Source organism: Streptomyces sp. NBC_01197 (assembly GCF_036010505.1).
GTDB lineage: Bacteria > Actinomycetota > Actinomycetes > Streptomycetales > Streptomycetaceae > Streptomyces.
In genome coordinates this window covers 3,749,894-3,865,236 of record NZ_CP108569.1, presented here as the reverse complement: position 1 = coordinate 3,865,236, position 115,343 = coordinate 3,749,894, and the positions used below count along the sequence as shown (strand labels likewise).

Sequence of the window (115,343 nt, the reverse complement as noted above, 5' to 3'; positions counted from 1 at the left end):
CTCGCTGGAGCGCGCGAACGAGGCGGTCATTCCCACCGTGAAGCTAGCCTCGGTGGACTCCGCGTACTGGTGCGAGACCCCCGAAAAGAACCATCTGCGCTGGGTGATGCTCCACCCCGAGGAGCAGCTCCTGGACGCCCTGGCCCGGCTGCACGCGGCGGGCACCTCCTCGCTCGGCACCGGCACCCGGCTGGTCGGGTCCTTCCGGGCGCACGGGCTCACGGTGCCGGTCTGGGACCTGCCGAGCGCGATGAACGCCGAGGAATGCGAGAAGCCCGCGGCCGAGTTCGCGGAGCGGCTCGCCGGGGCCCTGGCCGCCGGCGCTCCGCTCACTCCGGAGGAGCGCCGGGCCCGCGGCGGTCTCACCAACCGCCAGGTGACGCTCAGCTGAGAGTGACGACCCGGGCGGAACAGCAGGTGACTCCAGTCACAACTGCCCATACGCGCGGGTAAGTCGCTGTCCGAATACATGAGATCGAATTTGCGAACCGCCGATCTCTTGTTACCGTTCTAGTAGCCCGGTCGTTGGTGCATCCCCCGTCGCCAACGGCCGGGTCCTTTCATGCCCGGGCTGTCAATGCCCGGCGGGGGGCGCGGAGTTGCCTCCGGAGCACAGTGGCGGCGCACCGACCCGGCGCTGTCCGCCCCCGCAACACAAGCCGCTTGTCCCGTACTCCGAAGCGCGGCCCGCACGCCGGTTCACGCGGGGCGCGTGTCCCGCCCACGGAGCCGACAGCGCAGGCCGGCATCCCGGTCCGGCCGTCCGGCGCCCTCACGGTGCGTACGCGTCAGGGCGTACGCACCAGGGCGTATGCGCGCAGGGCGCGCCCCTCGGTCGTCAGTAGGCGAGTTTGCTGCCGCCGCCGGGGGCGCCGGTACTCGCCTCGACCAGCGCGTCCACCACCGCCTCGACATCCGGCAGCCAGGGCGCCGCCGTACCGCGAGCGCCGCCGGAGCCTCCCGCGCCCGGCAGCGACCGTGCCGCCGGGGAAGGGGCCCGCTCCCACCAGACAGGGCCCCTGCCCGTCTCGGATGGCGGCAGCACCAGATAGCCGCCCTCGCCGTGGAACCGCAGCGAGCTGGGCACCCACTCCTTGGCGTGCAGCAGTTCGCCGAGCCGCTCCAGCGTGTACGGGGCGACCAGCAGCGACCAGCGTGTGGGCGTCGCCACGACAGGCCCGATCCGCATGTCCATCCGGTCGAGCGCCACCAGGGCGCGTGCGCCCGCCACAGCGGGCAGGCTGAGCGCGCACGGCGCACGGCCTCCCGTCGCCATGATCACCGGGGCGTCAGGCCGGCTGGTCCACCACCAGCGCACCATGCGCTCGTCCGTGGTCGCCGTGAGGAGCCCCGGGTCGAAGGGGTGTGCGCCGGGTACGACGCACTCGGGGTCGGGGCAGCCGCAACTGCGCTCCCGGCCGGCGGAGGCGGTGTGCCCCACGCCGGGAACGACGGGCCAGTGCCAGCCGGTTGCGCAGGTCAGCGCCGCATCGAGCTGGGCGTGCCTCCCGCTGCGCCGGAACCGGAGTCCGCGTCGCCTTCCGAGGATCTCGCGCATGAGCGCTCGTTCCTTTCCGTTGAACGCCGAGGTCCGCATCGCGCCCTTCCCGTTGAACGCCGAGGTCCGCATCGCGCCATGGATACTTCGCGTCACTGTACGTACGCACGCTGTTGACCTGCGGTGTTGATGACCGGCAGGGCGGAGCCTGGTCCGAGTTCACTGCTCAAGCATGGCCAGGAGTGGCGCGTGCGTGGCGCGTACTTGTCCCGTGCTGTGTGTGCTTGCTGTCTGTGCTGTGCGCTGTGCCGGTGAATCGCCGTGCCGCTGAATCGCTGTGCCACTGTGCCGCTTGTGCGAACCCCGCCATTCGGGGCTGGGGCGCGGCCCACGGCGGTTTAGACGCCCAGGCCCGCCGCCAGGTTCCGGGGCCGAGTCAACTGCCCCTGGTCATCACCGGTTACGTACCCGCCGCAGTCGGTGTGACGCTCTGCCGAACGACCTCAGTCGACATCAAATAGCCGCACAGGGGGGCACTTTCCGGCCAAGTTGGTTATCTACTGGAGGGAGACAGTTTCCTCCCGTGGACACCAGGGGCCCCAAGGGGACAATGCTGGACATCTCCTCGCTTCTGCGTGTACATGTGGATCCATTGATAGCTACGCAGAATGGCATGAGGGTTTGCGATGCTATCGAGCGAAACACACCAGTCAGAAAGCCGGCTGCCATGAGCGCACCTCACCTGCCGAAAGTGGCTGGAATCGACTCCACAGTTCCGGCCCCCGCGCACACTGCCGCTCCACTCCCCGCCCCCGTACCTGCAGCCGCCCCCGGCGCCCTCATCCAGGACCGGCTGGCCGGCTGGGTCTTCGACCTCACCACGCTGCACGAACTCACCGAACGGCTGGCCGCCACCAGCGCCCTGGACGACGCGCTCCAGGAGTTCCTGCGGGCGGGCGCCTCCCTGGTGGGCGCCGGCCGCGGTCTGGTCGTACTGGAACCCGCGAACACCTCGGCGCCGGGCGGAACCGCGTACGGCCCCTGCCCCGCGCGCACCGTCGGGCTCGGGCTCACCCACGCCGAACTCGGCCACATCGAAACGGTTCCGCGCAGCGTCACCGCGTACGGACGCATGCTCGAAGGCAGCCGTACGGGCACGCCTCCCGGCGCGCGCGCCGGCGCGGAGAACAGCATGCAGGCCAACGCGGGGAGCAGCACAGGAAACAGCCCGGGGAACCGCACAGGAAGCAGCGGGCGGAGCGGCGCCGACACCGCCCCCGCCGACGGCATCGCCACCCCCGACATCCTCGGCGACAAGCGGCTCGACCCACGCCACCGCGAGGTCGCCACCCGCGTCGGCTACGCGGCCAGCTACGCCGTTCCGCTCTCCGCCGCGACAGCCGGGCCCCTCGGCGCCGCCGTCTGGCTCTACGACGAACCCGCCGAACCCGCGGAGCGCCACCGCCGTCTCATCGGCCTCTACACGCGGTACGCGAGCGAACACCTGGCCCGGCTTGTCGAACTGACCCGCGCCCGCGCCCGGGTGACCACCCTCACCGACGAACTGCTGCCCCGCCGACTGCCCCGGGTGCCCGGAGTGCAGCTCGCCGCCCGCCACCGCACCGGACCGCGCGGCGGCGGCGACTGGTACGACGCGCTGCCGCTGGCCGACGGCGCACTCGGCCTCACCGTCGGATCGGTCACCGGCTCGGGCCCCGGCGCCACCGCCGCGATGGGACGGCTGCGGGCCGGGCTGCGGGCGTACGCCGTCATGGAGGGTGAGGACCCGGTCGCGGTCCTCTCCGACCTCGAACTGCTGCTGCGGCTCACCGAGCCCGCCCGCTCGGCGACCGCCCTCTTCGCCTACTGCGAACCCGCACAGCGCAAGATCGTGCTGGCCGGCGCAGGCCACACCCCGCCGCTGATCATCGGTGACCGGCGCACCGAGTTCGTCGAGACCTCGCTGTCGGCGCCGCTGGGGATGCTCTCCTGCTGGGAAGCGCCGAGCGTGGAGTTCTCACTCGCACCAGGAGAGACGGTTCTGCTCTGCACCGACGGGCTGCTGCGCCGCACCGGGGACTCAACGGACCGTGCGTTCGCCCGGCTCCACTCGGCGGCTGCGAACCTGTCCCGACCGCTGCGCGACGACCCCGCGGCGATCGCCGATCACGTCCTGCGGACTCTGCTGCCCGAAGGCCTCGACCAGCAGGAATGCACCGACGACGTGGTGATTCTGGTGGCCCGTTTCGACTGAGTTCCGGCCGGGTCCAGGACCGTTCGGGTAAGAGGTCCTTCGGCACTGGGCCCCCTTCCGTACACCCGTACGATGGAGGGGGCCGGCTTCGTATCAAGGGGCCCAGCGTCGTAGCAAGGAGACAGAAACGTGTCTGAGGAGCTCACACCGGAGACCCCGGAGACCGAGACCCCGGAATCCCCGGAGACCCCGGCGGCGGAGACCGTCAAGCCCCGGAAGAACGGCCTCTACCCGGCCGTGTCCGAAGAGCTCGCCGAGAACATGAAGTCCGGCTGGGCCGACACCGAGCTGCACGGCCTGGAGCCGATCGCCCAGGCAGCACACACCGCCACCCGCCGCGCCGCGCTCTCCGCGCGCTTCCCGGGTGAGCGCCTGGTGGTCCCGGCGGGCCGTCTCAAGACCCGCTCCAACGACACCGAGTACGCCTTCCGTGCCGCGAGCGAGTACGCGTACCTCACCGGTGACCAGACGCAGGACGGCGTCCTGGTCCTCGAACCGGCCGCGGACGGGGGGCACACCGCAACGGTCTACCTGCTGCCCCGCTCCGACCGTGAGAACGGCGAGTTCTGGCTGAGCGGCCAGGGCGAGCTGTGGGTCGGCCGCAGGAACTCGCTCGCCGAGGCCGGGCAGCTGCTCGGAATTCCGGCGAAGGACGTCCGCGAGCTGCCCGCCGCGCTGACCGCGGCCACCGGACCGGTCCGCGCCGTCCGGGGGTACGACGCGGGCATCGAGTCCGCGCTGACCGACAAGGTCACCGCCGAACGCGACGAAGAGCTGCGCGTCTACCTCTCCGAGGCGCGCGCGGTGAAGGACGACTTCGAGATCGGCGAACTGCAGAAGGCCGTCGATGCGACGGTGCACGGCTTCGAGGACGTCGTGAAGATCCTCGACAAGGCCGAGGCCACCTCCGAGCGCTACATCGAGGGCACCTTCTTCCTGCGCGCCCGCGTCGAGGGCAACGACATCGGCTACGGCTCGATCTGCGCCGCCGGTCCGCACGCGACCACCCTCCACTGGGTGCGCAACGACGGCGACGTCCGCTCCGGCGAGCTGCTGCTGCTCGACGCCGGTGTGGAGACGCACTCCCTCTACACGGCCGACGTGACCCGCACGCTCCCCATCGACGGCCGCTTCAACGCGCTGCAGCGCAAGATCTACGACGCGGTGTATGAGGCCCAGGAAGCCGGTATCGCGGCCGTCAAGCCCGGCGCCGCCTACCGCGACTTCCACGACGCGTCCCAGCGCGTACTCGCCGAGAAGCTCGTCGAGTGGGGCCTGGTCGACGGACCCGTGGAGCGGGTGCTCGAACTGGGTCTCCAGCGTCGCTGGACCCTGCACGGCACCGGTCACATGCTCGGGCTCGACGTCCACGACTGCGCGGCCGCGCGCACCGAGGCGTACGTCAACGGCACGCTGGAGCCCGGCATGTGCCTCACGGTCGAGCCCGGTCTGTACTTCCAGGCGGACGACCTGACGGTGCCCGAGGAGTACCGCGGCATCGGGGTCCGGATCGAGGACGACATCCTCGTCACCGCCGACGGCAACCGGAACCTGTCCGCGGCGCTGCCGCGCCAGGCCGACGAGGTCGAGGCGTGGATGGCCTCGGTCAAGCAGGGCTGACCCTCCGGGCAGCCCTCGTGAAGGCGAGAGCCCCGCAAGAACCCGACAGACGCGGGGAGCCGGGACGCGCCGCTCAGAGCAGTACGGTCAGGAGGCTCTGAGCAGCGCGTCCTCGCGCCATTTCAGGACCTTGTCGAAGCGCACCATCGCGCCACGGCCCGGCCTGTTGCGGAAATCGGCGTGGTCGGAGAGTTCCGCGATCAGACCCAGGCCCCGGCCGCTCTCGGCACAGGCCGGCGCCGTCGGGTGTGCCAGCACGTTCTGCGGCGCGGCGCGGCGCTTCTGCCGTACGGGAAAGCCCGGACCGGAGTCGGTGACCTCGATCCGGCACCGCTCACCGTCCAGGAACGCCGTCACCCGGTACCCCGTGGAAGTGGCGCCCGGTCCTCCGGCTCCGCCGTGCTCCACCGCGTTCGCACAGGCCTCGCTGAGCGCGAGTGACAGATCGAAGGAGATGTCGGGGTCAACGCCCGCGGTCTCCATGGCACCGAGCAGAAGACGGCGGGCGAGCGGAACGCTCGCGGCTTCACGCCGCAAATGCAGAGACCACCAGATGCTCATGCTCCAGCCTCCTGGCTGCGGCTCGACATTACGGTTACGTATTGCCGCGGTACGGAGGGCGTAAGCACACAGTTGACGTGATACCGCTCATTCGGCGGACGCGCGTATGCCGTGCGCAGGTGTATCGCGGGTCGGATGCTGACCTTTCGGACCTGCCGTATGCGGGCCCCGGGCCCAGTGCGATGATGGCCCGGCCATGCTTACCTCTGCCGTACGCGCCGGAGCCGGTCCACGGCTCCTGAGGACCGCGGTCTTCACCGCGGTCTGCGTCGTGCTGGCCGGGGTGGGACACGCACTTGCCTCCGGCGCGGCCGTCCCGTGGTGGCCGCTGGTCCTCGGGTTCGCCGGACTGTTCGTGGTGGCCGCGCCCTTCGCCGGGCGGGAGCGCACGCTGCCCGGCATCGCCGCGGCCCTGACCGTGGGCCAGCTCGCTCTGCACACCGTATTCGGGCTCGGCCAGCACGGTGCCATGGCGATGGACCCCATGGGGACAACGGGCGGTACGGGCGAGCCCGCGGGCGGCTCTTCCGCCCTGGCCCTGCTCGCGGGAAAGCTGGTCTGCGGCGCCGGGGCCGCCCCGCTGAGCGCGGCCAAGGCTCACAGCATCGTCACCGCGGCAGGGATCGACCCGTCGGCGAGTGCCGCCCAGGGCGCACCGCACCACATGGCCGGGGCCACGGCCTCGACGTGCCTCTTCATGCTGCCGAACCTTCCCATGGTGCTCGGCCATCTGCTGGCAGCCCTGGCGACCGGCTGGGTTCTGCGGCGCGGCGAGATCGCGCTGTTCCGGCTGACCCGGCAGTCGCACGGTCTCGCCGAGGGGGCGCTCGTACGCAATCTGCGCGCCGCGCTCGCCCTGGTACGCGCCTTGCGTTCCGGACTTCCGGCAGCACCCGCCCAGGGGCCGCGCGCCGGGTACGCACCTCTCCCCGCGCCGCTGTGGACGGCGGGCGAAGCACTCCAGCACACGGTGATCAGGCGCGGTCCGCCCGCCGCGTACGCGTTCGCAGCCTGACGCGGCACCTCCCCACGCGAGAAGCGACGGGAGCGGGTGCCGTGCTGTCCGCGCGCACCGGCGCGCGGGCTGCCACCCTTCCTTCCGCACCGTGGAGTGTGTTCCTTATGAGCATCAACCCGCTGAACGTCGACCTGCTGGGCGACACCCGTCAGGGCACCGGCCGCCGCCCGGGGCGCATCCGCCGTATCGCTGTCGTCGGTGGCATCGCCGCCACCTCCGTCCTGCTGCTGTCGGGTACCGCGTTCGCGCACGTCACCGTCCAGCCGCAGGGCGACGCGGCCAAGGGCGGCTACGCGACGATCGCGTTCAAGGTTCCCAACGAGCGTGACAACGCGTCGACCACCAAGGTCGAGGTCAACTTCCCGACCGACCACCCGCTCGCCTCGGTGATGCCGGAGCCCGTGCCGGGCTGGAAGGTCGACGTCACCACGTCGAAGCTGCCCAAGCCGCTGACCATCGAGGGGAAGCAGATCGACAAGGCGGTCACCAAGGTCACCTGGACCGGCGGGAAGATCGAGCCCGGACAGTTCCAGCAGTTCCCGCTGTCCGTCGGCCAGCTGCCCACCAACACCGACCAGCTGACCTTCAAGGCTCTGCAGACGTACTCCAACAAGGAGGTCGTGCGCTGGATCGAGGAGCAGAAGCCGGGCGCCGCCGAGCCGCAGAACCCGGCGCCGGTGCTCAAGCTGACCCCGGCCGCCGACACGGCCGGCGCCACCCCGGGCAGCACGTCCGGCAAGACATCATCGGGCGACAGCGGCACGCCCGCCAAGACTGCCACCGCCTCGTCTTCGGACGGCAGTGACAACACCGCCAGGATCCTCGGGGTCATCGGCATCGTCATCGGCATCGCGGGCGTCGCCTTCGGTGTCCTCGCCGGCCGCCGCCGTACCGCCTGACGGGCCCCCACCACCCACAGCACTTGGGACGTTCCTCCATGCACAGCACGACGCGCAGCACGTACAAGAAGTCGCTGACGGCCGCCGCCCTCGCGGTGGCGGCCGCCTTCTCCCTCGCGGCCTGCGGCAGCGACAACGGCGGCGGTTCCGGCAAGAACCCGGTCGCCGACGTCTCCACTCAGAAGAAGACGCAGGCAGCGACGGTGCTCGACACCCCGTTCACGAAGCCGGACTTCGTCCTCACGGACACGCACGGCAAGAAGTTCGACTTCCGCAAGGAGACGAAGGGCAAGCCGACGCTGATCTACTTCGGCTACACGCACTGCCCCGACATCTGCCCGCTGACCATGGGCAACATCGCCGTGGCCAAGAAGGCGCTGCCCGAGGCCGAGCAGAAGAAGCTCCAGGTCGTCTTCGTCACCACCGACCCGGGCCGCGACACCCCGTCCGAGCTCGGCAAGTGGCTGAAGGCGCAGGACCCGTCGTTCATCGGGCTCACCGGCGACTTCAAGACGATCCAGGCGGGCGCCCGCTCGATCGGAATCGGTATCTCCCCGACCAAGAAGGAGAAGGACGGCACGATCGTCTCGATGCACGGGGCGCAGGTCATCGCCTTCTCGCCGAGGACGGACAAGGGCTACCTCCTGTACGGCGAGGACACCACCGTCAAGGACTACACGAAGGACCTCCCGAAGATCGTCAAGGGCGAGAATCCGTGAGCCGGGGTGCCCGGGCGACCGCCGTCTGCGCCATAGCCGCAGCGGCGGCTCTGGCGCTGGCCGGCTGTTCCTCGTCCGGATCGGGGTCGGGAACGGGTTCCGGGTCGGGGTCGGGTTCCGGCTCGGCCGGCAACCGGGCCGGCGGGAAGCCCGAGCTGAAGGTCACCGAGTCCTTCATGCCCGAGCCGGTCGGCGGCAGCGGGATGGCCGCGGGGTTCGTGACCGTGACCAACAGCAGTGCTACCGCGGACCGGCTCACCTCCGTCACCAGCGGACTCTCCGACGACATCACCATGCACACCACCAAGAACCAGCAGATGCTCGCCGTGAAGTCGCTCCCGGTCCCCGCCCACGGCGAACTGGATCTGGAACGCGGCGGAAACCACCTCATGTTCATGCACCTCAAGAAGCAGCCCAAGCTCGGCCAGAAGGTGGCCGTGGAGCTGCACTTCGCGAAGGGCGGCGTACTCAAGGCCGAACTTCCCGTCAAACAGCCCACCTACAACCCGCAGCACAGTTGAGGAGCTGACTCCATGACGGCGACCACCGCTCCACCGCGCTCGGGTCTTCCGCTCACACGGCTGCTGCTCGTCGCGGCGGCGGTCCTCGGCGCACTGTTCGCCGCGGCCGCCCCCGCCGCCGCGCACGCCGCGCTGCTCGGAAGCAACCCGAAAGCCGGAACGGTGGTCGCCAAGGCTCCGGCGGACGTCGCGCTCACCTTCTCCGAACAGGTCGCCATGGACAACAAGTCCATCCGCGTCCTCGACCCGAAGGGCAAGCGTTCCGACACCGCCAGACTCCGCAACCTCTCCAAGGGCAGCACCGTCACCTACGGTGTCGACCTGCGCCCCGGCCTCCCGAAGGGCACGTACACCGTCGCCTGGCAGGCCATCTCCGCCGACAGCCACCCCGTCTCGGGGGCCTTCACGTTCTCCATCGGCGCCCCGTCCAGGACCACGGTGTCCGCCACCGGCGAGAACGTCGGCGGTGGACTCGTCGGCGTCCTCTACGGAGCCGCGCGCTACGCCTCCTACGCCGGATTCATCGTCCTGGTCGGCGGCGCCGCCTTCGTCGTCGCCTGCTGGCAGCGCGGGGCCAACGAGCGGCCGCTGCAACGGCTCGTCGTACGCGGCTGGCTGACGCTGACCGCTGCCACCCTCGTCCTTCTGCTGCTCAGAGCCCCGTACACCGGCTCCGGGCACCTCGCGGACGTCTTCGACCTGGGCGCGCTCAAGGGCGTGCTCCAGACCAAACCCGGCGCCGCGCTCGTCTCCAGACTGCTGCTGCTCGGCGCCTCCGCGCTCTTCGTCGCCGTCCTCTTCGGGGCGTACGCCCGGCGCACGGCCTCCGCGGAGCCGGAGGCGGCGAAGGAGCGGAAGGACCTCACCTTCGGCCTGGGCCTCGGGGGGACGGTCGTCGCCGCCGGGATCGCCGCCACCTGGGCGCTCACCGAGCACGCGTCGGTCGGCCTCCAGCCCGGTGTAGCGATGCCGGTCGACATCGTGCACCTGCTCGCGGTCGCCGTCTGGCTCGGCGGTCTTGCCGCGCTGCTCGTCGCCCTGTTCCGTACTCCGTCCATCGAACGCGCCGCCGTGCAGCGGTTCTCACGTATCGCCTTCACAGCCGTCTGCACCCTGGCGGCGACCGGCCTCTACCAGTCGTGGCGGCAGGTCGGCTCCTGGTCCGCGCTGTTCGGTACGGGGTACGGGCAGCTGCTCATGGTCAAGGTGGGGCTCGTCGCGGTGGTCGTCTGCATCGCGTCCTTCTCGCGGCGCTGGACGGCGCGGCTCTCCGAGACGGCTGTGGGGGAGGCTGTCGCTGGTGAAGCTGCTGCTGGTGAAGCTGCTGTTGCTGAGAGCGGCGCCGTAACCGGCCTTGCAGCGCAGGAGCAGGTAAAGGAACAGCTCACCGTCCCCGCCGATCCACAGCGCGCCGCCCAGCTCGCCCGGCAGCAGGCTGCCAGGACCGTGGTGCGCGAGAGGCGGGTACGTGACGCCGACCCGCACCGCACCGGGCTCCGGAAGTCGGTGCTCGCGGAGACCGTGGTCGCCGTGGCGCTGCTCGCCGTGACGACGGTCCTGACGACCACGGAGCCGGGCCGGACAGAGGAGGAAGCCGGACGGAACACCTCCTCGTCCGCCGCAGCGACGGTGCCTTCGGGGCCGGTGGACATCACCCTCCCGTTCGACACGGGCGGGCCCAAGGGCAAGGGAACGGCTGCCCTCGAACTCACCCCGGGCCGCAGCGGCGACAACCAACTGCACCTCTTCGTGAACAACCCCGCGGGCAAGCCGTACGACGTGCCCGAGGTGAAAATCGCCCTCACCCTTAAGGCGAAGAAGATCGGGCCACTGCCCGTCGTCCCCGACCACCTGTTCACCGGCCACTGGAGTGCGGACGGCGTCCAGATCCCGATGGCCGGCAAGTGGGACATCGCTGTGACCGTGCGGACCTCCGACATCGACGAGACCACCGTGAACAAGACGGTGGAGATCGGCTGACCAGCAATGAACGACATCTCCAGGAGGCGGCTGCTCGGGACCGCGGGCGCTGTGGGCGCGGGTGGCCTCGTGGTGGGCGCCGCCGGCGGAGCCGCTGCGCACGCCGCAGCCGAGTCGGCTCCGGCGACCGCGCTGACGAGCGTCGGCTCGACCGAGGTGGCCTTCCACAGCTCGGGGAAGACCACCAGGTCCGCGCACCAGGCGGGCATCATCACACCCGCCCAGTCCACCGGGTATCTGATCGCCTTCGACCTGGCAGCCGGCGCCGGCCGCGCCCAGGCCGCTGCGCTGCTGCGCCGCTGGTCGGCGAGTACACAGCGGATGATGGCGGGCGAGCCGACCGGCGACGACACCGGGATCGCGCTCGACGCCGGTCCGTCCTCCCTCACGGTCACCTTCGGCTTCGGACAGTCCTTCTTCAGCCGTACAGGACTGACCGCGCAGCGCCCCACCCAGCTCGACCCGCTGCCGGACTTCTCCTCCGACCACCTGGACGCCAAGCGCAGCAACGGCGATCTGTGGGTGCAGATCGGCGCCAACGACCCGCTCGTCGCCTTCCACGCTCTGCGCGCACTCCAGAACGAAGCGGGTTCGGCGGCCCGGGTCCGCTGGCAGATGAACGGTTTCAACCGCTCCCCCGGCGCGACCGCCAAGCCGATGACCGTCCGCAATCTGATGGGCCAGGTCGACGGAACGGGGAACCCCAAACCCTCGGACAGCGACTTCGACCGGCGCATCTTCGTCCCGGCGGGCGGCGGCAAGGGCGCGGGCGCGCAGCCGGAGTGGATGGCGGGCGGCTCGTACGCCGTCGTACGCCGGATCCGGATGCTCCTCGACGACTGGGAGAAGCTCCCGCTGGGGAAGCAGGAGCAGGTCATCGGGCGGCGGAAGAAGGACGGCGCCCCGCTGACCGGAGGCACCGAGACGACCGCCATGAATCTGACCAAAGTCGGCCCGGACGGCAAGTTCGTCATCCCGGACAACGCCCATGCCCGGATCTCGGCCCCCGAACAGAACGGCGGTGCCGCGCTGCTGCGGCGCACCTTCTCGTACCACGACGGGATCGGCCAGGACGGCACACCGGACGCCGGGCTGCTCTTCGTCTGCTGGCAGGCCGATCCGGCACAAGGCTTCGTACCGGTGCAGCGGAAGCTCGACCGCGGCGACGCGCTGTCCACGTTCATCCGGCACGAGTCCAGCGGACTCTTCGCGGTACCCGGGGCGGCCGGACCCGGCGAGTACGTGGGCCAGCGACTCCTCGAAGGCCACTGAGCACAGGGCCCGGGGCCGGGCGCTGAGCGGTACGCGGTGGCGGGGGGCTGCGCGGTACGCGGTGGCCGGGCACCGACGGGCCGGTACGTGGTGGCTCCCTGTCCGCGCCCCGGGGCGCGGACCGTCCGGCCCATTAGGGTGACCGTATGTCAGCCACTCGCTTCACCTATCTGGGCCCCGAAGGCACGTTCACCGAGGCGGCCCTGCGCACCCTCCCCGAGGCCGCCACCCGCGAACTCGTCCCGATGGTGTCCGTACCTGCCGCGCTCGACGCGGTACGGACAGGGGAGGCCGCAGCGGCGCTCGTACCGATCGAGAACTCCGTCGAGGGCGGCGTCACGGCGACCCTCGACGAACTGTCGGGCGGCGAGCCGCTGATGATCTACCGCGAGGTGCTGCTGCCCATCGCCTTCGCGCTGCTGGTGCGGCCCGGCACGAAGCTGAGCGAGGTGAAGACGGTGACGGGGCACCCCGTCGCCCAGCCCCAGGTACGGAACTGGCTGCGGGCCAACCTCCCGGAGGCGGTGTGGGAGTCGTCCGCTTCCAACGCGGACGGCGCACGACTCGTACAGGAAGGCCGGTACGACGCGGCCTTCGCCGGTGAGTTCGCCGCCGCCACGTACGGGCTCGAACCGCTGATCACCGAGATCCACGACGCGCAGAACGCCGAGACGCGCTTCGTCCTGGTGGGGCGCCCCGCCCGGCCCGCGGCACCGACCGGCGCAGACAAGACGTCGGTGGTCGTCTGGCAGCGCGAGGACCATCCCGGCGCACTGCTCGAAATCCTTCAGGAGTTCGCGGTGCGGGGGGTCAACCTGATGCTGCTCCAGTCGCGGCCTACGGGTGAGGGCATCGGCAACTACTGCTTCGCCATCGACGCGGAGGGCCATATCGCGGACCGCCGGGTGGGCGAGGCGCTCATGGGGCTCAAGCGGAGCTGCCCGGAGGTGCGGTTCCTCGGTTCGTACCCGCGGGCCGGGGTGACGGCGCAGGACGTACGGGCGCTGCGGTCCGGGACGTCGGACGCGGAGTTCGTCGCGGCGTCGGACTGGCTGGCGCGCAGCGAGGACGGCCGGGCCTGAACGAGAGCCCTGAACGGGGGGCCTGACGGGGGCGGGGCTGAACGAGGGGCTGACGTCGGCGTGCGTGACCCGCCGGACGTGGCCTGGTGGCTGCTGGACGCGACCGCCGACGCGCCCTGAACTTCGTGGTCATACGTAATCGCTGCGGGTAATCGTCGTACGTCCTGATTTCCGCACTCCGGAAAAGTTATCCACAGGCTCTGTCTCGACCTGGGGACAAGTCGACAGGGCAAGCCGACATGGTCGACAAATCGGCCTAGCGACGGCAGATGCATCCACGGTCCAGCAAGTGGGGAGCCGTCATCTCAATTCAGCCGATCAACCCTTTAGAGCGATCAATTCCTACCTGAATGAGCACGCGGAGGGGGTTTGAAGGGGAAATCCCAGCAAACAGTCGATTGCCTGTGGGGCTTTCGGAACCATCCCCTTCGCCGTCCACAGATTTCCCACACAGCCTGTGGATAACTAATCCGGACTGTGGATCCCTGTGGACAAGCGAGCCCAAGTCCCGCCCCGCGCAAGGGAAAAGAGTCAACTGTTTGACCCGGAATGCTTCGTTCCGGGGAATCGGTCACCTTTATTGACCTCTGGCCGACGAGGGGCGCACGGCGTCGCCGCCGGGGTATCCCGCCCCACTTCACCATTCCATAGATAGTGGATGAATTCAGACAAAGCGCCCCTGGCGATGCAGCACAGTGAATATCAAGTCGAGTGCAGGAAGCGGGCAACGGTAGCCTGGTGGGGTGATTGACCTTCGCCTGCTCCGTGAGGACCCCGACCGTGTTCGCGCCTCCCAGCGCGCCCGTGGAGAGGACGTCGCCCTCGTCGACGCCCTGCTCTCCGCCGACGAGCGGCGCAGGTCGTCCGGACTCCGGTTCGACGAACTCCGCTCCGAGCAGAAGACGCTCGGCAAGCTGATCCCCAAGGCCTCGGGAGACGAGAAGGCCGAGCTGCTCAAGAAGACGGGGCAGCTCGCAGCCGCCGTCAAGGCGGCCGACGCCGAGCAGAACGAGGCCGACGAGGAGACCAAGCGCCTGCTGCTCCAACTCGGCAACCTGGTCCACCCGGACGTGCCGGTCGGCGGCGAGGAGGACTTCACCGTCCTGGAGACGCACGGGATCATCCGCGACTTCGCGGCCGAGGGCTTCGAGCCCAAGGACCACCTGGAGCTCGGCGAGGCCCTGCGGGCCATCGACACCGAGCGCGGCGCGAAGGTGTCGGGCTCGCGCTTCTACTACATGACGGGCATCGGCGCGCTGCTCGAACTGGCGCTGGTCAACGCGGCGATCGCGCAGGCCACCGAGGCGGGGTTCATCCCGATGCTGACACCGGCGCTGGTCCGCCCGCGCGCCATGGAGGGCACGGGATTCCTCGGCCAGGCCGCCGAGAACGTCTACCACCTGGAGAAGGACGACTACTACCTGGTCGGCACCTCCGAGGTCCCGCTCGCCGCGTACCACATGGACGAGATCATCGACGCCGGTGAACTGCCGCTGCGGTACGCGGGGTTCTCGCCCAGCTACCGCCGCGAGGCCGGCACGTACGGGAAGGACACCCGGGGCATTTTCCGGGTGCACCAGTTCAACAAGGTCGAGATGTTCTCGTACGTGCACCCCGACGACGCGGCCGCCGAGCACCAGCGGCTCCTGGAGTGGGAGAAGCAGTGGCTTACCAGCCTTGAGCTGCCCTTCCAGGTGATCGACGTGGCGACCGGTGACCTGGGGGCGTCGGCCTCCAGGAAGTTCGACTGCGAAGCGTGGATCCCGACGCAGGGCAAGTACCGCGAGCTGACGTCGGCGTCCAACTGCGACGGTTTCCAGGCTCGGCGCCTGTCGGTCCGGATGCGCGACGGCAAGAAGGTCCAGCCGCTGTCGACGCTCAACGGCACGCTCTGCGCCGTGCCGCGCACCATCGTGGCGATCCTGGAGAACCACCAGCTCGCCGACGGCTCCGTCCGGGTCCCGCCGGTGCTGCGGCCCTACCTCGGCGGACGAGAGACTCTGGAGCCCGCGTCCAAGTGACGACCCCTGCGCTGCCCTACCGGCTGATCGCCACCGACCTCGACGGCACGCTGCTGCGTGACGACGGTTCGGTCTCCGAGCGCACCCGGGCCGCACTCGCCGGGGCCACCGCGGCGGGGGCGGCGCACATCATCGTCACGGGGCGGGCGGTTCCGTGGACCCGCGACATCCTCGACAGCCTCGGTTACGAGGGCCTCGCGGTGTGTGCGCAGGGGGCGCAGGTCTACCACGCGGGTGAGCACCGGCTGCTCACCTCCGTCACCCTGGACCGCAAGCTGGCCGCCGTCGCGCTCGCCAAGATCGAGACGGAGACCGGACCGCTGGCGCTGGCCGCGAGCCGGGACGGTCTCGACGGCGAGGTGCTGGTGAGCGCGGACTACCGGGTCAATGAGGGTCCGCTTCCCGTGGCTCGGTTCGACGAACGGGACGAGCTGTGGTCCGCGCCGATCAACAAGGTCTACATACAGCACCCGGAGCTGAGCGACGACGCGCTTGCGGAGAGCGCTCGGCAGTCCGTGGGGAACCTGGTGGACGTGGTCATGGCGGGTGAGGGCGTGGTCGAGATCCTGCCGCCCGGGCTGAGCAAGGCGACGGGTCTGTCACTGGCGGCCCGGCGCCTGAAGCTCACGGCCGCGGACACGATCGCCTTCGGGGACATGCCCAACGACATCCCGATGTTCGGCTGGGCGGCGCACGGGGTGGCGATGGCCAACGCCCACAGCTCCCTGAAGGCCGTGGCGGACGAGGTCACCACGTCCAACGAGGACGACGGCATCGCTGTGGCGCTGGAACGGCTGCTCCAGGGCTGAACGGCTGGGGGGCTGGGCATCGGGCTGAACGGCCGGGCGGGGCAACGGCCGGATGACCGGCCGGGGCGTCGGCTGGAACCGCGGCCGGGGCGTCGGCTGGCCGGGTGATCGGCAGAACGAATGGGCGACTGGTCGGTTGACCCCCAGTTCCTTGGAGTCAGTTGTAGGATGACTGGGCAACCGGGTGACCCGGATACCACGCTTGACGAACTTGGGGCGACGAGATGGCACTGCGTGCGGCAGGACGGCACTCCCTCGTGGATACCGTCGTCCAACAACTGCGGGACCAGCTGACCGACGGGGAGTGGTCCGTGGGCGACCGCATCCCCACCGAGCACGACCTCGCCGAACAGCTCGGCGTGGGACGTAACACCGTCCGCGAGGCGGTACGGGTCCTGGTGCACTCCGGGCTCCTGGAGTCCCGTCAGGGCAACGGCACCTTCGTACGCTCCACCGCCGACCCCTCCGCCGTGCTCCGCACGATGGGCCACGCGGGAGTGCTGGACATCCTGGAGCTGCGGGTCGCCCTGGAGACGGAGGCCGCCAGGCTGGCAGCCGTCCGCAGGGACGCGGCGGACCTCGACTGGCTGCGGGAAGCCCTCGGGGCCCTCCACGAGCACGGCGACCGGGCGGCCGACGCCGACCTCGCCTTCCACCTGGGGGTGGTCGAGGCCACGCACAACGCCACGTTCGCCGAGGTCTACCGCTTCTTCTCCACCCAGATGCATGAATCCCTGGTCACCGCACTCGGCGACCAGCAGATGCCGCCGATCGACATCACCGCCCACGAAGCCCTGGTCGACGCGATCGAGAGCGGTGACCCGGCAGCGGCGGAGCAGGCTGCCCGCGCCCTGCTCCAGGTACCGATGGACGTCGTCCGCCGACTGGTGGGCCGCTGACCGGGCGCCTCACCCGCCCCACCACCCCGCACCACCGACATACGAACAGAAACGCTGAGAGGTGCCTGACGTGTCCCGCCCGGACCTGGATCAACTGCTTCCCGACGCGGAGGCCGACGTCCGGCCGTCCCGCGAAGGGACCGCCGCACGGCGAGCCCTGACCGCACACCCCGCGGTGCTGTTCATCGGCATCGTGCTGGCGTCGCTCAACATGCGGGCGGCGCTGGCGAGCGTGTCACCTCTCATCGGCGAGATCAGCAGCACATTCGGCCTCTCGTCGACGGCGTCGAGCCTGGTCACCTCCGTACCGGTGCTGTTCCTCGGAGTCGGCGCGATGATCGCCCCCTGGCTGGCCCGCCGATTCGGTACCGAAGTGGTGCTGCTGTGCGCGCTGGTCCTGCTCGGGGTCGGCATTCTCGTCCGGGTCCTGCCGTCCGTGTTCGCCCTGTACGGCGGCGGAGTGCTGGCCGGCACCGCGATAGCCCTGCTGAACGTCCTGATGCCGGGTCTGATCAAGCGGGACTTCCCGGACCGGGCCGCGTCGATGACCTCGGTCTACACAGGCGCGATGATCGGCGGCGCCACCCTCTGCGCAGCGGCCTCGGTCCCGCTGGAGAAGGCGTTCGGAAACAGCTGGCAGGCGTCGCTGGCCTTCTGGTCGCTGCTGGCCGCGGTCGCCGCCGTGGCGTGGCTGCCGCAGGTGCTGATCGCCCGCGGCCGTACCGGCCACGAGGTGCGCGTCACGCCGGCGGCTACTGGACCGGCCAGGAGCATCTGGCGCTCGGCGCTGGCCTGGCAGGTCACCCTGTTCATGGGCCTCCAGTCGCTCTGGTCGTACGTGCTGATCGCCTGGATGCCGACGATCTTCACCGACCACGGGATGAGCCGTTCGACAGCGGGCGTGATCTTCGCGTTCAACAACCTGATCCAGGTCGCCGGCGCCTTCGGCGTACCGCTGCTGGCCGGCCGTATGCGCAGCCAGCGCCCGCTGATCGTGCTGGTCACGTCGATGGTGGCTGTCGGCTACGCGGGCCTGATGATCGCCCCGGTGTCGGGGGCCTGGCTGTGGTCGGCGGTGCTGGGTGTCGGGCAGGGCGGCGCGGTGGGGCTGGCCCTGACACTGATCGTGCTGCGGTCGGGCGACGCACAGACGGCGGCGCGGCTGTCCGGGATGGCGCAGACGGTCGGTTACCTGCTCGCGGCGGCCGGCCCGCTGACGGCCGGCGCCGTGTACCAGGCGACGGGCAGCTGGACCCTGCCGATCGCCCTGGTACTCGGGGTGTGCGCGGCGGCCTTGGTGGTGGGCTTGTTCGCGGCTCGGGACAGGAAGGTCCAGACCGTCGGGTAAAGGCGGGGCGCGTGACTTGTACGACTGTCGGGTCGTTGGTCAGTGTGCGTGGAGGCGACTGGGGTCCGAGGCGACGAGAGTGCGTGAAGTCCGGGAGTGCCGGTGCCGAGGCAGAAGCCCGGGCCGGTCATTGAGTAGTGACGTAGATGAGCGGACCTCCACCCCTGAAGCCCGGGGAGAGGGCCGTCACTGTCATGCACCAATGACCATGAACGGCAGGCTCATCCATGCCACCCGAAATCGCCCTGCTCGAATCGCGCGCACTGCGCGCCGACCATCTGGGGCGCGTCGGCGTCCTGGACAAGGTCAAGGCGCTCGCACTGCTGCCGGACGGGATTCATCTCCGTACACAAGATGTGGCGCGGTACTTCGAGGTATCCACAGACGTCATCAAGAAGTTGACCCAACGGCACCGTGAGGAGCTCTCCTCAAACGGACTGCGCGTACTGCAAGGCTCTGACCTCGAAGAATTCAAGGGGGACAACCTGTCTCCCTTTCCCTCGCACGGCCTGAGTTATCCACAGCCCCGTTCCGGCCTGACGGTTCACACCCGCCGGACTGTCCTCAACATCGCCATGGTGCTGCGCGACAGCGAAGTCGCCCGTCGGGTGCGGAGCTACCTCCTCGACACCGAGGAGCAGCACCCGGCGCCGGTGTCGGACCCCGGTTTCGACGGACTCGACCGCCGCGTCACACAGCTGGAGTCCGCGATGAGCGAGGTCGGACCCGCGCTGAGGGAGCTGGGCCCCGTACTGGCCCGTATGTCGGATCGTCTGGGGGCCCTGGACCAGCGGCTCGACGCCACGAACCGGGTCGTCGGGGCAATGAGCGTACGGCTGTCGGATGTCACCGAGGACATGGCGGAGATCAAGCGCCGCCTCCGTCGCCGGCGCTGAGGGGACTGAAGGCTCTGAAGGAAGAGCCCCCGCAGGAAGCCCGATAAAAGGGCCGGGGGCGGGAACGACGGCACCCCGTCGTTCCCGCCCCCGGCCCCCCGGTCTCACTCCTCGCCGGCCAGCGTCAGCCTTCGCAGTTTCTGGCCCGCGTACCAGGTGGCGAGCACGGTGACGCCCGCCAGCAGAACCACGGCCAGGGGCAGTCCGACGTCCGAGCTGACCGCACCCGGCGCGCCGATCTTCTCCGCCAGGGCGAGCGCCCACTGCTGGATGCTCAGCGTGCGCGCGCCCGGCACCAGGTTGCCGAACAGGCCCTCCCAGACCAGGGCGTAGACCAGCCCGGCGACGACCGCGTGCCGGGTTACCGTGCCCAGGAGGAGGAAGACCGAGGCGTACGCGATGGACGCGACCAGCGCGGCGACCGTGTAGGCGATCGCGATCTGCTGGCCGTTGCCGTTGAGGATGAGGCCCGCGATCAGGGTCGGAATCGCGGAGAACGCCATCGTCACGGCGATCGCCACGATGAGCTTCGTGAAGATGATCGTGGGGCGCTTCACCGGTTTGGCCAGCAGATAGACGATCGAACCGTCATCGATCTCCGGGCCGATCGCACCCGTACCCGCGATGACACCGATCAGCGGCACCATCGTGGCCATGGCGAACCCGCCGAGCACATCGGCGGCGACCTGGTCGTCGGCGCCGCTGAAGGTGCGTACCGCGGCCGCGATCACGATCAGCAGCGCGGGCAGTACGAACAGGATGGCGGCCCGGCGGCGGCCGAGCAGGGCCCGGTAGGTGAGCCGGGCGACTGTGGGGTTGTACATGGGCGTCACAGCTCCTTTCAGGCCGCTACGAGGTACGAGAAGACCGACTCCAGGGACTCGTCCGACGGCGAGACGGTGAGGAGCCGGATGCCGTTTTCACGGGCGACGCGCGGCAGCAGCGCCGTGAACCGGCCGAAGTCGACCGCCTGGATGCGCAGCGCGCCCTCCGTGACGTCCACCTCGATACCGGCCGTCGACGGGTCGGCGATCAGCGCGGCGGCGAGGGCCCGGTCGTCGCTGGACCGTACGAGATAGCGGTGCGGCCGGTCCGTCATCAGCCGGCGGATCCGGCGGAAGTCACCGGACGCGGCATGCCGTCCCGCCACGATCACCTCGATGTGCGAGGCCAGTTGCTCGACCTCTTCCAGGATGTGCGAGGAGAAGAGCACCGTGCGGCCCTCCGCGCCCATCTGCCGCAGCAGCTCCATCAGCTGCATGCGCTGGCGCGGGTCCATGCCGTTGAAGGGCTCGTCGAGCAGCAGCACGCTGGGGTTGTGGACGAGGGCGGACGCCATCTTCACGCGCTGCCGCATGCCCTTGCTGTACGTCGCGATCTTGCGGTCCTGCGCGGGCTCCATCTCGACGGTGGCGAGCGCCTGTTGCGCGGCGCGCTCGTCGAGGCCGTGCAGTTCGGCGTTGGCGACGACGAATTCGCGGCCGGTGAGGAAGTCGTACATCCCCTCCCGCTCCGGCACGATCCCGATCTGCCGGTAGACGTTCTCGTTCCGCCAGATCGGCTCGCCGTCGAGTGTCACCGTGCCGGTCGACGGGGCGAGGAATCCGCCCATCATGTTGATGAGGGTGGACTTGCCTGCGCCGTTGGGGCCGAGAAGCCCGGTCACGCCGGGGCCGACGGTCATGGTGATGTCGTTGACCGCCACCACGTTGCCGAACCAGCGCGAGGTGTGGTCGATGTTGATCGTGGTCACAGCCCGACCTTCCGGTAGCGGCGCATCAGGACGGCGTACGAGCCGGCGATGAGCGCGAGAACGACGAGCACATAGACCACGCCGGCACCCGCTCCCGGGCCTGCCCCGCCCGGGAAGGCGGAGGAGGCGCCGAGGAACGCGGTCTGCACGCCGTCGATCAGCGTGATCGGGGAGAAGAGCCCGAGCCAGGTGACGGCTCCTGCGGCGTCCTGGTTGAAGGCGATGGCCTGCACCGTGGAGACCGCTCCGTACGTGATGGTCAGTACGGCGATGACCGCGGCGACCCCGAAGCCGCGGCGCGGGGTGAGCGCGGCGACCACCAGCGCGATGCCGGAGAAGAGCACCGAGAGCAGCGCGACGGAGACCAACCCCTGGCCGAATCCCTCGGTCTGGTGGGCGAAATCGAGTTTGGCGAGCAGCGAACCGATGTAGAGGATCACCAGGGGTGCCCCGGTCAGGATGAAGAGGGCCGAGGCCATCGCCGCATACTTGGCGATGACGTAGTCGACGCGCTCGATGGGCCGGGAGAAGTACAGCGGGATGGACTTGAAGCGCAGATCGCGGGAGACGGCCTGCGGGGCCTGCGCGGCGAGATACAGCCCGATGACGGCCTGGGTGAGGATGGCGTACCGGGTGTAGTCGAGCGGCAGGTCCTTGGCCTTGGTCGCCACGGCCACCGCGACGATGATCGCCGCGGGCACGCACATCACCGCGAAGAGGATCATCGGCAGCACCTTGGACTTGGCCGAGCGGCCCAGACCGTAGGCGCCGCGCAGCGACTGCGCGAAGAGCGAGCGGCGGGCGTAGGCGCGGCCCAGGCGCTGTCCGTCGTAGTTCCGGTATCCGATGTTGTGGATCTGACTGGTCTCGGTACTCATCGCGCCTGCACCTCCTGCTTCGGCTGGCCGGGCTGGGCCGGCGGGTGGTTCTGCTGCTGGTCCCGTGACTGGTTCTGCTGGTCGGTGCGGAAGACCTCCGCGATGTGGTGGCGGCGCTGTTCCATCCGTACGAGGCCGAGCCCGAGGTCGGTGACCGTGTCGCGGACCAGGTCGTACGTCTCCTCGCCTGCCGCCTCGACCAGCAGGATGTGTCCGGCGCCCGGCAGCCCCTCCTCCGTGCCCTCGTGCAGCGTCACACCTGCCGCGGTCAGCGACTCGCGGAGCGCCCGAGTCCCGTCGGGATGGGCGTCGGAGTCGGTGACCTCGACCGCCAGCGTCGCGGTGCTCTGCGTGAAGTCGCTGGTGGAGCTGGACCGCAGCAGCGAGCCGCCGTCGATGACGACGACGTGGTCGCAGGTCCGCTCCAGCTCGCCGAGCAGGTGCGATGTGACCAGGACCGAGATGCCGAAGTCGGTGTGGACCCGGCGGATCAGCCCGAGCATGTCGTCGCGGCCGACCGGGTCCAGGCCGTTCGTCGGCTCGTCGAGCAGCACCAACTGCGGGTCGTGGACCAGCGCCTGGGCCAGCTTCACACGCTGTTTCATACCGGTCGAGTAGCCGCCGATGGGGCGGTAGCGCTCTTCGTAGAGGCCGACGTGGCGCAGCGTGTCGGCGGTGCGCTCCCGTGCGGCGGTGGGCGGCAGTCCGGACATGCGCGCCATGTGGACGACGAACTCGGTGGCCGAGACATCGGGTGGCAGGCAGTCGTGCTCGGGCATGTACCCGACGCGCTCACGGATTTCGGCGCCACTGGTGGCGACATCGAGCCCGAGCACGGCGGCCCGGCCTTCCGTGGCGGGGGACAGACCCAGCAGGATCTTGATCAACGTGGACTTGCCGGCTCCGTTGGATCCCACCAGTCCGGTCACACCGGGTCCGATGTCCAGGGAGAGCCGGTCAAGCGCGGTCACCCTCGGGAACCGCTTGCTCAGGCTTTCGGTCGCGATCACAGTCACATTCCGAAGGTAGTGGCGCGGCTCATGCCGGGCGTCAGCCCAGACGGCTGGATCCCTGTCCCCCTCCAGAGGTACGGACCCGTAGGGGCCCGGTACAGGAGAGGGAGGGGCGGGGCAGGGGCGGCACGGACGGCATCCCGGGAGGAGTTGTCCACAGGCCGTTGTCCACAGGTCAGGCGGGGCTCTTGACGTAGCCGCCGGGCATTGTCACATTCATCAGTGTCAAGTTACGAGCACGTACCGCACACGGACGGGACGGACAGGTGGCATGGCCTCAGGGGTGAAAGCAACGGCGCGGTGGGCAGGGGGCCCGGCCGCACGGCGGGGCGCGCAGGGCAGCGGGGAGGCCGCGCGGCTGCGGGGGTTCAGAGAGGTGCAGACCCTCGCCTACGCCTGCGCGGAGGCTGTCGCCGCACAGCTCAGGCCAGGGGTGACCGAGCGCGAGGCGGCGCGGATGCAGCGCGAGTGGCTGTACCGGCGGGGTGTGCGGGACTGGTTCCACCTGCCGTTCGCCTGGTTCGGGGACCGGACCGCCTTCGCGGGGTTCAGGGTGCCGCTCCAGTTCTTCCCGACGAACCGGCGGCTCGAAGCCGGGATGCCGTTCATTCTCGACATGGCGCCTGTCTTCCGCGGCTTCACCGCCGATATCGGCTACTCCGGCTGCCTCGGCCTCAACCCCGTGCACGACAAGCTGCTCGCCGACCTGGAGGCCCACCGCGACCTCATCCTGCGGGAGGTCCGTGAGAAACGCGCGCTGCGCACGATCTACGAGGACGTGGAGCGGCTGATGGCCGCGCAGGGGTACGCGAACCGGCACCGCGCCTATCCGTTCGGTGTGATCGCCCACAAGGTCGACGAGGTCAAGGAACGCCGCTGGTCGCCCCATGTGTTCGGGTTCGGCACCCAGTCTCTGAAGGGCCTGGCGAGCGATGCGCTGCACGGCCACCGGGACGGCTGGTCGCCGCTGTGGAGTCCGTACAAGTTCTCCGACCACCCGCCCCGGGCGGGGCTGTGGGCGGTCGAGCCACACCTCGGATTCCGGGGCAGGGGCGCGAAGTTCGAGGAAATCCTGGTCGTCACCGACTCGGCCGATCCCGAGCAGAGCGCCTTCTGGCTGGACGACGATCTGCCGCATGTGCGGCGCTGGGCAGAGGAGAAGGCCGCATGAGCAAGGGAACCGAAGGTGCGCGCGAGCGCTGGGTCCGTACCGGAGGCATCGAACTGTGCGTCGCCGAACTGGGCGACCCGGACCGGCCGACCGTACTGCTGGTGCACGGCTACCCGGACAGCAAGGAGGTCTGGACCGAGGTCGCGGCCCAACTGGCCGAGCACTTCCACGTGGTGCTGTACGACGTCCGGGGCCACGGCAGGTCCTCGGCGCCGGTACCGCTGCGCGGTGGCTTCACCCTGGAGAAGCTGACCGACGACTTCCTGGCCGTGGCGGACGCGGTCAGCCCCGGGGAGCCGGTGCACCTCGTCGGCCACGACTGGGGATCCGTGCAGTCCTGGGAGTTCGTGACCGTGCCGCGCACCGAGGGCCGGATCGCCTCGTTCACCTCGATCTCCGGTCCATCGCTCGACCACTTCGGCCAGTGGATCAAGAAGCGGATGTCCCGGCCGACCCCTCGCAGGACGGCCCAACTGCTCGGCCAGGGAGCCAAGTCCTGGTACGTGTACCTGCTGCACACGCCGGTGCTGCCCGAGCTGGCCTGGCGCGGGCCGCTCGGCAAACGGTGGCCGAAGATCCTGGAGCGGGCCGAGAAGGTGCCGTCCGGCGACTACCCGACGGCGTCGCTGCCATCGGACGCCGCGCACGGCGCCTGGCTCTACCGTGACAACGTCCGGTCCCGGCTGCGCAGGCCGCGCACCGACGCGTACGCGCACGCGCCCGTCCAGCTGATCACGCCCACCGGCGACGCCTTCCTCTCGGAGCATCTCTACGACGAACTGGAGGACTGGGCACCGCAGCTGACGCGCCGCACCCTGCCGGCCAAGCACTGGGTGCCACGCACCAGGCCGGACCAGCTGGCAGCCTGGATCGGGGATTTCGTCGCCGCCAACGAGACCCCGGGGCCCACCCCGCAGACGGCGGCGACCGGCAAGTACGCCGACCGCTTCAGCGGCAGGCTCGTCCTGGTGACGGGCGCCGCGAGCGGGATCGGCCGGGCCACCGCCTTCGCGTTCGCCGAGGCGGGAGCGCGCGTCGTGGCCGTCGACCGGGACGCGGAAGGGGCGGCTCGCACCGCGGAGATGTCGCGGCTGATCGGCTCCCCCGATGCCTGGGGAGAAGAGGTGGACGTCAGCGACGAACAGGCGATGGAGAAGCTGGCCGAGAAGGTCGCCGCCGAGTACGGGACGGTCGACGTGCTGGTCAACAACGCGGGCATCGGTCTCTCGGGCTCCTTCCTGGACACTACGAGCGAGGACTGGAAGCAGGTCCTCGACGTCAATCTGTGGGGCGTCATCCACGGCTGCCGGCTCTTCGGCAGGCAGATGGCGGACCGTGGCCAGGGCGGCCACATCGTCAACACCGCTTCGGCTGCGGCGTACCAGCCGTCGAAGGCTCTCCCGGCGTACTCCACGTCCAAGGCCGCCGTACTCATGTTGAGCGAGTGCCTGCGCGCCGAGCTGGCCGGACAGGACATCGGGGTCACCGCGATATGCCCGGGCCTGGTGAACACCAACATCACGTCCACCGCACGGTTCGCGGGCGTATCGGCGGAGGAGGAGAAGCGCCGGCAGAAGAAGTCGTCCCGGCTGTACGGGCTGCGCAACTACCCACCGGAGAAGGTGGCCGACGCGATTCTCTCCGCCGTGGTGAACAACCGGGCGGTGGTGCCGGTGACACCCGAGGCACGAGGCGCCCGCTTCATGTCCCGGTTCGCGCCGAGAGCCCTGCGCGCCGTCGCCCGGATGGAGCCGCCGCTGTGAGCGACCACGGACAGGCCTCGGAGGCGTCGATGGGGCCGCATCCGGACATGGAAGCGCACGCGGGCCGGGGTGAGCACGCGGGTCCGGGGGAGCACGCGCATCGAGGTGAGCCTCCGGCTCCGGAAGCGTGCCCGGAGCCGGGACGGTACGTCATCGCGCCGCGCCGGGTCTCCTTCGACTGGGAGAACACACCGCTGCACTGGATACCGGGCGAGCCCACCGCAACCCATGTGATCAATGTGCTGCATCTGCTGCTCCCGGCGGGCGAGCGGTGGTTCGTGAAGGTCTTCAAGGAGGCTCTGCCGCTCGTCGACGACCCCGGACTGCTCAAGGACGTCAAAGGGTTCATGGGCCAGGAGGCCACGCACAGCGTGCAGCACTCCCACGTCCTGGACCACCTGGCCGCCCAGCGGCTCGACACCACGGCGTACACCCGGCACGTCGACTTCCTCTTCGAGAAACTGCTCGGGGAGGAGCCACCGCTCGGCGTACCGGTCCCTGCGCGGGAGTGGCTCCGCTTCCGGCTGTCGCTGATCGCCGCGATCGAGCAGTTCACCGCGGTCCTCGGGGACTGGGTGCTGGGCGCCGATGCCCTCGACAGGGCAGGGTCCGACGCCGTCATGCTCGATCTACTGCGCTGGCACGGCGCGGAGGAGGTGGAACACCGGGCCGTGGCCTTCGACATGTACCAGCACTGCGGCGGCGAAGGGCTGCCGCGCTACGCCCGGCGGATCGAGGGCATGGCCGTGGTCACTCCGGTACTGCTGTGGCTGTGGGTGTGGGGTGCCTCGTATCTCATGCGCCACGACCCCGCTCTCCTGCGCCGGGGGCCGGGCAGGCCGAGGTACTCGCTGCGCGAGCACAACCGGGCGGTCGCCAGAGGGCTGCTGCCCACCTGGGGCGAGCTGGGCTCGGCGATACCCCGCTACTTCAGGCGGTCGTACCATCCCTCCCAGGAGGGCTCACTGCGCAGGGCGGCCGAGTACCTCGCAGCCTCGCCCGCCGCTCGCGCGGCGGCAGGCGCGATAGGCCGCGCTGCCATGACGTAGCCCTGCCACGGGGAGAAAGCAGAGGGAGGCAGCGTGTCCGGGGTGAGAGCGTCGGAGGTGCCGGCACCGGGGACGCCGGCGTCAGAGGTGCCGGCGTCAGGGACGCGCGCGTCAGAGATGCCGGCCTCAGAGGTGAGGGCTTCGGAGATGCGAGCGTCAGAAGCGCCGGCGCCAGAGGTACGAACGTCGGAAGCCGGACCCGAGTACCGGATCGAGGATCTGGCGCACCACAGCGGCGCCACAGTCCGTACGATCCGCGCGTACCAGGACCGCGGCCTGCTGCCCAAACCACAGCGGCGTGGCCGGTCGAATGTCTACGGGGACAGTCATCTGGCGAGGCTGCGCCAGATCGCCGAGCTGCTCGACCGCGGCTACACTCTCGCCTCCATCAAGGAGCTCCTTGAGGCGTGGGACGCCGGGCGCGGTCTTGGCGGGGTACTGGGACTCGTCGCCGAGGTCAGCGGCCCGTGGACCGATGAGGAAGCGGACCGGATCTCCCGTGCCGAGCTGGACGCGCGGTTCGGCGGGGTGCCCGACGACGAGGCGGTCGCGGACGCGCTGGCGCTGGGTGTACTGGAACGGGTGGTCGGCAGCGACGACGAGTTCCTGGTGCCGAGTCCGCAGGAGCTGGCCGTGGCTGTGGAACTGCACGCGGCCGGCGTCCCGCTCAAGGCCATCTCGGTCCACCTGCGGGAGTTGCGCGGCCAGGTCGAGCACATCGCCTCTCGCTTCCTGGAGTTCACGACGGAACATGTCTTCGCGCGCTATCTGTCCTCCGCCCGGCCCAGCGACGCGCATGTGGCGGAGGCCGCCTCACTGGTACGGCGGTTGCGCCCGCTCGCGCAGCAGAGCGTCGATGCCGAACTGGCCCGGGCCATGCGGCTGTTCGCCACCCGCCATCTTCAGCAGCACCTCGGCCCGGAGAGCCCTCCGGCAGAACCGGGGGGCCCCTCGTCAGTAGCGGTTCCGGCGGCCACACTCGCTGCGGTGGAGAGGCTGGTGGGCCGGGAGAACGCCGCCGCTTTCATCACCGGCGCCACCGAACGGGAGCTTCAGGCACGGGCGTTGGACGCACTGACTCTTCCACAGCAAGAAGTCCGGCAAAACGACCAAAGACCGTGAATCACTCAGCCTTTGTCCACAGAACCGCCAAATACCCTGTGGATAAGTCACCTTGCCTGTGGATCATGCATAACTCGGGGGGCGCAAAAGGTAATTCGGATGCACACCGGCGCCTGCGCCCCCAGCCCCAGCCCCTTCCCCAGCCTGGTCCAAACGGAAGACCCTAGCTCTGCCCGAGCTGCGCCAGTGCCTCTGTCGCGATCTGCTCGAAGACCTTCTCCTCGGCGGCGAAGATGGTGCCCGGGATCGGCGCGTGGATCACGATCTCGTCGATGCCGAGGGCGAAGTACTTCCCCGCGAAGTCGACGAAGGCGTCCAGGGACTCCATGGGGCGACCCTCATCGGGCGTGAAGCCGGTAAGCAGGACCTTCTCCAGCGTGGCGGCATCCCTGCCGATTTCTTCGCACGCCGCACCGAGCCTGCCGATCTGGCCGCGGACGGCTTCGACCGACTGTTCCGGCGTACCCGTCTCGAAGATCTTCGGATCGCCCGTCGTCACCCAGCCCTGCCCGTACCGCGCGGCGATCTTCATGCCCCGCGGTCCGGTCGCCGCGACGGCGAAGGGGAGCCTCGGCCGCTGCACACAGCCCGGGATGTTGCAGGCCTCGTCGGCGGAGTAGTGGGTGCCCCGGTGGGAGACCGAGCCCTCGGTCAGCAGCCGGTCGAGGAGCGGAACGAACTCACTGAACCGGTCGGCCCGTTCGCGCGGCGTCCACGGCTCCTGGCCGAGCGCGGTGGCGTCGAAGCCGGTGCCGCCGGCCCCGATGCCCAGGGTGACCCGGCCGTCCGAGATGTCGTCCAGCGACAGCAGATCCTTCGCGAGCGTCACGGGGTGCCGGAAGTTCGGCGAGGTGACCAGGGTGCCGAGACGGACGCGCGCGGTGGCCGCGGCCGCCGCGGTCAGCGTCGGGACCGCCCCGAACCAGGGCCCGTCGCGGAACGGCACCCGCCAGGAGAGGTGGTCGTAGGTGTACGCGGTGTGGAAGCCCAGCTCCTCGGCGCGCACCCACTGCTCACGGCCACCCTCGCTCCAGCGGCGAACGGGAAGAATCACGGTACTCAGACGCATGACCACGACCCTACGTCGTACAGGCCCCAGCCCCCAGGCCGTAGCTGTAGTCACCACCAGCCCAGGGTGATCGCCCACGGGCCACCGCCCGTGCCCGGATCCGGCCACCGCCCGCCGACCCGGCGCACCCGTTTGCGTACTCACCGCCGCACCCGCGTACGTACTCATCTGTGCGCCTCTTCGCACTCCCGTGCGCTCCAGGCCCTCCGTACGGGAGAATGGCCGGGTGACCTCAGCTAACGGCCCCGCCGCCCCCCTTCCGCCCCGGCTGATCGCCACCGACCTGGACGGCACCCTGCTGCGCGATGACAAAACCGTCTCGGCCCGCACCATCGCGGCGCTCGCCGCCGCCGAGGAGGCCGGTATCGATGTCTTCTTCGTCACCGGCCGCCCGGCCCGTTGGATGGACGTCGTCAGTGACCATGTGCACGGCCACGGCCTGGCCATCTGCGGCAACGGCGCCGCTGTGGTCGACCTCCGCGGTGACGAGGGCGGGCACATCTTCGTCAAGGTCCTGCCGCTGGAGCGCACCGACGCCCTCGACGTGGTCTCCATCCTGCGGGCCGCCGCCCCTGGCTCGTCCTTCGCCGTCGAGCGGACCGGCGGCATCCACCACGAGTTGGCCTACCCGCCCCTGCAGTTCGACGCCGCTTCGTGCGTCGCGCCCGCCGAGAAGCTGCTCGCGACGGACTCCGACCTCGCGGACCAGCCCGTCCTGAAGGTGCTGGCCCACCACCCGGAACTGGCACCCGACGACTTCCTCGTCCTGGCCCGCGAAGCTGTCGGCCGCCGCGCCTCGGTCACCCGTTCCAGCCCGACCGCACTGCTGGAGATAAGCGGCCCCGGCGTCTCCAAAGCCGGCACGCTGGCGCTGTGCTGTGCGGAGCGCGGGATCTCGCCCTCCGAAGTCGTCGCCCTCGGGGACATGCCGAACGACGTCGAGATGCTGCGGTGGGCGGGCACCTCGTACGCGATGGGCAACGCGCACCCGGAAGCGGTGGTCGCCGCTTCGGGGCGTACGGCTGCGAACAACGACGACGGTGTCGCGGTCGTCATCGAGCAGATCCTGAAGGCCCGCTGACCGGGCGCGGGCCGCCGCCCCGCAGCCCCGCCCTCCGCCGCCCCGGCCCGCCCGGATCACCCCACCGGCACATCCACTCCTCCCGCCTGCACGCACGCCCGCAGGTCTACAGCGGTGCCTCCCACACCACCGCCGTGCCGCCGCCCTCGTCGCCCAGCCCCGGCCCGTAGGCGCTCGATCCGCCCAGCGCCTCCGCGCGCCGGCTGAGATTGCGCAGCCCGCTGCGCCGGCCGCCCTCCGGGATGCCGACCCCGTCATCGGAGACCGTGAGACGTACCGCCGGGCGGCCGTCGTCCAGCTGCGCCGTGGCGTCGACCTCCACATGGATCCGGGAGGCGGCGGCATGCCGGAACGCGTTGGAGAGGGCCTCCCGCAGCGCCGCGATCAGGTTCTTCCCCGTCAGCTCGCCGACCCCCGAGTCGACCGGCCCCACGAAGCGGTGCGTGGGTTTGAACCCCAGCGGTACAGCCGCCATGTTGATCTCCCGCAGCACCCGTCTGCACAGCCCCGACGGAGCTTCGGCGGGCCCCTGCTGCAGCGCGAAGATGGCGGTACGGATCTCCTGGATCGTCACATCCAGCTCCCCGACGGCCTTGTCCACACCCTCGCGCACCCCCGGCGCCGCCGACTGGCGGTGGGCACCCTCCAGCATCATCCCGGTGGCGAACAGCCGCTGGATGACCAGGTCATGGAGGTCACGGGCGATCCGGTCGCGGTCCTCGAAGACAGCGAGGCGCTCTCTGTCGCGCTGGGCGTCCGCCATCATCAGCGCCAGCGCTGCCTGCGAGGCGAACCGCGAGGCCAGGAAGCGTTCGGCCGCCGAGAAGGGCCGGGCGCCGCGTTCGCGCGGCGTGGCCAGCACGCCCAGCAGACGGCCGCCGCTGTGCAGGGGCAGCATCATGCTCGGCCCGAACCGCTTCCCCACCTCGGTGATCATCCGGGGATCGGTCGCCGAGTCGTCCACGAACACCGGAGCGCCGGAGAGCAGTGTCGCCACGACCCCGCTCTCGGGCGGGACGATCAGCCCGAGGACCTGACCGGGGTCGTCGCAGGAGACGGCGACGACCTCCAGTCCACCCGCCGTGGCGGGCAGCATGACCACTCCGGCGGCCGAGTCCGCCAGGTGGCGTGCCTGTTCGGCGACCACTGTGAGCGCCTCATCCGCGTCACCGCCGGCCAGCAGTGCCGTGGTGACAGCCACCGAGCCGTCGATCCACCGCTCGCGCTGCCGGGCCGCCTCGTACAGCCGGGCGTTGTTGATCGCGATGCCGGCCTCGGTGGCCAGGACCTGCACCATGTGAAGATCACCGTCGGTGAACCGGCTGCCGTCGGTCTTCTCCGCGACGTAAAGATTGCCGAAGGTCTCTCCCTGCACCTGCACGGGGACGCCCAGGAACGTCCGCATCCGCGGATGGTGCGGAGGGAACCCGGCGAACCTCGGGTCGGTCGTCAGATCCGCGAGCCGAACGACGTGGGCATCCTCGATCAGCGCACCCAGGAGCCCGGTGTGTCCGTCCGGGATGTGGCCGATCCGTCCGGCCACCTCCTCCGGCACTCCATGGGTGACGAAATCACTGAGGCCGCCGCGCTCCTGGTCCACGACACCGATCGCGGCATACCGAGCGCCGGCCAGCCCGGCGGCGGTCTCGCAGATCCGGTTCAGCGTCGCGTGCAGTTCGAGGCCCGTACCGATGGAGCGCATGGCCGCCAGCAGCTGCGGTACGCGCGCGGTGAACTCGGCGGAGAGCCCGTGCCGACCGGAGCCCTCCGCGGAAGAACCCTCCGCAGGAGAGTCCTCCGCAGAGGAGTCTCCCGGGGGCTCGTGGGGGTCCGGAGCTGACATACCCCAGAGCCTAGTAAGTCCTATTAAGCCCGGAAAGTCGGATTCCGTTCGCTGCCCAGCAGATCACCCGCCCGCTCACGCTCCAGCATCCGCCGCAACGGCCCCTCCAGCGCCGCCAGCTCCGCGTACGGTCCGCGCTGCACGACTCGCCCACCGTCCAGAACGAGCACCTCGTCGACGGCGTCGAGCCCGCGGAGCCGGTGGGTGATGAGCAGCGTCGTATGCCCCTCGGTGGCGGTCAGCAGATCCGCCGTGAGCGCGTCGGCGGTCGCCAGGTCGAGGTGTTCCGCCGGCTCGTCCAGGACGAGGACGGGGAAGTCGGCGAGGAGCGCACGGGCCAGTGCCAGCCGCTGGCGCTGCCCGCCGGAGAGCTTCGCACCGTGCTCCCCCACCGGAGTGTCGAGCCCATCGGCCAGCCCGTCCACCCACTCCAGCAGCCGGGCCCCGGCGAGCGCCCCGCGCAGCTCACCGTCCGAGGCACCGGAACGGGCCAGCCTGAGGTTCTCCCGCAGGGAACTGTCGAAGATGTGCGCGTCCTGGGCGCACAGCCCGACGAGTCCGCGCACCGTGTCACCGTCCAGCGCGCCGGCAGCCACCCGGCCGAGCGTGTACGTCCCCGCCTCCGGGTCCAGGAAGCGCAGCAATACCTGCGCGAGCGTCGTCTTGCCGGAACCGGAGGGACCCACGACGGCGACCCGGCGCCCCGCTTCGAGCCTGAGGTCCACCCCGTCGAGCGCGTATCCCCGCTGTCCCGCGTAGCGTGCGGTCAGCCCCCTCACCTCCAGCGGGAAGGGCGAACCGGGCGCCGCTGCCGGACGTACCGGCTCCTGTACGGGGACGGGCGCGTCCAGCACCTCGTAGACCCGCTCGGCGCTCCTCCTGACCCGCTGCCGGTACTGCACGGCGAGCGGCAGGCCGGTGACCGCCTCGAAAGCGGCCAGCGGAGTGAGCATCACCACCGCGAGTTCCACGCCGGCGAGCCTGCCGTCGTGGACGGCCGGTACGCCGACGAACGCGGCGGCTGCGACGGTCAGCCCGCAGACGAGAGCGGTCAGCCCGCCACCCAGCGCGGTGGCGGTGGCGCCCCGTGAGGCGATCCGGGTCAGCGTCCGGTCCGCGTCCCGGGCGCTGTGCAGCCGCCCGCGCAGCGCACCGGCGACCGTCAGCTCGGCGGTCCCCATGAGGAGATCAACCACCCGGGTGGCCAGCGCCCCGCGTGCGGGCGCCAGTTGGCGCTCGGCCCGCCGGGCACAGAGACCACTCAGCGCGGGCACCCCGACCCCCGCGATCAGCAGCCCTGCCGCGAGCACCGCCCCGGCAGCGGGCAGCAGCCAGGCCGTGAACCCGATGGTGGCCGCGCCCACCACCACGGCGACCGCGGCCGGAAGCAGCCAGCGCAGCCAGTAGTCCTGCAGCGCGTCCACATCGGCGACCAGCCGCGACAGCAGATCGCCGCGCCTGACCCGGCTCAGCCCGGCGGGTGCGATCCGCTCCAGCCTGCGGTAGACGGCCACGCGCAGACCGGCGAGCATCCGCAGCACCGCGTCGTGCGACACCAGCCGCTCGGCATAGCGGAAGACGGCCCGCCCGGTCCCGAAGGCCCGGGTCGCCGTGACAGCGACCATCAGATAGAGCACGGGCGGCTCCTGCGAGGCCCGCGAGATGAGCCAGCCCGATGTCGCCATGAGCCCGATGGCCGAGCCCAGCGCGAGACTTCCGAGCAGCAGGGCCAGCAGCAGCCGCCCCCGCAGCGCGCCGGCGGCCTCCCGCACCCGCGCCAGCGGGTCCCGCCGCCCGGGCCGGTCCGCCGTGACGGCCTCGGTCTCCGCTGTCTCCTGGGTCAGCTGCTCCGCCCGCGGTACGGGCAGGGCAGCGGCCTGCGGTACGAGAGGGTCACCACCGGCCGGGGCAGCCGGCGAGGTGCCGGGCGCCAGCGCGACCATGCGGTCGGCCACCGCGAGCAGGGCCGGCCGGTGCACCACGAGAACCACGGTGCGGCCCGACGCAAGGCGTCGTACCGCGTCGACGATGCCGGCTTCCGTCTCGCCGTCCAGCGCCGCCGTCGGCTCGTCGAGCAGCAGCAGCGGCCGGTCGGCGAGGAACGCCCTGGCCAGTGCGAGCCGTTGCCGCTGCCCGGCCGAGAGTCCCGCACCGCCCTCACCGAGTACGGTGTCCGCACCGCCCGGCAGCGCGGCGACGAAGTCGTACGCGCCGGCATCGCGCAGAGCGCCGTGCACCGCTGACACATCGGCGTCGGGACGCGCCAGCCGTACGTTCTCCGCGATCGTGCCCGCGAACAGATACGGCTGCTGCGGCACCCAGGCGATCTGCTCGCGCCACCGCTCGGGGGAGAGCGAGGCCAGCTCGACAGTGGTTTCCCGGCCCTCACCGGCCGGCCCGACGAGAACCCGTCCCTCGTCCGGCGCCGCGAAACCCAGCAGGACATTGAGCAGCGTCGACTTCCCGACCCCGCTCGGCCCGGTGACCGCGACCGTCTCTCCGGCCCCGACGACCAACGAAGCCGACTCCAGCGACGGTTCCGTACGGCCGGGGTGGCGCACCGTCACCCGGTCCAGCTCCAGCCGGAGCGAGCCGGGGACCTCGCGGGTCCCTCCCGTCGGCAGCGGTGTCTCCAGCACCGCGAAGATCTCCTCGGCGGCCGACAGCCCCTCGGCCGCCGCGTGGTACTGCGCCCCCACCTGCCGCAGTGGCAGATAGGCCTCGGGCGCCAGCACCAGGATCACCAGACCCGTGTACAGGTCCAGCTCCCCCTTGACGAGCCGCAGCCCGATACCGACAGCGACGAGCGCCACCGACAGGGTCGCCAGCAGCTCCAGCGCGAACGACGAGAGGAAGGCGATCCGCAGCGTCCGCAGCGTCGCCTTCCGGTACTCGTCCGTGATGGTCCTGATCGACTCGGCCTGCGCCTTGGCCCGTCCGAACACCTTCAGCGTCGGCAGCCCGGCCACCACGTCGAGGAAGTGCCCCGACAGCCTGGAGAGCAGCCTCCACTGCCGGTCCATGCGGGCCTGGGTGGCCCAGCCGATGAGCATCATGAAGACCGGGATCAGCGGCAGCGTCCCCACGATGATGGCCGCCGACACCCAGTCCTCGGTGACAACTCGCGCCAGCACCGCCACCGGCACCACCACCGCGAGCCCCAGCTGCGGGAGATAGCGCGAGAAGTAGTCGTCCAGGGCGTCGACACCCCGGGTGGCGAGGGCTACCAGCGACCCGGTCCGCTGACCGGTCAGCCACTGCGGCCCCAGCTCGGCGGACCTCTCAAGGAGCCGCCGCCGCAGCTCGGACTTGACCGCGGCGCTGGCCCGGTGCGCGGCCAGCTCGGTCAGCCAGGCCACCAGCCCCCGGCCCAGCGCCACCGCCACGAGCAGCAGCAGCGAGCTCCGCAGCCCTGATCCGTCCAGGCCGTGCTGGAAAGCTCCCACCACCACATCGGCGATCAGCATGGCCTGGGCCACGACCAGACCCGCGCCGGCCAGTCCGAGGACCACCACAGCGCCCAGGAAGAGACGAGTGGCACCGGCGTACCGGAGCAGACGCGGGTCGATCGGTTTCACGTGAAACACCCTCCCCTAGTGGGCATCGGCGATGTGCTGGGTGCCCAGCCGCTTGCGGAACACCCAGTACGTCCAGCCCTGATAGAGCAGGACCAGCGGCGTCATGATGCCCGCCACCCAGGTCATGACCTTGAGCGTGTAATGGCCGGACGCCGCGTTGTCGATCGTCAGAGACCAGGCAGCGTTGAGCGAGGACGGCATCACATCCGGCGCCAGCGAGAGGAACAGCGCGGCCACCGTCGCCGCGATGGCCACCCCCGTGAAGGCGAAGGCCCAGCCTTCCCGGGTCCGGGCGTTCATCACCAACGCCGCGATGAGTGCGGCCAGCGCCACACAGAGCGCCGCCAGCGTGGACCCGTCGCCGCGGTCCGCCTGCAGCCAGATCAGGAACGCTGCAGCGAGAGCCGCCGTGACGACAGCGGCCTTGGCCGCGAAGGCCCTCGCCCGCTCCCGGATGTCGCCCACGGTCTTGAGCGCCGTGAAGACCGCCCCGTGCAGGGTGCACAGCGCGGTGAAGGCGAGTCCACCGAGGACCCCGTAACCGTTCAGCAGGTCCCCCAGCGAACCGGCGTAGTCCTGGTGGCTGTTGATCGGCACCCCATGGACCATGTTGGCGAAAATCAGCCCCCAGAGGAACGGCAGCAGCAGCGAGGTGATGAAGAGCACCCACTCCCAGTTGCGCTGCCAGCTCTCCTCGGACCGCTTGTGGCGGTACTCGAAGGACAGGACCCGCACGATCAGCAGCACCAGGATCAGTACGAGCAGCAGATAGAAGCCGCTGAAGAAGGTGGCGTACCAGACCGGGAAGGCCGCGAACATCGCGCCTGCCGCGGTGATCAGCCACACCTCGTTCCCGTCCCAGACAGGACCGATGATGTTGATCAGCACCCGGCGCTCGCGCCGGTCCCTGGCCAGCAGCCGGGTGAGGATACCGACCCCGAAGTCGAAGCCTTCGAGGAAGAAGTACCCGGTCCACAGCACGGCGATCAGCAGAAACCAGAAGTCGTTGAGGCCCATGACGTCTCTCCTCTCAGTACGCGAAGGTCAGGGGTTTGTCGGCGTCATCGTCCCGGTCTCCGGGCCCGCCGGGCCCTGAGAAGGGGCCGCGCAGCCGCGGGTCCTTGGCCGGTGGCTGCTCCTCGGTGTCCGGTCCCATCACCGCGTACTTCTTCATCAGCCGGACATTGATCCAGCCGAGAATCGCGTAGAGCGTGACCAGGACGATCACCGAGATCAGCATCGCCGTCTGGGAGACACCGGGGGAGACGGAGTCGGCGGTCTTGAAGAGACCGAAGACCGTCCAGGGCTGCCGGCCCATCTCGGTGAAGACCCAGCCGATGGAGTTGGCGATCAGCGGGAAGACCAGGGAGGCCATCCCCACGCGCCAGCCCCACTTCGTGAAGAAGGGGTTCAGCTCCCGGCCCGCCGTGAGCATGAGCTTCGGCGCCTCGTCGTCACCGGTCCGGTGCTCCGGCAGCAGCCACTTCTTCTTCCGGGTCAGCCAGAGTCCGGCGGCCGCGGCCACCGACGCGGTGAGCCCGATCCCGATCATGAGCCGGAATCCCCAGAAGGTGACGAAGATGTTGGGTACGTAGTCGTCGGGGCTGCCACCGTACTTGGCGGCCTCGGCCTTCGCGGTCTGGTGAATGCCGGGCACCGCGGTGTGGAAGTCGTCGTGGGCGAGGAAGGAAAGTATCCCCGGGATCGACAACTCGACGGAGTTGTGGCCCGCCGCCACGTTGCCCACCGCGAAGACGGAGAACGGCGCCGGTGCCTGGGTCTCCCAGAGCGCCTCGGCCGCGGCCATCTTCATGGGCTGCTGCTCGAACATCACCTTGCCCAGCTGGTCGCCGGAGAGCGCGGTGAGGATTCCGGCGGTCACCGTCATCACCAGGCCCATGCGCAGCGAGGTGCGCATCACACGGGTGCGCTTGGTGTCGGTGCTGGTGCCCGCGGCCCTGGCCCGCCTGATCTTCCACAGGTGGTAGCTGGCGATACCGACGACGAAGGCGCCGCCGGTGAGGAACGCCGAGGTCATGGTGTGGGTGAAGACCACCAGCGCGGTCTTCTGGGTGAGCACGCGCCAGATGTCGTTGAGGTGCGCTACACCAGTGGCCCGGTCGATGGTGTACCCGACCGGGTGCTGCATCCAGGAGTTGGCCGCCAGGATGAAGTACGCCGAGAAGGTCGTACCGATCGCCACCATCCAGATGCAGGCACAGTGAATCTTCTTGGGCAGCTTGTCCCAGCCGAAGATCCACAGCCCGATGAAGGTCGACTCGAAGAAGAAGGCAATCAGCGCCTCCATCGCGAGCGGCGCCCCGAAGACGTCACCGACGAACTTCGAGTAGTCCGACCAGTTCATACCGAACTGGAACTCCTGGACGAGGCCGGTGGCAACACCGATTGCCAGGTTGATCAGCAGGAGCTTCCCCCAGAACTTCGTGGCGTGGAAGTACTTCTCCGCGCCCTTCCGCACCCAGGCGGTCTCGAAGCCCGCGGTGATGGCGGCGAGGGAGATCGTGAGGGGGACGAACAGGTAGTGGTAGACGGTGGTCAGCCCGAACTGCCAGCGCGCCAGGGTATCCGGCGACAGAGCTAGTTCCACGTCGTCACTCTCCTTACGTGGCCTGGGTCACAGCGGCTTTCCGTCCCTTTGATCCCACACAGCCCGGAAGGAAAAGGACGCGCTTGTGAAAGCGTTCACATTCACAAGCAATACTACGAAAGCACTCCGGGCATGACGAAGGCGGGGTGCCCCAATGACACCCCGCCCTGTTCGAACCCGGCCCGGAAGAGGGTTACAGCTCCTTACGAAAGGCGGCAGCCGCCTGGAGGAAGAGGTCGTTGCCCTCGGTCTCGCCGATGGAGACCCGTACGCCCTCGCCCGCGAAGGGGCGCACCACCACCCCCGCCTTCTCACAGGCCGCGGCGAAGTCGGCGGTGCGGCCGCCCAGCCGGAGCCATACGAAGTTCGCCTGTGTCTCCGGCACCGTCCAGCCCTGGCCGACCAGCCCCTCGTACACCCGCGTCCGCTCGGCGACCAGGGAGCCGACCCGGCCCAGCAGCTCGTCCTCGGCCCGCAGGGACGCGACCGCCGCGTCCTGCGCCAGCTGGCTCACTCCGAAGGGCACCGCGGTCTTGCGCAGCGCGGCCGCGACCGGCTCGTGGGCGATGGCGAAGCCGACCCGCAGCCCGGCCAGCCCGTACGCCTTGGAGAAGGTCCGCAGTACCGCGACATTGGGCCGGTCCCGGTACAGCTCGATGCCATCGGGCATCTCGATGTCCCGGTTGAACTCCCGGTACGCCTCGTCGATGACCACCAGGACGTCGGAGGGCACCCGGTCCAGGAAACGCTCCAGCGCGGCCCTGCGGACCACGGTCCCGGTCGGGTTGTTGGGGTTGCAGACGAAGATCATCCGGGTCCGCTCGGTGATCGCGTCCGCCATCGCGTCCAGGTCGTGCACATCGCCGGAGTCCAGCGGCACCTGCACCGCGGTCGCCCCGCTGATCCGCGTGATGATCGGGTACGCCTCGAACGACCGCCAGGCGTAGATCACCTCGTCGCCGGGGCCCGAGGTGATCTGGAGCAGCGACTGGGCGACGCCGACCGCTCCGGTGCCCGTCGCCAGATGCGAGACCGGCACTCCGAAGCGCTCGGCCAGTTCGTTGACCAGGACGGTGCAGGCCATGTCCGGGTACCGGTTGAAGCTTCCGGCCGCGGCGATCGCACTCTCCATCACACCCGGCAGCGGTGGATACGGGTTCTCGTTGGAGGACAGCTTGTAGGCGACGGGGCCGCCCGCGGCGGCCGGCCTGCCCGGAACGTACGCGGGAATGCCGTCCAGCGCGGCGCGCAGCCTGGGGCTCTTCTGGCTCACAGCGGGTCCTCCTCGACTCGGATGAACCCACCCTATGAGGAGTGCGGCTCCGTGCGAATGGCGGGCGTCGGCGGGGGGCGTGCTGCCGGACAGGGCGCGCGCCCATGGCTTGCGCCGTGGCGCGCGTCCCCCGAAGAGGTGAGTTGAGACCTCATCGCAACATCAGCCATGGGCCAGGTACATACCCGCCGACACCCGAGACTCCTTTGACAGGGCCCCCAAATCCCCTGTATTCAAAGGTGATTGACGCTAAATGATCATGCAGAAACGTGCCTGTCAACGCGTGCATATGCGCCCAGCTCAACCACCCCTCGTCGCCCTACTATCGGCTCGCCATGACAGCAGCAGGGAAGCACCAGGTGAGCCGGGCGGAGACTCCTCGCAGGGCCAACCGGCAAGGACGAGCGGGCATCCGGGACGTGGCCGCCGCCGCCGGTGTGTCCATCACGACCGTCTCCGACGCGCTCAACGGCAAGGGCAGGCTCCCGGACGCCACCCGCCGCCATGTCCGCGAGGTCGCCGACCGGCTGGGCTACCGCCCTTCCGCCGCGGCCCGAACCCTCCGTACCGGCAAGTCCGGCCTCATCGGCCTGACCGTCACCACGTACGGGGACGAACCCTTCACCTTCACCGAATTCGCGTACTTCGCCGAGATGGCCAGAGCCGCCACCTCCGCCGCGCTCGCGCGCGGCTATGCACTCGTCATCCTCCCCGCGACCTCGCGCCACAGCGCGGTGGACGTCTGGTCGAACGTCGCCCTCGACGGCACCGTCGTCATCGACCCCTCCGACCACGACCCCGTCGTCACCGAACTCGTACGCCAGGGTCTCCCCGTCGTGTCCGACGGCCGCCCGGCGGGCACCCTGCCCGTCACGGCCTGGGTCGACAACGACCACGAGGCAGCGGTCCTCGATCTGCTCGACCATCTCGCCGCAGCCGGGGCCCGCCGTATCGGACTGCTCACCGGCACCACCACGGACACGTACACCCGGCTCTCCACCACCGCGTATCTGCGCTGGTGCGAGCGGGTCGGACAGGATCCGGTGTACGAGTCCTACCCCGCCCACGACCCGTGCGCGGGAGCCGTCGCCGCGGACCGCCTGCTCGCCCGCCCCGACCGCCCGGACGCCGTCTACGGACTCTTCGACCCCAACGGCACCGACCTGCTCGCGGCAGCACGGCGGTACGGACTGCGTGTCCCGGAGGACCTGCTGCTGGTCTGCTGCAGCGAATCCACCGTGTACGCGAGCACCGAGCCGCCCATCACGACCCTCTCGCTCAAGCCACGCAGGATCGGTACGGCCGTCATCCAGTTACTCATCGATGCCATCGAAGGGATCAATGAGGACCATCCGGTCGAGCAGGTAATACCGACCGAACTCATCGTCCGGACCTCCTCGCAGCGCCGCCCGCCGCGCACCACGGTCAGCGCGCCCCGCTCCCCGGCACCGGACTGACCACCCCAATAGGTGCGAAACGGGCGGTGGGGCGGCAGACCGTCCGGATTCAGCACCCCTAGTGCGTCACAGAGTGCTAGTCGCATTCCTATGATGGGCGCACGACACCGCGGGCTCCCCGAACAGGCAGGTCCGACCGGTGCACGGCGCGCGACGGTGGTGGAGGGGTCGATGACTCAGGGGGCCGGTCTGGAACCCGCGATGCGGACGGCGACAGTGCGGGGCTTCCGCGTACCGCCCCTGCCCGCGTCCGAGCACGTCCGCGATGCCGGGAAGGCGCCGCGGTACGCCGCCGGTGAGGAGCCGGACGGGTATACGGCTACCCAGCGGGACCTGCCCGTCATCAGCCCCGGTGGCCCCGGTGACACGGTCGTCGTACCGATCGTGCCCGAACCGCAGCCCCTCCCCGCTCCTTCCGAAGGTGAGGGAGGGCTCGGGCCCCTCTACGTCGTCGGAGACGTCCACGGGTACCTCGACGAACTCCTGGCCGCCCTGCGCGCCCAGGGGCTCATCGACACCGAGGGCAACTGGGCCGCCGGCAACGCCCGCCTCTGGTTCCTCGGCGACTTCACCGACCGCGGTCCCGACGGCATCGGGGTCATCGACCTCGTGATGCGGCTGTCCGCCGAGGCCGCGGCCGCCGGGGGCTACTGCAAGGCCCTCATGGGCAACCACGAGCTGCTGCTCATCGGCGCCAAGCGCTTCGGGGACACACCGGTCAACTCCGGTGCGGGTACCGCGACCTTCCAGGCGGCCTGGCTGCTCAACGGCGGCCAGAAGGCCGACATGGACCGGCTGCAGGACGTCCACCTCCAGTGGATGTCGCGGCTCGACGCCATGGAGCTGGAGGACGACCACCTCCTGGTGCACTCCGACACCACCGCCTATCTCGACTACGGCGATTCGCTCGAAGCGGTCAACGACACCGTCCGCGAGACGCTCACCCGTAACGACGCCGACGAGTGCTGGGACCTGTTCCGCAAGTTCACCAAGCGCTTCGCGTTCCGCGACGATTCGGGACCGCAGGCCGTGCAGGAGCTCCTCGGAGTCTTCGGCGGCCGCCGGATCGTCCACGGTCACAGCCCCATCCCGTACCTGCTGGGCGAGGTCGGGGGTGAGGACGGCGAGGACGGTCCGCGCACCGTTATCGAGGGTCCGCACGTGTACGCGGACGGGCTCGCCGTCGCCATGGACGGCGGCGTGACCATGGCCGGAAAGCTGCTCGTGGTGCAGCTGCCGCTGCCGAACTGAACAGCCCGCCTGAAGGCGATTTCCGGAAACCCTCTGTTACCCCGTGCCATAACAGCTCTACCATCGGGTTATCCGTAGCAGGCTCTCCTCCGTTTACGCCCGACTGCCCGTCAGAAGGCGGGCGGTACGGCCCGACGGAGCATCGGGGGATGCACATGAACAGCGCTTCGCACCTGCTGACAGAGGACCGTCCGGAGTTCGAGCGGCTCCTCGACGACGCACTGCGCACCGCACCCGACCGACCGGATCTGGCCGAGCTGGGACAGCGGCTCAACAGCGAGCAGCTGCGCACCATGGTGCTCGACGCAGACAGCCTCGTCACATCGGCCGCGGCGGCCGAGTACGACCACTTCGTGAAGGTGCGGGCCGAACTTCGCGCGCCCGCCCAGGAGTCGGCGCGCGCCTCCGTCCTCGCGCCCGTCAGAAGCGGCCCCACCGCGGGCGCGGGCCTCGCCGCCGTACTGGCCGTACTGGCCCCGGTGCTTGCGGGCACCGCCGCCGTGATCTTCCTGCTGGTGGGCTACCTCCTCAAGGCGCTCAATCCCGCACCCGCCTTCGGCAACACCATGGTCACCGCGGGCTGGTTCTTCGCGGCCCTCACCGCCGCCGCACTCCTGGCCGCAGCGATCGGGCTCCTCCTGACGGCACTGCGCAATGGCTCGACCGAGGTGCACCCCGAGCCGGAGGAGGGGGACGACGAGCTCTCCGAAGAGGTCGCCCGGGCCCGGGAGGCCTGGCGCCACGCCCTGCTGGAACGGGGCATCGTCCCGTTCCTGAGCGCCGCGCTGGCCGACCCGAGCGTGGATCCGGCGGCGCCCGCCCCGTACCGGCCCACGGGCCGCATACCCAGCCTCGGGTACAGCCGTCCGGACTTCGCCAGTCCGGACGCGGGTGAGACGCCGACCCACGAGCGGCCCAGCTTCACCAGTCCGGACTTCACGAGCCCGGACTTCGGCGGCCCCGACCACCAGCCGGAGTGACACCGGCCCTGAACACCAGGGCGGGTGTCACCGGCCGGTCCGCGGTGGGGCCGGCCGGTACGGGGCCGCCAGGTACGGCCCCGGCCGGTACAGGACCGGCCCCGCGCCCGGCATGGGGGCGTGGTCAGTCGGCGATCGGCAGGTACACCCGGTTGCCGCTCGCCGCGAACTCCTTCGACTTCTCCGCCATCCCCGACTCGATCTCCTCCTGGCTTCCGCCATGTTCGCGGCGGATGTCCTGGGAGATCTTCATCGAGCAGAACTTCGGCCCGCACATGGAACAGAAATGCGCGGTCTTGGCCGGCTCGGCCGGCAGCGTCTCGTCATGGAACTCCCTTGCCGTGTCGGGGTCGAGAGCCAGATTGAACTGGTCCTCCCAGCGGAACTCGAAGCGTGCGTCCGAGAGCGCGTCGTCCCACTTCTGCGCGTCCTGGTGCCCCTTGGCCAGATCCGCCGCGTGAGCCGCGATCTTGTACGTGATCACGCCGGTCTTCACGTCGTCCCGGTTGGGCAGCCCCAGGTGCTCCTTGGGCGTGACGTAGCAGAGCATGGCCGTGCCCCACCAGGCGATCATCGCCGCCCCGATGCCGGAGGTGATGTGGTCATACGCCGGGGCCACGTCCGTGGTGAGCGGGCCGAGCGTATAGAAGGGGGCCTCCTCGCAGATTTCCTGCTGGAGGTCGATGTTCTCCTTGATCTTGTGCATCGGGACGTGACCGGGACCTTCGATCATCGTCTGTACACCATGACGTTTGGCGACCGTGTTGAGTTCCCCGAGGGTGCGCAACTCCGCGAACTGCGCCTCGTCGTTGGCGTCCGCGATCGACCCCGGCCGCAGCCCGTCGCCCAGTGAATAGGTGACGTCGTAGGAGGCCAGGATGGACGACAGCTCCTCGAAGTTCTCGTACAGGAACGACTCCTTGTGGTGTGCCAGGCACCACGCCGCCATGATCGAGCCGCCGCGCGAGACGATCCCCGTCTTGCGGCGTGCGGTGAGTGGCACGTACCGCAGCAGAACCCCCGCGTGCACGGTCATGTAGTCGACGCCCTGTTCGGCCTGCTCGATGACCGTGTCCTTGTAGATCTCCCAGGTCAGCTCCTCGGCCTGGCCGTCGACCTTCTCCAGGGCCTGGTAGAGCGGGACCGTGCCGATCGGGACGGGGGAGTTGCGCAGCACCCACTCGCGGGTGGTGTGGATATTGCGCCCGGTGGACAGGTCCATGACCGTGTCCGCGCCCCACTTGGTGGCCCAGGTCATCTTGTCCACCTCCTCCTCGATGGAGGAAGTGACCGCGGAGTTACCGATGTTGGCGTTGACCTTCACCAGGAACCGCTTCCCGATGATCATCGGCTCGATCTCCGGGTGGTTGACGTTGGCCGGCAGGACCGCCCGGCCCGCGGCGATCTCCTCCCGTACGACCTCGGGGGAGACGTTCTCCCGGATCGCGACGTACTCCATCTCCGGGGTGATCTCCCCGCGCACGGCGTACGCGAGCTGGCTCACCGCGCGCCCCTCACGCCCCCTTCTGGGCTGGCGGGGACGGCCGGGGAAGACCGCGTCGAGGTTACGGAGTCCTCCGCGCGGCGAAGTGTGCTTGACCCCGTCGTCCTCGGGACGGGCCGGGCGGCCCGCGTACTCCTCGGTGTCGCCGCGGCCGATGATCCAGTTCTCCCGGAGCGGGGCGAGCCCGCGCCGTACATCGGTCTCGACGGTGGGATCGGTGTACGGGCCTGACGTGTCGTACAGCGTCACGTCCTGCCCATTGGTGAGGTGCACCTGCCTGACGGGCACCCTGAGATCCGCGCGCGAGCCCTCCGGCCCCGCGACATATCCCTTGTGCCAGCCCGGCTTGCGCTCGTCCTGGTCGGTGGCAGGCGTGCGTGCATCCACTGTGGTCATGAGACCTACTCCCTACGCCGGCATTACCCGGTAACAGGTTCGGCGGTCGGCGCAGCTCACAGCAGTCTGCTGGTCAGCGCCCTCTCAGCCCGGTGCTCCGAGCTCCCGCGTGTGCAAAGGTGCCCCCACGCTAACGCCATTCACCGCGCACTGAACAGAGGGCCTCCCCGTTCTTGCGATGATCTGGCGGTGACCCCACACCCCGAACAGCCTCCCGGCGGGCACGGCCACACGCACAGTCACGGCCCCGCCGCGCCCGTGTCCAAGCAGCTGCGCAACGTCATCGCAGCGGTGCTGATTCCCTTCGCGGCGGCGGTTGTTGTCGGTCTCGCGGCCTTCTGGCCGGGCGGTGCGCCGCATCATGCCCGCAGCGGTGTCGGATTCGACCGGCAGACACAGCAGGGTGATGTGGTGGAGATCACTCCGGTCAACTGCAAGGACGTGCACGGAAGTCAGTCACCGCCGACCGACGGCGGGGGCGGCGGTGCGGGCGCGGCGGAACAGCAGGCCGGCGCCGGTGCGGCCGCGCAGGGCACCCAGTGCAAGAAGGCGAAGATCGAGGTGACGAGCGGCAAGGACAAGGGCCGTACCTTCACCGAGATCGTCCAGCCGGACTCTCCGCGCCAGTTGCACCAGGGGCAGGGCGTGATCGTGGCGTACGCCCCCGACGCACCCCGTGACCTGCAGTACTCGGTGTCCGACGTGGACCGGAAGTTCCCGATGGCGCTGCTCGCCGGCATCTTCGCACTGGTGGTGGTCGCCGTGGGCCGGCTGCGCGGGCTGATGGCGCTGGTAGCGCTGGCCGTCAGCTTCGCCGTGCTGACGCTGTTCATCCTGCCGGCGATCCTGCACGGGTCGAATCCGCTGGTCGTGGCAGTGATCGGGGCGAGCGCCATCATGCTGATCGCGCTCTACACCTGCCATGGCCTGACGGCGCGGACCTCGGTCGCCGTCATCGGCACGCTCGTCTCGCTGATGCTGATCGGGCTGCTCGGTTCGCTCTTCGTCGGCTGGGCGAGCCTGACGGGCAACACCGACGACAGCACCGGGCTGATCCACGGCCTCTACCCGCACATCGACATGAGTGGGCTGCTGCTGGCGAGCGTCATCATCGGATCGCTCGGGGTGCTGGACGACGTGACCGTCACGCAGACCTCCGCCGTCTGGGAACTGCACCAGGCCGACCCCACGATGGGGGCCCGCGGGCTCTACCGGGCCGGCATCCGGATCGGCCGCGACCACATCGCGTCCGTCGTCAACCACACTCGTCCTGGCCTACGCGGGCGCGGCGCTGCCCCTGCTGCTGCTCTTCTCCATCGCGCAGAGCAGCGTGGGGACGGTGGCGAACTCCGAGCTGGTCGCGGAGGAGATCGTACGGACCCTGGTTGGCTCGATCGGGCTGGTCGCCTCGGTGCCGGTGACCACGGCGCTCGCCGCGCTCGTGGTCTCGGCCGACCGTCCCGGCCACGGAACCGACCGCCGCGTAACCGACCGCGCGGGCCGCGGGGCGGGCTGGGCGCTCTCCGTGGGGGGCCTCGCGCGGGGCGGCGGGGGCCGCCGTCGCAAGCACTGAGCTGTCGGATCTCCGCGCTCGCTCAGGGCTCAGCTCCCGGGCCTCAACTCGCAGGCACCAGTTCGCAGGCACCAGTTCGCAGCGCTCAACTCTCAGCCCTCGACTCTCAGGTCTCGACCTCAGCCCGCGTTCTCCTCGGCGAGGATCCGGCCGAGGGCTGCCTCCAGATGTCCGTCGAAGTCGCCCAGACTGCGCTCCTCGCCGAGCGGGACGATCTTGTCGGTGCGGTCCAGGAAGGCGATCAACGGGGCGCTCCCCGCCCGGAACAGCGCACGGTCGGCCCCGACCTGGAGGCGCAGATGGACGTCGGACAGTCCTGCCGGATCACTGGGCGCAATGTGCACGTCGCCGTCCCCCGTGGGGGCATTGATCCCGTCGAGAAGCAGCTCACGGCCGAACGTCCAGGTCACCGGGGCGTCTCCGGGAAGATGGAAGGTCATCCGGACCGCGTACGGATCGCTCACCTCGTAGCACAGCTCCACCGGGATACGGAAGGAGAGCTCCTCGGAGACGAGGAAGTTCATCATGACCTCTGCCTGGACCGATTCGCTCATGTCCCTACCCCGCAGTAGACGCCGTGTTGGTTCACAAGATGGCCGGGAATGAACCGCCAGGCCCTCTTGACGTAATCGTGCTGTAAGCGCAAACAGATCACAAGGAGTGATATTTCAGATACTGATAGAGAACGCAAGCGAATCGAGCAAAGCCCCGGCCTCGGACCGTAACGTTTTAGCAGCGGAGAGCAACCGTACTTGCCGGTGCACCGGGCCCGAGACGGCTATCACCGCAGCACCTGGACCGACCGCGACCGGGATGGCCGCACAGCCGGTTCCGAGTGCGGACTCCTGCTGCTCGACAACCGGTTGTGTCCGTTCCGTCGCAGCCAGTCTTCGCAGCAGGACGCACCGGTCACGTACCGAACAGCGGGTCAGCGGACGCACCGGATGGCGGTCCGGATGATCTCTGCGGGAGGCTTCGTCGAGCCGGCTCAGCAGACGCTGGCCGAGGGCGTGTGCATGACCGGTTTCCCGGAAGTCCGCCCACTCCTCGACGGCGGGCGCGGCGGGTGTGTCGGCGACCGCGACGAGGTCGATCTCACCCTCGCGGTAGGCCGCAAAATAAATTGGTACCCCGAGCGCGTCCCGCCAGGAGTTGAGCGATTCGGCCCGCTCGGCGGCGGCTCCGGGGACGAACACGCCGTTCTCCCGGCGCACATAGCCCTCGTGGGCCAGGGTGCGCAGCAGGTGATAGGCGGTCGGGAGGGGGAGTCCAGCCTCCCTGGCGAGCTGTTTCGCGGGGGCTACGCCGCTGTGGGAGCTGACGGCCTCCAGCAGTCTGAGCGCGCGCTGCACCGAGCCGACCAGTGTCGGCGCAGCGGTGTGAGGCGCTGTGGCCAAAGGTCACCCCCAGCATGCCGACGGCGGATCTCTGCCCGCGAGGGCTTCCCCCGTGGGCCCCGCCGCGCACAATCCGCTGGTCAGCGCCTTCTTCAGGCCAGTTTCCCGAGGAGGCGGCAGGGATTTCTCACTGTAGCCACAGCCTCCGTCCGGGCGTGGGGATTCGCTGCCCCATCCCTCAGCCGGGCTAACGACCGCACGGGTACACCAGCCCGGGCCCGGCAACCTTCTTCCGATTCCGTCGTACGACCAGTCGCCGCCTTACTACTGGCCGCGCCGACCGGTCGCGCCGTTCTACCAGTCGTTCCGCGAGGACGAGGACGAGGTGAACTTCCGTACGACGTAGATCAGTCCGGCGACGAGCGCCACCAGGAGCAGGGCCTTGAAGAGCAGCCCGATCACAAAGCCGATGACGGTCGCGATGAGACCGCCGAACACGATCAGCACGAGAACGGGCACCGCTACCCACTTCACCCACCACGGCATTCCCGCGAAAATCTCTCGGACCGCCATCGTCCTACCTCTTCCTGGATCTTCCTGGACCACACCGGCCACTCCGGGTGCTCTGCTCTCGATGCTAAAGGCGCCGGAGGGTTCGGCGGCGGCCGCTCAGCCCTTGGAATCCCCTGATCCGCCCCCTACGGGACAGCGGTGTCCGGGGCCTGCGGTCAGCTCTCGGGCGGCGAGAAGACCACCAGAACCCGCAGGTCCTCGGAGATGTGGTGGAACTTGTGCGTCACCCCGGCGGGTACGTACACCACCCCGCCCCGCGCGACCTCGGTCGTCTCCGTACCGACCGTGATCGACGCCCGTCCGCTCACCACGAAGTACACCTCGTCCTGGCCGTGCGGCTGCTGGCGGTCGGTCGCTCCCGCGTCCAGCGCGTAGAGCCCCACCGACATGTTCCGTTCGCGCAGGAACTGCAGATACGCGCCGTCGTTGGCAGCACGCTCCGCCTCCAGTTCGTCCAGCCGGAATGCTTTCATCGCTCGTCAGCCCCTGCACTCGTACCGATCGTGTCTGCCACGATCAGACACATGAAGAATTTCGTAGTCAAGACGGTTGCCAACGCCGCAGCACTCTTCGTAGCCATCTGGCTCCTTCAGGACATCACGCTCACCGGCGACTCCACCGGCCGCAAGACACTCACCCTGATCATCGTCGCGGTGATCTTCGGCCTGGTGAACTTCGTCGTCAAGCCGATCGTGAAGCTGATCGCCTTCCCCCTGTTCATCCTCACACTGGGGCTGATCACTCTGGTGATCAACGCCCTGATGCTGCTGCTGACTTCCTGGCTGTCCGGGAAGCTCGACCTCTCCTTCCACGTCCACGGCTTCTGGACCGCTGTACTCGGCGGCCTGATCATCTCGGTCGTCTCGTGGGCGATGAACGTCGTCCTGCCCGATGAGGACTGAGGCCGTATGAGCACCCCCGCCATGAACACATCCGCCATGAACACGCCCGCCACGGGTCCCGGAGACGGAACACGAGCGGTACGGGCCGGGCTGCCCGCACCGGTGAAGTACGAACCGACCCTGCCGGGGCCGGTGTTCGCCGCCCACTACCACCTGCCGGGCGAGCCCACCGGGCCTTACACCTACGGACGCGACACCAACCCGACCTGGACGCACCTCGAAGCGGCCATCAGCGAGCTGGAGTCCCCGGACGAGCCCGCCGAGACGGTCACCTTCGCCTCCGGAATGGCGGCCGTATCGGCCGTCCTGCTCTCCCAGGCCCGCGCGGGCGACACGGTGGTGCTGCCCGACGACGGATACCAGGCGCTGCCACTCGTAAGGGAACAGCTCGACGCGTACGGCGTCGGGGTACGGACCGCGCCGACCGGTGGCGACGCACAGCTCGGCGCCCTGGTCGGCGCCCGGCTCCTGTGGATCGAGACCCCGTCCAATCCCGGTCTGGACGTCTGCGACGTACGGCGGCTAGCGGCGGCCGCGCACGCCGGCGGGACGCTGGTCGCGGTGGACAACACCCTCGCGACCCCGCTCGGACAGCGACCCCTCGACCTCGGCGCGGACTTCTCCGTGGCCAGCGGCACCAAGGGGCTCACCGGGCACGGCGACATCCTGCTCGGCTATGTCACCTGCCGCGACGCGGAGCTCGCGGCGCGAGTACGGAAGTGGCGCAAGGTCGTCGGAGCGATCCCCGGGCCGATGGAAGCCTGGCTCGCGCACCGCTCGCTCGCCACGATCCAGCTGCGCGCCGACCGGCAGTCCGCGAACGCCCTGGCGCTCGCCGAGGCGCTGTCCGGACGCGCGGAGATCGAGGGCCTGCGCCATCCCGGGCTGCCGTCGGACCCCTCGCATGCCACGGCGGCCGGCCAGATGCGCCGCTTCGGCTGCGTGGTCTCGTTCGTACTGCCGGACCGCGACCATGCTGAACGCTTTCTCGACGCCCTGGAGCTGGTCGATGACGCGACCAGTTTCGGCAGCGTCCGCTCCACCGCCGAGCGGCGCGGACGCTGGGGCGGCGACGCCGTGCCGGAAGGGTTCATCCGCTTCTCCGCAGGTGTCGAGGACACCCGCGATCTGGTGGCGGACGTCCTGAGGGCCCTGGACGAGGCGGCGCGGGAGCGGTAGCGGTCAGCTCCGGCAGCGGGCAGCGGCAGCAGCGGCATGCGGGCCGCGCCGACGGCTCCGCGACGGGTGCTACGGACGGTCCGAGCCTCCCCCCTCATGGCTCGGGCCGTCCCGGTTCCCCGGTCAACGCGAAGGACCGCCTGCACAAGGCTAGTTGACTCAGCGTCAGTGTCCAATCACAGTAGCGGCAGCGACCTATCGACTTATTTATACTTTTGCCGGGGGCCGGGACACTTCGCCACAGTCAGAACGGGACGGTACGGACATGGATCTGGCCCTGCTCCGCACCTTCGTCGCCGTGCACCGTGCCGGGTCCTTCACCCGCGCCGCCGCACTGCTCGGGCTCTCCCAGCCCGCGGTGACCAGCCAGATACGCACCCTGGAAAGGCAGTTGGGGCGACCGCTGTTCCTGCGCAGGGCCCGTGGCGTCACCCCGACGTCCATCGGGGACGAACTCGCCCACCGCGCGGCACCGCATCTGGACGCACTCGCGGAGATCGCCGAGACAGGCATCGACGAGGAGGCCGGAAGCCGCACACTGCACCTGGCGGGGCCGCCGGAGTTCACCGCGGTGCGCGCCCTGCCCGCGCTCACCTCGCTGATTTCGCAGGGCATCGCGCTGCGGGCCTCGTTCGGCAACACCGAGGAGGCCTTGGACGGGCTCGGCGCAGGACACCACGACCTCGCCATCACCACGGCGCGGCCACGCGGTGAACTCCTGACCGCGACCGCGCTCTGCGACGAGGAACACGTCCTGGTCGCGTCTCCCCGCTGGGCCGCCCGGATCGGCCCGGGGACACTGCGGCACCGGGGGCCATCCGTACTGAAGGACCTGCCCGTGGTGGAGGTCCATGAGTCGCTGCCGTTCGTCTCCCGCTACTGGAGCACCGTCTTCGACGCACGCCCCGCCGAGACCGGCGCGGTCGTCGCGCCCGATCTGCGGGCCGTCCAGCAGGCGGTGGTGGCAGGCGCCGGGCTCGCCGTACTGCCGCGCTATCTCTGCCAGGACGCCCTGGAGCGGGGTGAGGTGGTGGCGCTGCTGGATCCGCCGGTGCCACCGCTGCGTACCTACTTTCTCGCCGTACGCACCGGCACGCTGGCGCTTCCGCACATCGCACGGGCCCAGGAGTGGCTGCTGCGGGCGGCCTCCGACTGGTCCTGAGGGTAGGTTCCGGGGCAGGTGATGCGTTTCGGAACCGGTTTCACGGGCCAATCTCCTTCCATGACCGAACGTTCAGTGGTCAAGCGCACCGCCCGAGCCGTGCTCCTCGACGGCGACCACCTGATCCTCATCAAGCGGACCAAGCCCGGCGTGGAACCGTACTGGGTGACACCCGGCGGCGGGGTGGAGGCCGAGGACTCCACCGTGGTCGAAGCCCTGCACCGGGAGATCGACGAGGAACTCGGCGCCAAGATCACCGACGTGGTGCCCTGCTTCGTCGACACCGTCGAGCACATCCCCGAAGGCGGCGGGGTGGCCGGCGTGAAGGTGCAGCACTTCTTCGTCTGCCGGCTGGCGTCGATGGATCCGGCCCTGCGGCACGGGCCCGAGATGGAAGAGCCCTGCGGCGAGTACGAAATCGTGCGCGTCCCCTTCAGCCGGGTCGGGATCGCGGCTGTCCATCTGGTGCCGCTCTCGCTGCGGCACTATCTCGACGGGAACATCGAAGGGGTCCGGGCGCTCCAGGCCGCAGACCTGGGCTGAGTCCTGGCTGCTGGGGGTGGGACGGGGCAGAGTCGGCAGCGATCGGCGGGCCTGCCCGTCGGTCTCGGTCCGGGTCGGCCGATGCCGGTCTGTGCCGGTGCGGGTGCCGGTCGGCGCCCGCAGTACCGGTCAGTTTCGCGTCAGTTCCCGTCGGTCCCGGGGCAGTTCCCGTTGGTCCCGGCGACGAGCCCATAGGCCTCGCGCAGATCGCCGCCCGCGTAGCTGTGCGTGGCCAGTCCCGCCAGATGGCCGTCCGCGTTCACCGCGACCGACAGGGGCACCGCTCCGAAGAGTTCCACGTCCGACATCGAGTCCCCATAGGCGATGCAGTCCGCCCGCCTGACGGCGAACTCCGTGCAGAGCCGGTCCGCGATCCGGACCTTCGCGGCCGCGCTGAGAATGCCAGAGGGGTCCACCGGCCGGCTGAACGGCACCTCCGGGAAGCGTGAGCCGTACGCCGCATGCGCACCCCAGCCGAGCAGCCGCTCCACGAAAAACGACGGCGAGAGCGAAATGACCGCGCAGTAGTCGCCGCGCTCCCTGATGTCCCGCCAGACCTCCTGGATCCCGGCGAGCCACGGCGCGGCGTCGAAAGCGGCCGCCACATGATCCGCGGTGAGTCCGGACCAGAGCGCGTGCACCTCCACCGCGTAATCCGGTGGACCGATCCGCCCCGAGACCAGATCCCGCTCCAGCACGCCGATCTCCTCCAGCAATCCCAGCTGGCGGGATATCTCCACCGGCGCGGCCGAGCCACGGATGAGGGTCCCGTCGAGGTCGAAAAGATGCAGGCGCGCCATGTACGCCGAGGCTAGTACAGCCGCTTACTCCCGCTGACAGATGCCCTGAAGCCGGATACGCGGCACGGTGTTTCACGTGAAACCTCTGACCCGCTCCGCACGCCGGGGTGCCCTCGTAGTCCATGTCGCCGTATCGGTGGGCTGGCTGGGCCTGACCATCGGGCTGCTCGCGCTCGGGGTCACCGCGTACATCTGCGCCGACGCACCCATGACGGAGGCCGCGTACCGGGCGATGAAGGTTTTCAGCGACTGGCTGGTCATCCCGATCGGCTTGCTCACTCTGATCAGCGGAGTGGTGCTCTCCCTCGGGACGCACTGGGGGCTGGCCCGCTACCGCTGGGTGTGGACCAAGTTCTGGCTGACCCTCGCCACCCTCACCGCCTCCGCCCTGGCGCTCCGAACGCAGATCAACGGGGCTGCCGCAGCCGGGCATCCCGATCTGAGTCTGGTCGCCGCTCCCACTGTCGCCTCCACCGCGTACTTCTTCATGACAGCCATCTCGGTGCTGAAACCGTGGGGCCTGACCGCACGCGGCCGGGCGTACCGGAACAAGGGGCAAACATCCCGGAAACCGGTGGACGGCGTACGCCCCCATCAGCGAGCCTGACCACCATGCCCTCATCCCTCGACGAGCTGCCCATCCGCCGCCTGGCCCTTGGTGACCTCACCTCCTGCGCCGATCTCTCGGAGAATCGCGGCTGGCCGCGTGACGATCACAAGTGGGGGCTGCTGCTCGCGGCCGGGACGGGTTACGGAATCGACGACCCCGTGGGCAAGGGGCTGGCAACCGCGTGTGTCGTCACCTCGTACGGCTCAGGGCTGGCCGCCATCGGCATGCTCCTGGTCGCGGATGAGTACGCACGGCAGGGTGCCGGCCTGCGGATGATGCGCCATGTCATCGCAGAGTTCGACGGCATTCCGCTCACGTTGCACGCCACGGCGCTCGGGCGGCCGCTCTACGAGAGGCTCGGCTTCCGGGCCGTGGGCAGGGCCGAGATGGTCCGCGGCCCCTTCCACCCCCAAGGCCCGGCAGCCGCCGTGGCCACCCGTCCGGCCACGGCCGGCGATCTGCCCGCGATGCTCCGCCTCGACCACGAGGTCTTCGGCGAGGACCGCACCCACATGATCACGCGACTGCCCGCCTTCGCCGACCAGTTGCGTGTCGTCGAGGACGCCGACGGGATCACCGGTTATGCGGCAGTCTGGCCCAGCACGGACAGCCATGTGGTCGGGCCGCTGATCGCCCGCGACACCGCGAGCGCACAGGCCCTGATCGCCTCGCTCGCGGTCGGCACCGACCGCCCGCTGCGCGCCGACATCGACGTACGCCATGTGGAACTCCTCGACTGGGTCAAGTCCTGCGGGATGGAGTCGACGAGTTTCAACACCGTGATGACGCGGGAGATCCCGGAACTGCCGGGCGACTGGACCCGCCGCTTCACGCCCCTGACGGTCGCGGCGGGCTGAGGGCCGGCAGCCGGGCGCCGTTCAGCGGTTCGCAGACACTTCCGGGGCCAGCCCGGTCACCGGCGTCGGTTCGGCCTGGAGTGTCCGGTCGGCCGGGGCTGTCCGCTCGGGCGGCGACGTCGGTTCGGCCGGCGCACTCCCGGCCACGACCCGGGTCACGGACCCGGCCGGGCCCACCGGCCCGCTCCGGCGCTCCAGCGTGCTGGAGACCAGAGCGAGGACCAGCGCCGACGCGGCGAGAACCGCACCAACCCAGTTGGGGGCGGTGTAGCCGAGACCCGCGCTGATGACGATCCCGCCGAGCCAAGCGGAGAGCGCGTTACCGAGGTTGAAGGCTCCGATGTTGACGGCGGAGGCCAGTGTCGGCGCCCCCGACGCCTGGTCGAGCACCCTCTTCTGCAGCGGCGAAACGGTCGCGAACCCGAGCCCGCCGATCAGGAAGACCGTGACCGCCGAAGCGATCCGGTCGTGCGCGGTGAGCGTGAACAGCCCCAGGACCAGGGCCAGCCCGCCCAGCGACACGTACAGCATCGGCATCAGCGCGCGGTCGGCGAAGCGGCCACCGATCAGGTTGCCGCTGACCATGCCGAGGCCGAACAGCACCAGCAGCCAGGTGACGCCGCCCTCGGAGAATCCGGCGACGGAGGTCATCATCGGCGAGATGTAGGTGATCGCGGCGAAAACCCCGCCGAAGCCGAGAACCGTCATCGCCATCGCGAGCAGCACCTGCACATTGCGGAAGGCGGCGATCTCATGCCGCAACCGGACACCCTCCGGCCCGGGCTGCTGCGGTACGAGCTTGGCGACACCCAGCAGTCCCACGACGCCGAGTCCGGCGACGAGCAGGAACGTGAGCCGCCAGCCGATGTCCTGGCCGATGAGGGTGCCCAGCGGCACACCGATGACATTGGCCAGGGTCAGCCCGGTGAACATCATCGCGATGGCGCCCGCCTTCTTCTGCGGTGCCACCAGGCCCGCGGCCACGACCGAACCGATACCGAAGAACGCGCCGTGTGCGAACGAGGCGACAATCCGCCCGGCGAGCATCACACCGAACACCGGGGCGGTCGCGGAGACCACATTGCCGATGATGAACAGCCCCATCAGCAGCATCAGCATCTTCTTGCGAGGCACTCGGGTGCCGAGGACGGTCATGAGGGGGGCTCCGGCGACCACCCCCAGCGCGTAACCGGTGATCAGGAACCCGGCAGTGGGGATCGAGACCTGGAAGGAGTCCGCGACCTGCGGCAGCAATCCCATGATCACGAACTCGGTGGTTCCGATCCCGAACGCCCCGATGGCCAGGGCGAGGAGCGCGATGGGCATGGATTTCACCTTCCGGTACCGAGCGAGAAATTTGCTTGCGTGAGCGCTTTACATGCAGGGACAATACTTGCGTGCGCTCATTAATTGCAAGCGCGGGCTATCGCCGATCGTCGCCTACCGTGAGTACCCGCCCGCCACAGAGCACCGCCCCCGGAGCACCGCCCAGGCAAAGCCGCCTCGCACCGCACGGGCAGGTCAGCGGCGGGCCGGCCCGACAGCAGGCCGCGGTGCAGGGCCACGGACAGGACGACGGAGGAGACCACTCTTGGCAGTGACCGACCCCGCACTCACCGCACCCACCGGTCTCTCTCAGGGCTGGTGCGCTCTCTCGCTGCTGCACGGCCGCATCGAGGCGCATATCGAAAAAGCCCTCCAGCGGGGCCACCGGCTCAGCGTGCGCGAGTACTCGCTTCTCGACACCCTCAGCCGTCAGCACGACGGCCCCGGCGGCCATCTCCGGATGAAGCAGGTCGCCGACGCCGTGGTCCTCAGCCAGAGCGCCACCACCCGCCTCGTCACCCGTCAGGAGGACCGTGGACTGCTCACGCGCTACCTCTGCGACACCGACCGCCGCGGCATCTACACCGACGTCACCGAAGCCGGCCTCACGCTCCTGGAGGAGGCCCGCCCCACCAACGCCCGCGCCCTGCGCGAGGCTCTCGACGAAGCCGCGGCCGACCCCGAGCTGGCACCTCTCGTACGCGCGGTCGAAGAGCTCAACCATCCCGAGCTCAACCATCCCGCCTGATCCGGCCGGGGCCCCGCCGCCGACCGGGCCGCGTACTCTGCGCACCATGAGCGATCTGGAGATACGCCCCGCGCACGAGAACGACATCCCCGCGATCGTGGCGATGCTGGCCGACGACCCGCTCGGTGCCCAGCGTGAGTCCCCGGACGACCTCGGCCCGTACACCACGGCGCACCGGCGGATCGCCGCCGACCCGCAACAGCACCTGGTCGTCGCAGTGCGCGAGGACCGCGTCGTCGGCACGCTCCAGCTCACCGTCATCCCCGGACTCTCCCGGCGGGGCGCCACCCGCTCCATCATCGAAGGCGTACGTATCCACGGCGACGAGCGCGGCAGCGGTCTCGGCACCCGGCTCATCGAGTGGGCCGTCGACACTTCCCGCAACCAGGGCTGCCAGTTGGTCCAGCTGACGTCGGACGCCACCCGGGCCGACGCCCACCGCTTCTACGAGAGGCTCGGATTCACCGCGAGCCACCTCGGTTTCAAGCTCCAGCTCTGACCCTCAGCGGCGTCGGACAGAGAACAGAACAGAGCGAGAGAAGAACGGCACCGCGAGAGCCGAAGCCAGAACCCAGCGAGAGACCAACGGAACGGGAAGCCCCGGCCATGCACCGGATCAACAACGAGCAGCGCCGTGCCCGTCTGGGCCGGCGTCACCGCCTCGCGCCCTCCGTGCGGGCCGCCACCCCCGTCGAGGTGTCCGACGCCGTCGTCGCCCTCCATGCCACCGACGCGGCGACCCTCTGTCTCTCCGTCTGCGCACGACTGACCGAGGCGAGCCCGGCCGCCCTCGAACGCGCCCTGTACGACGACGTCTCCCTGGTCCGGCTGCTCTCCCTGCGCAACACGCTCTTCGCGATGTCGCGGGACGTGGCCCCCTGCGTCGACGCGTCCACGGCCCGCGCAATCGCGGCCAAGGAGCGCAGGACGTTCCTCAAACACCTCACCGAGGACGGCGGCGGCCTGGACGAGCGCTGGCTGGCTGACGCCGAGGCAGCGACGCTGGCCACGCTCGCCGAACGCGGCCCCTGCACCGGCAGCGAACTCTCCGCCGCGGTTCCCGCTCTCCGTACGAAGATCACGGTCTTCCCGGGCAAGAAGTGGGAGGCCGTCCAGGGCGTCGCCACCCGGGTCATCCGGCTGATGGCCGCCGACGGCCGCATCCGCCGCGACCGACCGCGCGGCTCCTGGACATCGAGCCAGTTCCGCTGGACGGCCGGTACGTCCTGGCCCGCCCTCCCGGTCCCCGAGGCCAAGGCCGAGCTGGCCCGCCGCTGGCTGCTCTCCTACGGCCCCGCGACCGAGGCCGACCTCAAGTGGTGGACGGGATGGACTCTGGCGGACACCCGCAGGGCCCTCACGGCGGTCGGCGCGGAGGAGGTCCTACTGGACGGCGGGGCCCGCGGTTTCGTCGCACCGGGCGACACCGCTCCCGAACCGCCCACGGAACCGTGGGCGGCCCTGCTCCCCGGCCTCGACCCCAGCGCCATGGGGTGGGCCGACCGCACTTTCCACCTCGACGCCGACCACCGCCCGGCGCTCTTCGACCGCTCGGGCAACATCGGCCCGACGGTGTGGTGGAACGGACGGATCGTCGGCGGCTGGGCGCAGCGCACGGACGGCGAAGTGGTGTGGCGCCTGCTGACGGATCCGGGACAGGCGGCCACCGAGGCGGTCGGGGCGGAGGCCGAACGGCTCACCGAGTGGGTGGGGGACGCACGGATCACACCACGGTTCCGGACCCCGCTGGAGCGGGAACTGTCGGGCTGACGAAGCCGCCGGGCCGGCGAAGCTACGAAGCGGAGGGCCGCTGGTTCGTACGGTGGCGAGCCCGGAGGCCCGCCCGGTGTTTCGTACGGTGGCGAGCCCGGAGGCCTGCCGGTGCTTCGTACGGTGGCGAGCCCGGTGGACCTCCGTCCGTTACGGCAGCCCCCGCCAGCCCCCCTCGTCGACGCCGCCCGGCACCGGCGCCCCCGGGTCGTACGGCTGCCGCGTGAAGACGAACGAGCCCAGATCCAGATGGCTCACCTCGCCGTCCCGTCGTACGACCCGCAGCGTCTCCCCCGCGAAGTAGCCGTCGAGCCCGGTCCAGCTGCCGTCCCGCTCCGCGCGGAACCGGGAACTCCGACCGCCGCCTGCCAGCGGCCCGAACTCCATCCCGCCGTCCGCCTTGAGACGCAGACCGCTCACCGATGTCCCCCAGTACCAGGGCCCCGCCAATTCGAGCAGACCGGGATCGACCTCCGACAGCGGACGCCAGGGCTCCGGAATGATGGGTTCCGACTCCGCCACGATCCGGATCAGCTCGGCGGCCACCCGCGGTCCGACCCCCGACGTGCTGTTCGAGAGCGCCACCGCAGCCATCCCGTCCGCCACGCTCACCCACAGTCCGGCCACGAATCCCGGCAGCGATCCGGTGTGTCCGGCCAGCGTCCGGCCGTCGCGCTGTGCGAGCTGGATACCGAGCCCGTACCCGCCGTCCCACTCGTCCGCTTCCGGCGCGGCAGCGGGCGCACGCATCTCCCGTACGGTCTCCGCGCTGAGCACCCGGTCGTCGCCCTCCGCCAGGAAAGCGGCGAAGCGGCACAAGTCGGCGGCCGTCGACCACAGTTGCCCCGCGGGCGCCATCAGCCCCAGGTCCTCGGCCGGCTCCGGCAGCAGCGCGTCCGCCCACGGATGAACCGCCCACGCACCGGCGTGGGGCGCCTGCGGCTGAGCGCTCGTACGGTCCATTCCCAGCGGTACGCAGATCTCGCGCTGCACCACGTCCGCCCACGCCGCACCGCGCAGCGCCTCCACCACCGCACCGAGCAGGGCGTATCCGGGGTTGGAGTAGTGGTGGCGCCGCCCGGCCGGATGCACCCGCGGCCGCTCACCGAGCAGATCCGGAAGACCGGGCCGCAGCGCGGCCGACGACCGCTCCCACCATTCACCGGGCGTCTCCGCCGCCAGACCCGCGGTGTGGCTCAGCAGCTGAGCGATCGTCACCTCGCCGGCTCCGGTACCGGGAACGTACTTCTCCAGCGGATCCGCCAGATCGAGCAGCCCCTCGTCACGCAGGCGCATCACAGCGACCGCGGTGAAAGGCTTGGTGATCGAGCCGATCCGGTACTGCGTATTCGCGTCCGGCGCATGGCCGTCCACGCAACTGCGCGCCCCTGACCACACCATCCGCCCGTTCCGCATCACCGCCGCGACCAGCGACGGCACTCGGCCCTCGGACTGCGCGACGGCGATGCGGTGCAGCAGCGCCCGCCTGGTGGCGGGGAGGAGTTCCGCGAAGGCCTCCGGCCCGGAATCTGAAGAAGTCATGGCCCGAGACCTACCAGATGGGCCCCCACGCGTCGATGGAATCCCGGGCGTGGCCGCTGCTCCGAGGAGGCGGGCGGGAAGGACAGGGAGCAGAGTGAGGAGGGGAGAGGACGAGGGCGGGGCGGACGAGGGCGGGCGAGCCTGTTACAGGACGGTTACACAGAGCCAACAACGCATCCGGGTACTCGATCGTCTTTTCATGTGAGACCCACACCAAAAGTATTTGTCTCACCTTTGTGTGAAATCAGAGAACCTCATCGAAAGGGACACTCATGATCGTCACCAAGCGCCACTCCCTGCGTCTCGCCGCCGTCAGCACGCTCGCCGCAGCGACCGTCGCGCTGGCAGGCACTGCCGCGATGGCCGATGCCCCGACCGCACCCAGCACCACCCCCGTCGCGCAGACGGCCGTCGCCGCCAAGGCCTCCATCACGGCTAAGCCGTCGGCGAGCTCGGTGAAGGCCTGGCAGCTCTTCCGGGTCACCGGCACCACGACCGGCCTCAAGGCGGGCGCCAAGGTGACCCTCCAGCAGAAGCAGGGGAGCAAGTGGGTCTCGCTGCCCGCCTCCGCGCCCGTCAACCACAGCGGCTCCTACTCGCTGGGCGTCAAGCTCGGCATCAAGGGCAAGAACCAGCTGCGCATCGTCAGCGGGAGCACGGTCTCCCCCGTCTTCAGCGTGACCGTGCGCTGATCGGCGAGCCCCTCCGGCAGTACCCCGGCGCCCCATAGGCGATGCCATTGGCTCATTCGGGGACTGGCGTGACGTCGGCCTTCAAGATCGGCCTTCAAGATCCTGGTGGTCTTGGAGGCCGACGTTGTCGTACGGGGAGGGCGCCGACGCCACAGGCTCACATCGGTACCTCTCACCTGGCAGCGATTCGCCCCGCCGGGCACAATCCCGGCGGGGCGAATTGCCGCTGACGGCATCCCGTGAGGTCAGGAGAACACGGGAATGTGTGGCCGCGTTGCTGAATCAGCGAACGTGCACTGTCACCACGTCAGAGGCGTGCAGCCGCACGGCATGGTGGTCCTGCTTGCTGGTCAGGCCGTACAGCACCGCACGGAATTCCAGGTTGCCGCGGCGCGCGGACGTGCCGTGTGCGGTGACCGCCGCGTCGCCCTTGACCGCAGCGCTGCAGTTCTCCTGGTGCCACCCCTCACGGAAGCCGTTCTCCTCCAGGCACAGCTGATGCAGGTAACCGGCGCTGTCGTCGCCGCCGTGCGCCTTGATGGTGATCGTCTTGCCCACATGTGCCGTGTGCGGCGCCGTGATCTCCACACTCCCCTTGGCGAACGCCGGCGCCGCGGCCAGAGCCACTGAGGCCAGACCCAGCGCACCAATCACGGCCATACGGCCGCCCCGCGCCTTCATCCCGGTCTTCTCCGTCCTGGTCATGGACTTCCCTCCCGTGGATCCCCCCGCATGGCGGGACCCGTCCCCTTCGCGAAGGCGCCCGGTGCGCCTCGCTGACTACCCAGATGAGCCGGCGGCCCCGCCCGTTGCACCCGTCCGGCTCCGTTACGAAACCACGACACAACCCGTCAACCACACCGATTCCACATCAGATCCAGCCTCGGGGACCCGGTCGCGCCCGTCGGCGCTTCAGTTCAACGTCAGTTCCGGTCCCCGTCGCCCGCCGGGTCGGGGAGCAGGGGGAACAGCCGCGTGATGAGGGCTACCGGCAGAGCACCGTCGGGCCTTGCCAGGGGCCGCTGTTCACGGTCCTGGTAGGGCGCGAGCGCCTGCCGGATCGCGTCCGCCACCCGGTTCATCTCCTCGGGCGTCAGGTAGGCGACTGCGCTGAAGGCATCGTCGTGGCGCCAAGCGGGCGGCGCCTCGTTCCGCTGGGTCAGCCATCGCTGCCAGCTCTCGTCCTCCAGCCCCCGGGCCAGGTCGGCGAACTGCTCGTCCGCGGGCCCGCCGGCATCGGAAGCGGACTGCCTCAGACGCCAGGGACGTACACGGCCCCCGCTGCGGGGGGCCTCCTCGATGTATCCGTGGCGCGCGAGCTGCCGCAGGTGGAACGAGCAGAGACCGGAGCTGTACCCGAGCCGGGCAGCCGCTTCGGTGGCCGTGACAGCGCCGACTTCGGCGAGCAGGGCCAGCAGGGCTGTACGGACCTCGTGCGGGCGCAGCCCTGCGTCGGCACCGCGCGACCGGTCGTGGTGGTCGAGCCGGTGCTGCGACTCTCGCTGGTCGGGCCGGTCTTGCCGGTCGGGCGGAGAGTGGAGGTCATCTTCAGTCACTTTGCAAACTCTGCTAGTTTGCAAAGGACTTGGCAAGCGGTCCTGCGCTTCCGTCCGTACTTCCGTCCGTACTTCCGTCCGTACTTCCGTCCGTCCGTACGTCCGTGGCTCTGTGACGTACGCAGAAGGTGCGTACGCACAAGTCGCCCACGCAGAAAGGGGGAACAGCGATGGCTGTTCGTCACGAGGGATCCCGCCCCCTCGACCGGCGGGTCCGTGTGCAGGGCCGCCCGGTCGACTCGTATCCGGCTCTGCCGAGGGAGGCGGAACGGGGTTCGGTGCGCCGGATCACTGTGGTGGGCGAAGAGATCCTGAGCCGGCCGTGCCGCGACGTGACCCAGTTCGGCTCCCCCGGGCTGTCGAGTCTGATCGACGACATGTTCCTGACGATGTATGTGGCCGACGGCGCCGGTCTCGCCGCGAACCAGGTGGGTGCCGCTCTGCGGTTGTTCGTGTACGACTGCCCGGACGACCATGGGGTCCGGCATATCGGCCACATCGTCAACCCGGTTCTGGACGTACCCAGTCCGGCCGGCCGCCGACTCGTCGACGACTTCGAGGGCTGTCTGTCCGTGCCCAGCGCCACCATGGCCGTACCCCGGCCCGATCGCGCCGTCGTCCGTGGGCTCGACAAGGACGGCAGCCCCCTCGTCATCGAGGGGACGGGGTACTTCGCGCGGTGTCTGCAGCACGAGACCGACCACCTTTTCGGCCACACATACCTCGACCGACTCTCCAGCCGGGACCGCAAGGACGCCCTGCGGCAGATGGCGGACGGAAGGGAAGACGTCTTCGCCCGGCGCGCGCTCAAGGCAGCCGACCTGGGCCGCCGCGACAACGCACCCTGAGCGCCGGTTAAGTTGAGGCGCGGGTCGAGGTTCAGGAGTTCGTCGTTCGTGCGGTGCCGCGGGCCTGCCAGCTCGATGACGCTGTCCCTGAGCAGCACCGGATCGGCGCTGAGGTCGTCCAGCCCGCACAGCGCGTGGTATCCGAATCCGCGCAGGTCAGCTGTCCCGATCAGCAGCACCCGGGACCGGGCCGGGTCCGCCAGGCTCACTTTCCCGTCCTTCTCCACTTATCTCTACTCATCGGTGCCCGGGCGCAACTGATCGCCGTCTGGGCACAACTGACCACCCTCTGGGCACAACTGCCTCTTGTCCGGGTGCAACACCGTCTCGATCACGGCCTGCGCGTCGCGCACGCGCCGGGCAGTCACCGACACCGTTTCCCCGGTGGGCGAGGACACCTCGACCGTCACGTCCGAGCGGCGTTGGCAGAGCCAGACGGAGACCGACCGGGCCGGCACCGCGACGGCGCCACCACTGCCGACGGCGACGACCAGCGTGTCGGCCGGAGCGCCCATGTGCTCGAACCCGACGGGCCGTTGCCCGATCCGTACACGACCGCGCAACGTGTCCTCGCGCGCCAGCCACTGGTGCAGTGACGCCAGTTCGCCCGCGATGTCACGGCCTTCTGCGACCTGTGGATGAGCAGACACCAAGTCGTCCTTCCCACTCCCTCAGCGACTCCATCGGCCGGATTACGCCGAGTACAGGTGCCGGGACAGCCAGGGATGCCCTGCTCAAGATCAGCGCACTGCACCGGCTTGAGGACCGAGTTACGGCCTGGCTCACGGCCCGAGTTACGGAGCGGTGTGCAGCCCGGCGCGCTGAGGTCGCGTGATGGTCGAGTTGCCCGCTACTGACGCACGTCAACGGAAATGTATGGGGACAGCGCGCGGAGGAAGTCCGGCGCATCGAAGACCTCGCCGGCGGAGGCGACGCCGACCGTCCTGGTCCGCCCCGTGAGAATCCGGTCGACCGCTTCCACCACAAGTGGCGCGGTGACGGCGTAGATGTCCTGGCCCGTCGCCACAGCTCTTCGCTCGGCGCCGTCGGAGCGTACGACGACATCGACGAGGAAAGTCTGCGCGGACCGCCCGCTCCCGTCGGCCGCGGTCGGAACCGGTGTGTCCGGGGCCGACACCTCGCCGGCCGCCTCAAGCGTCATGTAGTTCCGCACTTCGGGGATGGCCAGGTGGCTGGGAACGGTGACGACGTCGGCCATCGTGAACTCCCCGATGACGGGCCGGGGGCCCATCGGTTCGGGGAAGGACCACTTCAGGGTCGGCGGGGCGTCATGGCGGTGCTGCAACCGCCCGTTGGTGTACACGACGCGTCCGCCGCCCCGCCGCTGCCGGGAGACCACGCCCGCGCTACGCGTCCCGCGTGTGGGGTGCCAACTGCTCAGCCCGTACGCGATGTGGGCCTCGTCGGCCGCCGTCCAGTCGCCCATCGCGGCGGTGGCCATCAGGTCGCCGAGGCCGCCGTAGAAGGCCATCGCGGGGACTATCACCACTCCAGCGGCGCGGGCACGGTCCGTGAAGTGCGTGAACGTATCGACGTTGGCCTCGATCTCGGCCGCCACATCCGCATACGGGATCCCGGCGCGCAGTGCCGCCTCGATCAGGGGGGCGGCCGTCGTTGCGAACGGCCCCGCGCAGTTGATCACAGCCGCCGCACCGGCCAGTGCGTGGTCGAGCGAGGCCGGGTCATCGGCCGACGCCGGCCGGTCGGCCAGTCCGGATTCGGACGCCAGTACCTTCAGCTTGCCGGCATCCCGCCCGGAGAGAACCGGGACGAACCCGCGCTCCCGCAGGTGCGCCACCACAAACCGCCCGGTGTGCCCGTACGCCCCGAACACCGCCACCTCGAGCCCTGATCCCATGGGTTCCCCCCCCCGTACTCAAATGCTCCGTTGCGATCCGTCGTGGACATCTTGTCGAGGGCGGGAGCTCCGCACGAGTGTCCGGAACGCCATGGCTCGTACAATTCCGGACGTGAAAACTGTCGCGCTAGCCATCACCGACGGGATGTTGCACTTCGAACTGTCCATGGCGTGCGAGGTCTTCGGCGCCGCCCCGGCCGTCGTACCGGGCCCCTGGTACAACCTCGTCCTCTGCGGGCCGGGCCCCGTGCGGGCCGGCCGGTTCGGGCTGGAGCCCGATCACGGACTCGACCGGCTCCCGCAGGCCGACACGGTGATCGTCCCGGGCTGGGCCGACGTCGACGAGGACCCGCCCGACGACCTGGTCGAAGCGGTGCGCGCAGCCCACAGAGCGGGCGCACGCGTGGCCTCCCTGTGCACCGGCGCATTCGTGCTGGCCGCCGCCGGCCTGCTGGACGGGCGGCGCGCAACCACGCACTGGGCGCACACCGGAACCCTGGCTGCCCGCTACCCCCAGGTGAAGGTGGACCCGGACGTTCTCTACGTGGACAACGGCAGCGTGCTCACCTCCGCCGGCAAAGCCGCCGCCATGGACCTGTGCCTGCACCTCGTCCGCCTCGACCACGGCTCGTCGATGGCCAACGTGGTCGCCCGAGGCCTCGTCGTGCCGCCTCATCGGGACGGCGGTCAGGCCCAGTTCGCCCCCACCCCGGTGCCCGACCGGGACAACCACCCGCTCGCCGAACTGTTCCCCTGGGTGATCGAAAGGCTGGACCATCCGCTGACTGTGGAGGACCTGGCCCGCCACGCGCGGATGAGCTCACGCCAGCTGGGCCGCCACTTCAGGGCGGCGACCGGCACCAGCCCGCTGCAATGGCTGCTCACTCAACGGATCCGCCACGCCCAGGAGTTGCTGGAGACCACCGACGACAGTGTCGAGACCATCGCGGCGGCCACCGGCATGGGCACCGCCACGACGCTGCGTCGGAACTTCCACCGCACGGTCGGCGTGCCCCCGAACACCTACCGTCGCACCTTCCGCCGGCGGACCGGCTCCGGCCCGGACGGTAGCCGCCAAGCCACCGGGTGGGCTACCCGTTCGACCGCGCCGTACAGCCGATGATCTTTCCCGGGCCCCGGGACGGACGGGCGGATCAGCGCAGTCCGGCGAAGAGATCGTTCTCGGGTACGGCCGCGCCGGTGGCGTCCTTGACCCGTACGTAGGTCTCCATGCCCATCAGCTCACCGAACCTCTCCTTGCCCATCTTGAGGAAGAAGATGTTCTCGCCCTGACTGGCGTGCGCGGCGAGCGCATCGAACTTCTGGCCGTGGAAGGCGGTGGTGTCCACCCACGTGGTGATCTCATCATCGGGGAGCCCGATCTCGGCCATCGCGGCGGCCTCGGCAGGATCCGGCTCCGGCATGTCCTCCTGAAACTCGCGCATGGTCTCCCCGAACCGCTGCATCATCGAGCGGGGCACCGTCGTCCAGTACACCTTCGGTGTCAGCGCGGTCATCTCCAGCGCCGCCATCGTGATGCGGTTGGCCTGGATGTGGTCGGGGTGGCCGTAGAAGCCGTTCTCGTCGTAGGTGACGACCACATCGGGCCGGTAGTGCCGCATGAGTTCCGCCAGCCGGGCGGCGCCTTCCTCAACGGGGGTCTGCCAGAAGGATCCAGGGGCGTCGTTGCTCGGCCAGCCCGTCATCCCGGAGTCGACATAGTCCAGCATCTCCAGATCGCTGACCTTCAGGACGTCACAGCTCGCCTCCAGCTCCTGACGGCGCATCGAGGCGACGGCCGCCGGATCGTGTCCGGGATCACCCGGCTTGACGCCCCCCGGTCCATCACCGCAACCGCCGTCGGTACACGTCACGAGAACCGTGCGGATACCTTCCGCCGCGTACCGCGCGAGGACCCCTCCGGTTCCGGTGGCCTCGTCGTCGGGGTGGGCGTGTACTGCCATGAGTGTCAAAGGCCGGTCAGTCATGAAACAGTCCTCCTGCAGAAAAACGTCTTGGTCCGGAATACATCTTGGTTCGGAATACGTCTTGGTCCGGGCGCGCGGGCGTGCCGGGGAAACTGGGGCCCGGATGCTGGTGGGGCGGACGCCCTGGTGGTCTGGGTGCTCCCCGCCCGTGCGTCGCCGGTCCCTCGGTCGATGCAACCGCGCCGGCCGCACCGGCTGTTCCCGGCCGGGCACTTGGTCTTCCGGGCGTCGACGTTCTAAACGCGAACGAGGCACAGGCACGACCTGGAAGTACAGGCACGACCTGCAAGTACGGGCGCGCCCTGCACGTCTCAGCGCCAGGAGGGCCGGACTCTCATCCGGCACCAGCCGTGAGATCCCGATACGGGATTTGAGCCCCCTGCGCCACCGGAATCAGGTCTGCGCCATGTCCACGAACCGCGAGTAGTGCCCCTGGAACGCGACAGTGATCGTCGCCGTCGGGCCGTTACGATGCTTGGCCACGATCAGGTCGGCCTCGCCCGCACGCGGGGACTCCTTCTCGTACGCGTCCTCTCGGTGGAGCAGGATCACCATGTCCGCGTCCTGCTCGATCGAGCCCGATTCACGCAGGTCGGACACCATCGGCTTCTTGTCCGTACGCTGCTCGGGGCCACGGTTCAGCTGCGAGAGCGCAATGACCGGCACTTCGAGCTCCTTCGCCAGCAGCTTGAGGTTTCGCGACATGTCCGAGACCTCCTGCTGGCGGCTCTCGGGGCGCCGCGAACCGCCGGACTGCATCAGCTGCAGATAGTCGATCACGACCAGTTTCAGGTCCTGGCGTTGCTTGAGCCGTCGGCACTTCGCCCGGATCTCCATCATCGACAGGTTCGGGGAGTCGTCGATGAAGAGCGGCGCGGCGGTGACGTCCGGCATCCGCCGCGCCAGCCGCGTCCAGTCCTCGTCCGTCATGGAGCCCGAACGCATGTGGTGAAGCGCCACCCGCGCTTCCGCCGACAGCAGACGCATCGCGATCTCGTTCCGGCCCATTTCGAGCGAGAAGATCACGCTCGGCAGCGCGGCCTTGATGGAACAGGCCCGGGCGAAGTCCAGCGCCAGCGTCGACTTACCCATTGCGGGACGGGCCGCGATGACGATCATCTGGCCCGGGTGCAGACCGTTCGTCAGCGCGTCCAGGTCCGTGAAACCGGTCGGCACCCCGGACATCTGGCCGCTGCGCGAGCCGATCGCCTCGATCTCGTCGAGGGCGCCCTCCATGATGTCGCCCAGCGGCAGATAGTCCTCGGAGGTGCGCTGCTCGGTTACGGCGTAGATCTCGGCCTGGGCCGAGTTGACGATCTCGTCGACGTCGCCGTCCGCCGCGTATCCCATCTGCGTGATCTTCGTGCCGGCCTCGACCAGCCTGCGCAGCACGGCGCGCTCATGGACGATCTCGGCGTAGTACTCGGCGTTGGCGGCCGTCGGAACCGACTGGACGAGTGTGTGCAGATAGGGCGCCCCACCGACCTTCTTGATCTCGCCGCGCTTGACCAGTTCGGCAGCGACCGTGATCGGGTCGGCAGGCTCGCCCTTCGCATAGAGGTCGAGAATGGCCTGGTAGACCGTCTCGTGTGCGGGGCGGTAGAAGTCCTGGCCCTTGATGACCTCGACGACGTCGGCGATGGCGTCCTTGGAGAGCAGCATGCCACCCAGGACGGACTGTTCCGCATCGATGTCCTGCGGGGGTACGCGCTCGAACGCGGGGGATCCGCCCTCCCAGGAGCCGTTCTCCCGGCCCCGGTCGTGCTGTTCCCGGCCCCCGGCACCGTCACCGCGGCGCTGGCGGGAGACGGGCAGACGGTCACCCGGACTGCTCTCGGCCCAGGGGTCGTCCAAGGGCTCGGGAATGCTCACCGGCCCACCTCCTCCCGTCCGCTCCGCGGACCTAACCGTGCGACTCTTTCTTACGGCACGGCACCGACAAACAAGGGGCCCGACTCCGCGAACGGCGCGTCGGGCGCCGGTCCACGGTAGGCCCGCAGACCCCGTCAGCCAATCTTGTTATCCACAGGCCCTGTGGGTGACGGACCCCAGCCTGTGGGTAACTCACCAAAACCTGTGCACGGGCCGGGGGACAGCGCTGTGGACAAACTTATAGCGCTACCCCCATCACCTATCTGACCTGCGCATTCGCCGTCCACCGGCTGTGGGGGAGAAAAACTTTTCCGACTGGACCAAGATCACGACAAACAGCGCGCAGCCCAAGCTGGAACGACAGGATCAGTAAGGGTCTCATTCCTATTGCATCTCTTACCTGTGGAAGATTAGGTTGTCCCGCATGACACAGGCCTCCACGGCACCGAACCCCAGCCGCCGACGGCACGACCGGGAGATCATCTCGCTCGCCGTGCCCGCCTTCGGCGCCTTGGTCGCCGAGCCACTTTTCGTCATGGCCGACAGCGCCATCGTCGGCCACCTCGGAACCCGTCAGCTGGCGGGTTTGGGGGTCGCTGCAGCCCTGCTGAGCGCAGCCGTCAGCATCTTCGTCTTCCTCGCGTATGCCACGACATCCGCTGTGGCGCGCCGGGTGGGCGCGGGAGATCTACAGGCCGCCATCCGCCAGGGGATGGACGGCATCTGGCTCGCTCTGCTGCTCGGCGCTCTCGTCATCGCTGTCGTCCTGCCCACCGCCCCCTGGCTGGTCGGCCTCTTCGGAGCCTCGGCCGACTCCTCCCCATACGCGGTCACCTATCTGCGGATCTCCAGCATCGGCATCCCCGCGATGCTGGTGGTGCTGGCGGCCACCGGGGTACTGCGTGGCCTCCAGGACACCAGGACTCCGCTGTACGTAGCGATCGGAGGATTCGCAGCCAACGCCGCACTCAACGTGACGCTCGTCTACGGAGCCGGACTGGGAATCGCCGGATCCGCCTTGGGCACGGTGATCGCCCAGTTCGCCATGGTCGCCGTCTATCTGGTGGTGGTCGTACGGGGGGCGAGGAAGCACGGCGCTTCCCTGCTCCCGGACGCCGCAGGGGTACGGGCCTGTGCCCAGGCCGGGGTCCCCCTGTTGGTCCGTACTCTCTCGCTGCGTGCGGTCCTGATGACAGCGACCGCTGTGGCGGCCCATCTGGGCGACACCGATGTGGCCGCACACCAGATCGTGCTCTCGCTCTGGAGCCTTCTGGCGTTCGCCCTGGATGCCATCGCCATCGCCGGACAGGCGATCATCGGCCGCTATCTGGGGTCAGGGGATGCCGAAGGGGCGAAGGAGGCCTGCCGCCGCATGGTGCAGTGGGGCATCGCCTCAGGAGTGGTGCTGGGCGCGCTGGTCGTGGCAACCCGACCGCTGTTCGTCCCGCTGTTCACCGGCGACCAGGCGGTACGGGACGTACTGCTGCCGGCCCTACTGGTCGTGGCGGTCACTCAGCCGATCTCCGGCATCGTCTTCGTCCTGGACGGTGTGCTGATGGGCGCGGGCGACGGCCGTTATCTGGCCTGGGCCATGGTCGTCACCCTGGCCGTCTTCACCCCGGCGGCACTCCTGGTGCCGACACTGGGCGGCGGACTGACCGCACTCTGGTGGGCGATGGCTCTGATGATGGCGGTCCGGACGGTGACTCTCTGGCTCCGGGCCCGCTCGGGCCGCTGGATCGTCACGGGCGCCACCCGCTGACCCCCGGGCCGAACCCAGCGGACTCGGGTAGCCGACTCTGGTAGCCGACTCGGCGGGGGGTCGGCCGACGCACTCTGCGTGCCAATGCAATGGACTCGCGGCGGCAGGCTGCGCAGCAGAGCGGCCGCCGGATGTTCCACGTGAAACGGCGAATGGGCCGCCTCCCGAAGGAGACGGCCCATTCCATGCTCTGCCGAGCGCAGCAGTTACGCGGCGACGACCTCGATGCCGAGCTGTGCGGCAACGTCGGCGTGCAGACGCACGGACACCTGGTGGGCGCCCAGGGTCTTGATCGGCGCACCGAGCTCGACGCGACGCTTGTCGACCACGGGGCCACCGGCAGCCTTGATCGCCGAGGCGATGTCGGCCGGGGTGACGGAACCGAAGAGACGGCCGGCGTCGCCGGAGCGAACGGCCAGACGGACCTTCACGCCCTCGAGCTTGGCCTTGACCTCATTGGCCTGCTCGATGGTCGCGATCTCGTGGATCTTGCGGGCGCGGCGAATCTGCGCCACGTCCTGCTCGCCACCCTTGGTCCAGCGGATCGCGAAACCACGCGGGACCAGGTAGTTGCGGGCGTAACCGTCCTTGACGTCCACGACGTCGCCGGCGGAACCGAGGCCAGCGACCTCGTGGGTGAGGATGATCTTCATTTTTCGGTCACCCTTCCCTTATCGCGCAGTGGACGTGTAGGGCAGCAGCGCCATCTCACGGCTGTTCTTGACAGCCGTGGCGACGTCACGCTGGTGCTGCGTGCAGTTGCCGGTAACGCGGCGGGCACGAATCTTGCCACGGTCGGAAATGAACTTCCGCAGCATGTTCGTGTCCTTATAGTCCACGTACTGGGTCTTGTCCTTGCAGAAAGCGCAGACCTTCTTCTTAGGCTTGCGCACAGGCGGCTTCGCCATGGTGTTTCTCCTGTGTGATCAAGAAGTGGGGTACGAGCTGCCCTAGAAGGGCGGCTCGTCCGAGTAGCCACCGCCGGAGCCGGAACCGCCGGAGCTTCCGCCCCAGCCGCCCCCGCCCTGCTGCTGGCCACCGCCGGCCGGCGCGTTGGAGGCCCACGGGTCGTCGGCGGCTGCACCGCCACCGCCCTGCTGGCCTCCGCTGGGGGCTCCGCCCCAGTTGCCGCCGCCCTGCTGCTGGCCACCGCCGCCGCCGTAACCACCCTGGCCGCCCTGACCGCCTCGACCGGTGGTCTTGGTGACCTTGGCCGTGGCCGTCTTGAGGCTGGGGCCGACTTCCTCGACGTCCAGCTCGTAGACCGTGCGCTTGACGCCCTCGCGGTCCTCGTAGGACCGCTGCTTCAGTCGGCCCTGCACGACGACGCGCATGCCTCGCTGAAGCGATTCCGCGACGTTCTCCGCCGCCTGACGCCAGACCGAGCAGGTGAGGAACAGGCCTTCGCCGTCCTTCCACTCATTGGTCTGCTTGTCGAAGATGCGGGGAGTGGACGCGACACGGAACTTCGCGACTGCCGCACCGGACGGGGTGAAGCGCAGCTCGGGGTCGTCGACGAGATTGCCGACGACCGTGATGACGGTCTCGCCTGCCATGGGTGAACCTCTCGGCGGGGGATTGCTTGGCTGCTTGGTGCTACTCGGACCCGATGACTGCTGAGCTAGATGCTCAGTGGGTCTCGGGGCGGAGGACCTTGGTCCGGAGGACCGACTCGTTCAGGTTCATCTGGCGGTCGAGCTCCTTGACGACCGCAGGCTCGGCCTGCAGGTCGATGACCGAGTAGATGCCCTCGGGCTTCTTCTTGATCTCGTAAGCGAGACGACGACGGCCCCAGGTGTCGACCTTCTCCACCTTTCCTTCGCCCTCACGGACGACGGAGAGGAAAGTCTCGATCAGCGGGGAGACAGCGCGCTCCTCGAGTTCGGGGTCGAGGATGACCATCACTTCGTAGTGACGCATGTGGAACCCACCTCCTTTGGACTCAGCGGCCACGGTCGTTCCGTGGCAGGAGGGTCGTGATGCGTACGCAACGGTATCGGCAGCCACTGACAATCCGCTTTCGCGAAGAAAGGGATTGCTCACTGGACTGGGCAGACACCGGTGCAGACCGTACAGACTACCTGCACACCCGCTTCCGGTTGAAATCCGGCGGTCACAGGGCAGACTCTCTAGGTGTGGGATGTGAGCGGCGTTACAGTACGCCGCCTTATGCCAGGAGGTGCCTGATGGCTCAGGCAGCGCGACACAACCCTTCGACGCGACACAACGCCGTCACCTCTCTCTTCGCCTCGGACGGCAAGCCTCACCCGCTGGAAGACAGCCTGGGCGTGGTGGCGCTCGTACTGGGTGTGCTGGCGGTCATCGCGGCCGCGTTCAACAATCTGCATCTGCTGAGCTCCTGGGCAGGGCTGGTGGGGATCCTGGTCGGCGCCTACGGGATGTTCATCTCGATCACGACACGTGAGCGCTTCATCGTGATCCTCGGGATCGGTGCCTCTGCGGTGGGCTTCTACATCGGTATGGCGCACGGCGGCCTCTTCGGTGGTGTGGTGGGCGGCTGAGGGCCGCCGCACTACTTGTCCGATACGGCCAGTCGGGGCGCTCCACGGCAGCAGTAGGCTTCGGCGGGAGAGCCGACGCCCCTGTACCCATGGGGACACGCCTGCCGAGGAGCGCCCCGCATGAGCCTGACCCTGAGGACCATCAGCCGCGAGCAGCATCTGGCGTACATCCAGAGCCTGCCGGCGGCGAGTCACTGCCAGGTCCCCGCGTGGGCGGAAGTGAAGACGGAGTGGCGCTCGGAGAGCCTCGGCTGGTTCGACAAGGACGGCCAGATCGTCGGTGCGGGCCTGGTGCTCTACCGGCAGCTCCCCAAGATCAAGCGCTATCTCGCCTACCTTCCGGAGGGGCCGGTCCTCAACTGGTACGCCCCGAACCTCAACGAGTGGCTCCAGCCGATGCTGGCCCATCTCAAGGAGCAGGGCGCGTTCTCGGTGAAGATGGGGCCGCCGGTGGTCATCCGCCGGTGGAACGCCGCGGCGATCAAGTCGGGTATCCAGGACCCGGACGTGAAGCGGCTGCGCGACGTCGAGGCCACGCACATCGAGCCGCGGGCGTTCGAGGTGTCCGACCGGCTGCGGAAGATGGGCTGGCAGCAGGGCGAGGACGGCGGCGCCGGCTTCGGTGACGTGCAGCCGCGCTACGTCTTCCAGGTCCCGCTGGCCAACCGCTCGCTCGACGACGTCCTCAAGGGCTTCAACCAGCTGTGGCGGCGCAACATCAAGAAGGCCGAGAAGGCCGGTGTCGAGGTCGTCCAGGGCAGCTACGAGGACCTGGCGGAGTGGCAGCGGCTGTACGAGATCACCGCTGAGCGCGATCACTTCCGGCCGCGCCCGCTCTCGTACTTCCAGCGCATGTGGTCGGTCCTCAACACCGAGGACCCGAACCGGATGCGGTTGTACTTCGCCCGCCACGACGGTGAGAACGTCGCCGCGGCCACCATGCTGATCGTCGGCGGACATGTCTGGTACTCCTACGGCGCCTCCGCCAACCACAAGCGGGAAGTGCGGCCGTCGAACGCCATGCAGTGGCGGATGCTGCGGGATGCCTACGCCATGGGCGCCACCGTCTACGACTTGCGAGGCATCTCCGACTCGCTGGACGAGACGGACCACCTCTTCGGTCTGATCCAGTTCAAGGTGGGCACCGGCGGCGAGGCCGTGGAGTACATCGGTGAGTGGGACTTCCCGCTCAACAAACTGCTGCACAAGGCGCTCGACATCTATATGTCGCGCCGTTAAGGGTGATGATGGTTCCGTCGTCCCGCCCGGCGCCGTACCGTTCGGCGCTGTAAGGCTCGGCACCGTTCCGTCCCGTGGCACCCCGCCAGGCGGGGCCGCGGGGCTTCGTACCGACCCGTTGTCCGGCAAGTCAGTCCTGTTAGCCCCGTTGGATCCGTTGGAGCCCTTGGATCCGATCGTTCCATTCGTTCCGCTCGTTCCGTTCATACCTCTGATACACCGCAGCTCCGAGAAAGGTTCCGGTCCGGCCATGGCGCTGACCCTCTATGTCGACACCGCACGCTGGCGGGCGCACCAGAAGTCCGTGATCGACCGGTTCCCGGGGATCGTTCCGGTCTGCAAGGGCAATGGCTACGGCTTCGGCCACAGTCGGCTCGCGGACGAGGTGACGCGCTTCGGTTCCGAGATCATCGCGGTCGGCACCACGTATGAAGCCGCCCGGATGAAGGACTCCTTCGGCGGTGATCTGCTCGTCCTCACACCGTTCCGCCGCGGCGAGGAGCCCGTACCGCTTCCGGACCGGGTGATCCGCTCCGTCTCGTCGGTCGACGGCGTGCACGCCCTGGTGGGCGCCCGTGTGGTCATCGAGTGCATGAGCTCGATGAAGCGCCACGGCGTCTCCGAGGCGGACCTCGGCCGACTCCACGCGGCCATAGACGACGTACGCCTGGAAGGGTTTGCCCTCCACCTCCCGCTGGACCGCATGGACGGTTCCGACGCGGTCGAGGAAGTCATCGCCTGGATGGACAGGCTTCGCAACGCGCGGCTGCCTCTCCACACGATGTTCGTGAGTCATCTGAAGGCGGAAGAACTGGCGCGGCTGCAGCAGCAGTTCCCGCAGACGCGCTTCCGCGCCAGGATCGGTACGCGGCTGTGGCTGGGCGACCACGAGGCGACGCAGTACCGCGGCTCCGTCCTGGATGTCACCCAGGTCGTGAAGGGCGACCGTTTCGGCTACCGGCAGCAGAAGACCGCTTCGGACGGCTGGCTGGTCGTGGTCGCCGGCGGTACGTCGCACGGAGTGGGCCTGGAGGCGCCGAAGGCGCTGCACGGAATGATGCCGCGGGCGAAGGGCGTCGCGCGTGCGGGCCTGGCCACGGTGAACCGGAACCTGTCGCCTTTCGTGTGGGCGGGTAAGCAGCGCTGGTTCGCGGAGCCGCCGCACATGCAGGTGTCGATCCTCTTCGTTCCCTCGGACGCGCAGGAACCGAGGGTGGGAGACGAGCTGGTGGCCCATCTGCGGCACACGACGACACAGTTCGACCGTCTCGTCGATCACTGAACCCTCGGTCCGTACCGGCAACGGCCCGGACGGACCGGACGGCCCAGCAACACACCACAGCGGAGGCGGGTACCGGCACACCGGTACCCGCCTCCGCTCTCTGTGCCCGGCGCCGACGGCAGACCCTCCGGCTACTCGCGCACCGAGCCGCTGCCCCACTCGACCTGCGGGCCCTCGTAGTGGTGGGCGGCGTGCCGCGCCGGATGAGCGGCCGCGCCGAGCACGAACACGTCCTCCGCGCCGTCCAGCACACCTCCCGACGGATCGTCCGAGCCGTCCGTGCGTACGCCGTCGCGGTCCGGCATCAGGATGTCCCGCACGATCACCGCGCAGATGTAGAGCGTCCCGATCAGGTGCAGCGCGATGGCGAACTGGTAGCCCTCGGGCGGCAGTCCCTTGGGTTTGTCGCCGCTCATCGTGTACGCGAGGTACAGCCAGATACCCAGGAAGTACATGACTTCGCACGCCTGCCAGATAAGGAAGTCACGCCAGCGTGGCCGGGCCAGGGCCGCGAGTGGGATCAGCCACAGGACGTACTGCGGCGAGTAGACCTTGTTGGTGAGGATGAAAGCGGCGATGACCAGGAAGGCGAGCTGTGCGAACCTCGGGCGGCGGGGGGCCGTGAGGGTGAGGGCCGCGATCCCGGCGCAGGACAAGATCACCAGCAGTATCGCCCAGGTGTTGACGTTGCCCACGTCGAGAGGCTTGCCGGTGCGCTGGGTGATGATCAGCCAGAAGGAACCGAAGTCGACGTTCCGTTCCTGGCTGAACGTGTAGAACTTCTTCCACCCCTCCGGCGCGAGCAGCATGACGGGCAGGTTCACAACCAGCCAGGCTGCCGCCGCCCCGAACACGGCCCGTCCGTACTCACGCCACTTTCCGGCGCGCCAGCACAGGACGAGGAGCGGGCCGAGGAGCAGCACCGGATAGAGCTTGGCGGCGGTCGCGAGGCCGATCAGGACACCGAAGGCGAGCGCGCGCCCACGCGACCACATCAGCATCGCCGCAGCGGTGAGAGCGACCGCGAACAGGTCCCAGTTGATGGTGGCGGTGAGCGCGAAGGCGGGTGCGAGGGCCACCATCAGGCCGTCCCACGGGCGGCGCCGATGGGTGCGGGCGACACAGACCGCGATGACGGCCGTGCAGACCATCAGCATGGCCGCGTTGACCATCCAGTAGATCTGCTCGCGATGCTGGATGGAGCCCCCGTGCGGGGTGAGCCAGGAGGCGACCTCCATGAACAGGCCGGTGAGCACCGGGTATTCGAGGTACGACATGTCGCCGTTGATGCGGTCGAAGTACGGGACGAGGTCGTCGGCGAAACCGCGTCCGACGTAGAGGTGGGGGATGTCCGAGTAGCAGGCGTGGTTGTACTGGGATGTTGCCCCCTGAAACCACGCCCAGTCGTAGCAGGGCATCTTCTGCACCATGCCGAGAGCGAACATGCCGATCGCGACCAGTGCGACGACGCGGACAGGTGTGAGCCCGCCGACTCCGCGGGCCCAGCGCCCGGCCGGGCCGCCGATCAGCTCACTACCCGCCGCGGCGGTCTCGTCCTGCTGAGTGGGCCGCACAACGGGCTCTGCGGTCTTCAGTGCGGGCCGGTCCTCGTGCACGCTCGTCATGGCGCACATCCTGCCGTACGCGGCTGTGCCCGCGGGGAGGGCCGCCACAGCCGGGCCACACAGCCCGAGGGCCGCCATGGCAGATGAGCTGTGGCGGCCCTCGGGTGCGGACGGGCCCGGATCAGGTGACCGGGCTCAGAAGGCGGTCATCCGCCCGGCCCGCCGAACAGACCGCCACCGCCTCCGGTGCTGCCCTGGCCGCCGGTGCCGGAGGTGTCGGAGGGAGTGGGGCTGGGGCCGCCCCCGGTTCCGCCGTCCGTTCCCGCATTGGTCCCGCCGTCGTTTCCGCAGGTCCAGTCCTGCCACTTGTTGCAGGACTCGGTCGGGGAGGGCGTCGGTGAAGGTGTGTCGGACGGACTGGGCGACGGACTGGACGGTGACGGGGTCGGCGAAGGCGTATTGACCGGCGTCGGCTTCGGGCTCGCGACGCCGCCGCCGTAGACGACCTTCCCGAGCGGCTCGGGTGCCGGGAAGTCCGTGGAAGGCGTGTTGTTGAGCGCCTGCGACATGTAGTCGTGCCAGATCTGGGCCGGGAACGAGGCGCCGTGGATCTTCTTCTCGCCGCCGGTGCCATACATCTCCTCGAACTGGCGGTTCTTGCCCTTCGCGTTGTCGTCGAAGCGGTACATGTCGATGGCCGTCGAGAGCTGCGGGGTGTAGCCGATGAACCAGGCGGACTTGTTGCCGTCAGTGGTTCCGGTCTTGCCCGCGATCTGCCGGCCGGGAATCCGGGCGGCGGTGCCGGTGCCCTTGTCGACCACGGTCTTCAGCACATCGGTGACATTGCTGGCGATGGCCGTCGAGAACGCCGACTTCTCCACCTGACTGTGCTGGTAGACCGTCCTGCCCTCGCTGGTGACCTTGGTGACCGAGAACGGCTCGTTCTGCCGGCCGTTGTTGGCGAAGGTGGCGTACGCGCCGGCCATCCGGATCGCGCTCGGGCTGGAGGTGCCGATGGAGAAGGAGGGGTAGTCCGAGCTGGCCATGCTCTGTTTGTCGTCGCGCAGACCGGCGTCGATGGCTGCCTGGCGCACCTTGTCAGTGCCGACATCCATGCCGAGCTGGACATACGCGGAGTTCACGGACTCCCGCATGGCCTCGCGCAGATCGATAGGGAAGGCCGGAGCCTTACCGACGGAATCGCCGCCGTCGTTCTGCTGGAGCCACTCCTTGCCCGCCTTGTTCTTCCACACGGAACCGTCGAAGTTCCTGATCTTCAGGTCGTTCTGGCCGCTGTAGAGGCTCTTGGGCGAGACGATTGTCCGGTCCGAATCGGGCTGGTCCGCGCCGAGGGCCGGATTGCGCTTCCCGTACTCCAGGGCGGCCGCCAGCACGAAGGGCTTGAAGGTCGACCCGACCTGCGCGCCGGTGTAGTCGGCGTTGTTCGTGTAGTGCTTCGTCGCGTCCTCGCCGCCGTAGATGGCGGCGATGGCGCCGGTCTGCGCGTTCACCGACGCTCCGCCGAACTGGACGTGGGTGTCCGTGTTCGGCCGCTGGCCGGGCTTGATCTTCGCCTTGCGGACCTTCTCGACGGACGACTCCAGCTCCTTGACCTTCTTCTTGTCGAAGGTCGTGTGGATCTGGTAGCCACCCTTGGCGAGATCCTCGGACGTGATGCCCTGCTTGTTGTTGTTGACGAAATACGACTTCGCGAGGTCGACGAGGTAGCCGGTCTGACCGCCCAGCTGGGCATCCTTCTTCGGCGGGTCGACCTTGGGGAACGTCTTGTACTTCGCCCGCTCCGCTGCGGGAAGACGGCCGTCCTTGACCATCTGGTCGAGGATCCACTTCCAGCGGCTGGTCGCCCGCTGGAGGTTGGCCTTCGGCGTCGCCGCGGGGTCGATCTCGACGGCACCCGCCGGGTCGAAGTAGCTGGCGCCCTTGAGTAGCGTGGCGAGGAACGCGCACTGGCTCGGGTTGAGCTTTTCGGAGTCCACCCCGAAGTACGTACGGGCCGCGGCCTGGATCCCGTAGGCGCCCCGCCCGTAGTACGACGTATTGAGGTAGTCGCTCATGATGTCGCTCTTCTTCATCTTGGCGCCGACCTTGATGGAGATGAACAACTCCTTGAACTTGCGGCTGAGCGTCTGTTCCTGGCCGAGCCGCGAGTTCTTCACGTACTGCTGGGTGATCGTCGAGCCACCCTGGGTCTGACCGCCCTTGGCCATGTTGAACACGGCGCGCGCGATGCCCATGGGGTCGACGCCCTTGTCCTTGTAGAAGGACTTGTTCTCGGCCGAGACCACCGAGTTCTGCATCGCGCTGGGAATCTGGGCGAGCGGCACGATCTGCCGGTTGATCTCACCGCCCGTGGCGACCATCTGACTGCCGTCGGACCAGTAGTAGACGTTGTTCTGCGCCTGCGAGGTCTTGTTGGCGTCCGGGATGCCCACCATGGCGTACGCGATGGTGCCCGCGGCGAGGATGCTGCCGACGAAGCCGACGAAGAGCCCGGTCACGAGCCGCCAGGAGGGCACCCAGTGGCGCCAACCGTGCAGGTTCGCCCGCGGGTAGTCGATGAACCTCTTCTTCTTCGGACCCCGGTCACGGCCGCCTTCCGGGCCGCCGCGCCCGCCCCGGCCGCCGATGCCGGGACCGCGCCGCCCGCCGCGGCCGCCGCCCGCTTCGGCGGCACGACGACGTCCGCCGCGCTGGGCAGCCCGTCTGGCTTCGGCGCGGCCGCCGTAGGGGCGTTCCTCCTCATCCTGGGAACCAGAAGGTGACCCGGTGGTGGTTCGCGGGGGAGCTGCGCGGCGGCCGGAAGGCTGCTGGGCGTCTCGCCTGGCCGCGGCACGTCCACCACTCTGCGACTGTGGCGGTTTGCGACGGTGCTCGCTCATCGAACGACTACTCCTCGGGCAGGCATTAACGCCTGGAAACGGCAACTGAGTTCCGGTCCCCCCGATGCGCGGACGGCCCCTCGGGAGGGCGCATCCGCAGTACGCAAGGACCCTCGGCCGGGCCCGTACGCGTTGCATTCCGTGGACCGAGACGGCTGACGTCCCCTGGTGTCACTCGGCCCCCGGCGGTCTGCATGCCGCACAGACTACGCACGCGCAAAAGGTTTCCGGTGCCGAGGTTCCGCTCAAATCAGGCAAGTTGATGCCTGTGAATCGACGATGTGATGCCGCTCACGATGGCCCCACTTGTCGCAAACGCAAGCTCGTTCTATCGTGCTGATGTATCGAGTCGATACATCAGCACGGCATAAGTGACCCGGACGACAGAGGAGGCGAAGGTTGAGCAGGCGCTCCGGCATCCTCGAATTCGCCGTACTCGGTCTGCTCCGAGAGTCCCCCATGCACGGCTATGAGCTGCGCAAACGCCTGAACACCTCACTGGGGATCTTCAGGGCCTTCAGTTACGGGACCCTCTACCCCTGCCTCAAGACGCTGGTCACCAGCGGCTGGTTGATCGAGGAACCGGGCAGCGCCCCGGAGGATGCAGTAGCGGCTTCACTCGCAGGGCGCCGCGCCAAGATCGTCTACAGGTTGACCGCGGACGGTAAGGAGCATTTCGAAGAGCTTCTCTCGCACACCGGACCGGACACCTGGGAGGACGAGCATTTCGCTGCCCGTTTTGCCTTCTTCGGGCAGACGGAGCGCGAGGTGCGGATGCGGGTGCTGGAAGGCCGCCGCAGCCGGCTGGAGGAGCGTCTTGAGAAGATGCGCGCCTCTCTGGTCCGGACGCGCGAGCGGCTGGACGACTACACGCTTGAGCTGCAGCGGCACGGCATGGAGTCCGTGGAGCGCGAAGTGCGCTGGCTGAACGAGCTCATCGAGAGCGAGCGTGCGGGCCGGGATCAGCGACGATCCCCCGACGCCGACGCCGCTCAGCAGGACATATCAGGAGATACGGGCGGCCTGCCCCGGCATCGGGGTACCACCCCGCCGGATCCGTCCGAGGACATCGCTAAGTGAAGCTCTGCGTCCGCAGGGTTTCGTCGAGAACACAGGGAGCAACCGGAATGGGTTCGGTTCGCGTAGCCATCGTCGGCGTGGGTAACTGCGCCGCCTCGCTGGTGCAGGGCGTCGAGTATTACAAGGACGCAGATCCGGCCGGCAAGGTGCCCGGCCTGATGCACGTCCAGTTCGGCGACTACCACGTAGGTGACGTCGAGTTCGTCGCCGCCTTCGATGTCGACGCGAAGAAGGTCGGCCTCGACCTCGCGGATGCCATCGGCGCCAGTGAGAACAACACCATCAAGATCGCCGACGTGCCGAACACCGGTGTGAAGGTCCAGCGCGGCCACACCCACGACGGTCTCGGCAAGTACTACCGCGAGACGATCGAGGAGTCGGACGAGGCTCCGGTCGACATCGTCCAGGTCCTCAAGGACAAGCAGGTGGACGTCCTCGTCTGCTACCTGCCCGTCGGTTCCGAGGTCGCTGCGAAGTTCTACGCGCAGTGCGCCATCGACGCCAAGGTCGCGTTCGTCAACGCTCTCCCGGTCTTCATCGCCGGCACCAAGGAGTGGGCGGACAAGTTCACCGAGGCGGGCGTGCCGATCGTCGGTGACGACATCAAGTCGCAGGTGGGCGCCACCATCACGCACCGCGTCATGGCCAAGCTCTTCGAAGACCGCGGTGTGCGTCTCGAGCGCACCATGCAGCTGAACGTCGGCGGCAACATGGACTTCAAGAACATGCTGGAGCGCGACCGCCTGGAGTCCAAGAAGATCTCCAAGACGCAGTCGGTCACCTCCCAGATCCGCGACCGTGACCTGGGCGCCGACAACGTCCACATCGGCCCCTCGGACTACGTGGCCTGGCTGGACGACCGCAAGTGGGCGTACGTGCGCCTTGAGGGGCGTGCCTTCGGTGACGTTCCGCTGAACCTCGAGTACAAGCTCGAGGTGTGGGACTCCCCGAACTCCGCCGGTGTCATCATCGATGCCGTGCGCGCCGCGAAGATCGCCAAGGACCGCGGTATCGGCGGCCCGATCCTCTCCGCCTCCTCGTACTTCATGAAGTCGCCGCCCGTGCAGTACTTCGACGACGAGGCCTACGAGAACGTCGAGAAGTTCATCAAGGGCGAGGTGGAGCGCTGAAGCTCGCCCTGAGAACGGTCGACCGCTGACCGCTGAGGGCCCCGGACAACCTGTCCGGGGCTCTTCCCATGCCCTGGCGCCCGGGGCCGGCCCATGACCGCCGCGCAGGGCTCACCCCCAGACCCGCCCTCCGGCACAGTCACCTTCAACTGCGCAGCATTTACTGCATCTATGGCCCGTTTTCGATGCACGTATGTGTCACATCAGAGCCACAGACTCCTTCTCAGCGACAGAAATATCGGAGCGGCCCGCTATTTTACGGGCGTTGACAACTGCGCATACGCGCACCGCTTCAAGGGGGATCCCAACCATGTCTACTCCGCCGCCCCAGGGCCAGAACCCATACGCCCAGCAGCCCAATGCTCCCTACGGACAGCCTCAGGGCGGCAATCCGTACGGACAGCAGCCGCAGCAGCCCGGCCCGTACGGACAGCCGGGACAGCCCGGCGTTCCGCAGCAGCCGTCGCCGTACTTCAACCAGGGCGGTGGCCAGATACCGATGGCTCCAGTGGCGCCTCGTCCTGCTGGCAACGGCAAGAAGATCCTGAGGATCGTCATCGCGGTGGTCGTTATCGGCGTGGCGGCCTTCAGCTGGTACTCCAGCCAGAACGACGCCGACACGGCCAAGGTCGGCGACTGCATGCATCGAGGCAGCTCCAGCGATACCGACCCGAAGCTTGAGGTCGTGGACTGCAGTGATGCGAAAGCCCAGTACAAGGTCGCCGAGAAGAAGGATGGCGACGAGACCTGCGACCGCACCAGGTACAACTCGTACACCGAGACCGGCGGCAGCAAGGACTTCACTCTCTGCCTGACGGACTACAAGAAGTAGCCCGCTGGAGACAGGTCACGAAGGGGGTGGTGTTTCACGTGAAACACCACCCCCTTCGCTGTGCCGGCCGTCATGTTTCACGTGAAACATGACCTCAGTTCTGCGCAGCCCACCACTCCTTGAGCGCTGCGACCGCCACGTCATGCTCCATCGGCCCGTTCTCCAGCCGCAGCTCAAGCAGGAACTTGTAGGCGTTGCCGATCACAGGCCCTGGCCCGACACCCAGGATCTCCATGATCTGGTTGCCGTCCAGGTCCGGACGGATGGAGTCGAGTTCTTCCTGCTCCTGCAGATGCGCGATGCGCTCTTCCAGGCCGTCATACGCACGCGAGAGGGCGTTGGCCTTGCGCTTGTTACGTGTGGTGCAGTCCGACCGTGTGAGCTTGTGCAGCCGCTCAAGCAGCGGTCCGGCATCACGCACATAGCGCCGCACAGCCGAGTCGGTCCACTCTCCGGTCCCATAGCCATGGAAGCGCAGGTGGAGCTCCACCAGCTTCGTGACGTCTTTCACCATGTCATTTGAGTACTTGAGCGCGGTCAGACGCTTCTTGGTCAGCTTCGCGCCCACCACCTCGTGGTGATGGAAGGAGACGCCACCGTCCTTCTCGAAGCGCCGTGTCTTGGGCTTACCGATGTCATGGAGCAGAGCCGCCAGCCGGAGCACCAGGTCAGGACCGTCCTGCTCCAGGTCGATGGCCTGCTCCAGCACGGTCAGTGAGTGCTCGTACACGTCCTTGTGCCGGTGGTGCTCATCACTCTCCAGACGCAGCGCGGGAAGTTCGGGGAGAACCCATTCAGCGAGGCCGGTGTCGACAAGGAGGGCGAGGCCCTTACGCGGGCTCGCGGACAGCAGCAGCTTGTTGAGCTCGTCACGTACGCGCTCCGCCGAGACGATCCCAATGCGCTCGGACATCGCCGTCATCGCGGCGACAACCTCGGGCGCAACCTCGAATCCCAGCTGAGCCGCGAACCGGGCGGCCCGCATCATGCGCAACGGGTCGTCGGAGAACGAATCCTCCGGCGTACCAGGGGTACGCAGCATCCGTCCGGCAAGGTCCTCCAGACCACCGTGCGGATCGATGAATGCCTTCTCGGGAAGAGCGACCGCCATCGCATTGACTGTGAAATCGCGACGCAGGAGGTCTTCCTCGATGGAGTCGCCGTAGGACACCTCAGGCTTACGCGAGGTCCTGTCGTAGGCCTCGGAGCGGTATGTCGTGACCTCGATCAGATAGCCGTCCTTCTGGCAGCCGACCGTTCCGAAAGCAATTCCGACTTCCCACACCGCATCGGCCCAGGGCCGCACGATCTTCAGTACGTCGTCGGGACGGGCGTCGGTGGTGAAGTCCAGGTCATTGCCGAGCCGGCCGAGCAGCGCGTCCCTGACCGACCCTCCGACCAGAGCGAGGCTGTGCCCGGCATCCTGGAAACGGCGGGCGAGGTCGTCTGCGACCGGGGACACCCGCAGCAGTTCTGTGACCGCGCGGTGCTGCACCTGACTCAGTGCACTGGAATTGTCATCATTGGCGTTCGGCACAACAGAAAAGGGTACGTGCCCGGGCCGACCGGAGCGTCCCCATTTCCCGGCAGCTGTGACCCCTCTCCTGATCATGTGGAGCAGTCCGCGGCACTTGGGCCCAGGGCACATCGTTACCATGCGTGGACGCAGCAACCGAGAACCACCGAATCAGCTGACGAAGACGAGGGACGGGCAAGCGCGTGGCCGAGGCGGCACACTTCCAGGAGATGACTCCCTCTCCTGCCCGCCGGTGGCTGCGGCGCACAGCGTCGCTGCTCGCCGGTGGAACGCTCATGGCGGGCCTTATCTACGGCCCGGCAGCGGCCCCTGCACAGGCCGCAGTCACCGCGCAGAGTACCGGCGCCGTAGCCGTCAGTCTCGATGCGCTGTCCCCCAGCGCACCGGTGAAGGGCGACAGCGTCACCATCACGGGGACGGTGACGAACAAGCACATGGAGACCGTCACCGACGCCCACGTCGGTGTTCGCGTGGGACCGCGCCTGGCCGGCAGATCCGCCATCGACGACGCGACGAAGCACTCCTCTGACCTCCCGGGTGCAGACCCCCGGGAAATCGGCGGCAAGTACACGGCGAAATTCGCGAAGCTGCCCCCGGGGATCAGCGAGGACTTCTCGATCTCGGTCCCCGTGAGCAAGATGGATCTCGGTGTGGACGGCGTGTACCAGCTCGGCGTCTCGCTCTCCGGGCAGACGGCCGGCGCCCCGTACGAGCAGGTGCTCGGCATCCAGCGGACCTTCCTGCCCTGGCAGCCCACACCGCAGAGCAAGAAGACACAGATCACCTCGGTGTGGCCGCTCATCTCGAAGGTCCATCTGCGAGCCGAGACCAGCACCGACGCCCAGCAGACGCCGGTCTTCGAGAACGACGACCTGGCGGAGGAGCTCGCGCCCGGCGGCCGACTGGAGCAGATGGTCTCGCTGGGCCGCTCCCTGCCGGTCACGTGGGTCATCGATCCGGATCTGCTGGCGAGCGTCGACGCGATGACCCGGAACTATCAGATCCAGGTAGGAGACACCCAGGTCGCGGGCAAGAACCAGGCCGTCGCCAAGAAGTGGCTGAGCGACCTGGAGGACGCGGTAAAGGGCCAGAAGGTCGTCGCGCTGCCGTTCGCGGATCCCGATCTTGCCTCTCTGGCCCACCACGGCAAGAACGTCCCCGGCGCGCTGAGCCATCTGCAGTCGGCCACCGAGATCGCCGGCACGACCGTGCAGACGATCCTGCACGTGAAGGCGTCCACCGATTTCGCCTGGCCGGCCAGTGGCGCGATCGACCCTTCGATCGTTGATGTGGCCACCTCTGCCGGGGCGCACAACGTGATCGCCAGCAGCGACAGCCTGGAGGAGACGGCCGGACTGCCGTACACGCCCACAGCGGCCCGGCCCATCGGCGGCGGCACCACGGCCGTGGTTTCCGACTCCCGGCTCTCCAATGCCTTCCAGGGCGACATGGCCGAGGCAGGTGCCTCCACTCTCGCGGTGCAGAACTACCTCGCCCAGTCCCTGGCTCTGAACCTGCAGGAGCCCTCCAAGCAGCGCAGCATCGTCGTCGCCCCCCAGCGGATGCCCTCCGTCAGCCAGGCACAGTCGATGGCGAGCGCGCTGCGCACTCTGGACGAGAACCGCTGGACCCAGCCCCTCAACCTCATCGACGCGGCCAAGGCCAAGGCGGACCCCAATGCGACGACGACGGTGCCGAGCTCATCGGTGTACCCGTCGTCCCTGCGCCGCCAGGAGCTGCCAGTGAAGGCGTTCCAGGACGTCAGGACCACGCAGTCGACGCTCGACAACTTCAAGATCATCCTTAGTCAGCCGGATCGGGTGGTGACGCCGTTCAGCAACGCCATGGACCGGTCCCTGGCGACCTCGTGGCGGGGGGATACCAAGGGGGCAAGGGCCTACCGAAGCGGGGTCCAGTCCTATCTGCGGAGCCTCACCGGCGAGGTGCAGATCGTCCAGAAGTCCGACATGACACTGTCCGGACGCAGTGCGACGATCCCGGTGACCGTGCAGAACAAGCTGCTTCAGCCCGTCAAGCATCTGGTGCTGAAACTGCGCTCGACCAGCCCCAACCGTCTGCAGCTCGGAGACGACAAGGCGGCCGTCGCCGAGCAGCCTCTGGAGATCGCGGGCGGTCACAGCCAGACGGTGAAGTTCACTACGTCGATCAACGCCAACGGGCCCGTCAGGGTGTATGCGCAGCTGTTCACCGAGGACGGCACGCCGTACGGCACTGCGAAGGCCATGCCCTTCACAGTGACAGTCTCGGAGATGACACTGACGGTCATGCTGGTGATCGCCGGAGGTCTGCTGCTTCTGGTGCTCGCCGGAATCCGGATGTACACGCACCGCAAGCGGACCGCCGCTCGTGCGGCCGCTGCCGGGGGCGATGACCCGGAGCAGCCGAGTGACCCGGAGACGGACACCGGAGCGGAAAACGGTAACCCGCCGGGCACGGGTGAGAAAGTGGACCGTTGAGCGATGTCGTGGCCGGCCGGCCGGGGACGATGAGGTGGGGTAACCAATGAACGCGCCGTACGACGGTGACCGTGACCAGGGTGCTGGGGGCGGGGCTGCGTATTCCGGTGGGACGCCTCCCGAGCCCCCCGCGGCCGGCCAGAACCAGCCTGCCCCGGATCCGTATGTCCAGGACGCCTACAGCTACGACCCGTATGGGGCGCACGGTCTCGGTGCCCAGGACCCGGTGGCGGAGGCGCTCTACGACCGTGCGTCCCACCCCCCGCCGCCCCCAGGTGCCTACACCGAGCCGCAGCCGATGTACCAGCAGCCGCCTGCGGCGCAGTACCCGCCGGACCCTCGGGTATGGGCACAGACCCCAGCCCCGGAGCCCGAGGGCCCGTCCCGCTACCTTCCGTACGGGGATGACGCAACGACCCAGTTCGTGGGGGTCGACGACCTGGTGACCCAGGCAGCCGACGAACCGGAACAGCAGGACGCGTTCGCCCATCTCTTCCGGGACCAGCAGGGGGCCGCCCCCGCTCCGCCTCCCGGGGGCGAGCAGGAGCCCGCCCCAGCCCCTCTCCCCGAGAAGTCGGGTGGCGCATCCGGCCTGCTCAAGTCGAGCGCGGTGATGGCCGCGGGGACCCTGGTCTCCCGCCTCACTGGCTTTGTACGCACCATGGTGATCACTGCCGCGCTCGGTGCGGCGACGCTCGGTGACTCCTTCACCGTGGCCTACACACTGCCCACCATGATCTACATCCTGACCGTGGGCGGCGGGCTCAACTCCGTATTCGTGCCGCAGCTCGTGCGCTCGATGAAGGAGGATGACGACGGCGGGGAGGCCTACGCCAACCGTCTGCTCACCGTCGTCATGGTGGCCCTCGGCATCATCGTCGGTCTCGCGGTCTTCGCGGCGCCGCTGCTGATCCGGCTGATGTCCTTGCCCATCGCCGACGATCCGGCAGCCAACAACGTCGCTGTCACCTTCGCGCGCTACTGCCTGCCCACCATCTTCTTCATGGGTGTGCACGTCGTGATGGGGCAGATCCTGAACGCCCGCGGAAAGTTCGGTGCGATGATGTGGACTCCGGTCCTCAACAACATCGTCATGATCTCCACCTTCGGACTGTTCATCTGGGTCTATGGCACCTCTGCCGACTCCCACATGAAGGTGACGACCATCCCCGCGGACGGGGTGCGGCTGCTCGGAATCGGCACCCTGCTGGGTCTGACCGTCCAGGCCCTGTCGATGATCCCGTACCTGCGTGAGGCCGGCTTCCGCTTCCGCCCGCGCTTCGACTGGCGCGGACACGGTCTCGGCAAGGCCGTGAAGCTCGCCAAGTGGACGGTCCTGTTCGTCCTCGCCAACCAGGCGGGTGTCCTGGTGGTCACCCAGCTCGCCACCGCCGCAGGCAAGGCCTCCGGCCGGTCGGGGGCGGGGATCATGGCCTACTCGAACGCGCAGCTGATCTGGGGCATGCCCCAGGCCATCATCACCGTCTCGGTCATGGCCGCCCTGCTGCCGCGGATCTCCCGCGCCGCCAATGACGGAGATGTCGGCGCGGTCCGCGACGACATCTCACAGGGACTGCGGAACTCCGCCGTGGCGATCGTTCCGGTCTCCTTCGTATTCCTCGCCCTGGGCGTACCGGTCTGCACCCTGCTGTTCGCCTCCAGCGGCGTACAGGCCTCCGAGTCCATGGGCTACGTCCTGATGGCCTTCGCCCTCGGCCTGATCCCCTACTCGGTGCAGTACGTCGTCCTGCGTGGCTTCTACGCGTACGAGGACACCCGTACCCCCTTCTACAACACGGTCATCGTCGCAGCAGTCAACGCCGCGGCCTCCGCACTCTGCTACGTCGTCCTCCCCGCCCAGTGGGCGGTGGTCGGCATGGCCGCCTCCTACGGTCTGGCTTACGCAGTCGGTGTCGGGATCGCCTGGCGGAGGCTGCGCAACCGCCTGGGCGGCGACCTGGACGGGACGCACATCCTTCGTACGTACGCCCGCCTGGCACTGGCTTCCCTCCCGGGAGCCATCGTCGGCGGGGCTGCCGGATTCGGCATCATCCGGGTGCTCGGAGTGGGTGTGCTGGGCTCGCTGGCAGCGCTCATCGTCGGCAGCGCAGTACTTCTCGGTGTGTTCTTCATCGCCGCGAAGCGCATGCGGATCGCCGAGCTCAACTCGATGGTTGCCATGGTGCGCGGTCGCCTCGGCCGCTAGGCGCCGACCGGATCGCACAACCATCGTCCGACGCCGCGTGTCGTGCATAGCGTCGGACTGTGGGCACAATTGGCATGGCTTTGCAGACTGGCCGACAGCGCGCAACGGATGGGGAGGCAGGAACGACGGTGGCGGAACGTAGCACGGCTGCCGTCGACGTGGCTGACAACAGTGGCGACAAGCCGCTGGCCGCCAAGGCGGACAAGGCCACGGCCGACGGCACGGTGGAACCTCAGGAAACGGCTGACACCACGGCCGGTGAAAGCACCCAGGACGAGGAGAGCGCGAAGAAGCCGACGGAGCCCGAGGCGGCGCCCGAGCTCCATAGCGGGCACAAGCTCGCCAGACGCTACCGGCTTGAGGAGTGCGTCACCCGTCTGGACGGTTTCAGCAGCTGGCGTGCGGTCGACGAGAAGCTCCGGCGCGCTGTCGGAGTGCATCTGCTCCCCGCTGATCACGCCCGGGCGCGCGCCGTGCTCGCGGCCGCCCGGTCCTCTGCCCTTCTCGGCGACCCGCGCTTCGTACAGGTCCTGGATGCCGTCGAGGAGAACGATCTCGTCTATGTCGTGCACGAATGGCTGCCCGACGCGACAGAAATCACCACGCTGCTCGCTTCCGGCCCCCTGGAGGCGCACGACGCCTACCAGCTGGTCAGTCAGGTCTCCCAAGCCATGGCCGCCGCGCACCGGGAGGGCCTGTCCCACCTCAGGCTCACACCCGGCGCGGTCCTGCGTACCTCTTCCGGCCAGTACCGCATCCGCGGCCTAGCGGTAAACGCCGCCCTGCGCGGCATCACCTCTGACACCCCGCAGCGGACCGACACAGAGGCCATCGGCGCCCTGCTGTATGCCGCGCTGACCCAGCGCTGGCCCTACGAAACCGATGCCTACGGTCTCTCCGGCCTGCCCAAGGGCGTCGGCCTGATCCCCCCGGACCAGGTACGGGCCGGCGTCAACCGCGGTCTCGCGGAGATCGCCATGCGCGCCCTGGCCAATGACGGCGCCACCGCATCTCGTCAGGAACCGCCCTGCACCACCCCCGACGAGCTCGCCAAGGCCGTCGCCGCCATGCCCCGGATCCGTCCACCGGAGCCCGCCTACACCCCGCCCCCCGAGTACCAGCGCACGAATTACCAGCAGGGGACTTACGGCCGTCCGGCGGTCGGCGCCAGGGTGGCACCGGCCCAGCCGGTGGCCGCTCCTCCGCCGCCGCTCCAGGGCCGCACCGGCAAGGTACTCAAGTGGGCTGTCTCCGCGCTGCTGATCGCCGCGCTGGGTCTGGGCAGCTGGCAGCTCGCCGACACGCTTCTGGACCGGAACAAGGACTCCGGCGGTACAGGCACCAATCAGACCAACAACGGCAACAACAACGGCACCACCGAGCAGAAGGCTCTTCAGCCGCTCCCGGTAAAGGACGCAGCCGAGTACTACCCCGACGGTAAGCCCCAGCACCCCGGCGATGTCGGGAAGACCTACGACGGCGACAGCTCGACGTACTGGCGTACCTACTCCTTCAAGGACGGCCCCCAGCTGGCCCCCTTCAAGCAGGGGGTGGGGATCGTCTACGACCTGGGTTCCGCGAAGGACGTATCGGCTGCCTCCATAGGGCTGCTCTACTCGGGCAACGAGACCGCGATCTCCCTGTACGCAGCCGATTCACTGTCCTCGTCAGCGTCACTGAGCTCGATGAAGAAGATCACTTCCACGAGCACCAATGGCACCGCAGCGCGTTTCAAGGCGGACAAACCGGTGAAGACGCGCTATGTACTGGTCTGGATTACGGCCATGCCGGATTCACCCGGAGACCAGTACAGCGAAGCGGGTTACAAGCAGGCCATAACGGATGTGAAGTTCTCCGGCTGAGCAGGGACAGGGGAGGGGCTCACCGTTGGACGACACCGCGCTCGGTACCGCCGGCGACCAGGAGCTGCTGGCTGCCCACGTCGCCGGCGACCCCGACGCCTTCGGTGAGCTGGTCCGGCGCCATCGAGACCGGCTCTGGGCCGTCGCTCTGCGCACGCTCGGCGACCGCGAGGAGGCTGCCGATGCCGTCCAGGACGCCCTGGTCTCCGCCTACCGTGCTGCACACACCTTCCGCGGCCAGTCCGCCGTCACTACCTGGCTGCACCGCATCACGGTCAACGCCTGCCTCGACCGAGCCCGTAAAGCCGCGACGCGGAAGACTTCACCCGTCGATGACACGGAGCGCCTCGATCAGCTCCTCGAACCTCATGAATCCGCCGAGGCACCAGCAGAGCGCCAGGACTTGCACCGCGAACTGATCAAAGCTATGAGAACCCTCCCCGCGGAACAGCGAGCTGCCCTCGTCCTCGTCGATATGCAGGGCTACCCCGTTGCCGAGGCCGCACAGATCCTTGATGTGCCTATCGGCACCGTGAAGAGTCGCTGTGCACGCGGGCGGGCGAGACTCCTGCCACTCCTCGCACACCTCCGCCCCCCGGCGGAGACGGGAAACGACACCCCGCACGACGCGGGAAGGAACCGGATTCCGGGAGCGTCCGTCCCACCTGCGTCGAGACCGATGGACGCGGGACCACAGAATCCTGCTGCAGTGAAGGGCGGAGGTGGACGCGCATGACATCGACGGCTGACACGTCTCAGCATCCCGATGTCTCGGAGATCGCTGATCTCGCTGAAGGTCTCCTTGCGCCATCCCGCGCAGTGGAAATGCAGCAGCACATCGACGCCTGTTCACTCTGTTCCGATGTCAGGGACTCCCTCCAGGAGATTCAAGAGCTGCTCACTACCGTGCCCGGGCCAGTACTCATGCCGGCCGACATAGCTGAGCGTATGGACGCAGCTCTGGCCGCGGAGTCACTGCTCGAAGCCACCCCCCACGGGGGAGCGGCTCACGTTTCACGTGAAACATCGCTACCGTCCCGCAGCGCCGAACCCGTCCCCCGCAACCACCCGTCAGGGCGTCCACGTGCCGGTACAGGACCCGACCGTACCCGTACAGCGAGGCGACGACGTCACGTCGCTGCTCTCAGCGCGGTCTTCGGCGCAGCTGTCATCGGTATCGGCGTGTTCTTCCTGCAGTCGTCGCCCACCACCTCGGGCGGTGACACCAGTGCCACGGGAAAGACATCGAAGCGCGGGGGGACACCTGTATTCGTTGATGCCGCCCTGCAGGGCCAGGTGCACTCCCTGCTCGCCTCGGATGCCATGGGGTCCACAGTCTCCCCAGAGGAGAAGGAAGCTCCATCGGTCCACATGGACTCCGGCCCGACGACGCTCAAGAAGGGACTCGACGTGGCAGTACCGCGCTGTGTCGAGAAGGGCATAGGACGCGATGAAGGTCCGATCGCCGCCCAGAAGGGCACCTACAAGGGTTCCGATGCCTTCCTCGTCGTGCTGCCGCACCCCACTGATAACACCCGGGTCCAGGCTTATGTCGTAGACGCGGCATGCATTCATGCCACGCCGTCCACTCGCGGCAAGGTGCTCCTGACCCACGTCTATCCTCGCCGCTGACCCTCAAGGGAATGCACGCCCCGTAGGATCCGTTGGGTGGGGTGAGAGTCCGCTGGACCTGGCCCCAGTAGGCAGCAAGCAGTCCGCAGAGACGAGGAAGAAACCCGTGAGCGACGTCCGTAACGTGATCATTATCGGCTCCGGGCCCGCCGGTTACACCGCCGCGCTCTATACCGCGCGCGCGTCACTGCAGCCGCTGGTCTTCGAAGGTGCCGTGACCGCTGGTGGTGCGCTCATGAACACCACCGAGGTGGAGAACTTCCCCGGATTCCAGGACGGCATCATGGGTCCTGACCTGATGGACAGCATGCGCGCCCAGGCAGAGCGCTTCGGTGCCGAGCTGGTTCCTGACGACATCGTGGCCGTCGACCTGAGCGGCGAGATCAAGACCGTCACCGACACCGCCGGCACTGTGCACCAGGCCAAGGCCGTCATCGTCACGACCGGCTCGCAGCACCGCAAGCTGGGCCTCCCGAACGAGGACGCCCTCTCCGGACGCGGCGTCTCCTGGTGTGCCACCTGCGACGGCTTCTTCTTCAAGGACCAAGACATCGCCGTCGTCGGCGGCGGCGACACCGCGATGGAGGAAGCCACCTTCCTCTCCCGGTTCGCCAAGTCCGTCACCATCGTCCACCGGCGGGACACCTTGCGCGCCTCGAAGGCCATGCAGGACCGGGCCGTCGCCGACCCGAAGATCAAGTTCGCATGGGACAGCGAGGTGGCTGTGATCCACGGCGAACAGAAGCTCTCCAGCCTGACACTGCGCAATACCAAGACTGGCAAGACCTCCGAGCTGCCGGTGACAGGCCTGTTCATCGCCGTCGGACACGATCCGCGCACCGAACTGTTCAAGGGCCAGCTGGACCTGGACGACGAGGGCTACCTGAAGGTCGACGCCCCTTCGACCCGGACCAATCTCACCGGTGTCTTCGGCGCTGGTGACGTCGTTGACCACACCTACCGGCAGGCCATCACCGCTGCTGGGACGGGCTGCTCCGCTGCCCTCGACGCAGAGCGCTTCCTGGCTGCCCTGGCCGACAGCGAGAAGGCCGCAGAGCCCGAGAAGATCGCCAGCATCTGATCACCGCATTTCCCGACCCGAACACCCCGTGAAGAAAGAGGAGCCCGCCGTGGCCGGCACCCTGAAGAACGTGACTGACGACTCCTTCGAACAGGATGTCCTCAAGAGCGGCAAGCCCGTACTGGTCGACTTCTGGGCCGCCTGGTGCGGTCCGTGCCGCCAGATTGCTCCGTCCCTCGAGGCAATCGCAGCCGAGTACGGTGACCAGATCGAGGTCGTCAAGCTCAACATCGACGAGAACCCGGGCACTGCCGCAAAGTACGGCGTGATGTCGATTCCGACGCTCAACGTCTACCAGGCCGGCGAGGTGGCCAAGACTATCGTCGGCGCCAAGCCGAAGGCCGCGATCATTCGCGACCTTGAGAGCTTCATCGGCGACGAGGCCACCAAGGCCTGACGTCATCTACGTTTCACGTGAAACAGGGGCTGCCCTCAAGGGCGGCCCCTGTTTTCGCGCTGTGGTGGCTTCTGGGAGAGCGATCCTCACAACGGGCGCAGCACTGGGTCCTTCTTGACTGCGCCCAGAAGGCGGTCCAGCGCAAGCTCCACGTCTTCCTTCCAGGACAGAGTTGTACGCAACTCAAGCCGCAGCCTCGGGTAGTTCGGATGCGGTCGTACCGTCTTGAACCCGACCGCCAGCAGATGATCCGCAGGGAGCAGACACGCGGGCTCCTTCCAGCGAGCATTGCCGAATACCTCGATCGCCTTGAAGTTCCTCCGCAGCAGATCCTTGGCTACCGTCTGGACCAGTACCCGCCCCAGTCCCTGCCCCTGAAACCCCGGCGTGATCCACGCCGTTATCAGCTGCACAGCGTCGGGAGAGACGGGACTCGTCGGAAAGGCAAGCGAGCGCGGCACATAGGCGGGCGGCGCATAGAGAACGAAACCCACCGGCATGTCATCGACATAGACGACCCGGCCGCAGGAACCCCACTCCAGCAGCACGGCCGAGATCCATGCTTCCTTCTCCAGCTCTGGGGTACCGGCCTCTATCGCGGCTTCCCCGCTGACTGGATCGAGCTCCCAGAAGACACATGAACGGCAACGCTTGGGAAGGTCCGGAAGGTTGTCCAGCGTGAGCGGTGCAAGCCGACGCCCCATGAACGGTGTTCCTCACTTCTCTCACCCGCCGCTTCGCAAGCGGCGCTCCGCACGCTCCACTCCCTGAGCAGGCTGCCGACGAATCCGCCGACCACTCCCAGCCCCAGTCCAGCAGTCACCAGTCGGCTGCGGTTCACCGTTCGCATGGGCCCTGCCCCCCTCCGCGGTGGATCAAGGTGGATGCGCCATACCAGACCGCATCGTATCCATCCCGGCGATCGGACGGATACCGTGAGAAAGCAAAGGGCGGGGCGTGTTCCGGCCTACCGGATGCGCCCCGCCCTCTGAACAGATACCCGGCCGCAGACTTAGTTCTGGTCCTCTTCGACGGCTTCGGCTTCGTCTGCGGGCCGCTTCTCCAGGACTCGTCCCTCGCCGGGAGCGAGCGAACCGAGAATCCGGTCCAGATCATCCATCGAAGCGAACTCGACGACGATCTTCCCCTTCTTCTGGCCCAGATCGACCTTCACCCGCGTCTCGAAACGGTCCGAGAGCCGTGAGGCAAGGTCGGAGAGTGCCGGCGACACCCGCCCTCCAGCCCGCGGTCCCTTGGCCTTCGGAGAGCTCTGCGGATGCGACTGCATCAGCGTGACGATCTCCTCGACCGCACGCACCGAGAGCCCCTCCGCCACAATGCGGTGCGCCAACCGGTCCTGCTCCTCGGAATCGTCCACCGACAGGAGTGCCCGGGCATGTCCTGCGGACAGGACTCCGGCAGCAACCCGGCGCTGCACCGGCGGTGAGAGCCTCAACAGTCGCAACGTGTTGGACACCTGCGGCCTTGAACGACCGATCCGGTCAGCGAGCTGATCGTGTGTGCAGTTGAAGTCCTTGAGCAACTGATCGTAAGCGGCAGCCTCTTCAAGGGGGTTCAGCTGAGAACGGTGGAGGTTCTCCAGCAGCGCGTCCAGAAGGAGCTTCTCGTCGTCCGTGGCCCGGACGATGGCCGGGATGCGCTCCAGACCCGCCTCACGGCAGGCCCGCCAACGCCGCTCGCCCATGATGAGCTCGAAGCGTTCTGCGCCGGCCTGACGTACGACGACTGGCTGCAGGAGGCCCACCTCCCTGATGGAGGAGACAAGCTCAGCAAGAGCGTCGTCGTCGAACACCTCACGCGGCTGGCGCGGGTTGGGGGTGATCGCGTCGAGCGGTAGCTCGGCGAAGTAGGCCCCCGCAGGCTCCACCTGTTCGGCCGCGGCTGGGGGCCCCGACTCCTGCGCAGGAACCATCGATTCCCGTGAAACAGCCCCGGTAGGCAAGGCCGCCAGTTTCGCTGCCGCCACGCCCCGCTCGGCCGTCATCACTGGTGAAGCCCCGGCAGTGGACGGTGCATCGGCGCCTGCGAGCCCCACCTTCTCCTGCGGTGCGGCGGGGATCAGTGCACCGAGCCCACGTCCCAACCCCCTGCGTCGCTCACTCACTGGATCCCCTCCGAGATGCTCTGCTGACTGTTCTGGCTGCCCGTTTGTGCGTGCCGGCCCTCGTAGTGCACACCGACGCCTCGCAGCGCGATCTCGCGGGCCGCTTCAAGGTACGACAGCGAACCGCTGGACCCGGGGTCATAGGTGAGGACCGTCTGCCCGTAGCTCGGGGCCTCGGAGATCCGAACCGACCGCGGAATGCTGGTCTTCAGGACCTCGTGGACGAAGTGGCTGCGCACCTCATCTGCCACCTGCGAGGCAAGACGAGTTCTGCCGTCGTACATGGTGAGCAGAATCGTCGACACATGAAGCTCGGGGTTGAGATGTCCTCGGACCAGATCGACATTCCGCAGCAGCTGTCCTAGCCCCTCAAGTGCGTAGTACTCGCACTGAATCGGGATCAGCACCTCAGCGCCCGCCACCATCGCGTTGACGGTCAGCAGGCCCAAGGATGGTGGACAGTCGATGAGGATGTAGTCCAGTGGCTGTTCATACGCCTGGAGCGCTCGCTGGAGGCGGCTCTCCCGAGCCACGAGGGACACCAACTCGATCTCAGCGCCCGCGAGATCGATGGTGGCCGGGGCACAGAAGAGACCCTCGACATCAGGAACGGGCTGGACCACCTCGGAGAGCGGCCGGCTCTCTACAAGGACGTCGTAGATCGATGGAACTTCGGAGTGATGGTCGATCCCCAGTGCCGTGGAGGCGTTTCCCTGAGGATCCAGGTCAATCACCAGCACACGCGCGCCGTGCAGCGCGAGCGAGGCGGCGAGGTTGACCGTTGTTGTGGTCTTGCCGACGCCGCCCTTCTGATTGGCGACCACCATGACGCGCGTCTGCTCCGGCCGGGGCAGACCTTCTCCGGCACGGCCGAGAGCTTCTACAGCCAGTTGGGCAGCGCGACCAATAGGGGTGTCGTCCATCGGCGGCGGTGTTTCACGTGAAACAACTTCTGCCGCCGACTCGGTACGGGGACCGGGGACCGGATCGGTCATCGGTCCCGCGATGTTGGCGTCGGACCGCAAGGATTCACTCTCCTCGACTTCAGGCTCACAATGCACAGAGCCTGCCATGCTTTCGGGGTTGTGAACCAGCGAGGCATGTTCTTCTGTGGATGAATCCACCTTTGTGGACAACTCTGTGACCCCGAAGGGCCTTCGGTCACGCGGCGTGGTGGCCGCGCGACTGCGACTGATGATCCCATGCAGCAGAGAGCGACGTTTCACGTGAAACAAGATGCCCTCGCCGCCACGTCACAGCGTCACGACACTCCGAATTGGGCCTATTTAGCAGCTTTAGCGGCATTGCAGCCACCAAACCCGACTAACGGCGCCGACGGGTCCGGCTCACCCGAGCCGCCTTCGCCCGCTTCGCAGCGAAGCGCACCCCCCCGGGGCTCTCCCCCACCTCGACCCGTACCACCGTGGAGAGCGGATCGACGATCCCCTCCCCGACCTGAAGCACCGAAGTCTCGACCACACCCAGCTTGCTCAGTGCTGCCCGGGCGCCCTGAATCTCCTCTTCAGCCGTATCGCCCTTGAGGGCCAGCATCTCCCCGTACGGACGCAGCAGCGGCACGCCCCACCCGGCTAGCCGGTCCAGCGGAGCTACCGCGCGGGCCGTCACCACATGGACCGGCGGCAGCTTGCCCAGGACTTCTTCTGCCCGGCCACGGACAACCGTCACATGGTCGAGCCCCAGCAGCTCCACCACCTCTTGCAGGAAGTTGGTCCGTCGCAGCAGGGGCTCCAGCAACGTGATCTTCAGATCCCTGCGCACCAGGGCCAGTGGGATGCCCGGCAGCCCCGCACCGGAGCCCACGTCGCAGATGGTCACCCCCCGAGGCACCACCTCGGACAGCACCGCGCAGTTCAACAGGTGTCGTTCCCAGAGCCTCGGCACCTCACGCGGTCCGATCAGCCCGCGCTTGACCCCCGCGTCCGCCAGCAGCTCCGCGTACCGAACGACTTCCGGGAAGAACTCCCCGAAAACCTCATGCGCCACTTCCGGCGCCTGGGGGAGCTCCGCTGACTCGGTCACGGGGACCGTCCTTCCTTACCGCGCGATACCGCATGGATGGCTGACAACAGGCTGACAAAGATCGGCCCCGCCTGCGAACAGACGGGGCCGACAGAACAATGCTCCGGTCAGGCCGGAAGCACAACGACGAAGCGCTGCGGCTCCTCGCCCTCGGACTCACTGCGCAGCCCGGCAGCAGCGATCGCGTCGTGCACTACCTTGCGCTCGAACGGAGTCATCGGGTCGAGCTTGACCGGCTCACCGGAGCTCTTCACCTCATCGGCCGCCTTGGCGCCCAGCGCGGCGAGCTCCTCACGCTTCTTGGCCCGGAAACCCGCGATGTCCAGCATCAGCCGGCTGCGGTCCCCGGTCTCCCGGTGCACCGCGAGCCTGGTGAGCTCCTGGAGGGCCTCCAGTACCTCACCGTCGCGTCCCACGAGCTTCTGAAGATCGCGACTGCTCGCATCACTGATGATCGAGACCGCAGCCCGGTCGGCTTCGACGTCCATATCGATATCACCGTCGAGGTCAGCGATGTCGAGCAGGCCCTCGAGGTAGTCAGCCGCGATCTCGCCTTCCTGCTCCAGCCTGCTCAGCGTGTCGCCCTCAGCGGCGGCGGAGGTGATGGTGCCTTCCGTCACGGGATGGACTCCTTCTTACTTCTTGGACGGGTGCTTGGGGCGCTGCTGGCCCTTGCGCTGCCCGGACTTGGCTTGGCGTGCATTACGGGAAGCTGGCTTGGAGTCGGCCTGCGCCTCGCCCTTATCCAGCGAGGTCTTCTCGGAAGAAGCATCGGCCGCCTTGGCGTCGGCGGGCTTCTCTGCGGCTTTCGCCTCACCGGTCTGCGACTGGCTCGTCTGGGCAGCACCACCCGTCTGGCGCTTCGCCTTGGTCTGGCGCTTGGGCTGCTGACGCTTCGGCGCGGCCTCTGCCAGGCTGATGCCTTCGGCCTCGGCAGCCACGGCCGCGTCGCTCTTCTCCACCGTGCCATCAGCCTGGGCCACGAGACCGGCCTTGCTCAGCGTGGTGATGAACTTACGCTCGGCTTCGTTGCGGTCCTTCGTCTCCTTGGACGCAATGCCCTTGATGATGTTGCGCTGGTGACGCGTCCGCGTCGAACCGTGCGCGATCAGGTGCTTCTGCATCCGCTCCAGCAGGCCGGACTGTGCCTGGCTGCCCGGCGTCGGGTTCCGGTGGATCACGAACATCTGCTGCCCCATGGTCCACACATTGGTGGTGAGCCAGTACACGAGGACACCGACGGGGAAGTTGACACCCATCACGGCGAACATCAGCGGGAAGACGTACATCAACATCTTCTGCTGCTGCATGAACGGCGTCTTGACGGACATGTCGACGTTCTTCGTCATCAGCTGGCGCTGCGTGTAGAACTGCGACGCCGACATCATGATGATCATGACCGCGGTGACGATCCGGACGTCGGTCAGCGAGGCACCGAGCGCCGCCACCTTGTCCGAACTGTCCATGAACTTCGCGGCCAGCGGGGCACCGAAGATGTGTGCCTTCTGCGCGCTCTCCAGGAGCGGCTTGTCGATGTACCCCTTCGTCTGCCCATTGGCGATGGCAGAGAGCACGTGGTACAGCGCAAAGAAGAACGGCGACTGCGCGATGATCGGCAGGCACGAGGAGAGCGGGTTGGTACCCGTCTCCTTGTACAGCTTCATCATCTCTTCGGACTGACGCTGCTTGTCGCTCTTGTAGCGCTCCTGGATCGCCTTCATCTTCGGCTGGAGCGCCTGCATGCCACGGGTCGACTTGATCTGCTTCACGAAGAGCGGGATCAGGCAGATCCGGATCAGAACCACCAGGGACACGATGGACAGGCCCCAGGCCCAACCGGTGTCAGGGCCGAAGATGGCTCCGTACAGCGAGTGGAACTGAACGATGACCCACGAAACTGGGGTAGTGATAAAACTGAACAGACTGGCAATCGTGTCCACTAATCAGGCTCCTTGAGCATTGGGCGAGGTCTCTGCGGCCGGGCCGGTCTCCTGGCCGGAGTGCCCGCCCTTGCTTGTCCGCCACGCGTTGCGCAGCAGTTCGTGCCAACGCGGACGTTTGCGCGGCGGAACATGGTCCACGCCACCCGGCGACCAGGGATTGCATCGCAGGATGCGCCAGGCCGTCAGTGCCGTTCCCTTCACCGCACCGTGCCGGTCGATAGCCGTATATCCGTAGTGGGAACACGACGGGTAGTACCGGCAGACAGGCCCCAGAAGCGGGCTGATCGTCCACTGGTACAACTTAATGAGAGCCAGCAGCGGGTATTTCATCGCGCGCCCCCTCCCAGCAGCCGCGCCAGGGCGGCATCCAGGTCTCGGGCCAGCTGTGCATGGTCGGCGGTGCCCGCGCCGGGCAGCGCCCGTACGACAACCAGGCTACCGGGGGGCAGCTGAGGGAGCCGATCGCGCACCAGATGGCGAAGCTTCCGCTTCACAGCGGTGCGGACGACCGCTCCGCCCACTGCCTTGCTCACGACGAAACCCGCACGTGTCGGGGGAGTGCTCTCCCCAGGCACATGCGGGTCCGTTGTACCGCTGCGTAGATGGACGACGAGCAACGGGCGACCGGCTCGGCGCCCTCGTCGTACTGCGGCTGCGAAGTCCTCGCGCCGCCTCAGCCGATTCTCGGTAGGCAGCACGTCATGACCTGTACGAGATCAGGCGGACAGGCGGGAGCGACCCTTGCCACGGCGGGTCGCCAGAATGGCGCGACCGGCGCGCGTACGCATACGGAGACGGAAACCGTGGGTCTTCGCACGACGACGGTTGTTCGGCTGGAAGGTGCGCTTGCTCACTCGGGGGCTCCAGAAAAGAATCGGGTGATGGCGGGACATCGCCTGGCTGTCACCGTGCGCCCACGAGTAGCTCGCGAATACGCCCGTGTGCACCGCTTCACGACCACAGATCGTGATCATTGCCCATCGGAGGCAGGCGGCAGCAGCCATCGACAACTCGACCTGGTCACGGTACGCGCGGCTACGCCATCCGGTCAAACCGGCCGTTACGGCGACCCCACTGTGCACAGGCTGTGGACAACAACTTGAACCGGGCGGGTCGCCCTGACTACCTTGGCGGAACTCCCAAGTCTTTTTCCTGCCTGTCTTCACCCCCCCCCGTCCCGAGAACCACACATTCGTGGGACCTGCGAGAGAGCGTGCCCTGTGGCTGACGTACCTGCCGATCTTGCCGCAGTGTGGCCACGAGTCCTCGAACGTCTCCTCGGCGAGGGCCAGCAAAACATCGAGCCGAAGGACAAGCAGTGGATCGAGCGCTGCCAGCCTCTGGCTCTCGTGGCGGACACCGCTCTTCTCGCCGTCCCCAATGAATGGGGCAAGCGGGTTCTCGAAGGGCGGCTCGCCCCCCTCATCAGCGAGACGCTGACTCACGAATGCGGCCGCCCGATCCGGATCGCCATCACGGTGGACGACACCATCGGCGATCCCTCCCCGCCGGCCGCTCCGATGCAGCAGTCCCAGCAGCAACAGCAGCCCCGCTATCAGCACCCGCAGCACGACGAGCCCCAGCACGGCGATACGTACGACGGATACGGCCACCGCCCCTCGGACGACGGAATGCCGACGGCCCGGCCCGCATATCCGGACTATCAGCAGCAGCGGCCCGACCCCGGAGCCTGGCCCCGCACCCAGGAGGACCTCTCCTGGCAGCAGCCCCGGCTCGGCGGCTTCCAGGAGCGTGACCCCTACACCGGTCCGCGCTCGCAGTCCCATCACGACTACAGGCAGCCGGACCGCCAGCAGTACGAACAGCAGCGGCCCGATCGCCACGACCTCCGCGACCCGCAGTCCTCGCAGCGCCACCTGCCCGCCCCCAGCGGAGCTCCGGGGCCGCTGGCGGCGCAGCCCGCTCCGGCGCCAGGCCCGGGGGAGCCGCAGGCGCGGCTGAACCCCAAGTACCTCTTCGACACGTTCGTCATCGGCGCGTCCAACCGCTTCGCGCACGCGGCCGCAGTCGCTGTCGCCGAGGCGCCGGCCAAGGCGTACAACCCGCTCTTCATCTACGGGGAGTCCGGGCTCGGCAAGACGCACCTGCTCCATGCCATCGGCCACTACGCCCGGAGCCTCTATCCGGGAACCCGGGTGCGCTATGTGAGCTCCGAGGAGTTCACCAACGAGTTCATCAACTCGATCCGCGACGGCAAGGGCGACACCTTCCGCAAGCGCTACCGCGATGTCGACATCCTCCTCGTCGACGACATCCAGTTCCTGGCGAGCAAGGAGTCGACGCAGGAGGAGTTCTTCCACACCTTCAACACGCTGCACAACGCCAACAAACAGATCGTGCTCTCCTCCGACCGGCCGCCCAAGCAGCTGGTGACGCTGGAGGACCGGCTGCGCAACCGGTTCGAGTGGGGCCTCACCACCGACGTGCAGCCACCGGAACTGGAGACGCGGATCGCGATCCTCCGCAAGAAGGCGGTCCAGGAGCAGCTCAACGCCCCGCCGGAAGTACTCGAGTTCATCGCCTCCCGCATCTCGCGCAACATCCGCGAGCTGGAGGGGGCGCTGATCCGGGTGACGGCGTTCGCCTCGCTCAACCGCCAGCCGGTCGATCTCGGGCTGACCGAGATCGTTCTGAAGGATCTGATCCCCGGCGGTGAGGACGCGGCCCCGGAGATCACCGCGAGCGCCATCATGGCGGCGACGGCCGATTACTTCGGGCTGACCATCGAGGACCTCTGCGGATCCTCACGCAGCCGCGTGCTGGTGACGGCCCGGCAGATCGCGATGTACCTCTGCCGTGAGCTCACGGACCTCTCACTGCCCAAGATCGGGGCGCAGTTCGGCGGCCGTGACCACACGACCGTGATGCACGCGGACCGGAAGATCCGTGCACTGATGGCCGAGCGACGTTCCATCTACAACCAGGTCACGGAGCTCACCAACCGCATCAAGAACGGCTGACCGAGCAGCTTCCGTAACCTCCGAAGGACGCCCCGGGACTCGTTTCCCGGGGCGTCCTTCGCTGTTCCCCACCGTTCTCCGCACGTTCCTCACGCCGACAGTGTTCGAATACGGGGCTGCGCGCGTATGTTCTCCACAGCATTGAGGGCGGTGGGCCGTCCACACCCTGGGGACTGATCAGTTGTCCAGATTGTGTCCACAGGAGAAGTGCCTGAGACTCCATCAGGCCAGGTCAGGCGGGTGTGGATTTGTGGCCAACCCCCGTCCACAGCCTGTGGACGGATTTTTCTTCCACAGCCTTGGGGATTCGTTGTCCACCGTCGGCCCACAGGCCGCGTCCTGTTGTCCCCAGCTTCTCCACACCCTTGTCCACTGTTCGGCAACAAAACACCCGTGGTCACCGGGTCGAGTGAAAGCCGTCACACCAAGGTGGTCGGTTGGGCTGTGGGCAAGGTGGGTAAAGCTGGGGACGGAGCTGGGGAGAAGTCCCCCTCCCCTGTGCACCGGGTGTGCAGAACTTTTCGCCGTCCACAGACCCGCGCACTTTTCCACCGGCTCCACCCACAGGCGCGGTGGACAAAAAAGCGCCTCTGAGCTGCGCAAACGGGGTTATCCACGGTTTCCACAGCACCTACTACTACTACCCCCTTGAGTTACCGGGGAATTGGCTTCGAAGTGGGCGCTGTGTACAACTCGCCGCCGGGGCCCCGAGTGCCGCTCGGTACGACTTGACCCCGACACGCACCGACTGTCGGCGGCGTACGTCAGACTGGTCCCCGGCGAGAAGCCGACGACGAAGGCCAGCAGGGCGAGCGAGCAACAGCAGGAGGCGGTTCCGGTGAAGATCCGGGTGGAGCGCGATGTACTCGCGGAGGCGGTGGCCTGGGCTGCCCGCAGCCTTCCGGCCCGTCCGCCGGTGCCCGTTCTTGCGGGCCTGCTGCTCAAGGCCGAGGAAGGCACGCTGAGCCTCTCCGGCTTCGACTACGAGGTCTCGGCGCGGGTCTCGGTCGACGCGGAGATCGAGGAGCACGGCACCGTCCTCGTCTCCGGCCGACTGCTCGCCGACATCTGCCGCGCCCTTCCCAACCGGCCGGTGGAGATCTCCACAGACGGAGTCAGGGCGACTGTGGTCTGCGGCTCCTCCCGGTTCACCCTCCACACCCTTCCTGTGGAGGAGTACCCGGCGCTGCCGCAGATGCCGACCGCGACGGGCACCGTCCCCGGTGAGGTCTTCGCCTCCGCCGCGGCCCAGGTGGCCATTGCCGCGGGCCGTGACGACACGCTGCCCGTTCTCACCGGCGTACGGATCGAGATCGAGGGTGACCGGGTCACCCTGGCGTCCACCGACCGCTACCGGTTCGCGGTCCGTGAGTTCCTGTGGAAGCCGGAGGACCCGGAGGCATCCGCGGTCGCGCTGGTGCCCGCCAAGACGCTCCTGGACACGGCCAAGTCGCTGACCAGCGGTGACACCGTGACGCTCGCGCTGTCAGGGTCCGGCGCCGGTGAGGGCCTGATCGGTTTCGAGGGCGCGGGCCGGCGTACGACCACACGGCTTCTCGAAGGCGACCTGCCGAAGTACCGGACGCTCTTCCCGACCGAGTTCAATTCGATCGCCGTGATCGAGACGCCCGCTTTCGTCGAGGCCGTCAAGCGTGTCTCCCTCGTAGCCGAGCGGAACACCCCGGTGCGGCTCAGCTTCGAGCAGGGTGTGCTGATCCTGGAGGCCGGATCGAGCGACGACGCACAGGCTGTGGAGCGGGTCGACGCCAAGCTCGACGGCGACGACATCTCGATCGCCTTCAACCCGACCTTCCTGCTGGACGGTCTCAGCGCGATCGACTCCCCCGTCGCCCAGCTCTCCTTTACGACGTCGACCAAGCCCGCACTGCTCAGCGGCCGGCCTGCTCTCGATGCCGAGGCGGACGACGCCTACAAGTACCTGATCATGCCTGTGCGGCTGTCCGGCTGAGCCAGTCCGCGGCCGTACGTCTGAGCGGCTTACCCCGCAGGTGTGTACCGATGTCCCGGCGTACGCTCGGACGCGGGTACGAAACGCCACCACGTCACTAAGGATCTTCTGATGGAGCTCGGTCTCGTCGGCCTCGGCAAGATGGGCGGGAACATGCGCGAGCGCATCCGCCGCGCTGGTCACACCGTCATCGGTTACGACCGCAACCCGGATGTAGCCGATGTCCACAGCCTGGAAGAGCTTGTGGGCAAGCTCAAGGGCCCGCGCGTCGTGTGGGTCATGGTCCCGGCAGGTGCCGCGACCCAGTCCACCGTCGACGAGCTGGCCGGCCTGCTCTCCCCGGGGGATGTCGTCGTGGACGGGGGCAACTCGCGCTGGACCGACGACGAGAAGCACGCCGTCGAGCTGGGCATCAAGGGCATCGGCTTTGTGGACTGCGGTGTCTCCGGTGGCGTCTGGGGTCTGGAGAACGGCTATGCGCTGATGTACGGCGGCGACGCGGAGAACGTCGCGAAGGTGCAGCCGGTCTTCGACGCGCTCAAGCCCGAAGGAGAGTTCGGCTCGGTCCATGCGGGCAAGGTCGGCGCCGGCCACTTCGCCAAGATGGTCCACAACGGCATCGAGTACGCCATGATGCAGGCGTACGCCGAGGGTTGGGAGCTCCTGGAGAAGGTCGACTCCGTCACCGATGTGCGCGAGGTCTTCCGCTCCTGGCAGGAGGGTACGGTCATCCGTTCCTGGCTGCTCGACCTCGCTGTCAACGCACTGGACGACGACGAGCACCTGGACCAGCTCCGTGGTTTCGCCGCCGATTCGGGCGAAGGACGCTGGACGGTCGAGGCCGCCATCGACAACGCGGTTCCGCTGCCCGCGATCACTGCGTCGCTTTTCGCCCGCTTCGCCTCGCGTCAGGACGACTCTCCGCAGATGAAGATGATTGCCGCACTGCGCAACCAGTTCGGTGGCCACGCGGTCGAGAACAAGAAGTAAGCCAGCAGCAGGGAAGGTCGGCGCACGGTCATGCACGTCACGCACCTGTCGCTGGCCGACTTCCGCTCGTACGCCCGGGTCGAGGTGCCTCTCGATCCGGGCGTCACCGCGTTTGTGGGTGCCAACGGCCAGGGCAAGACGAACCTCGTCGAGGCGGTGGGCTATCTAGCGACTCTCGGCAGCCATCGGGTCTCCTCCGATGCGCCGCTGGTACGGATGGGAGCCGACCGGGCTGTGATCCGTGCCGCGGTCGCTCAGGGCGAGCGGTCTCAGCTCGTCGAGCTGGAACTCAATCCGGGCCGGGCCAACAGGGCCCGGATCAACCGCTCTTCGCAGGTCCGGCCGCGCGATGTCCTGGGGATCGTCCGGACTGTGCTTTTCGCGCCCGAGGATTTGGCCCTGATCAAAGGTGACCCGGGTGAGCGCCGCCGGTTCCTGGATGAGCTGATCACGGCGCGTTCGCCACGGATGGCCGGGGTGCGCTCCGACTACGAGCGAGTGCTGAAGCAGCGCAATACGCTCCTGAAGTCCGCGGCGATGGCCCGCAGGCACGGCGGCAGGTCCATGGACATGTCCACCCTCGATGTCTGGGACCAGCATCTGGGGCGTGTGGGGGCTGAGTTGCTGGCTCAGCGGCTCGACCTGATTTCGACGTTGCAGCCGTTGGCCGACAAGGCGTACGAGCAGGTGGCCCCCGGTGGCGGGCCGGTTGTACTGGAGTACCGGAGCTCGCTGGGTGAAGGGATCGAACCGGTTCAGTCGAAGGACGAGCTGTACGAGCATCTGATCGCCGCCCTGGTGGGGGTCCGTAAGCAGGAGATCGAGCGCGGCGTGACCCTGGTCGGCCCGCACCGCGACGACCTGGTGCTGAAGCTCGGCCGACTGCCGGCCAAGGGGTACGCCAGCCACGGTGAGTCCTGGTCGTATGCGCTGGCGCTGCGGCTGGCTTCGTACGATTTGCTGCGGGCCGAGGGCAATGAGCCGGTGCTTGTGCTCGACGATGTCTTCGCGGAGCTGGACGTGCGGCGCAGGGAGAGGCTTGCCGAGCTGGTGGCGCCCGGGGAACAGGTGCTGGTCACGGCGGCAGTGGACGACGACGTGCCGGGTGTCCTGGCGGGCGTGCGGTTCGCGGTCTCAGACGGGGCGGTGGACCGGGTATGAGCGGATCCTCCCTTCCGGGCGAGGACGGCGGGGAACCGAGCGGTTCCGGCTCCGCCCTTCCACCGGGGCCTGAGCCGGCGAAGGTACCGGAGTCCTCGGGGATCGACCTGGCACGGGTCGCCTTGCGGGCTGCCAAGGAGCAGGCGAAAGCACGGGGTGCGGCCGCGCAGCAGAAGAAGCAGGCCAAGCGCGGTGGACTGCGCTCGGGTGCGCGGGCTGACGGGCGGGACCCCCTGCCGCTGGGCGCCGCCATCAACCGGCTGATCACTGAGCGTGGCTGGGAGACACCGGCCGCAGTGGGCGGGGTGATGGGCCGCTGGCCGCAGATCGTGGGCGAGGACCTCGCGAACCACTGCGTCCCCCAGCGCTACGACGAGGACGCCCGGGTGCTGACCGTGCAGTGCGATTCGACAGCATGGGCCACGCAGCTGAGGCTGCTGGCGCCGCAACTGGTGGCCCGGCTGAACGCGGATTTGGGTCATGGCACGGTGAAGCTGCTGAAGGTTCTTGGGCCGGGCGGGCCGCCACGGCGGTTCGGACCGCTGCGGGCACCTGGGAGCAAGGGGCCGGGCGATACGTACGGCTGATGTCGGCGAGGCCTTCCCCCTGGCGTCGTTTCCCCACCGGCGGCCTCTGTGCAGCTCGACCGAAATGTGTGCTGTTTCACGTGAAACAGCACACATTGGGATCGTGCTGGACGGAGCACCGCTCGGAGGGTGTCCCTCACCGTAGCGGGAGGTTGACAGCCCGAGGCGCAGAAAGCCCGCGTGAGCCTCTTGGAGCCCCTTCCTGGATATGGGGAGTCGTTCGGCGGCGGTTCAGGGCGGCACATGTGGACTCAGGTACCGGCAAACCCCCATTGATGTCTGCGCTACCGGTAGACTGAGAGACAATCCCGCGTCTCGCGGAACATGTCGAACGACGCAGCCGCTCCTGCCTGCCCTGGAGAGGCCTGTGCTGTGCCAGAAAGGGCGCTTCGTGGCCGATTCCGGCAACCCCAATGAGATCCCCCCGTCCACTGTCGGTGAGCACGGCGAGGTAACCGCCTCGTACGACGCCAGCGCGATCACTGTCCTTGAGGGGCTGGACGCGGTCCGCAAGCGGCCCGGCATGTACATCGGCTCGACCGGTGAGCGCGGACTCCATCATCTGGTGTACGAGGTCGTCGACAACTCGGTCGACGAGGCCCTGGCCGGACACGCGGACACCATCGACGTCACGATCCTCGCCGATGGCGGGGTGCGCGTGGTCGACAACGGCCGCGGTATCCCGGTCGACATCGTGCCCTCGGAGAACAAGCCGGCCGTCGAGGTCGTCCTGACCGTGCTGCACGCCGGTGGCAAGTTCGGCGGCGGCGGTTACGCCGTCTCCGGTGGTCTGCACGGTGTCGGTGTGTCCGTCGTCAACGCTCTCTCCGCCAAGGTCTCGGTGGATGTCAAGCGTGACGGCTACCGCTGGACGCAGGACTACAAGCTTGGTGTCCCGACGGCGCCGCTGGCCCGTAACGGGGCAACGGAGGAGAGCGGCACCACCGTCACCTTCTGGGCCGACGGGGACATCTTCGAGACGACCGAGTACTCCTTCGAGACGCTGTCGAGGCGTTTCCAGGAGATGGCGTTCCTCAACAAGGGCCTCACCCTGACGCTGACCGACGAGCGCGAGTCGGCGAAGGCGACGGCGGGCGCGGACACCGTGGGAGACATCGCGGAGGAAGAGCAGGTCCGCACCGTCACGTACCACTACGAGGGCGGCATCGTCGACTTCGTGAAGTACCTCAACTCGCGCAAGGGTGAGCTCATCCACCCGACCGTGATCGACGTCGAGGCCGAGGACAAGGAGCGCCTCCTCTCGGCCGAGATCGCGATGCAGTGGAACTCGCAGTACAGCGAAGGCGTGTACTCCTTCGCGAACACGATCCACACGCATGAGGGCGGCACCCACGAGGAGGGCTTCCGGGCCGCTCTGACGGGCCTGGTCAACCGCTACGCACGCGAGAAGAAGCTGCTGCGCGAGAAGGACGACAACCTCTCCGGCGAGGACATCCGCGAGGGTCTGACGGCGATCATCTCGGTCAAGCTGGGCGAGCCGCAGTTCGAGGGCCAGACGAAGACCAAGCTGGGCAACACGGAGGCGAAGACCTTCGTGCAGAAGGTCGTCTACGAGCACCTCACGGACTGGTTCGACCGGAACCCGAACGAGGCCGTCGACATCATCCGCAAGGCCATCCAGGCGCAGACGGCACGGGTAGCGGCACGTAAGGCCCGTGACCTGACCCGGCGCAAGGGCCTGCTGGAGAGTGCCTCGCTGCCGGGCAAGCTCAGCGACTGCCAGTCGAACGATCCGACGAAGTGCGAGATCTTCATCGTCGAGGGTGACTCCGCCGGTGGTTCGGCGAAGTCCGGGCGCAACCCGATGTACCAGGCGATCCTGCCGATCCGAGGCAAGATCCTGAACGTCGAGAAGGCGCGGATCGACAAGATCCTCCAGAACACCGAGGTCCAGGCGCTGATCTCGGCGTTCGGTACCGGGGTCCACGAGGACTTCGACATCGAGAAGCTGCGCTACCACAAGATCATTCTCATGGCAGACGCCGACGTCGACGGTCAGCACATCAACACGCTGCTTCTGACGTTTCTCTTCCGGTTCATGCGGCCGCTGGTCGAGGCCGGGCACGTGTATCTGTCGCGCCCGCCGCTGTTCAAGATCAAGTGGGGCCGGGACGACTTCGAGTACGCGTACTCGGACACGGAGCGGGATGCTCTGGTCGAGCTCGGCAAGCAGAACGGCAAGCGGGTCAGGGACGACTCGATCCAGCGCTTCAAGGGTCTTGGTGAGATGAACGCCGAGGAACTGCGCATCACCACGATGGACGTGGACCACCGGGTGCTCGGCCAGGTGACTCTGGACGACGCGGCACAGGCAGACGATCTGTTCTCGGTGCTGATGGGCGAGGACGTCGAGGCACGGCGCTCGTTCATTCAGCGCAACGCCAAGGACGTCCGGTTCCTCGACATCTGAGTCGGTCTCGGTTGACCGCACTGAAAGGACTTTGACCAGCAATGGCCGACGAGAATCCCCCCGTGATGCCCGAACAGCCGCCCGCTGTCCCCGGCATCGGTATGCGTGTCGAGCCGGTGGGGCTCGAAACGGAGATGCAGCGTTCGTATCTCGACTACGCGATGTCCGTCATCGTGTCCCGTGCGCTGCCGGATGTGCGGGACGGTCTGAAGCCCGTCCACCGCCGGGTGCTGTACGCGATGTACGACGGCGGCTACCGGCCCGAGAAGGGCTTCTACAAGTGCGCCCGTGTCGTCGGTGACGTCATGGGCACCTACCACCCGCACGGCGACTCCTCGATCTATGACGCCCTGGTCCGGCTGGCCCAGCACTGGTCGATGCGTATGCCGCTGGTTGACTCGAACGGGAACTTCGGCTCTCCCGGCAACGACCCGGCCGCCGCGATGCGGTACACCGAGTGCAAGATGATGCCCCTGTCCATGGAAATGGTCAGGGACATCGACGAGGAGACGGTCGACCACCAGGACAACTACGACGGCCGTAACCAGGAGCCGGTGGTTCTCCCGGCCAGGTTCCCCAACCTGCTGGTCAACGGCTCGGCAGGTATCGCGGTCGGCATGGCCACCAACATTCCTCCGCACAACCTGCGCGAGGTGGCGGCCGGCGCCCAGTGGTACCTGGAGAACCCGGAGGCTTCGCACGAGGACCTCATGGACGCTCTGCTGGAGCGCATCAAGGGCCCGGACTTCCCGACCGGCGCACTGGTCGTGGGGCGCAAGGGCATCGAGGAGGCGTACCGAACCGGGCGCGGCTCCATCACGATGCGTGCTGTGGTCGCGGTCGAGGAGATCCAGAACCGCCAGTGCCTGGTCGTCACGGAGCTTCCGTACCAGACCAACCCCGACAACCTCGCGCAGAAGATCGCCGACCTGGTGAAGGACGGCAAGGTCGGCGGGATCGCCGACGTCCGGGACGAGACGTCCTCGCGTACGGGTCAGCGCCTTGTCGTCGTGCTGAAGCGTGACGCGGTCGCCAAGGTCGTGCTGAACAACCTCTACAAGCACACCGATCTCCAGTCGAACTTCAGCGCCAACATGCTGGCCCTGGTCGACGGTGTACCGCGCACCCTCTCGATCGACGCGTTCATCCGGCACTGGGTGACGCACCAGATCGAGGTCATCGTCCGGCGCACCAGGTTCCGGTTGCGAAAGGCCGAGGAGCGCGCCCACATCCTGCGTGGTCTGCTCAAGGCGCTGGACGCGATCGACGAGGTCATCGCGCTGATCCGGCGCAGCCAGACGGTCGATGTCGCGCGCGAGGGCCTGATGGGCCTGCTGGAGATCGACGAGATCCAGGCGAACGCGATCCTGGAGATGCAGCTGCGCCGACTGGCCGCACTGGAACATCAGAAGATCACGGCCGAGTACAACGAGCTCCAGGCGAAGATCAACGAGTACAACGCGATCCTGGTCTCGCCCGAGCGGCAGCGGCAGATCGTCAGCGAGGAGCTGGCGGTCATCGTCGACAAGTTCGGCGACGACCGGCGGTCGAAGCTGGTGCCCTTCGACGGTGACATGTCCATCGAGGACCTGATCGCCGAAGAGGACATTGTCGTCACCATCACGAACGGTGGTTACGTCAAGCGCACCAAGACCGAGGACTACCGCTCGCAGAAGCGCGGCGGCAAGGGCGTGCGGGGCACGAAGCTGAAGCAGGACGATATCGTCGACCACTTCTTCGTCTCGACAACCCACCACTGGCTTCTGTTCTTCACGAACAAGGGCCGGGTGTACCGGGCGAAGGCCTACGAACTCCCGGACGCTGGCCGCGACGCGCGCGGCCAGCACGTCGCCAACCTGCTGGCGTTCCAGCCGGACGAGCAGATCGCGCAGATCCTGGCGATCCGTGACTACGACGCGGCGCCATATCTGATCCTCGCCACCAAGGGCGGCCTGGTGAAGAAGACACCGCTCAAGGACTATGACTCGCCCCGTTCTGGCGGCGTCATCGCGATCAATCTGCGGGAGACCCCGGACGGCAGCGATGACGAGCTGATCGGTGCCGAGCTGGTGTCGGCCGAAGACGATCTGCTGCTGGTCAGCAGGAAGGCTCAGTCGATCCGCTTCACGGCGACGGACGACGCGCTGCGGCCCATGGGACGCGCGACATCCGGTGTGAAGGGCATGAGTTTCCGCGAGGGCGACGAACTGCTCTCGATGAATGTCGTCAGGCCGGGTACTTTCGTGTTCACTGCCACTGACGGCGGGTACGCCAAGCGGACCCCCGTCGACGAGTACCGCGTCCAGGGCCGCGGCGGTCTGGGTATCAAGGCCGCCAAGATCGTGGAGGACCGGGGCTCGCTGGTCGGCGCGCTGGTGGTCGAGAGTACGGATGAAATCCTCGCCATCACGCTCGGCGGCGGTGTGATTCGTACGCGAGTCAATGAAGTCAGGGAGACGGGCCGTGACACCATGGGCGTCCAACTGATCAACCTGGGCAAGCGCGATGCCGTGGTCGGTATCGCTCGCAACGCCGAGGCCGGCCGCGAGGCCGAAGAGATTGACGCGGTCGACGGCGAGGCGGATGCGGTCGACAGTGGTTCGGTCGACGCTGAAACGGTCGAAGCGGTAGTCGAAGGCACCGAGCCTTCGGCAGGGGAGCACGAGGAGTAGAACGTGAGTGGAGCCACGGGCGACGGAGCGGCCGCTTCCGGAGCCGGAGCACGCAGTGCCCGTGGCCCTGCCGCGGACTCTCAAGGGGGAACGGTGACGGACACGCGTGGGGCGCAGCCGCAGTACGAGTCACAGCCGTACCAGCCTCCGCAGGCCTACCCGTCGCCGTCGGCCGGGGGTACGCAGCCAGGAGTACGTCGGCCCCGGACGGGGGCTCGTACGACTCCCCGCACGCGGAAGGCCCGGCTGCGGGTGGCCAAGGCCGATCCGTGGTCGGTCATGAAGGTCAGCTTCCTGTTGTCCATCGCGCTGGGCGTCTGCACCATCGTGGCGGCCGCGGTGCTGTGGATGGTCATGGACGCCATGGGAGTCTTCTCGACCGTGGGCGGGACCATCAGCGAGGCCACTGGCTCAAGTGATGGCAGCGGCTTCGATCTTCAGTCGTTCCTGTCGCTGCCGCGGGTGCTGCTGTTCACGTCGGTCATCGCGGTGATCGATGTGGTGCTGGCCACAGCACTGGCGACGCTGGGCGCCTTCATCTACAACCTGTCGGCCGGGTTTGTCGGCGGTGTCGAGCTGACCCTCGCCGAGGACGAGTAGAGGCTCAGCTATCGATTTTGGGACTGGCCCTGGAGTGCGCTAATCTTCAGGGGCAGCGCGGGGCTATAGCTCAGTTGGTTAGAGCGCATCCCTGATAAGGATGAGGCCACAGGTTCAAATCCTGTTAGCCCCACCGCGAAGATCGGCCCGGACAGTTTTTCTGTCCGGGCCGACTGCATTAACGGGCCCGATAGTTGGACGAGAACTAGGTCACCGATCGGTATCGGCCAGTGTGTATAGTCGGCCGCCAGAAGTCCCTTACGTCAAGGAAAGACGAGGTAGCGCGGTGAAGAAGCTTCTCCTGGTCGCACTGGCCGCCATTGGCGGGCTCCTCGTGTACCGCCAGATCCAGGCGGATCGCGCCGAGCAGGATCTGTGGACGGAGGCGACTGACTCCGTGCCCGCAGGTTCGGGTGTGTGAGACACAGCGTCTTGAATGCAGGGCCCCGGCCGTTTTTGCGGCCGGGGCCCTGTCGCGTTCGCACTGTGACGCCGGATCCCTGCTTCGCCTCGCAATCATGACGCGCTGTGTGGGCCGTGCGGGCCCGAGGGGGCTTCTCTGGCCTCGCGGGCGGCTCCTTGTGGGGGTGAGCTGTCGGGCGCCCTCCTCCTGGCTCCTGCGGAGGCGCAGACCCGGGTCCGGGTCTCCGATCCTGACGCTGATGTTTCACGTGGAACAACGAACTGACCGACGGCGGAGGGGGAGGGCGGGAACCGCAAGGACTATTCAGCTGCACGCAGACAACGTGATGAGGGACGGGGCAGGATGGGCCGGGACGGCGCTCGTTGCCGCGGTCGCCGGTGGCCCTCGCGATGCTGGTGATCTTGAGGCTGGTCTTTTGGGCGGGGCGGCGCCTGGCTGCCAGGCGGACGACGGGGGGAATCAGGTGAAAAGGCGGCGCAGCTTGGGTCGGGTCGCGCTGGCCGCAGTGGCGGCGGTGTGCTCGGTGGGGGCGTTTCCGGGTCAGGCGGCGGCTGGGGGTGAGCCCGGTCCGTACGCCTTCGATCGGCATGCGACGACGGTGGCGGGAGCTGTGGCCAGCACCGATGCGAAGCCGCTCAAGGCGGGTTCGACCTACCACTCCTCGATCAAGCCGGGTGGCCAGCTCTACTACCAGGTCGCACTGGACGCCACATCCGACGCTTACGTCTCCGCCGTGGCTGTGCCCAGACTCGCGCCACAGGAGAAGGTCGACTACGCCGACGGCATCAAGGTGTCCCTCCAGGACCTCAAGGGGAACTCCTGCGGGAATGACAACGACGCGGTGTTCGGCGCTGCCGAGTACCCCCGGCCGATCGCTGCTCATGCCACGCGCACAGTCAAGAAGGACGGCATCTCCTGCCAGTCGGCGGGGCCGTACTACGTGCTGATCGAGAGGACCACCAAGGGCAGCTCC

General features: G+C 68.4%; 101 protein-coding genes, 1 tRNA gene and 1 pseudogene (2 of these 103 running past the window's edge). 61 read left to right on the top strand and 42 right to left on the bottom strand.

Annotated elements, in window-relative coordinates:
* Window positions 1–391, top strand: the end of a protein-coding gene (locus tag OG452_RS17575) for a DUF5926 family protein (RefSeq protein WP_327296541.1). 593 nt of this gene lie to the left of the window's left edge; only the last 391 of its 984 coding nucleotides appear in the window; the start codon falls outside the window, past its left edge; the stop codon is at window positions 389–391.
* Between the two features lie 447 nt (window positions 392–838).
* Here OG452_RS17575 and OG452_RS17570 read toward each other — a convergent pair whose 3' ends face one another.
* Window positions 839–1,558, bottom strand: a complete 720-nt coding sequence (locus OG452_RS17570; protein ID WP_327299671.1) for a bifunctional DNA primase/polymerase — start codon at window positions 1,556–1,558, stop codon at window positions 839–841.
* A gap of 550 nt (window positions 1,559–2,108) precedes the next feature.
* Here OG452_RS17570 and OG452_RS17565 point away from each other — a divergent pair.
* Entirely contained in the window at window positions 2,109–3,752 is a 1,644-nt protein-coding gene (locus tag OG452_RS17565; RefSeq protein ID WP_327299670.1) for a PP2C family protein-serine/threonine phosphatase, read from the top strand.
* 129 nt (window positions 3,753–3,881) lie between these two features.
* Entirely contained in the window at window positions 3,882–5,372 is a 1,491-nt protein-coding gene (locus tag OG452_RS17560) for an aminopeptidase P family protein (protein WP_327296540.1), read from the top strand.
* Window positions 5,373–5,459: 87 nt separating this feature from the next.
* On the opposite strand, the gene OG452_RS17555 is transcribed toward OG452_RS17560, so the two are convergent.
* The gene (locus OG452_RS17555) at window positions 5,460–5,933 is read right to left on the bottom strand and encodes an ATP-binding protein (protein WP_327296539.1); all 474 of its coding nucleotides are present in this window, start codon (window positions 5,931–5,933) and stop codon (window positions 5,460–5,462) included.
* 196 nt (window positions 5,934–6,129) lie between these two features.
* Here OG452_RS17555 and OG452_RS17550 point away from each other — a divergent pair, with 196 nt between their 5' ends.
* The 12 genes from OG452_RS17550 to OG452_RS17495 all read left to right on the top strand — a co-directional run bounded on the left by OG452_RS17550 (window position 6,130) and on the right by OG452_RS17495 (window position 19,397).
* Window positions 6,130–6,948, top strand: a complete 819-nt coding sequence (locus OG452_RS17550) for a hypothetical protein (RefSeq protein WP_327296538.1) — start codon at window positions 6,130–6,132, stop codon at window positions 6,946–6,948.
* Between the two features lie 107 nt (window positions 6,949–7,055).
* On the top strand, window positions 7,056–7,850 hold the full coding sequence (locus OG452_RS17545) for a YcnI family copper-binding membrane protein (protein WP_327296537.1): 795 nt from the start codon (window positions 7,056–7,058) through the stop codon (window positions 7,848–7,850).
* 38 nt (window positions 7,851–7,888) lie between these two features.
* Window positions 7,889–8,569, top strand: coding sequence for an SCO family protein (locus OG452_RS17540; protein ID WP_327296536.1), 681 nt, complete (start codon window positions 7,889–7,891; stop codon window positions 8,567–8,569).
* Window positions 8,566–9,090: a copper chaperone PCu(A)C gene (locus tag OG452_RS17535; protein WP_327296535.1), complete on the top strand. Its 525-nt coding sequence runs from the start codon at window positions 8,566–8,568 to the stop codon at window positions 9,088–9,090. The genes OG452_RS17540 and OG452_RS17535 overlap by 4 nt, the downstream gene beginning before the upstream one ends.
* A gap of 12 nt (window positions 9,091–9,102) precedes the next feature.
* A complete protein-coding gene (locus OG452_RS17530) occupies window positions 9,103–11,070 on the top strand; it encodes a copper resistance CopC/CopD family protein (RefSeq protein ID WP_327296534.1) in 1,968 nt (655 codons plus the stop codon).
* 6 nt (window positions 11,071–11,076) lie between these two features.
* Window positions 11,077–12,342 carry an iron uptake transporter deferrochelatase/peroxidase subunit gene (gene efeB / locus OG452_RS17525; protein ID WP_327296533.1) on the top strand — a complete coding sequence of 422 codons (1,266 nt, stop codon included), beginning with the start codon at window positions 11,077–11,079 and terminating at the stop codon, window positions 12,340–12,342.
* A 146-nt stretch (window positions 12,343–12,488) separates the two neighbouring features.
* Entirely contained in the window at window positions 12,489–13,424 is a 936-nt protein-coding gene (pheA, locus tag OG452_RS17520) for a prephenate dehydratase (protein WP_327296532.1), read from the top strand.
* 743 nt (window positions 13,425–14,167) lie between these two features.
* On the top strand, window positions 14,168–15,445 hold the full coding sequence (gene serS, locus OG452_RS17515) for a serine--tRNA ligase (protein ID WP_327296531.1): 1,278 nt from the start codon (window positions 14,168–14,170) through the stop codon (window positions 15,443–15,445).
* A complete protein-coding gene (locus OG452_RS17510; protein ID WP_327296530.1) occupies window positions 15,442–16,254 on the top strand; it encodes an HAD family hydrolase in 813 nt (270 codons plus the stop codon). The genes serS and OG452_RS17510 overlap by 4 nt, the downstream gene beginning before the upstream one ends.
* A 224-nt stretch (window positions 16,255–16,478) precedes the next feature.
* The gene (locus OG452_RS17505; protein ID WP_327296529.1) at window positions 16,479–17,153 is read left to right on the top strand and encodes a FadR/GntR family transcriptional regulator; all 675 of its coding nucleotides are present in this window, start codon (window positions 16,479–16,481) and stop codon (window positions 17,151–17,153) included.
* Between the two features lie 70 nt (window positions 17,154–17,223).
* Window positions 17,224–18,501, top strand: coding sequence for a CynX/NimT family MFS transporter (locus OG452_RS17500; RefSeq protein WP_442810036.1), 1,278 nt, complete (start codon window positions 17,224–17,226; stop codon window positions 18,499–18,501).
* 227 nt (window positions 18,502–18,728) lie between these two features.
* Window positions 18,729–19,397, top strand: coding sequence for a hypothetical protein (locus tag OG452_RS17495; RefSeq protein WP_327296528.1), 669 nt, complete (start codon window positions 18,729–18,731; stop codon window positions 19,395–19,397).
* A 104-nt stretch (window positions 19,398–19,501) separates the two neighbouring features.
* Here OG452_RS17495 and OG452_RS17490 read toward each other — a convergent pair whose 3' ends face one another.
* The 4 genes from OG452_RS17490 to OG452_RS17475 are packed head-to-tail and all read right to left on the bottom strand — an operon-like array spanning window position 19,502 to window position 23,044.
* Complete coding sequence (locus tag OG452_RS17490) at window positions 19,502–20,221, bottom strand: ABC transporter permease (RefSeq protein WP_327296527.1); 720 nt, start codon at window positions 20,219–20,221, stop codon at window positions 19,502–19,504.
* A 17-nt stretch (window positions 20,222–20,238) separates the two neighbouring features.
* Window positions 20,239–21,150, bottom strand: coding sequence for an ABC transporter ATP-binding protein (locus tag OG452_RS17485; protein ID WP_327296526.1), 912 nt, complete (start codon window positions 21,148–21,150; stop codon window positions 20,239–20,241).
* Entirely contained in the window at window positions 21,147–22,028 is an 882-nt protein-coding gene (locus OG452_RS17480; RefSeq protein WP_327296525.1) for an ABC transporter permease, read from the bottom strand. The genes OG452_RS17485 and OG452_RS17480 overlap by 4 nt, the downstream gene beginning before the upstream one ends.
* Complete coding sequence (locus tag OG452_RS17475) at window positions 22,025–23,044, bottom strand: ABC transporter ATP-binding protein (RefSeq protein ID WP_327296524.1); 1,020 nt, start codon at window positions 23,042–23,044, stop codon at window positions 22,025–22,027. Before OG452_RS17475 ends, OG452_RS17480 begins: the two co-directional genes overlap by 4 nt.
* A gap of 268 nt (window positions 23,045–23,312) precedes the next feature.
* Here OG452_RS17475 and OG452_RS17470 point away from each other — a divergent pair, with 268 nt between their 5' ends.
* The 4 genes from OG452_RS17470 (at window position 23,313) to OG452_RS17455 (ending at window position 28,146) form a co-directional block, all read left to right on the top strand.
* Window positions 23,313–24,212 (top strand): M24 family metallopeptidase, encoded by a 900-nt coding sequence (locus tag OG452_RS17470; RefSeq protein ID WP_327296523.1) that lies wholly within the window; start codon window positions 23,313–23,315, stop codon window positions 24,210–24,212.
* Window positions 24,209–25,975 (top strand): SDR family oxidoreductase, encoded by a 1,767-nt coding sequence (locus OG452_RS17465; protein ID WP_327296522.1) that lies wholly within the window; start codon window positions 24,209–24,211, stop codon window positions 25,973–25,975. Before OG452_RS17470 ends, OG452_RS17465 begins: the two co-directional genes overlap by 4 nt.
* On the top strand, window positions 25,972–27,024 hold the full coding sequence (locus OG452_RS17460; protein WP_327296521.1) for a metal-dependent hydrolase: 1,053 nt from the start codon (window positions 25,972–25,974) through the stop codon (window positions 27,022–27,024). The genes OG452_RS17465 and OG452_RS17460 overlap by 4 nt, the downstream gene beginning before the upstream one ends.
* A 147-nt stretch (window positions 27,025–27,171) precedes the next feature.
* Window positions 27,172–28,146 carry a MerR family transcriptional regulator gene (locus tag OG452_RS17455; RefSeq protein ID WP_327296520.1) on the top strand — a complete coding sequence of 325 codons (975 nt, stop codon included), beginning with the start codon at window positions 27,172–27,174 and terminating at the stop codon, window positions 28,144–28,146.
* 163 nt (window positions 28,147–28,309) lie between these two features.
* Here OG452_RS17455 and OG452_RS17450 read toward each other — a convergent pair whose 3' ends face one another.
* Window positions 28,310–29,221: an LLM class flavin-dependent oxidoreductase gene (locus tag OG452_RS17450; protein ID WP_327296519.1), complete on the bottom strand. Its 912-nt coding sequence runs from the start codon at window positions 29,219–29,221 to the stop codon at window positions 28,310–28,312.
* Window positions 29,222–29,441: 220 nt separating this feature from the next.
* Here OG452_RS17450 and OG452_RS17445 point away from each other — a divergent pair, with 220 nt between their 5' ends.
* Window positions 29,442–30,296 carry an HAD-IIB family hydrolase gene (locus tag OG452_RS17445; RefSeq protein ID WP_327296518.1) on the top strand — a complete coding sequence of 285 codons (855 nt, stop codon included), beginning with the start codon at window positions 29,442–29,444 and terminating at the stop codon, window positions 30,294–30,296.
* 106 nt (window positions 30,297–30,402) lie between these two features.
* On the opposite strand, the gene OG452_RS17440 is transcribed toward OG452_RS17445, so the two are convergent.
* The 5 genes from OG452_RS17440 to hisC form a co-directional block, all read right to left on the bottom strand.
* Window positions 30,403–32,139 carry a sensor histidine kinase gene (locus OG452_RS17440; protein ID WP_327296517.1) on the bottom strand — a complete coding sequence of 579 codons (1,737 nt, stop codon included), beginning with the start codon at window positions 32,137–32,139 and terminating at the stop codon, window positions 30,403–30,405.
* Window positions 32,140–32,162: 23 nt separating this feature from the next.
* The gene (gene cydD, locus OG452_RS17435; RefSeq protein WP_327296516.1) at window positions 32,163–35,717 is read right to left on the bottom strand and encodes a thiol reductant ABC exporter subunit CydD; all 3,555 of its coding nucleotides are present in this window, start codon (window positions 35,715–35,717) and stop codon (window positions 32,163–32,165) included.
* Between the two features lie 15 nt (window positions 35,718–35,732).
* Window positions 35,733–36,734, bottom strand: a complete 1,002-nt coding sequence (cydB, locus tag OG452_RS17430) for a cytochrome d ubiquinol oxidase subunit II (RefSeq protein ID WP_327296515.1) — start codon at window positions 36,732–36,734, stop codon at window positions 35,733–35,735.
* Between the two features lie 13 nt (window positions 36,735–36,747).
* On the bottom strand, window positions 36,748–38,325 hold the full coding sequence (locus OG452_RS17425; RefSeq protein WP_327296514.1) for a cytochrome ubiquinol oxidase subunit I: 1,578 nt from the start codon (window positions 38,323–38,325) through the stop codon (window positions 36,748–36,750).
* 193 nt (window positions 38,326–38,518) lie between these two features.
* Window positions 38,519–39,598: a histidinol-phosphate transaminase gene (hisC, locus tag OG452_RS17420; RefSeq protein ID WP_327296513.1), complete on the bottom strand. Its 1,080-nt coding sequence runs from the start codon at window positions 39,596–39,598 to the stop codon at window positions 38,519–38,521.
* Window positions 39,599–39,933: 335 nt separating this feature from the next.
* Here hisC and OG452_RS17415 point away from each other — a divergent pair, with 335 nt between their 5' ends.
* The 3 genes from OG452_RS17415 to OG452_RS17405 all read left to right on the top strand — a co-directional run bounded on the left by OG452_RS17415 (window position 39,934) and on the right by OG452_RS17405 (window position 43,286).
* The gene (locus OG452_RS17415) at window positions 39,934–41,055 is read left to right on the top strand and encodes a LacI family DNA-binding transcriptional regulator (protein WP_266855275.1); all 1,122 of its coding nucleotides are present in this window, start codon (window positions 39,934–39,936) and stop codon (window positions 41,053–41,055) included.
* Window positions 41,056–41,226: 171 nt separating this feature from the next.
* Window positions 41,227–42,306, top strand: coding sequence for a metallophosphoesterase (locus tag OG452_RS17410; protein WP_327296512.1), 1,080 nt, complete (start codon window positions 41,227–41,229; stop codon window positions 42,304–42,306).
* A 149-nt stretch (window positions 42,307–42,455) separates the two neighbouring features.
* On the top strand, window positions 42,456–43,286 hold the full coding sequence (locus OG452_RS17405; protein ID WP_327296511.1) for a hypothetical protein: 831 nt from the start codon (window positions 42,456–42,458) through the stop codon (window positions 43,284–43,286).
* Window positions 43,287–43,410: 124 nt separating this feature from the next.
* On the opposite strand, the gene thiC is transcribed toward OG452_RS17405, so the two are convergent.
* Window positions 43,411–45,186: a phosphomethylpyrimidine synthase ThiC gene (gene thiC, locus OG452_RS17400; RefSeq protein ID WP_327296510.1), complete on the bottom strand. Its 1,776-nt coding sequence runs from the start codon at window positions 45,184–45,186 to the stop codon at window positions 43,411–43,413.
* 183 nt (window positions 45,187–45,369) lie between these two features.
* On the opposite strand from thiC, the pseudogene OG452_RS17395 reads away from it, so the two are divergent.
* Window positions 45,370–46,759: pseudogene (locus OG452_RS17395) on the top strand (YibE/F family protein).
* Between the two features lie 119 nt (window positions 46,760–46,878).
* Here the strand turns inward: OG452_RS17395 and OG452_RS17390 are convergent.
* The 4 genes from OG452_RS17390 to OG452_RS17375 all read right to left on the bottom strand — a co-directional run bounded on the left by OG452_RS17390 (window position 46,879) and on the right by OG452_RS17375 (window position 49,142).
* On the bottom strand, window positions 46,879–47,313 hold the full coding sequence (locus OG452_RS17390) for an SsgA family sporulation/cell division regulator (RefSeq protein WP_327296509.1): 435 nt from the start codon (window positions 47,311–47,313) through the stop codon (window positions 46,879–46,881).
* A 114-nt stretch (window positions 47,314–47,427) separates the two neighbouring features.
* Window positions 47,428–48,156, bottom strand: coding sequence for an IclR family transcriptional regulator (locus OG452_RS17385; protein WP_327296508.1), 729 nt, complete (start codon window positions 48,154–48,156; stop codon window positions 47,428–47,430).
* 294 nt (window positions 48,157–48,450) lie between these two features.
* Complete coding sequence (locus tag OG452_RS17380) at window positions 48,451–48,669, bottom strand: DUF5326 family protein (RefSeq protein WP_266855269.1); 219 nt, start codon at window positions 48,667–48,669, stop codon at window positions 48,451–48,453.
* 155 nt (window positions 48,670–48,824) lie between these two features.
* Window positions 48,825–49,142, bottom strand: a complete 318-nt coding sequence (locus OG452_RS17375; protein ID WP_266855268.1) for a cupin domain-containing protein — start codon at window positions 49,140–49,142, stop codon at window positions 48,825–48,827.
* Between the two features lie 51 nt (window positions 49,143–49,193).
* Between OG452_RS17375 and OG452_RS17370 the strand changes: the two genes are divergently transcribed.
* The 4 genes from OG452_RS17370 to OG452_RS17355 all read left to right on the top strand — a co-directional run bounded on the left by OG452_RS17370 (window position 49,194) and on the right by OG452_RS17355 (window position 52,455).
* A complete protein-coding gene (locus OG452_RS17370; protein WP_327296507.1) occupies window positions 49,194–49,571 on the top strand; it encodes a phage holin family protein in 378 nt (125 codons plus the stop codon).
* 6 nt (window positions 49,572–49,577) lie between these two features.
* On the top strand, window positions 49,578–50,750 hold the full coding sequence (locus tag OG452_RS17365) for a cystathionine gamma-lyase (RefSeq protein WP_442810033.1): 1,173 nt from the start codon (window positions 49,578–49,580) through the stop codon (window positions 50,748–50,750).
* Window positions 50,751–51,015: 265 nt separating this feature from the next.
* Window positions 51,016–51,912, top strand: coding sequence for a LysR family transcriptional regulator (locus tag OG452_RS17360; RefSeq protein ID WP_327296506.1), 897 nt, complete (start codon window positions 51,016–51,018; stop codon window positions 51,910–51,912).
* Between the two features lie 60 nt (window positions 51,913–51,972).
* Complete coding sequence (locus OG452_RS17355; RefSeq protein ID WP_327296505.1) at window positions 51,973–52,455, top strand: NUDIX hydrolase; 483 nt, start codon at window positions 51,973–51,975, stop codon at window positions 52,453–52,455.
* Window positions 52,456–52,595: 140 nt separating this feature from the next.
* On the opposite strand, the gene OG452_RS17350 is transcribed toward OG452_RS17355, so the two are convergent.
* Window positions 52,596–53,255, bottom strand: a complete 660-nt coding sequence (locus OG452_RS17350) for an HAD family hydrolase (RefSeq protein WP_327296504.1) — start codon at window positions 53,253–53,255, stop codon at window positions 52,596–52,598.
* Window positions 53,256–53,331: 76 nt separating this feature from the next.
* On the opposite strand from OG452_RS17350, the gene OG452_RS17345 reads away from it, so the two are divergent.
* Both OG452_RS17345 and OG452_RS17340 read left to right on the top strand, forming a co-directional pair.
* Window positions 53,332–53,862 carry a DUF2269 domain-containing protein gene (locus OG452_RS17345; RefSeq protein WP_327296503.1) on the top strand — a complete coding sequence of 177 codons (531 nt, stop codon included), beginning with the start codon at window positions 53,332–53,334 and terminating at the stop codon, window positions 53,860–53,862.
* A gap of 5 nt (window positions 53,863–53,867) precedes the next feature.
* Complete coding sequence (locus OG452_RS17340; protein WP_327296502.1) at window positions 53,868–54,722, top strand: GNAT family N-acetyltransferase; 855 nt, start codon at window positions 53,868–53,870, stop codon at window positions 54,720–54,722.
* A 21-nt stretch (window positions 54,723–54,743) separates the two neighbouring features.
* On the opposite strand, the gene OG452_RS17335 is transcribed toward OG452_RS17340, so the two are convergent.
* Window positions 54,744–56,048, bottom strand: a complete 1,305-nt coding sequence (locus OG452_RS17335; RefSeq protein ID WP_327296501.1) for an MFS transporter — start codon at window positions 56,046–56,048, stop codon at window positions 54,744–54,746.
* Between the two features lie 265 nt (window positions 56,049–56,313).
* On the opposite strand from OG452_RS17335, the gene OG452_RS17330 reads away from it, so the two are divergent.
* The 3 genes from OG452_RS17330 (at window position 56,314) to OG452_RS17320 (ending at window position 58,566) form a co-directional block, all read left to right on the top strand.
* Window positions 56,314–56,796 carry a MarR family winged helix-turn-helix transcriptional regulator gene (locus OG452_RS17330; protein WP_327296500.1) on the top strand — a complete coding sequence of 161 codons (483 nt, stop codon included), beginning with the start codon at window positions 56,314–56,316 and terminating at the stop codon, window positions 56,794–56,796.
* Between the two features lie 46 nt (window positions 56,797–56,842).
* Window positions 56,843–57,295, top strand: a complete 453-nt coding sequence (locus OG452_RS17325) for a GNAT family N-acetyltransferase (RefSeq protein ID WP_327296499.1) — start codon at window positions 56,843–56,845, stop codon at window positions 57,293–57,295.
* Window positions 57,296–57,402: 107 nt separating this feature from the next.
* Entirely contained in the window at window positions 57,403–58,566 is a 1,164-nt protein-coding gene (locus OG452_RS17320; protein WP_327296498.1) for a winged helix DNA-binding domain-containing protein, read from the top strand.
* Window positions 58,567–58,716: 150 nt separating this feature from the next.
* Here the strand turns inward: OG452_RS17320 and OG452_RS17315 are convergent, their stop codons facing one another.
* Window positions 58,717–60,108 (bottom strand): serine hydrolase domain-containing protein, encoded by a 1,392-nt coding sequence (locus OG452_RS17315; protein ID WP_327296497.1) that lies wholly within the window; start codon window positions 60,106–60,108, stop codon window positions 58,717–58,719.
* Between the two features lie 272 nt (window positions 60,109–60,380).
* On the opposite strand from OG452_RS17315, the gene OG452_RS17310 reads away from it, so the two are divergent.
* Window positions 60,381–60,800 (top strand): hypothetical protein, encoded by a 420-nt coding sequence (locus tag OG452_RS17310; RefSeq protein WP_327296496.1) that lies wholly within the window; start codon window positions 60,381–60,383, stop codon window positions 60,798–60,800.
* Window positions 60,801–61,082: 282 nt separating this feature from the next.
* On the opposite strand, the gene OG452_RS17305 is transcribed toward OG452_RS17310, so the two are convergent.
* Window positions 61,083–61,505: a hypothetical protein gene (locus OG452_RS17305; RefSeq protein ID WP_327296495.1), complete on the bottom strand. Its 423-nt coding sequence runs from the start codon at window positions 61,503–61,505 to the stop codon at window positions 61,083–61,085.
* A gap of 218 nt (window positions 61,506–61,723) precedes the next feature.
* Window positions 61,724–62,356: a winged helix-turn-helix domain-containing protein gene (locus OG452_RS17300; RefSeq protein WP_405561965.1), complete on the bottom strand. Its 633-nt coding sequence runs from the start codon at window positions 62,354–62,356 to the stop codon at window positions 61,724–61,726.
* A gap of 170 nt (window positions 62,357–62,526) precedes the next feature.
* Between OG452_RS17300 and def the strand changes: the two genes are divergently transcribed.
* Window positions 62,527–63,204: a peptide deformylase gene (gene def / locus OG452_RS17295; protein ID WP_327296494.1), complete on the top strand. Its 678-nt coding sequence runs from the start codon at window positions 62,527–62,529 to the stop codon at window positions 63,202–63,204.
* 233 nt (window positions 63,205–63,437) lie between these two features.
* Here def and OG452_RS17290 read toward each other — a convergent pair whose 3' ends face one another.
* On the bottom strand, window positions 63,438–63,854 hold the full coding sequence (locus OG452_RS17290; RefSeq protein ID WP_327296493.1) for an effector-associated constant component EACC1: 417 nt from the start codon (window positions 63,852–63,854) through the stop codon (window positions 63,438–63,440).
* A 200-nt stretch (window positions 63,855–64,054) separates the two neighbouring features.
* A complete protein-coding gene (locus OG452_RS17285; RefSeq protein WP_327296492.1) occupies window positions 64,055–65,083 on the bottom strand; it encodes a saccharopine dehydrogenase family protein in 1,029 nt (342 codons plus the stop codon).
* Window positions 65,084–65,195: 112 nt separating this feature from the next.
* On the opposite strand from OG452_RS17285, the gene OG452_RS17280 reads away from it, so the two are divergent.
* Window positions 65,196–66,206 carry a helix-turn-helix domain-containing protein gene (locus OG452_RS17280; protein WP_327296491.1) on the top strand — a complete coding sequence of 337 codons (1,011 nt, stop codon included), beginning with the start codon at window positions 65,196–65,198 and terminating at the stop codon, window positions 66,204–66,206.
* Between the two features lie 31 nt (window positions 66,207–66,237).
* On the opposite strand, the gene OG452_RS17275 is transcribed toward OG452_RS17280, so the two are convergent.
* Together OG452_RS17275 and dnaB are read right to left on the bottom strand one after the other, a co-directional pair.
* Complete coding sequence (locus tag OG452_RS17275) at window positions 66,238–67,071, bottom strand: PIG-L family deacetylase (protein ID WP_327296490.1); 834 nt, start codon at window positions 67,069–67,071, stop codon at window positions 66,238–66,240.
* A gap of 393 nt (window positions 67,072–67,464) precedes the next feature.
* Entirely contained in the window at window positions 67,465–68,943 is a 1,479-nt protein-coding gene (gene dnaB, locus OG452_RS17270; protein ID WP_327296489.1) for a replicative DNA helicase, read from the bottom strand.
* Between the two features lie 424 nt (window positions 68,944–69,367).
* Between dnaB and OG452_RS17265 the strand changes: the two genes are divergently transcribed.
* The gene (locus OG452_RS17265) at window positions 69,368–70,705 is read left to right on the top strand and encodes an MATE family efflux transporter (RefSeq protein WP_327296488.1); all 1,338 of its coding nucleotides are present in this window, start codon (window positions 69,368–69,370) and stop codon (window positions 70,703–70,705) included.
* A gap of 206 nt (window positions 70,706–70,911) precedes the next feature.
* Here OG452_RS17265 and rplI read toward each other — a convergent pair whose 3' ends face one another.
* The 4 genes from rplI to rpsF form a co-directional block, all read right to left on the bottom strand.
* Window positions 70,912–71,358: a 50S ribosomal protein L9 gene (gene rplI / locus OG452_RS17260; RefSeq protein WP_266855245.1), complete on the bottom strand. Its 447-nt coding sequence runs from the start codon at window positions 71,356–71,358 to the stop codon at window positions 70,912–70,914.
* 18 nt (window positions 71,359–71,376) lie between these two features.
* Window positions 71,377–71,613, bottom strand: a complete 237-nt coding sequence (gene rpsR, locus OG452_RS17255; RefSeq protein WP_003967857.1) for a 30S ribosomal protein S18 — start codon at window positions 71,611–71,613, stop codon at window positions 71,377–71,379.
* A 42-nt stretch (window positions 71,614–71,655) separates the two neighbouring features.
* Complete coding sequence (locus tag OG452_RS17250; RefSeq protein WP_327296487.1) at window positions 71,656–72,261, bottom strand: single-stranded DNA-binding protein; 606 nt, start codon at window positions 72,259–72,261, stop codon at window positions 71,656–71,658.
* A gap of 73 nt (window positions 72,262–72,334) precedes the next feature.
* Complete coding sequence (gene rpsF / locus OG452_RS17245; RefSeq protein ID WP_164258274.1) at window positions 72,335–72,625, bottom strand: 30S ribosomal protein S6; 291 nt, start codon at window positions 72,623–72,625, stop codon at window positions 72,335–72,337.
* Window positions 72,626–72,891: 266 nt separating this feature from the next.
* Here rpsF and OG452_RS17240 point away from each other — a divergent pair, with 266 nt between their 5' ends.
* The 3 genes from OG452_RS17240 (at window position 72,892) to OG452_RS17230 (ending at window position 75,748) form a co-directional block, all read left to right on the top strand.
* Window positions 72,892–73,227, top strand: coding sequence for a hypothetical protein (locus OG452_RS17240; protein WP_327296486.1), 336 nt, complete (start codon window positions 72,892–72,894; stop codon window positions 73,225–73,227).
* Window positions 73,228–73,347: 120 nt separating this feature from the next.
* Window positions 73,348–74,466 (top strand): lipid II:glycine glycyltransferase FemX, encoded by a 1,119-nt coding sequence (locus tag OG452_RS17235; protein WP_327296485.1) that lies wholly within the window; start codon window positions 73,348–73,350, stop codon window positions 74,464–74,466.
* A 250-nt stretch (window positions 74,467–74,716) separates the two neighbouring features.
* Window positions 74,717–75,748, top strand: coding sequence for an alanine racemase (locus tag OG452_RS17230; RefSeq protein ID WP_327296484.1), 1,032 nt, complete (start codon window positions 74,717–74,719; stop codon window positions 75,746–75,748).
* Between the two features lie 131 nt (window positions 75,749–75,879).
* On the opposite strand, the gene OG452_RS17225 is transcribed toward OG452_RS17230, so the two are convergent.
* Both OG452_RS17225 and OG452_RS17220 read right to left on the bottom strand, forming a co-directional pair.
* Window positions 75,880–77,382 (bottom strand): glycosyltransferase family 87 protein, encoded by a 1,503-nt coding sequence (locus tag OG452_RS17225; protein WP_327299666.1) that lies wholly within the window; start codon window positions 77,380–77,382, stop codon window positions 75,880–75,882.
* 137 nt (window positions 77,383–77,519) lie between these two features.
* Window positions 77,520–80,213 (bottom strand): transglycosylase domain-containing protein, encoded by a 2,694-nt coding sequence (locus OG452_RS17220; protein ID WP_327296483.1) that lies wholly within the window; start codon window positions 80,211–80,213, stop codon window positions 77,520–77,522.
* A gap of 399 nt (window positions 80,214–80,612) precedes the next feature.
* On the opposite strand from OG452_RS17220, the gene OG452_RS17215 reads away from it, so the two are divergent.
* The 3 genes from OG452_RS17215 (at window position 80,613) to OG452_RS17205 (ending at window position 83,255) form a co-directional block, all read left to right on the top strand.
* Complete coding sequence (locus tag OG452_RS17215; protein ID WP_327296482.1) at window positions 80,613–81,293, top strand: PadR family transcriptional regulator; 681 nt, start codon at window positions 80,613–80,615, stop codon at window positions 81,291–81,293.
* A 47-nt stretch (window positions 81,294–81,340) separates the two neighbouring features.
* Entirely contained in the window at window positions 81,341–82,423 is a 1,083-nt protein-coding gene (locus OG452_RS17210; protein WP_266855238.1) for an inositol-3-phosphate synthase, read from the top strand.
* A gap of 310 nt (window positions 82,424–82,733) precedes the next feature.
* Window positions 82,734–83,255, top strand: a complete 522-nt coding sequence (locus OG452_RS17205) for an LppU/SCO3897 family protein (protein ID WP_327296481.1) — start codon at window positions 82,734–82,736, stop codon at window positions 83,253–83,255.
* 94 nt (window positions 83,256–83,349) lie between these two features.
* On the opposite strand, the gene OG452_RS17200 is transcribed toward OG452_RS17205, so the two are convergent.
* A complete protein-coding gene (locus OG452_RS17200) occupies window positions 83,350–84,792 on the bottom strand; it encodes a CCA tRNA nucleotidyltransferase (RefSeq protein ID WP_327296480.1) in 1,443 nt (480 codons plus the stop codon).
* A gap of 182 nt (window positions 84,793–84,974) precedes the next feature.
* Between OG452_RS17200 and OG452_RS17195 the strand changes: the two genes are divergently transcribed.
* The 7 genes from OG452_RS17195 (at window position 84,975) to trxA (ending at window position 94,447) form a co-directional block, all read left to right on the top strand.
* Window positions 84,975–87,269 carry a DUF6049 family protein gene (locus OG452_RS17195; RefSeq protein ID WP_327296479.1) on the top strand — a complete coding sequence of 765 codons (2,295 nt, stop codon included), beginning with the start codon at window positions 84,975–84,977 and terminating at the stop codon, window positions 87,267–87,269.
* Window positions 87,270–87,315: 46 nt separating this feature from the next.
* Window positions 87,316–89,475, top strand: coding sequence for a murein biosynthesis integral membrane protein MurJ (murJ, locus tag OG452_RS17190; RefSeq protein ID WP_327296478.1), 2,160 nt, complete (start codon window positions 87,316–87,318; stop codon window positions 89,473–89,475).
* Window positions 89,476–89,603: 128 nt separating this feature from the next.
* Entirely contained in the window at window positions 89,604–91,337 is a 1,734-nt protein-coding gene (locus tag OG452_RS17185; protein WP_327296477.1) for a protein kinase family protein, read from the top strand.
* A gap of 25 nt (window positions 91,338–91,362) precedes the next feature.
* Entirely contained in the window at window positions 91,363–92,073 is a 711-nt protein-coding gene (gene sigM, locus OG452_RS17180) for an RNA polymerase sigma factor SigM (protein ID WP_327296476.1), read from the top strand.
* Between the two features lie 446 nt (window positions 92,074–92,519).
* Entirely contained in the window at window positions 92,520–92,969 is a 450-nt protein-coding gene (locus OG452_RS17175; RefSeq protein ID WP_327296475.1) for a hypothetical protein, read from the top strand.
* Between the two features lie 106 nt (window positions 92,970–93,075).
* Window positions 93,076–94,050, top strand: coding sequence for a thioredoxin-disulfide reductase (gene trxB / locus OG452_RS17170; RefSeq protein WP_327296474.1), 975 nt, complete (start codon window positions 93,076–93,078; stop codon window positions 94,048–94,050).
* A gap of 49 nt (window positions 94,051–94,099) precedes the next feature.
* Window positions 94,100–94,447 (top strand): thioredoxin, encoded by a 348-nt coding sequence (trxA, locus tag OG452_RS17165; RefSeq protein ID WP_327296473.1) that lies wholly within the window; start codon window positions 94,100–94,102, stop codon window positions 94,445–94,447.
* 86 nt (window positions 94,448–94,533) lie between these two features.
* Here the strand turns inward: trxA and OG452_RS17160 are convergent, their stop codons facing one another.
* The 9 genes from OG452_RS17160 to rpmH all read right to left on the bottom strand — a co-directional run bounded on the left by OG452_RS17160 (window position 94,534) and on the right by rpmH (window position 101,409).
* The gene (locus OG452_RS17160) at window positions 94,534–95,151 is read right to left on the bottom strand and encodes a GNAT family N-acetyltransferase (protein ID WP_327296472.1); all 618 of its coding nucleotides are present in this window, start codon (window positions 95,149–95,151) and stop codon (window positions 94,534–94,536) included.
* Window positions 95,152–95,459: 308 nt separating this feature from the next.
* Window positions 95,460–96,572 (bottom strand): ParB/RepB/Spo0J family partition protein, encoded by a 1,113-nt coding sequence (locus tag OG452_RS17155; RefSeq protein ID WP_327296471.1) that lies wholly within the window; start codon window positions 96,570–96,572, stop codon window positions 95,460–95,462.
* Complete coding sequence (locus OG452_RS17150; RefSeq protein ID WP_327299665.1) at window positions 96,569–97,645, bottom strand: AAA family ATPase; 1,077 nt, start codon at window positions 97,643–97,645, stop codon at window positions 96,569–96,571. Before OG452_RS17150 ends, OG452_RS17155 begins: the two co-directional genes overlap by 4 nt.
* 250 nt (window positions 97,646–97,895) lie before the next feature.
* On the bottom strand, window positions 97,896–98,612 hold the full coding sequence (gene rsmG / locus OG452_RS17145) for a 16S rRNA (guanine(527)-N(7))-methyltransferase RsmG (protein ID WP_327296470.1): 717 nt from the start codon (window positions 98,610–98,612) through the stop codon (window positions 97,896–97,898).
* A 107-nt stretch (window positions 98,613–98,719) separates the two neighbouring features.
* Window positions 98,720–99,232, bottom strand: coding sequence for a Jag family protein (locus OG452_RS17140; RefSeq protein WP_327296469.1), 513 nt, complete (start codon window positions 99,230–99,232; stop codon window positions 98,720–98,722).
* Between the two features lie 15 nt (window positions 99,233–99,247).
* Entirely contained in the window at window positions 99,248–100,552 is a 1,305-nt protein-coding gene (gene yidC, locus OG452_RS17135; protein ID WP_327296468.1) for a membrane protein insertase YidC, read from the bottom strand.
* A 3-nt stretch (window positions 100,553–100,555) separates the two neighbouring features.
* Window positions 100,556–100,885 (bottom strand): membrane protein insertion efficiency factor YidD, encoded by a 330-nt coding sequence (yidD, locus tag OG452_RS17130; protein WP_250302354.1) that lies wholly within the window; start codon window positions 100,883–100,885, stop codon window positions 100,556–100,558.
* The gene (gene rnpA / locus OG452_RS17125) at window positions 100,882–101,253 is read right to left on the bottom strand and encodes a ribonuclease P protein component (protein ID WP_164258230.1); all 372 of its coding nucleotides are present in this window, start codon (window positions 101,251–101,253) and stop codon (window positions 100,882–100,884) included. The genes yidD and rnpA overlap by 4 nt, the downstream gene beginning before the upstream one ends.
* An 18-nt stretch (window positions 101,254–101,271) precedes the next feature.
* Window positions 101,272–101,409 (bottom strand): 50S ribosomal protein L34, encoded by a 138-nt coding sequence (gene rpmH / locus OG452_RS17120; RefSeq protein WP_030990579.1) that lies wholly within the window; start codon window positions 101,407–101,409, stop codon window positions 101,272–101,274.
* A gap of 366 nt (window positions 101,410–101,775) precedes the next feature.
* Here rpmH and dnaA point away from each other — a divergent pair, with 366 nt between their 5' ends.
* From dnaA to OG452_RS17065, 11 genes are all read left to right on the top strand, one after another.
* Window positions 101,776–103,536, top strand: a complete 1,761-nt coding sequence (dnaA, locus tag OG452_RS17115; protein WP_327296467.1) for a chromosomal replication initiator protein DnaA — start codon at window positions 101,776–101,778, stop codon at window positions 103,534–103,536.
* Window positions 103,537–104,374: 838 nt separating this feature from the next.
* Window positions 104,375–105,505, top strand: a complete 1,131-nt coding sequence (gene dnaN / locus OG452_RS17110) for a DNA polymerase III subunit beta (RefSeq protein WP_266855224.1) — start codon at window positions 104,375–104,377, stop codon at window positions 105,503–105,505.
* Window positions 105,506–105,616: 111 nt separating this feature from the next.
* Window positions 105,617–106,495: a phosphogluconate dehydrogenase (NAD(+)-dependent, decarboxylating) gene (gnd, locus tag OG452_RS17105; protein ID WP_327296466.1), complete on the top strand. Its 879-nt coding sequence runs from the start codon at window positions 105,617–105,619 to the stop codon at window positions 106,493–106,495.
* A gap of 30 nt (window positions 106,496–106,525) precedes the next feature.
* A complete protein-coding gene (recF, locus tag OG452_RS17100; protein ID WP_327296465.1) occupies window positions 106,526–107,656 on the top strand; it encodes a DNA replication/repair protein RecF in 1,131 nt (376 codons plus the stop codon).
* On the top strand, window positions 107,653–108,243 hold the full coding sequence (locus tag OG452_RS17095) for a DUF721 domain-containing protein (protein WP_327296464.1): 591 nt from the start codon (window positions 107,653–107,655) through the stop codon (window positions 108,241–108,243). Before recF ends, OG452_RS17095 begins: the two co-directional genes overlap by 4 nt.
* Before the next feature lie 367 nt (window positions 108,244–108,610).
* Window positions 108,611–110,674, top strand: coding sequence for a DNA topoisomerase (ATP-hydrolyzing) subunit B (gyrB, locus tag OG452_RS17090; protein ID WP_327296463.1), 2,064 nt, complete (start codon window positions 108,611–108,613; stop codon window positions 110,672–110,674).
* A 41-nt stretch (window positions 110,675–110,715) separates the two neighbouring features.
* Window positions 110,716–113,346 (top strand): DNA gyrase subunit A, encoded by a 2,631-nt coding sequence (gyrA, locus tag OG452_RS17085; protein WP_327296462.1) that lies wholly within the window; start codon window positions 110,716–110,718, stop codon window positions 113,344–113,346.
* 3 nt (window positions 113,347–113,349) lie between these two features.
* Window positions 113,350–113,946 carry a DUF3566 domain-containing protein gene (locus OG452_RS17080; protein ID WP_327296461.1) on the top strand — a complete coding sequence of 199 codons (597 nt, stop codon included), beginning with the start codon at window positions 113,350–113,352 and terminating at the stop codon, window positions 113,944–113,946.
* A gap of 59 nt (window positions 113,947–114,005) precedes the next feature.
* A tRNA-Ile gene (locus OG452_RS17075) sits at window positions 114,006–114,079 on the top strand.
* Window positions 114,080–114,232: 153 nt separating this feature from the next.
* Window positions 114,233–114,367 (top strand): DLW-39 family protein, encoded by a 135-nt coding sequence (locus tag OG452_RS17070; RefSeq protein ID WP_003958712.1) that lies wholly within the window; start codon window positions 114,233–114,235, stop codon window positions 114,365–114,367.
* Between the two features lie 613 nt (window positions 114,368–114,980).
* Window positions 114,981–115,343, top strand: partial view of a hypothetical protein gene (locus OG452_RS17065; protein ID WP_327296460.1) — the start only. 801 nt of this gene lie beyond the right edge of the window; 363 of the gene's 1,164 nt are visible here — the first part of the coding sequence; the start codon lies at window positions 114,981–114,983; its stop codon lies beyond the right edge, outside the window.

Excerpts from the sequence above, each read along its gene's own strand:
- OG452_RS17365 (WP_442810033.1), top strand. The coding sequence starts at position 49,578 with ATGAGCACCCCCGCCATGAACACATCCGCCATGAACACGCCCGCCACG.
- OG452_RS17350 (WP_327296504.1), bottom strand. The coding sequence starts at position 53,255 with ATGGCGCGCCTGCATCTTTTCGACCTCGACGGGACCCTCATCCGTGGC.
- OG452_RS17315 (WP_327296497.1), bottom strand. The coding sequence starts at position 60,108 with ATGACTTCTTCAGATTCCGGGCCGGAGGCCTTCGCGGAACTCCTCCCC.
- OG452_RS17480 (WP_327296525.1), bottom strand. The coding sequence starts at position 22,028 with ATGAGTACCGAGACCAGTCAGATCCACAACATCGGATACCGGAACTAC.
- OG452_RS17335 (WP_327296501.1), bottom strand. The coding sequence starts at position 56,048 with ATGCCCATCGCGCTCCTCGCCCTGGCCATCGGGGCGTTCGGGATCGGA.
- OG452_RS17150 (WP_327299665.1), bottom strand. The coding sequence starts at position 97,645 with ATGGCAGGCTCTGTGCATTGTGAGCCTGAAGTCGAGGAGAGTGAATCC.
- OG452_RS17380 (WP_266855269.1), bottom strand. The coding sequence starts at position 48,669 with ATGGCGGTCCGAGAGATTTTCGCGGGAATGCCGTGGTGGGTGAAGTGG.
- cydB (WP_327296515.1), bottom strand. The coding sequence starts at position 36,734 with ATGGGCCTCAACGACTTCTGGTTTCTGCTGATCGCCGTGCTGTGGACC.
- OG452_RS17530 (WP_327296534.1), top strand. The coding sequence starts at position 9,103 with ATGACGGCGACCACCGCTCCACCGCGCTCGGGTCTTCCGCTCACACGG.
- OG452_RS17240 (WP_327296486.1), top strand. The coding sequence starts at position 72,892 with ATGGCTCAGGCAGCGCGACACAACCCTTCGACGCGACACAACGCCGTC.
- OG452_RS17570 (WP_327299671.1), bottom strand. The coding sequence starts at position 1,558 with ATGCGCGAGATCCTCGGAAGGCGACGCGGACTCCGGTTCCGGCGCAGC.
- OG452_RS17095 (WP_327296464.1), top strand. The coding sequence starts at position 107,653 with ATGAGCGGATCCTCCCTTCCGGGCGAGGACGGCGGGGAACCGAGCGGT.
- OG452_RS17555 (WP_327296539.1), bottom strand. The coding sequence starts at position 5,933 with ATGAGCATCTGGTGGTCTCTGCATTTGCGGCGTGAAGCCGCGAGCGTT.
- OG452_RS17505 (WP_327296529.1), top strand. The coding sequence starts at position 16,479 with ATGGCACTGCGTGCGGCAGGACGGCACTCCCTCGTGGATACCGTCGTC.
- OG452_RS17160 (WP_327296472.1), bottom strand. The coding sequence starts at position 95,151 with ATGGGGCGTCGGCTTGCACCGCTCACGCTGGACAACCTTCCGGACCTT.
- OG452_RS17565 (WP_327299670.1), top strand. The coding sequence starts at position 2,109 with ATGCTGGACATCTCCTCGCTTCTGCGTGTACATGTGGATCCATTGATA.
- OG452_RS17235 (WP_327296485.1), top strand. The coding sequence starts at position 73,348 with ATGAGCCTGACCCTGAGGACCATCAGCCGCGAGCAGCATCTGGCGTAC.
- OG452_RS17455 (WP_327296520.1), top strand. The coding sequence starts at position 27,172 with ATGCGAGCGTCAGAAGCGCCGGCGCCAGAGGTACGAACGTCGGAAGCC.
- thiC (WP_327296510.1), bottom strand. The coding sequence starts at position 45,186 with ATGACCACAGTGGATGCACGCACGCCTGCCACCGACCAGGACGAGCGC.
- OG452_RS17410 (WP_327296512.1), top strand. The coding sequence starts at position 41,227 with ATGACTCAGGGGGCCGGTCTGGAACCCGCGATGCGGACGGCGACAGTG.
- OG452_RS17550 (WP_327296538.1), top strand. The coding sequence starts at position 6,130 with ATGCTTACCTCTGCCGTACGCGCCGGAGCCGGTCCACGGCTCCTGAGG.
- gnd (WP_327296466.1), top strand. The coding sequence starts at position 105,617 with ATGGAGCTCGGTCTCGTCGGCCTCGGCAAGATGGGCGGGAACATGCGC.
- OG452_RS17415 (WP_266855275.1), top strand. The coding sequence starts at position 39,934 with ATGACAGCAGCAGGGAAGCACCAGGTGAGCCGGGCGGAGACTCCTCGC.
- gyrA (WP_327296462.1), top strand. The coding sequence starts at position 110,716 with ATGGCCGACGAGAATCCCCCCGTGATGCCCGAACAGCCGCCCGCTGTC.
- OG452_RS17320 (WP_327296498.1), top strand. The coding sequence starts at position 57,403 with ATGCACCGGATCAACAACGAGCAGCGCCGTGCCCGTCTGGGCCGGCGT.
- OG452_RS17325 (WP_327296499.1), top strand. The coding sequence starts at position 56,843 with ATGAGCGATCTGGAGATACGCCCCGCGCACGAGAACGACATCCCCGCG.
- yidD (WP_250302354.1), bottom strand. The coding sequence starts at position 100,885 with ATGAAATACCCGCTGCTGGCTCTCATTAAGTTGTACCAGTGGACGATC.
- OG452_RS17250 (WP_327296487.1), bottom strand. The coding sequence starts at position 72,261 with ATGGCAGGCGAGACCGTCATCACGGTCGTCGGCAATCTCGTCGACGAC.
- OG452_RS17545 (WP_327296537.1), top strand. The coding sequence starts at position 7,056 with ATGAGCATCAACCCGCTGAACGTCGACCTGCTGGGCGACACCCGTCAG.
- rplI (WP_266855245.1), bottom strand. The coding sequence starts at position 71,358 with ATGAAGATCATCCTCACCCACGAGGTCGCTGGCCTCGGTTCCGCCGGC.
- OG452_RS17220 (WP_327296483.1), bottom strand. The coding sequence starts at position 80,213 with ATGAGCGAGCACCGTCGCAAACCGCCACAGTCGCAGAGTGGTGGACGT.
- OG452_RS17470 (WP_327296523.1), top strand. The coding sequence starts at position 23,313 with ATGGCCTCAGGGGTGAAAGCAACGGCGCGGTGGGCAGGGGGCCCGGCC.
- OG452_RS17440 (WP_327296517.1), bottom strand. The coding sequence starts at position 32,139 with ATGTCAGCTCCGGACCCCCACGAGCCCCCGGGAGACTCCTCTGCGGAG.
- recF (WP_327296465.1), top strand. The coding sequence starts at position 106,526 with ATGCACGTCACGCACCTGTCGCTGGCCGACTTCCGCTCGTACGCCCGG.
- OG452_RS17340 (WP_327296502.1), top strand. The coding sequence starts at position 53,868 with ATGCCCTCATCCCTCGACGAGCTGCCCATCCGCCGCCTGGCCCTTGGT.
- efeB (WP_327296533.1), top strand. The coding sequence starts at position 11,077 with ATGAACGACATCTCCAGGAGGCGGCTGCTCGGGACCGCGGGCGCTGTG.
- OG452_RS17540 (WP_327296536.1), top strand. The coding sequence starts at position 7,889 with ATGCACAGCACGACGCGCAGCACGTACAAGAAGTCGCTGACGGCCGCC.
- OG452_RS17390 (WP_327296509.1), bottom strand. The coding sequence starts at position 47,313 with ATGAGCGAATCGGTCCAGGCAGAGGTCATGATGAACTTCCTCGTCTCC.
- OG452_RS17305 (WP_327296495.1), bottom strand. The coding sequence starts at position 61,505 with ATGACCAGGACGGAGAAGACCGGGATGAAGGCGCGGGGCGGCCGTATG.
- OG452_RS17405 (WP_327296511.1), top strand. The coding sequence starts at position 42,456 with ATGCACATGAACAGCGCTTCGCACCTGCTGACAGAGGACCGTCCGGAG.
- OG452_RS17205 (WP_327296481.1), top strand. The coding sequence starts at position 82,734 with ATGTCTACTCCGCCGCCCCAGGGCCAGAACCCATACGCCCAGCAGCCC.
- rpsR (WP_003967857.1), bottom strand. The coding sequence starts at position 71,613 with ATGGCGAAGCCGCCTGTGCGCAAGCCTAAGAAGAAGGTCTGCGCTTTC.
- OG452_RS17355 (WP_327296505.1), top strand. The coding sequence starts at position 51,973 with ATGACCGAACGTTCAGTGGTCAAGCGCACCGCCCGAGCCGTGCTCCTC.
- OG452_RS17370 (WP_327296507.1), top strand. The coding sequence starts at position 49,194 with ATGAAGAATTTCGTAGTCAAGACGGTTGCCAACGCCGCAGCACTCTTC.
- pheA (WP_327296532.1), top strand. The coding sequence starts at position 12,489 with ATGTCAGCCACTCGCTTCACCTATCTGGGCCCCGAAGGCACGTTCACC.
- OG452_RS17265 (WP_327296488.1), top strand. The coding sequence starts at position 69,368 with ATGACACAGGCCTCCACGGCACCGAACCCCAGCCGCCGACGGCACGAC.
- OG452_RS17230 (WP_327296484.1), top strand. The coding sequence starts at position 74,717 with ATGGCGCTGACCCTCTATGTCGACACCGCACGCTGGCGGGCGCACCAG.
- OG452_RS17285 (WP_327296492.1), bottom strand. The coding sequence starts at position 65,083 with ATGGGATCAGGGCTCGAGGTGGCGGTGTTCGGGGCGTACGGGCACACC.
- OG452_RS17465 (WP_327296522.1), top strand. The coding sequence starts at position 24,209 with ATGAGCAAGGGAACCGAAGGTGCGCGCGAGCGCTGGGTCCGTACCGGA.
- murJ (WP_327296478.1), top strand. The coding sequence starts at position 87,316 with ATGAACGCGCCGTACGACGGTGACCGTGACCAGGGTGCTGGGGGCGGG.
- rpsF (WP_164258274.1), bottom strand. The coding sequence starts at position 72,625 with ATGCGTCACTACGAAGTGATGGTCATCCTCGACCCCGAACTCGAGGAG.
- def (WP_327296494.1), top strand. The coding sequence starts at position 62,527 with ATGGCTGTTCGTCACGAGGGATCCCGCCCCCTCGACCGGCGGGTCCGT.
- OG452_RS17225 (WP_327299666.1), bottom strand. The coding sequence starts at position 77,382 with ATGTGCGCCATGACGAGCGTGCACGAGGACCGGCCCGCACTGAAGACC.
- OG452_RS17490 (WP_327296527.1), bottom strand. The coding sequence starts at position 20,221 with ATGTACAACCCCACAGTCGCCCGGCTCACCTACCGGGCCCTGCTCGGC.
- OG452_RS17375 (WP_266855268.1), bottom strand. The coding sequence starts at position 49,142 with ATGAAAGCATTCCGGCTGGACGAACTGGAGGCGGAGCGTGCTGCCAAC.
- OG452_RS17360 (WP_327296506.1), top strand. The coding sequence starts at position 51,016 with ATGGATCTGGCCCTGCTCCGCACCTTCGTCGCCGTGCACCGTGCCGGG.
- OG452_RS17310 (WP_327296496.1), top strand. The coding sequence starts at position 60,381 with ATGATCGTCACCAAGCGCCACTCCCTGCGTCTCGCCGCCGTCAGCACG.
- OG452_RS17495 (WP_327296528.1), top strand. The coding sequence starts at position 18,729 with ATGCCACCCGAAATCGCCCTGCTCGAATCGCGCGCACTGCGCGCCGAC.
- OG452_RS17210 (WP_266855238.1), top strand. The coding sequence starts at position 81,341 with ATGGGTTCGGTTCGCGTAGCCATCGTCGGCGTGGGTAACTGCGCCGCC.
- OG452_RS17275 (WP_327296490.1), bottom strand. The coding sequence starts at position 67,071 with ATGACTGACCGGCCTTTGACACTCATGGCAGTACACGCCCACCCCGAC.